The organism is Sulfolobus sp. A20 (genome assembly GCF_001719125.1).
Taxonomy (GTDB): Archaea; Thermoproteota; Thermoprotei_A; order Sulfolobales; family Sulfolobaceae; genus Saccharolobus.
Genome location: NZ_CP017006.1, coordinates 687,563 through 802,905, shown reverse-complemented (window position 1 = coordinate 802,905; position 115,343 = coordinate 687,563). Strand labels below are relative to the sequence as shown.

At 34.4% G+C, this 115,343-nt stretch carries 125 protein-coding genes, 7 tRNA genes and 3 pseudogenes (2 of these 135 running past the window's edge); 66 read left to right on the top strand and 69 right to left on the bottom strand.

The features are described from left to right. The 5 genes from hmgA to speD form a co-directional block, all read right to left on the bottom strand. On the bottom strand, window positions 1-350 hold the 5' portion of the coding sequence (gene hmgA, locus BFU36_RS04415; RefSeq protein WP_069282450.1) for a hydroxymethylglutaryl-CoA reductase (NADPH). It extends 883 nt beyond the left edge of the window; the window shows 350 of its 1,233 coding nt (coding positions 1-350); the start codon lies at window positions 348-350; its stop codon lies beyond the left edge, outside the window. After that, window positions 347-748, bottom strand: coding sequence for a Zn-ribbon domain-containing OB-fold protein (locus BFU36_RS04410; protein WP_069284586.1), 402 nt, complete (start codon window positions 746-748; stop codon window positions 347-349). The genes hmgA and BFU36_RS04410 overlap by 4 nt, the downstream gene beginning before the upstream one ends. Before the next feature lie 5 nt (window positions 749-753). Further along, on the bottom strand, window positions 754-1,842 hold the full coding sequence (locus BFU36_RS04405; RefSeq protein WP_069282449.1) for a thiolase family protein: 1,089 nt from the start codon (window positions 1,840-1,842) through the stop codon (window positions 754-756). Next, window positions 1,839-2,888 (bottom strand): hydroxymethylglutaryl-CoA synthase, encoded by a 1,050-nt coding sequence (locus BFU36_RS04400; protein WP_069282448.1) that lies wholly within the window; start codon window positions 2,886-2,888, stop codon window positions 1,839-1,841. Before BFU36_RS04400 ends, BFU36_RS04405 begins: the two co-directional genes overlap by 4 nt. Before the next feature lie 102 nt (window positions 2,889-2,990). After that, window positions 2,991-3,392, bottom strand: a complete 402-nt coding sequence (gene speD / locus BFU36_RS04395) for an adenosylmethionine decarboxylase (RefSeq protein ID WP_069282447.1) — start codon at window positions 3,390-3,392, stop codon at window positions 2,991-2,993. A gap of 112 nt (window positions 3,393-3,504) precedes the next feature. Between speD and BFU36_RS04390 the strand changes: the two genes are divergently transcribed. Both BFU36_RS04390 and BFU36_RS04385 read left to right on the top strand, forming a co-directional pair. Continuing rightward, window positions 3,505-4,311, top strand: coding sequence for a hypothetical protein (locus tag BFU36_RS04390; RefSeq protein ID WP_069282446.1), 807 nt, complete (start codon window positions 3,505-3,507; stop codon window positions 4,309-4,311). Window positions 4,312-4,362: 51 nt separating this feature from the next. Next, window positions 4,363-4,462, top strand: a tRNA-Met gene (locus BFU36_RS04385). Between the two features lie 34 nt (window positions 4,463-4,496). Here BFU36_RS04385 and BFU36_RS04380 read toward each other — a convergent pair. The 12 genes from BFU36_RS04380 to BFU36_RS04325 form a co-directional block, all read right to left on the bottom strand. After that, complete coding sequence (locus tag BFU36_RS04380; protein WP_069282445.1) at window positions 4,497-5,852, bottom strand: MFS transporter; 1,356 nt, start codon at window positions 5,850-5,852, stop codon at window positions 4,497-4,499. A gap of 69 nt (window positions 5,853-5,921) precedes the next feature. Continuing rightward, window positions 5,922-6,010 (bottom strand) — tRNA-Arg (locus BFU36_RS04375). 42 nt (window positions 6,011-6,052) lie between these two features. Continuing rightward, window positions 6,053-6,385, bottom strand: coding sequence for a transcription factor S (locus BFU36_RS04370; RefSeq protein ID WP_069282444.1), 333 nt, complete (start codon window positions 6,383-6,385; stop codon window positions 6,053-6,055). Between the two features lie 29 nt (window positions 6,386-6,414). Beyond that, window positions 6,415-6,681 (bottom strand): DNA-directed RNA polymerase subunit M, encoded by a 267-nt coding sequence (locus BFU36_RS04365; RefSeq protein ID WP_069282443.1) that lies wholly within the window; start codon window positions 6,679-6,681, stop codon window positions 6,415-6,417. Then, the gene (locus tag BFU36_RS04360; RefSeq protein WP_069282442.1) at window positions 6,682-6,957 is read right to left on the bottom strand and encodes a DNA-directed RNA polymerase subunit L; all 276 of its coding nucleotides are present in this window, start codon (window positions 6,955-6,957) and stop codon (window positions 6,682-6,684) included. It lies immediately after the preceding gene. Further along, window positions 6,947-7,516, bottom strand: a complete 570-nt coding sequence (locus BFU36_RS04355; protein ID WP_069284585.1) for an exosome complex RNA-binding protein Csl4 — start codon at window positions 7,514-7,516, stop codon at window positions 6,947-6,949. Before BFU36_RS04355 ends, BFU36_RS04360 begins: the two co-directional genes overlap by 11 nt. A 6-nt stretch (window positions 7,517-7,522) precedes the next feature. After that, window positions 7,523-8,524, bottom strand: coding sequence for a diphthamide biosynthesis enzyme Dph2 (gene dph2, locus BFU36_RS04350; RefSeq protein WP_069282441.1), 1,002 nt, complete (start codon window positions 8,522-8,524; stop codon window positions 7,523-7,525). Beyond that, window positions 8,521-9,048, bottom strand: a complete 528-nt coding sequence (locus tag BFU36_RS04345; RefSeq protein ID WP_069284584.1) for a 50S ribosomal protein L16 — start codon at window positions 9,046-9,048, stop codon at window positions 8,521-8,523. Before BFU36_RS04345 ends, dph2 begins: the two co-directional genes overlap by 4 nt. Before the next feature lie 40 nt (window positions 9,049-9,088). Then, window positions 9,089-9,322 carry a KEOPS complex subunit Pcc1 gene (locus BFU36_RS04340; protein ID WP_231961235.1) on the bottom strand — a complete coding sequence of 78 codons (234 nt, stop codon included), beginning with the start codon at window positions 9,320-9,322 and terminating at the stop codon, window positions 9,089-9,091. Further along, complete coding sequence (locus tag BFU36_RS04335) at window positions 9,306-10,358, bottom strand: single-stranded DNA exonuclease (protein WP_069282439.1); 1,053 nt, start codon at window positions 10,356-10,358, stop codon at window positions 9,306-9,308. Before BFU36_RS04335 ends, BFU36_RS04340 begins: the two co-directional genes overlap by 17 nt. Before the next feature lies 1 nt (window position 10,359). After that, on the bottom strand, window positions 10,360-11,256 hold the full coding sequence (locus BFU36_RS04330) for a hypothetical protein (RefSeq protein ID WP_069282438.1): 897 nt from the start codon (window positions 11,254-11,256) through the stop codon (window positions 10,360-10,362). Further along, window positions 11,256-12,296 carry a HesA/MoeB/ThiF family protein gene (locus tag BFU36_RS04325; protein ID WP_083216348.1) on the bottom strand — a complete coding sequence of 347 codons (1,041 nt, stop codon included), beginning with the start codon at window positions 12,294-12,296 and terminating at the stop codon, window positions 11,256-11,258. Before BFU36_RS04325 ends, BFU36_RS04330 begins: the two co-directional genes overlap by 1 nt. On the opposite strand from BFU36_RS04325, the gene BFU36_RS04320 reads away from it, so the two are divergent. From BFU36_RS04320 to aroA, 9 genes are read left to right on the top strand one after another with little or no spacing between them, the layout of a single operon-like run. Then, a complete protein-coding gene (locus BFU36_RS04320; RefSeq protein ID WP_069284583.1) occupies window positions 12,199-13,023 on the top strand; it encodes a transketolase in 825 nt (274 codons plus the stop codon). The genes BFU36_RS04325 and BFU36_RS04320 overlap by 98 nt on opposite strands. Next, complete coding sequence (locus tag BFU36_RS04315) at window positions 12,992-13,930, top strand: transketolase family protein (RefSeq protein WP_069282436.1); 939 nt, start codon at window positions 12,992-12,994, stop codon at window positions 13,928-13,930. The genes BFU36_RS04320 and BFU36_RS04315 overlap by 32 nt, the downstream gene beginning before the upstream one ends. Further along, the gene (locus BFU36_RS04310; protein WP_069282435.1) at window positions 13,931-14,971 is read left to right on the top strand and encodes a chorismate mutase; all 1,041 of its coding nucleotides are present in this window, start codon (window positions 13,931-13,933) and stop codon (window positions 14,969-14,971) included. Continuing rightward, on the top strand, window positions 14,968-15,963 hold the full coding sequence (gene aroF / locus BFU36_RS04305; protein ID WP_069282434.1) for a 3-deoxy-7-phosphoheptulonate synthase: 996 nt from the start codon (window positions 14,968-14,970) through the stop codon (window positions 15,961-15,963). The genes BFU36_RS04310 and aroF overlap by 4 nt, the downstream gene beginning before the upstream one ends. Further along, window positions 15,960-17,021, top strand: a complete 1,062-nt coding sequence (gene aroB / locus BFU36_RS04300; protein WP_069282433.1) for a 3-dehydroquinate synthase — start codon at window positions 15,960-15,962, stop codon at window positions 17,019-17,021. Before aroF ends, aroB begins: the two co-directional genes overlap by 4 nt. Then, complete coding sequence (locus BFU36_RS04295; protein WP_069282432.1) at window positions 17,006-17,818, top strand: shikimate dehydrogenase; 813 nt, start codon at window positions 17,006-17,008, stop codon at window positions 17,816-17,818. Before aroB ends, BFU36_RS04295 begins: the two co-directional genes overlap by 16 nt. Beyond that, window positions 17,787-18,959, top strand: coding sequence for a chorismate synthase (aroC, locus tag BFU36_RS04290; protein ID WP_069282431.1), 1,173 nt, complete (start codon window positions 17,787-17,789; stop codon window positions 18,957-18,959). The genes BFU36_RS04295 and aroC overlap by 32 nt, the downstream gene beginning before the upstream one ends. Continuing rightward, window positions 18,932-19,735: a shikimate kinase gene (locus tag BFU36_RS04285; protein ID WP_069282430.1), complete on the top strand. Its 804-nt coding sequence runs from the start codon at window positions 18,932-18,934 to the stop codon at window positions 19,733-19,735. The genes aroC and BFU36_RS04285 overlap by 28 nt, the downstream gene beginning before the upstream one ends. After that, window positions 19,710-20,957: a 3-phosphoshikimate 1-carboxyvinyltransferase gene (gene aroA, locus BFU36_RS04280; protein ID WP_069282429.1), complete on the top strand. Its 1,248-nt coding sequence runs from the start codon at window positions 19,710-19,712 to the stop codon at window positions 20,955-20,957. The genes BFU36_RS04285 and aroA overlap by 26 nt, the downstream gene beginning before the upstream one ends. Window positions 20,958-20,963: 6 nt before the next feature. Here aroA and BFU36_RS04275 read toward each other — a convergent pair whose 3' ends face one another. Beyond that, on the bottom strand, window positions 20,964-21,269 hold the full coding sequence (locus BFU36_RS04275) for a Rieske (2Fe-2S) protein (protein WP_069282428.1): 306 nt from the start codon (window positions 21,267-21,269) through the stop codon (window positions 20,964-20,966). Between the two features lie 543 nt (window positions 21,270-21,812). Here BFU36_RS04275 and BFU36_RS04270 point away from each other — a divergent pair. The 4 genes from BFU36_RS04270 (at window position 21,813) to BFU36_RS04255 (ending at window position 24,849) form a co-directional block, all read left to right on the top strand. Next, on the top strand, window positions 21,813-22,106 hold the full coding sequence (locus tag BFU36_RS04270; RefSeq protein WP_069282427.1) for a hypothetical protein: 294 nt from the start codon (window positions 21,813-21,815) through the stop codon (window positions 22,104-22,106). Window position 22,107: 1 nt separating this feature from the next. Then, complete coding sequence (locus tag BFU36_RS04265; protein WP_069282426.1) at window positions 22,108-23,766, top strand: helicase C-terminal domain-containing protein; 1,659 nt, start codon at window positions 22,108-22,110, stop codon at window positions 23,764-23,766. A gap of 7 nt (window positions 23,767-23,773) precedes the next feature. Then, the gene (locus BFU36_RS04260) at window positions 23,774-24,568 is read left to right on the top strand and encodes a thioredoxin family protein (RefSeq protein ID WP_069282425.1); all 795 of its coding nucleotides are present in this window, start codon (window positions 23,774-23,776) and stop codon (window positions 24,566-24,568) included. A 62-nt stretch (window positions 24,569-24,630) separates the two neighbouring features. Beyond that, entirely contained in the window at window positions 24,631-24,849 is a 219-nt protein-coding gene (locus BFU36_RS04255; RefSeq protein ID WP_069282424.1) for a hypothetical protein, read from the top strand. A gap of 181 nt (window positions 24,850-25,030) precedes the next feature. Here BFU36_RS04255 and BFU36_RS04250 read toward each other — a convergent pair whose 3' ends face one another. After that, window positions 25,031-26,905 carry a hypothetical protein gene (locus BFU36_RS04250; protein ID WP_197490543.1) on the bottom strand — a complete coding sequence of 625 codons (1,875 nt, stop codon included), beginning with the start codon at window positions 26,903-26,905 and terminating at the stop codon, window positions 25,031-25,033. Between the two features lie 83 nt (window positions 26,906-26,988). On the opposite strand from BFU36_RS04250, the gene BFU36_RS04245 reads away from it, so the two are divergent. The 3 genes from BFU36_RS04245 to BFU36_RS04235 are packed head-to-tail and all read left to right on the top strand — an operon-like array spanning window position 26,989 to window position 29,465. Then, on the top strand, window positions 26,989-27,621 hold the full coding sequence (locus BFU36_RS04245) for a superoxide dismutase (protein ID WP_069282422.1): 633 nt from the start codon (window positions 26,989-26,991) through the stop codon (window positions 27,619-27,621). A gap of 35 nt (window positions 27,622-27,656) precedes the next feature. Next, window positions 27,657-28,745, top strand: a complete 1,089-nt coding sequence (locus BFU36_RS04240) for a sugar phosphate nucleotidyltransferase (protein ID WP_069282421.1) — start codon at window positions 27,657-27,659, stop codon at window positions 28,743-28,745. Between the two features lie 15 nt (window positions 28,746-28,760). Then, complete coding sequence (locus tag BFU36_RS04235) at window positions 28,761-29,465, top strand: Rossmann-like domain-containing protein (RefSeq protein WP_069282420.1); 705 nt, start codon at window positions 28,761-28,763, stop codon at window positions 29,463-29,465. Here BFU36_RS04235 and BFU36_RS04230 read toward each other — a convergent pair. Continuing rightward, complete coding sequence (locus BFU36_RS04230; RefSeq protein ID WP_231961233.1) at window positions 29,452-30,630, bottom strand: hypothetical protein; 1,179 nt, start codon at window positions 30,628-30,630, stop codon at window positions 29,452-29,454. The two genes, BFU36_RS04235 and BFU36_RS04230, sit on opposite strands and share 14 nt — an antisense overlap. Before the next feature lie 43 nt (window positions 30,631-30,673). Here BFU36_RS04230 and BFU36_RS04225 point away from each other — a divergent pair, with 43 nt between their 5' ends. The 12 genes from BFU36_RS04225 (at window position 30,674) to BFU36_RS04170 (ending at window position 42,299) form a co-directional block, all read left to right on the top strand. Continuing rightward, the gene (locus BFU36_RS04225) at window positions 30,674-31,009 is read left to right on the top strand and encodes a DUF2175 family protein (protein ID WP_069282418.1); all 336 of its coding nucleotides are present in this window, start codon (window positions 30,674-30,676) and stop codon (window positions 31,007-31,009) included. Window positions 31,010-31,213: 204 nt separating this feature from the next. Then, a complete protein-coding gene (gene thyX, locus BFU36_RS04220; RefSeq protein ID WP_069282417.1) occupies window positions 31,214-31,990 on the top strand; it encodes an FAD-dependent thymidylate synthase in 777 nt (258 codons plus the stop codon). 80 nt (window positions 31,991-32,070) lie between these two features. Next, window positions 32,071-32,460, top strand: coding sequence for an NADH-quinone oxidoreductase subunit A (ndhC, locus tag BFU36_RS04215; RefSeq protein WP_069282416.1), 390 nt, complete (start codon window positions 32,071-32,073; stop codon window positions 32,458-32,460). After that, on the top strand, window positions 32,460-32,948 hold the full coding sequence (locus tag BFU36_RS04210) for an NADH-quinone oxidoreductase subunit C (RefSeq protein WP_069282415.1): 489 nt from the start codon (window positions 32,460-32,462) through the stop codon (window positions 32,946-32,948). Before ndhC ends, BFU36_RS04210 begins: the two co-directional genes overlap by 1 nt. Then, a complete protein-coding gene (locus BFU36_RS04205; protein WP_069282414.1) occupies window positions 32,932-34,164 on the top strand; it encodes an NADH-quinone oxidoreductase subunit D in 1,233 nt (410 codons plus the stop codon). The genes BFU36_RS04210 and BFU36_RS04205 overlap by 17 nt, the downstream gene beginning before the upstream one ends. Further along, on the top strand, window positions 34,164-35,222 hold the full coding sequence (gene nuoH / locus BFU36_RS04200; RefSeq protein WP_069282413.1) for an NADH-quinone oxidoreductase subunit NuoH: 1,059 nt from the start codon (window positions 34,164-34,166) through the stop codon (window positions 35,220-35,222). The genes BFU36_RS04205 and nuoH overlap by 1 nt, the downstream gene beginning before the upstream one ends. Continuing rightward, window positions 35,210-35,713: an NADH-quinone oxidoreductase subunit NuoI gene (nuoI, locus tag BFU36_RS04195; RefSeq protein ID WP_069282412.1), complete on the top strand. Its 504-nt coding sequence runs from the start codon at window positions 35,210-35,212 to the stop codon at window positions 35,711-35,713. The genes nuoH and nuoI overlap by 13 nt, the downstream gene beginning before the upstream one ends. Continuing rightward, the gene (locus tag BFU36_RS04190; protein ID WP_069282411.1) at window positions 35,694-36,197 is read left to right on the top strand and encodes an NADH-quinone oxidoreductase subunit J; all 504 of its coding nucleotides are present in this window, start codon (window positions 35,694-35,696) and stop codon (window positions 36,195-36,197) included. Before nuoI ends, BFU36_RS04190 begins: the two co-directional genes overlap by 20 nt. A gap of 2 nt (window positions 36,198-36,199) precedes the next feature. Beyond that, window positions 36,200-36,487, top strand: a complete 288-nt coding sequence (locus BFU36_RS04185; RefSeq protein WP_069282410.1) for an NADH-quinone oxidoreductase subunit K — start codon at window positions 36,200-36,202, stop codon at window positions 36,485-36,487. Window positions 36,488-36,490: 3 nt separating this feature from the next. Beyond that, window positions 36,491-39,871 (top strand): proton-conducting transporter membrane subunit, encoded by a 3,381-nt coding sequence (locus BFU36_RS04180; RefSeq protein WP_069282409.1) that lies wholly within the window; start codon window positions 36,491-36,493, stop codon window positions 39,869-39,871. Then, window positions 39,872-41,269 (top strand): NADH-quinone oxidoreductase subunit NuoN, encoded by a 1,398-nt coding sequence (nuoN, locus tag BFU36_RS04175; RefSeq protein ID WP_069282408.1) that lies wholly within the window; start codon window positions 39,872-39,874, stop codon window positions 41,267-41,269. After that, window positions 41,262-42,299 carry an inositol-3-phosphate synthase gene (locus tag BFU36_RS04170; protein ID WP_069282407.1) on the top strand — a complete coding sequence of 346 codons (1,038 nt, stop codon included), beginning with the start codon at window positions 41,262-41,264 and terminating at the stop codon, window positions 42,297-42,299. The genes nuoN and BFU36_RS04170 overlap by 8 nt, the downstream gene beginning before the upstream one ends. Window positions 42,300-42,354: 55 nt before the next feature. Here the strand turns inward: BFU36_RS04170 and thiI are convergent, their stop codons facing one another. The 21 genes from thiI to BFU36_RS04065 form a co-directional block, all read right to left on the bottom strand. After that, window positions 42,355-43,470: a tRNA uracil 4-sulfurtransferase ThiI gene (gene thiI, locus BFU36_RS04165; protein WP_069282406.1), complete on the bottom strand. Its 1,116-nt coding sequence runs from the start codon at window positions 43,468-43,470 to the stop codon at window positions 42,355-42,357. Next, window positions 43,467-43,658, bottom strand: a complete 192-nt coding sequence (locus BFU36_RS04160) for a hypothetical protein (protein WP_231961231.1) — start codon at window positions 43,656-43,658, stop codon at window positions 43,467-43,469. Before BFU36_RS04160 ends, thiI begins: the two co-directional genes overlap by 4 nt. Window positions 43,659-43,714: 56 nt before the next feature. Beyond that, window positions 43,715-46,075: a hypothetical protein gene (locus BFU36_RS04155; RefSeq protein ID WP_069282405.1), complete on the bottom strand. Its 2,361-nt coding sequence runs from the start codon at window positions 46,073-46,075 to the stop codon at window positions 43,715-43,717. Window positions 46,076-46,462: 387 nt separating this feature from the next. Further along, complete coding sequence (locus tag BFU36_RS04150; RefSeq protein ID WP_069282404.1) at window positions 46,463-47,506, bottom strand: transporter; 1,044 nt, start codon at window positions 47,504-47,506, stop codon at window positions 46,463-46,465. 288 nt (window positions 47,507-47,794) lie between these two features. Next, a tRNA-Arg gene (locus tag BFU36_RS04145) sits at window positions 47,795-47,884 on the bottom strand. Between the two features lie 192 nt (window positions 47,885-48,076). Next, complete coding sequence (locus BFU36_RS04140; protein WP_069282403.1) at window positions 48,077-48,688, bottom strand: DUF434 domain-containing protein; 612 nt, start codon at window positions 48,686-48,688, stop codon at window positions 48,077-48,079. A 4-nt stretch (window positions 48,689-48,692) separates the two neighbouring features. Then, window positions 48,693-51,395: an alanine--tRNA ligase gene (gene alaS, locus BFU36_RS04135; protein WP_069282402.1), complete on the bottom strand. Its 2,703-nt coding sequence runs from the start codon at window positions 51,393-51,395 to the stop codon at window positions 48,693-48,695. A 454-nt stretch (window positions 51,396-51,849) separates the two neighbouring features. Continuing rightward, entirely contained in the window at window positions 51,850-52,170 is a 321-nt protein-coding gene (rpl12p, locus tag BFU36_RS04130) for a 50S ribosomal protein P1 (RefSeq protein WP_069282401.1), read from the bottom strand. A 48-nt stretch (window positions 52,171-52,218) separates the two neighbouring features. After that, complete coding sequence (locus BFU36_RS04125) at window positions 52,219-53,226, bottom strand: 50S ribosomal protein L10 (RefSeq protein ID WP_069282400.1); 1,008 nt, start codon at window positions 53,224-53,226, stop codon at window positions 52,219-52,221. Between the two features lie 6 nt (window positions 53,227-53,232). Beyond that, the gene (locus BFU36_RS04120) at window positions 53,233-53,889 is read right to left on the bottom strand and encodes a 50S ribosomal protein L1 (RefSeq protein WP_069282399.1); all 657 of its coding nucleotides are present in this window, start codon (window positions 53,887-53,889) and stop codon (window positions 53,233-53,235) included. Continuing rightward, entirely contained in the window at window positions 53,890-54,402 is a 513-nt protein-coding gene (locus BFU36_RS04115) for a 50S ribosomal protein L11 (RefSeq protein WP_069282398.1), read from the bottom strand. It abuts the gene before it with no gap. Window positions 54,403-54,410: 8 nt separating this feature from the next. Beyond that, a complete protein-coding gene (locus tag BFU36_RS04110; protein ID WP_231961230.1) occupies window positions 54,411-54,872 on the bottom strand; it encodes a transcription elongation factor Spt5 in 462 nt (153 codons plus the stop codon). Window positions 54,873-54,876: 4 nt separating this feature from the next. Further along, entirely contained in the window at window positions 54,877-55,068 is a 192-nt protein-coding gene (locus tag BFU36_RS04105; RefSeq protein ID WP_069282396.1) for a protein translocase SEC61 complex subunit gamma, read from the bottom strand. A gap of 30 nt (window positions 55,069-55,098) precedes the next feature. Continuing rightward, on the bottom strand, window positions 55,099-56,181 hold the full coding sequence (gene ftsY, locus BFU36_RS04100) for a signal recognition particle-docking protein FtsY (RefSeq protein WP_069282395.1): 1,083 nt from the start codon (window positions 56,179-56,181) through the stop codon (window positions 55,099-55,101). Next, window positions 56,178-56,621 (bottom strand): prefoldin subunit alpha, encoded by a 444-nt coding sequence (gene pfdA / locus BFU36_RS04095; RefSeq protein ID WP_069284582.1) that lies wholly within the window; start codon window positions 56,619-56,621, stop codon window positions 56,178-56,180. The genes ftsY and pfdA overlap by 4 nt, the downstream gene beginning before the upstream one ends. Before the next feature lie 5 nt (window positions 56,622-56,626). Next, entirely contained in the window at window positions 56,627-56,887 is a 261-nt protein-coding gene (rpl18a, locus tag BFU36_RS04090; protein ID WP_069282394.1) for a 50S ribosomal protein L18Ae, read from the bottom strand. 1 nt (window position 56,888) lies between these two features. Further along, the gene (locus BFU36_RS04085) at window positions 56,889-57,560 is read right to left on the bottom strand and encodes a translation initiation factor IF-6 (RefSeq protein ID WP_069282393.1); all 672 of its coding nucleotides are present in this window, start codon (window positions 57,558-57,560) and stop codon (window positions 56,889-56,891) included. Continuing rightward, window positions 57,557-57,823, bottom strand: a complete 267-nt coding sequence (locus BFU36_RS04080) for a 50S ribosomal protein L31e (protein WP_069282392.1) — start codon at window positions 57,821-57,823, stop codon at window positions 57,557-57,559. The genes BFU36_RS04085 and BFU36_RS04080 overlap by 4 nt, the downstream gene beginning before the upstream one ends. A gap of 4 nt (window positions 57,824-57,827) precedes the next feature. Beyond that, window positions 57,828-57,983: a 50S ribosomal protein L39e gene (locus BFU36_RS04075; RefSeq protein WP_069284581.1), complete on the bottom strand. Its 156-nt coding sequence runs from the start codon at window positions 57,981-57,983 to the stop codon at window positions 57,828-57,830. Next, window positions 57,980-58,336: a DNA-binding protein gene (locus BFU36_RS04070; protein WP_069282391.1), complete on the bottom strand. Its 357-nt coding sequence runs from the start codon at window positions 58,334-58,336 to the stop codon at window positions 57,980-57,982. The genes BFU36_RS04075 and BFU36_RS04070 overlap by 4 nt, the downstream gene beginning before the upstream one ends. Before the next feature lie 13 nt (window positions 58,337-58,349). Beyond that, window positions 58,350-58,814 carry a 30S ribosomal protein S19e gene (locus tag BFU36_RS04065; RefSeq protein ID WP_069282390.1) on the bottom strand — a complete coding sequence of 155 codons (465 nt, stop codon included), beginning with the start codon at window positions 58,812-58,814 and terminating at the stop codon, window positions 58,350-58,352. A 70-nt stretch (window positions 58,815-58,884) separates the two neighbouring features. On the opposite strand from BFU36_RS04065, the gene BFU36_RS04060 reads away from it, so the two are divergent. Continuing rightward, complete coding sequence (locus tag BFU36_RS04060) at window positions 58,885-60,045, top strand: nicotinate phosphoribosyltransferase (RefSeq protein WP_069282389.1); 1,161 nt, start codon at window positions 58,885-58,887, stop codon at window positions 60,043-60,045. Here BFU36_RS04060 and BFU36_RS04055 read toward each other — a convergent pair. Both BFU36_RS04055 and BFU36_RS04050 read right to left on the bottom strand, forming a co-directional pair. Then, complete coding sequence (locus tag BFU36_RS04055) at window positions 60,038-61,093, bottom strand: AbrB/MazE/SpoVT family DNA-binding domain-containing protein (protein ID WP_069282388.1); 1,056 nt, start codon at window positions 61,091-61,093, stop codon at window positions 60,038-60,040. The two genes, BFU36_RS04060 and BFU36_RS04055, sit on opposite strands and share 8 nt — an antisense overlap. Before the next feature lie 62 nt (window positions 61,094-61,155). Beyond that, window positions 61,156-62,151 carry a DUF711 family protein gene (locus BFU36_RS04050; RefSeq protein WP_069282387.1) on the bottom strand — a complete coding sequence of 332 codons (996 nt, stop codon included), beginning with the start codon at window positions 62,149-62,151 and terminating at the stop codon, window positions 61,156-61,158. A 44-nt stretch (window positions 62,152-62,195) separates the two neighbouring features. Here BFU36_RS04050 and BFU36_RS04045 point away from each other — a divergent pair, with 44 nt between their 5' ends. The 5 genes from BFU36_RS04045 (at window position 62,196) to BFU36_RS04030 (ending at window position 64,578) form a co-directional block, all read left to right on the top strand. Then, window positions 62,196-62,597: a DsrE/DsrF/DrsH-like family protein gene (locus tag BFU36_RS04045; protein ID WP_069284580.1), complete on the top strand. Its 402-nt coding sequence runs from the start codon at window positions 62,196-62,198 to the stop codon at window positions 62,595-62,597. Beyond that, the gene (locus BFU36_RS04040) at window positions 62,594-62,821 is read left to right on the top strand and encodes a sulfurtransferase TusA family protein (protein ID WP_069282386.1); all 228 of its coding nucleotides are present in this window, start codon (window positions 62,594-62,596) and stop codon (window positions 62,819-62,821) included. Before BFU36_RS04045 ends, BFU36_RS04040 begins: the two co-directional genes overlap by 4 nt. Before the next feature lie 93 nt (window positions 62,822-62,914). Further along, window positions 62,915-63,760 (top strand): cysteine synthase family protein, encoded by an 846-nt coding sequence (locus tag BFU36_RS04035; protein ID WP_069284579.1) that lies wholly within the window; start codon window positions 62,915-62,917, stop codon window positions 63,758-63,760. Between the two features lie 10 nt (window positions 63,761-63,770). Next, complete coding sequence (locus tag BFU36_RS14060; protein ID WP_185957792.1) at window positions 63,771-63,932, top strand: hypothetical protein; 162 nt, start codon at window positions 63,771-63,773, stop codon at window positions 63,930-63,932. Between the two features lie 25 nt (window positions 63,933-63,957). Then, window positions 63,958-64,578, top strand: a complete 621-nt coding sequence (locus tag BFU36_RS04030; protein ID WP_231961229.1) for a serine/threonine protein kinase — start codon at window positions 63,958-63,960, stop codon at window positions 64,576-64,578. On the opposite strand, the gene BFU36_RS04025 is transcribed toward BFU36_RS04030, so the two are convergent. Continuing rightward, on the bottom strand, window positions 64,558-64,746 hold the full coding sequence (locus BFU36_RS04025) for a hypothetical protein (RefSeq protein WP_069282384.1): 189 nt from the start codon (window positions 64,744-64,746) through the stop codon (window positions 64,558-64,560). The two genes, BFU36_RS04030 and BFU36_RS04025, sit on opposite strands and share 21 nt — an antisense overlap. Before the next feature lie 38 nt (window positions 64,747-64,784). On the opposite strand from BFU36_RS04025, the gene moaA reads away from it, so the two are divergent. The 4 genes and pseudogenes from moaA to BFU36_RS04005 all read left to right on the top strand — a co-directional run bounded on the left by moaA (window position 64,785) and on the right by BFU36_RS04005 (window position 68,366). After that, window positions 64,785-65,711 (top strand): GTP 3',8-cyclase MoaA, encoded by a 927-nt coding sequence (gene moaA, locus BFU36_RS04020; RefSeq protein WP_069282383.1) that lies wholly within the window; start codon window positions 64,785-64,787, stop codon window positions 65,709-65,711. Then, window positions 65,708-66,763, top strand: a complete 1,056-nt coding sequence (locus BFU36_RS04015; RefSeq protein ID WP_069282382.1) for a Xaa-Pro peptidase family protein — start codon at window positions 65,708-65,710, stop codon at window positions 66,761-66,763. The genes moaA and BFU36_RS04015 overlap by 4 nt, the downstream gene beginning before the upstream one ends. Window positions 66,764-66,816: 53 nt before the next feature. Beyond that, entirely contained in the window at window positions 66,817-67,443 is a 627-nt protein-coding gene (gene folE / locus BFU36_RS04010; protein ID WP_069282381.1) for a GTP cyclohydrolase I FolE, read from the top strand. Window positions 67,444-67,467: 24 nt separating this feature from the next. Beyond that, a pseudogene (locus BFU36_RS04005) lies at window positions 67,468-68,366 on the top strand (winged helix-turn-helix transcriptional regulator). Here BFU36_RS04005 and glnA read toward each other — a convergent pair. The 4 genes from glnA to BFU36_RS03985 all read right to left on the bottom strand — a co-directional run bounded on the left by glnA (window position 68,363) and on the right by BFU36_RS03985 (window position 72,265). Then, a complete protein-coding gene (gene glnA, locus BFU36_RS04000) occupies window positions 68,363-69,778 on the bottom strand; it encodes a type I glutamate--ammonia ligase (RefSeq protein ID WP_069282380.1) in 1,416 nt (471 codons plus the stop codon). The pseudogene BFU36_RS04005 and the gene glnA overlap by 4 nt on opposite strands. Window positions 69,779-69,901: 123 nt before the next feature. Continuing rightward, complete coding sequence (locus tag BFU36_RS03995) at window positions 69,902-70,510, bottom strand: ATP-binding cassette domain-containing protein (RefSeq protein WP_069282379.1); 609 nt, start codon at window positions 70,508-70,510, stop codon at window positions 69,902-69,904. After that, window positions 70,507-70,911: a thioredoxin gene (gene trxA, locus BFU36_RS03990; RefSeq protein ID WP_083216347.1), complete on the bottom strand. Its 405-nt coding sequence runs from the start codon at window positions 70,909-70,911 to the stop codon at window positions 70,507-70,509. The genes BFU36_RS03995 and trxA overlap by 4 nt, the downstream gene beginning before the upstream one ends. Beyond that, on the bottom strand, window positions 70,904-72,265 hold the full coding sequence (locus BFU36_RS03985; protein WP_069282378.1) for a class I adenylate-forming enzyme family protein: 1,362 nt from the start codon (window positions 72,263-72,265) through the stop codon (window positions 70,904-70,906). The genes trxA and BFU36_RS03985 overlap by 8 nt, the downstream gene beginning before the upstream one ends. Before the next feature lie 37 nt (window positions 72,266-72,302). On the opposite strand from BFU36_RS03985, the gene BFU36_RS03980 reads away from it, so the two are divergent. The 5 genes from BFU36_RS03980 to BFU36_RS03960 are packed head-to-tail and all read left to right on the top strand — an operon-like array spanning window position 72,303 to window position 76,658. Next, a complete protein-coding gene (locus tag BFU36_RS03980; RefSeq protein WP_069282377.1) occupies window positions 72,303-73,181 on the top strand; it encodes a beta-ribofuranosylaminobenzene 5'-phosphate synthase family protein in 879 nt (292 codons plus the stop codon). Continuing rightward, complete coding sequence (locus BFU36_RS03975) at window positions 73,181-74,206, top strand: RsmB/NOP family class I SAM-dependent RNA methyltransferase (RefSeq protein ID WP_069282376.1); 1,026 nt, start codon at window positions 73,181-73,183, stop codon at window positions 74,204-74,206. Before BFU36_RS03980 ends, BFU36_RS03975 begins: the two co-directional genes overlap by 1 nt. A gap of 13 nt (window positions 74,207-74,219) precedes the next feature. Beyond that, window positions 74,220-74,729 carry a DapH/DapD/GlmU-related protein gene (locus tag BFU36_RS03970; protein ID WP_069282375.1) on the top strand — a complete coding sequence of 170 codons (510 nt, stop codon included), beginning with the start codon at window positions 74,220-74,222 and terminating at the stop codon, window positions 74,727-74,729. Further along, on the top strand, window positions 74,726-75,694 hold the full coding sequence (locus BFU36_RS03965) for a radical SAM protein (RefSeq protein WP_069282374.1): 969 nt from the start codon (window positions 74,726-74,728) through the stop codon (window positions 75,692-75,694). Before BFU36_RS03970 ends, BFU36_RS03965 begins: the two co-directional genes overlap by 4 nt. Window positions 75,695-75,728: 34 nt before the next feature. Continuing rightward, window positions 75,729-76,658: an ornithine cyclodeaminase family protein gene (locus BFU36_RS03960; protein WP_069282373.1), complete on the top strand. Its 930-nt coding sequence runs from the start codon at window positions 75,729-75,731 to the stop codon at window positions 76,656-76,658. Here the strand turns inward: BFU36_RS03960 and BFU36_RS03955 are convergent. Then, a complete protein-coding gene (locus tag BFU36_RS03955) occupies window positions 76,642-77,160 on the bottom strand; it encodes a cob(I)yrinic acid a,c-diamide adenosyltransferase (RefSeq protein ID WP_069282372.1) in 519 nt (172 codons plus the stop codon). The genes BFU36_RS03960 and BFU36_RS03955 overlap by 17 nt on opposite strands. Window positions 77,161-77,491: 331 nt before the next feature. Here BFU36_RS03955 and xerA point away from each other — a divergent pair, with 331 nt between their 5' ends. Continuing rightward, window positions 77,492-78,355 (top strand): site-specific tyrosine recombinase/integron integrase, encoded by an 864-nt coding sequence (gene xerA / locus BFU36_RS03950; protein WP_069282371.1) that lies wholly within the window; start codon window positions 77,492-77,494, stop codon window positions 78,353-78,355. 239 nt (window positions 78,356-78,594) lie between these two features. Then, the gene (locus tag BFU36_RS03945; RefSeq protein WP_156770056.1) at window positions 78,595-80,064 is read left to right on the top strand and encodes a hypothetical protein; all 1,470 of its coding nucleotides are present in this window, start codon (window positions 78,595-78,597) and stop codon (window positions 80,062-80,064) included. 42 nt (window positions 80,065-80,106) lie between these two features. Here BFU36_RS03945 and BFU36_RS03940 read toward each other — a convergent pair whose 3' ends face one another. The 5 genes from BFU36_RS03940 to BFU36_RS03920 all read right to left on the bottom strand — a co-directional run bounded on the left by BFU36_RS03940 (window position 80,107) and on the right by BFU36_RS03920 (window position 86,525). Beyond that, window positions 80,107-81,180: a sugar phosphate nucleotidyltransferase gene (locus BFU36_RS03940; protein ID WP_069284577.1), complete on the bottom strand. Its 1,074-nt coding sequence runs from the start codon at window positions 81,178-81,180 to the stop codon at window positions 80,107-80,109. Window positions 81,181-81,182: 2 nt separating this feature from the next. Next, window positions 81,183-82,955, bottom strand: coding sequence for a glutamine--fructose-6-phosphate transaminase (isomerizing) (glmS, locus tag BFU36_RS03935; protein WP_069282369.1), 1,773 nt, complete (start codon window positions 82,953-82,955; stop codon window positions 81,183-81,185). Between the two features lie 126 nt (window positions 82,956-83,081). Then, on the bottom strand, window positions 83,082-84,029 hold the full coding sequence (mvk, locus tag BFU36_RS03930) for a mevalonate kinase (protein WP_409349235.1): 948 nt from the start codon (window positions 84,027-84,029) through the stop codon (window positions 83,082-83,084). Next, entirely contained in the window at window positions 84,016-85,185 is a 1,170-nt protein-coding gene (locus BFU36_RS03925) for a threonyl-tRNA synthetase editing domain-containing protein (protein WP_069282367.1), read from the bottom strand. The genes mvk and BFU36_RS03925 overlap by 14 nt, the downstream gene beginning before the upstream one ends. Window positions 85,186-85,253: 68 nt before the next feature. Then, window positions 85,254-86,525: an MBL fold metallo-hydrolase gene (locus tag BFU36_RS03920; RefSeq protein ID WP_069282366.1), complete on the bottom strand. Its 1,272-nt coding sequence runs from the start codon at window positions 86,523-86,525 to the stop codon at window positions 85,254-85,256. 57 nt (window positions 86,526-86,582) lie between these two features. Here BFU36_RS03920 and BFU36_RS03915 point away from each other — a divergent pair, with 57 nt between their 5' ends. After that, a complete protein-coding gene (locus BFU36_RS03915) occupies window positions 86,583-86,939 on the top strand; it encodes a nascent polypeptide-associated complex protein (RefSeq protein ID WP_069282365.1) in 357 nt (118 codons plus the stop codon). Here BFU36_RS03915 and BFU36_RS03910 read toward each other — a convergent pair. After that, complete coding sequence (locus BFU36_RS03910) at window positions 86,905-87,633, bottom strand: helix-turn-helix domain-containing protein (RefSeq protein WP_069282364.1); 729 nt, start codon at window positions 87,631-87,633, stop codon at window positions 86,905-86,907. The genes BFU36_RS03915 and BFU36_RS03910 overlap by 35 nt on opposite strands. A gap of 36 nt (window positions 87,634-87,669) precedes the next feature. Here BFU36_RS03910 and BFU36_RS03905 point away from each other — a divergent pair. Then, window positions 87,670-87,745, top strand: a tRNA-Pro gene (locus BFU36_RS03905). Between the two features lie 35 nt (window positions 87,746-87,780). Then, window positions 87,781-87,854: transfer RNA gene (locus BFU36_RS03900), tRNA-Ala, on the top strand. Window positions 87,855-87,882: 28 nt separating this feature from the next. Here BFU36_RS03900 and BFU36_RS14180 read toward each other — a convergent pair. Continuing rightward, window positions 87,883-87,975: pseudogene (locus BFU36_RS14180) on the bottom strand (putative integrase); the annotation flags it as partial. A 1,192-nt stretch (window positions 87,976-89,167) separates the two neighbouring features. On the opposite strand from BFU36_RS14180, the gene BFU36_RS03895 reads away from it, so the two are divergent. The 7 genes from BFU36_RS03895 to BFU36_RS03875 all read left to right on the top strand — a co-directional run bounded on the left by BFU36_RS03895 (window position 89,168) and on the right by BFU36_RS03875 (window position 96,365). Beyond that, window positions 89,168-89,656, top strand: coding sequence for a DUF5678 domain-containing protein (locus tag BFU36_RS03895; RefSeq protein WP_069282363.1), 489 nt, complete (start codon window positions 89,168-89,170; stop codon window positions 89,654-89,656). Further along, on the top strand, window positions 89,653-89,826 hold the full coding sequence (locus BFU36_RS13790; protein ID WP_156770055.1) for a DUF5678 domain-containing protein: 174 nt from the start codon (window positions 89,653-89,655) through the stop codon (window positions 89,824-89,826). Before BFU36_RS03895 ends, BFU36_RS13790 begins: the two co-directional genes overlap by 4 nt. After that, window positions 89,807-90,220, top strand: a complete 414-nt coding sequence (locus tag BFU36_RS03890) for a hypothetical protein (protein WP_069282362.1) — start codon at window positions 89,807-89,809, stop codon at window positions 90,218-90,220. Before BFU36_RS13790 ends, BFU36_RS03890 begins: the two co-directional genes overlap by 20 nt. Before the next feature lie 692 nt (window positions 90,221-90,912). Further along, window positions 90,913-91,059 (top strand): hypothetical protein, encoded by a 147-nt coding sequence (locus BFU36_RS13785; RefSeq protein WP_156770054.1) that lies wholly within the window; start codon window positions 90,913-90,915, stop codon window positions 91,057-91,059. 167 nt (window positions 91,060-91,226) lie between these two features. Next, window positions 91,227-94,982 (top strand): glycosylated S-layer protein, SlaA, encoded by a 3,756-nt coding sequence (locus BFU36_RS03885; RefSeq protein ID WP_069282361.1) that lies wholly within the window; start codon window positions 91,227-91,229, stop codon window positions 94,980-94,982. 42 nt (window positions 94,983-95,024) lie between these two features. After that, complete coding sequence (locus tag BFU36_RS03880; protein ID WP_069282360.1) at window positions 95,025-96,215, top strand: glycosylated S-layer protein, SlaB; 1,191 nt, start codon at window positions 95,025-95,027, stop codon at window positions 96,213-96,215. A 74-nt stretch (window positions 96,216-96,289) separates the two neighbouring features. Continuing rightward, a tRNA-Gly gene (locus BFU36_RS03875) sits at window positions 96,290-96,365 on the top strand. A 31-nt stretch (window positions 96,366-96,396) separates the two neighbouring features. On the opposite strand, the pseudogene BFU36_RS13510 reads toward BFU36_RS03875, so the two are convergent. After that, a pseudogene (locus tag BFU36_RS13510) lies at window positions 96,397-96,549 on the bottom strand (putative integrase); the annotation flags it as partial. Between the two features lie 301 nt (window positions 96,550-96,850). Between BFU36_RS13510 and BFU36_RS03870 the strand changes: the two are divergent. Then, window positions 96,851-97,345: a DUF1286 domain-containing protein gene (locus BFU36_RS03870; RefSeq protein WP_069282359.1), complete on the top strand. Its 495-nt coding sequence runs from the start codon at window positions 96,851-96,853 to the stop codon at window positions 97,343-97,345. A gap of 391 nt (window positions 97,346-97,736) precedes the next feature. After that, complete coding sequence (locus BFU36_RS03865; RefSeq protein ID WP_069282358.1) at window positions 97,737-99,926, top strand: tRNA(Met) cytidine acetyltransferase TmcA; 2,190 nt, start codon at window positions 97,737-97,739, stop codon at window positions 99,924-99,926. A gap of 144 nt (window positions 99,927-100,070) precedes the next feature. Here the strand turns inward: BFU36_RS03865 and BFU36_RS03860 are convergent. From BFU36_RS03860 to BFU36_RS03835, 6 genes are all read right to left on the bottom strand, one after another. Beyond that, window positions 100,071-100,165: transfer RNA gene (locus BFU36_RS03860), tRNA-Ser, on the bottom strand. A 24-nt stretch (window positions 100,166-100,189) separates the two neighbouring features. Then, complete coding sequence (locus BFU36_RS03855) at window positions 100,190-100,747, bottom strand: class I SAM-dependent methyltransferase (protein WP_069282357.1); 558 nt, start codon at window positions 100,745-100,747, stop codon at window positions 100,190-100,192. Beyond that, window positions 100,740-101,525 carry an RNA-guided pseudouridylation complex pseudouridine synthase subunit Cbf5 gene (locus tag BFU36_RS03850; protein ID WP_083216346.1) on the bottom strand — a complete coding sequence of 262 codons (786 nt, stop codon included), beginning with the start codon at window positions 101,523-101,525 and terminating at the stop codon, window positions 100,740-100,742. Before BFU36_RS03850 ends, BFU36_RS03855 begins: the two co-directional genes overlap by 8 nt. After that, a complete protein-coding gene (locus BFU36_RS03845; protein WP_069282355.1) occupies window positions 101,522-101,776 on the bottom strand; it encodes a hypothetical protein in 255 nt (84 codons plus the stop codon). The genes BFU36_RS03850 and BFU36_RS03845 overlap by 4 nt, the downstream gene beginning before the upstream one ends. A 6-nt stretch (window positions 101,777-101,782) precedes the next feature. Then, a complete protein-coding gene (locus BFU36_RS03840) occupies window positions 101,783-102,073 on the bottom strand; it encodes a 50S ribosomal protein L14e (RefSeq protein ID WP_069284576.1) in 291 nt (96 codons plus the stop codon). 37 nt (window positions 102,074-102,110) lie between these two features. After that, on the bottom strand, window positions 102,111-104,810 hold the full coding sequence (locus BFU36_RS03835; RefSeq protein WP_069282354.1) for a DEAD/DEAH box helicase: 2,700 nt from the start codon (window positions 104,808-104,810) through the stop codon (window positions 102,111-102,113). A gap of 38 nt (window positions 104,811-104,848) precedes the next feature. On the opposite strand from BFU36_RS03835, the gene BFU36_RS03830 reads away from it, so the two are divergent. The 3 genes from BFU36_RS03830 to BFU36_RS03820 are packed head-to-tail and all read left to right on the top strand — an operon-like array spanning window position 104,849 to window position 107,656. Then, a complete protein-coding gene (locus tag BFU36_RS03830) occupies window positions 104,849-106,579 on the top strand; it encodes a helicase HerA domain-containing protein (protein ID WP_069282353.1) in 1,731 nt (576 codons plus the stop codon). A gap of 13 nt (window positions 106,580-106,592) precedes the next feature. Next, on the top strand, window positions 106,593-106,904 hold the full coding sequence (locus BFU36_RS03825) for an RNA polymerase subunit Rpo13 (protein ID WP_156770053.1): 312 nt from the start codon (window positions 106,593-106,595) through the stop codon (window positions 106,902-106,904). Between the two features lie 2 nt (window positions 106,905-106,906). Continuing rightward, window positions 106,907-107,656 (top strand): DNA polymerase sliding clamp, encoded by a 750-nt coding sequence (locus BFU36_RS03820; RefSeq protein WP_069282351.1) that lies wholly within the window; start codon window positions 106,907-106,909, stop codon window positions 107,654-107,656. Here the strand turns inward: BFU36_RS03820 and BFU36_RS03815 are convergent. Genes BFU36_RS03815 through BFU36_RS03795 form a run of 5 tightly spaced genes read right to left on the bottom strand, consistent with a single transcriptional unit; the run spans window position 107,623 to window position 110,983 of the window. Continuing rightward, window positions 107,623-108,747 (bottom strand): amidohydrolase family protein, encoded by a 1,125-nt coding sequence (locus tag BFU36_RS03815; protein ID WP_069282350.1) that lies wholly within the window; start codon window positions 108,745-108,747, stop codon window positions 107,623-107,625. The genes BFU36_RS03820 and BFU36_RS03815 overlap by 34 nt on opposite strands. After that, complete coding sequence (locus BFU36_RS03810; protein WP_069282349.1) at window positions 108,726-109,418, bottom strand: GTP cyclohydrolase IIa; 693 nt, start codon at window positions 109,416-109,418, stop codon at window positions 108,726-108,728. The genes BFU36_RS03815 and BFU36_RS03810 overlap by 22 nt, the downstream gene beginning before the upstream one ends. Next, the gene (gene ribH / locus BFU36_RS03805; protein WP_069282348.1) at window positions 109,415-109,879 is read right to left on the bottom strand and encodes a 6,7-dimethyl-8-ribityllumazine synthase; all 465 of its coding nucleotides are present in this window, start codon (window positions 109,877-109,879) and stop codon (window positions 109,415-109,417) included. Before ribH ends, BFU36_RS03810 begins: the two co-directional genes overlap by 4 nt. Next, entirely contained in the window at window positions 109,860-110,324 is a 465-nt protein-coding gene (gene ribC, locus BFU36_RS03800) for a riboflavin synthase (RefSeq protein WP_069282347.1), read from the bottom strand. Before ribC ends, ribH begins: the two co-directional genes overlap by 20 nt. Beyond that, window positions 110,321-110,983: a 3,4-dihydroxy-2-butanone-4-phosphate synthase gene (locus BFU36_RS03795; RefSeq protein ID WP_069282346.1), complete on the bottom strand. Its 663-nt coding sequence runs from the start codon at window positions 110,981-110,983 to the stop codon at window positions 110,321-110,323. The genes ribC and BFU36_RS03795 overlap by 4 nt, the downstream gene beginning before the upstream one ends. Window positions 110,984-111,330: 347 nt before the next feature. Here BFU36_RS03795 and BFU36_RS03790 point away from each other — a divergent pair, with 347 nt between their 5' ends. Continuing rightward, window positions 111,331-112,092: a DUF2208 family protein gene (locus tag BFU36_RS03790; protein ID WP_069282345.1), complete on the top strand. Its 762-nt coding sequence runs from the start codon at window positions 111,331-111,333 to the stop codon at window positions 112,090-112,092. Here BFU36_RS03790 and BFU36_RS03785 read toward each other — a convergent pair. Next, the gene (locus tag BFU36_RS03785) at window positions 112,064-113,374 is read right to left on the bottom strand and encodes a cobyrinate a,c-diamide synthase (protein ID WP_069284575.1); all 1,311 of its coding nucleotides are present in this window, start codon (window positions 113,372-113,374) and stop codon (window positions 112,064-112,066) included. The two genes, BFU36_RS03790 and BFU36_RS03785, sit on opposite strands and share 29 nt — an antisense overlap. 106 nt (window positions 113,375-113,480) lie before the next feature. On the opposite strand from BFU36_RS03785, the gene pcn reads away from it, so the two are divergent. The 3 genes in view from pcn to BFU36_RS03770 are tightly spaced (each overlapping or abutting the next) and all read left to right on the top strand, a layout consistent with a single transcriptional unit that may run on beyond the window. Beyond that, the gene (gene pcn / locus BFU36_RS03780) at window positions 113,481-114,218 is read left to right on the top strand and encodes a proliferating cell nuclear antigen (pcna) (RefSeq protein ID WP_069282344.1); all 738 of its coding nucleotides are present in this window, start codon (window positions 113,481-113,483) and stop codon (window positions 114,216-114,218) included. Next, entirely contained in the window at window positions 114,218-115,213 is a 996-nt protein-coding gene (locus BFU36_RS03775) for a 5-methyltetrahydropteroyltriglutamate--homocysteine methyltransferase (RefSeq protein WP_069282343.1), read from the top strand. Before pcn ends, BFU36_RS03775 begins: the two co-directional genes overlap by 1 nt. Beyond that, on the top strand, window positions 115,210-115,343 hold the 5' portion of the coding sequence (locus BFU36_RS03770) for a methionine synthase (protein WP_069282342.1). 859 nt of this gene lie beyond the right edge of the window; 134 of the gene's 993 nt are visible here — the first part of the coding sequence; the start codon lies at window positions 115,210-115,212; the stop codon falls past the right edge of the window. Before BFU36_RS03775 ends, BFU36_RS03770 begins: the two co-directional genes overlap by 4 nt.

The following is a 115,343-nucleotide window of genomic DNA, read 5'->3' as shown; positions in this document are numbered from 1 at the left end:
CCACTTAATGATACTGCCTTAGCACCTCTATTAACGCTAGCTATTAGTGCGCCTTCAGTAGTAGCTAAAGGTACGTAAAAGTCTCCCCTCGCGTAATCCCCATTAACCTTTATTGGACCTGCAATTCCTAAGGGTATTTGTATTGCTCCGATAACATTCTCTGCATTTCTATTCTTTACTTCAGTATAATCTATGATTGTAGAACCTATCGATGGTAGTTGAACTCCTAAGATTTTTTCTAATGCCATTCTTCTAGCAACCATTGATGCGTTAGCTTCCAAAAAATTATCAGCTTCATGAAAAGAAATTTCGCCCTTTACTATCTTATCTACTACCTCATCAATGTTCATTCCTCAACTACCCTAAACTTGATCCCATATTGTATTAGTCCATTATAGGAATCCGTATAGACTCTTCTTAACGTGGCTTCTACTCTAGCATTCTCCTTTAATTTATCGATTTCTGTATCAACTATGGGAGCAATAATTTCAGCCCCCTCATCCAGCCTAATTAGACCTATAATACTGGGTAAAGATTTCTCAAAACCTTCCCTACTTTGGTATGATACGGTAAAGGTTACTAGTTTACCTTTTCCACTTAGTTCAGTCTTTTCTACATCTGAATTTCCACATTTTGTACAATAAGGTGAGTATGGAAAATCTATATTTCCACATTTTCTGCACTTACTAGCTATCAATTTATACATGAATTTTTTGTTTCTCCAAACTTGTGGTGGTGCTATTTTCATTATTCTCACCTCGTTAATTCGATTCCATAACTAACTAATCCTAAATCATCTGATGATATTATAATGCTTCTTTCCGCATCAGTTATCTTCTTACCTTTAAAGGTACCAAGTAATTGCATATAAACTTCTGATAGTTGATATACGGCAGAAGCACCTCCCGGATACCCTCTAGCTTTAAGCCCACCAGATAGATTAACGTTAAGACTATCCAAGTTATATAATGACTTTCCAGGTTCAGTTATACCTAACTCTTCTAACATAATAGCGGCGATAACACTGTATGAATCATGTATTTCAAATAAAGTTCTATTAACATCTTTTATCTCAATTTTGCTCCTTAGTGTCTTAATGGATGGTAAGGAAGGAGAAAAGTCTAACCTAGATTGAGTTGATTCTATCTTGTTAATTTTGATAGATTCGGATGTCTTTTCACTTGATAATATTACTATTGAAGCGCCATCGGCTCTAGCTCCTATATCAAATAGCCTTATAGGATCTGATACAATTTGTGAGCTTAATATTGTGTTTAAGTCAACTGTAAATCTCAGATAAGCGAATGGATTTTCTACTGCGTTTTGGTGCATTTTTATAGCCCAATTTGCGAAATATTCCCTAGGTACGTTGTATTTACTCATATACTTCTTCATCATAATTGCTGCAATGGAATGTGGGGTAACACCATTATAGTACATTTGTTCATCAAGACACGTAGATAGAACCTCATTAAAGTATTTGGACGGATAATCTGTTTGTTTCTCAACACCTATTATCATTACTGATTTAGCTAATCCGCTCTTTATAGCAGAATACCCCATTAGTAATGCTGTCCCACCACTAGCATCACCATTCTCAACTCTAAAAGAAGGTATATCTGTTTTTCCTAGTTTTTTAGCAATTTTAGGACCTATTAGGGAGTTGCTATTTAATTTTTGAGAATACGCATTGGCTACTATTATTAGATCTATGCCTCTTGACGATGTATCATATTGCTGTTCTAAATTCTTAAAGGACTCAATTACAAGATCATATAGATCATATTCGTAATACCTATCTATTGGGATTATTGAAGCTGCGTTAGCATATACATCCATCATTCATACACCTTAATCTTGTTAGTGTACTTAGAATATTCTGCATAAGACAAATATTTCTTGTTGTTTATGTAATATTCTACACTCTTAGCTAACTTCTGTTTCTCTAGGATACCCTCTGTAACTAAAATACTGAAGGCGTCACTGCCAGCACCACTTCCGAATGGAGCAACTAATATTCTCTCACCTGGTTTGGCAACGTCTAAAACCTTAGCTAATCCTAATAAAGCTGATGCATTGTAAGGGTTCCCTACATACGGCGAGACTAACCCTTGTTTAACTTTTTCTAGTGGAACTCCTAATTTCTTTGCTACTTGAATTGGAAACTTGCCATTAGGTTGATGGAATATAAAATAATCAAAGTCAGAGACCTTTAGACCACTGTTTTGAAGAAGATCGTTTACTGCAGCTATTATATGATTGAAGTATGCTGGTTCTCCTGTAAATCCTTCACCATGTACTGGATAAGGCGTACCATCTCTACGCCAAAAGTCCGGGGTATCAGAAGTATAAGAAGAGGAATATTCTATTATCCCCGCAGAGTTCTCTTTGCTAGCTTTTCCTACAACGAATGCTACACCTGCAGCAGCTGAACTCAATTCTAAAACATCTCCTGGATTAGATTGAGCTGTATCAGCTCCAATTACTAAGGCATAAGAATCATTATTCAAAACAAAACTTGAGGCTAATCTTAAGCCTACTGACGCACCTCTACAAGCGAATTCCATATCAGCAGTGGCAGTGTAATTTGAAATTCCTAATGCGTCTATTAGTATTGTTGACGTAGGTTTAACAGCATAAACTTTCGATTCAGATCCGAAAAGAACCAGCTTTATTTTAGACGGATCCACTTGAGCCCTTCTAATTGCGTTAATTGAAGCTTCCCACGCAATGGTTGTCGAATCCTCATCAAAGTTAGGAACTGATTTTTCTGATAATCCCAAGGATTTAACAACAGTTTCATCGTATCCCCACATTTTAGCTATTTCTAATACCTTTATTCTATATCTAGGTATATACGCACCCCAACCTATGATGCTAGAATACATTGTACATATAGAATTATCGAATAAATATAAGGTTTTCGATTATTGTCTACTACCCCATTAGACAGTTGTCGAATGAAATAAAAAAAGGCTAGAATAAAAAACCTATGAACTTCTATCAGCATAAAACATTTGATAGCGTTTTGGGTTTAGGGCATTTACTATGTACATGAAGGCCGAATGAGGATTACTGTCTTCACCACAAGTATAGACGTCAAGTGTTGCATAATTGTATTCGTTCCAGGTATGAAGTGCTATGTGGCTTTCTTCAACTAGGGCTATAACTGATACTCCACCCTTTTTCCCACCGAATGACCAACTTTTAATCTCTACTAGCTTCATATTAGCTATTTTCACGGCTTCAAGTACTAATTTCTCTAGGAACTCTTTATCAGTTAGTTTGCTTGCATCTATATCGTACAAGTTTCCAAATACGTGTTTGCCTACTATTCTATCTTCAGCTGAGGGGGAGGAGATATTTTTTATGAGGAACTTTTGTTCTGACATCTCTCTTTCTTTAGCCCCATGCCTTAATGATAACTCGTGAATAATAAGTGTAACTGTTAGTGATTGCCTTTGGATAAACGTTATATTTGTTTAGTATGTACTACTCTACCGTATGAAGTTAGGATTAGGAAGCGTTTTACTAATCATCGTCCTTATTATAATAGCGTCGATCGGAGTAATATTTTATCTACAAAACGACGTTAATATTAAAATTATGCCAATATTCTGGAGAGTATTACCTAATTATAAAAACATAATTGCATTTGAGATAGTGGGTCAAAATAATGGCGTCTTTACACAAGACCTTAACGTTACAATTGTTTTGAGGTATGTTCCACCTGGAACAGTTTACATTACTAGATACTTGTATAATAGTACTATAATGAATATAGAGCCGCATAAATTGCAAAAAACAGTAATTTATATCACTTTGAATGGTAGCCCGTCAGAAATCGAAATTGGACAAGCTTATCTAATCGTTAAGGGCTTATATGGATATAGTAAGCAATTAAATATCTTAAGCGATTTAATAAACGGAAACTCTAAATTGGTTCAGTTTTTTGCAATCAATAACAATCAGTTTCCAGTTCTCGATATGGTTGGTAGTTTTACTCCTTCAGCTCCCTTTAACTATTCATTAACTTCGACATATCTTCAGTATAATTACTCTACTGATACATCTTATCTTTACTCACTATTTAGGATTTCCCCATATGATAGTTCAAATTATCTTCAAACAGGAAATTATAATATAACTTTCAGATTCTTGAATTATAGTGGAACTTTTCCATTTAAGATAATTGATAAGAATCCTGTCTCATTTTACCTAATATCACCAATAGGAAATTACAATATTACGATAATTATTAGCAATAAGAATGTTACGTATGATGGATTTTTCACTGTAACAGTAACATGATACTAAAAAGTCGGAAAAATTTTTTAGGTCTCATGCTAAATTTATATTCGTGCCGCCGTAGCTCAGCCTGGTTAGAGCGCCGGACTCATACGGTAAGTAGAGAAGTCCGGGGGACATCCGGTTGTCCGGGGTTCAAATCCCCGCGGCGGCATTCCACAGTTTTTTAGTGGCTAACAAAATAAAAACTACTCTAACTTAACACCTTTTGTTTCTGGTATTAAAAACCACGTTATGATGCATGATAATAATGCAATGATTGAGTACACCCCTAATAATGCTCCTAATCCATATTTAGAAAGTAAAAGTGGAAAAGCGGTTATGCTAAGCGCAGCCATTAGTCTATCTGTTGCTACACTTATTGCTTGACTAGTACCCCTAATCTTTGTTGGTGTTAATTCTGGTGTTAGCATTGCTGATCCTATTATGGATGCGGGACCAATTGCTGAGAATAAGTAGTTCAATAAGTAAAATGTGAAACCCAATACTGCAGCTTCTCCTGTTAACTGCTCAGCGGCTTGTAGAGGGTTAGATATTTTTATATTAAAACCAAAAAATCCAGGGAATATTAAGAGAGATGAATACATAAATAGCCAAAAAGCAACTCCTGCGTATCCCAATATAATAAGGGGCTTTCTTCCTATCTTATCGACCAAGTAGATACTAATTATTTGACCAGGGAGTCCTGCTAAGAATTGTGCCGCATAAGTAAAGTCTATTGGACTTAATCCTAAGTTTGCGGCTATCGTTATTGGTCCATAAATAGCAAATGTGGACGAGTACATATCATAAAGCACCCAGATTATGGTTGAAAGAAGTATTAGTACTATTGATGTCTTTAATCTTTTAATGAAAGGAACATTATCAAGTTTGATTACTACGTTTCCACCTAGTTCTTTCTGAAGCTTTTCCAATTCTCTTTTTATTGGCTTAATTCTAGTTAAATATTTATACGTTTCGGGAATTTTTCTTCTCAAGTAAAATACTGAAATGGCAGGAATAATTCCTGCTAGAAGTACTATTCTCCAAACAATATTTGCTGGTTCTCCTAACATTATCAAGATTTGATCGACGAAAGCTGCGGCTACTGCTCCTAGCCCCCACAATACTGCAAAAGTTATAATCATTCTTTTACCTCTACTCTTTGGATTTGAGTTCTCAGCAATTATTAATGGAGAAAGAACGTAATCTGCTCCAATCCCTAATCCTAAAATCACTCGCGAGATTAGTAATTGGAAGAAATTAAAAGATATTGACTGAGATAGGATTCCTATACTCATTAGGCCTACGTCTAATCCGTAAATTATTTTCCTACCCATTTTATCGGATAAAAATCCTAATAGTATAGCTGAGATTGCTGCTCCGTAATATGAACTAGCAATCAAAAATCCTTCTTGTACTATTTGTAAATGTAGTGCATCTTGTATGTAGTAAAATACTAGAGAGATTGAATAAAGTTCGTATCCATCTGTGAATACTCCCATTCCTGCAGTTAATGTGCTTTTAATCTCTAGATCGTCAAAGGGTAGACTATCTTCGTCCATCGAACCTTTCTTTATTTTGCTCACTAATAAAAGTATCTAGTATAAGTATATACTCAAAAATAATATGTGCGGACCCGCCGGGATTTGAACCCGGGACCGCCGGCTTACCTCCTGGACGCTAGAAGGCCGGCGCTCCGTCCTGGCTGAGCTACGGGTCCATCTTAAAATGAGAATTTAAATAAATAAGATTTTCTCATTTTCTACTCATATTCTCTCCACACTTTTCCACACTTTGTGCATTTATAGAATCTAGTAGGTGGCTCGTCAGCTCTTCTCGTCTGCAATATCCAAAAGAAAGCTTCATCATTGCCACATGAAGGGCAGAGTATTCCCTTTATTTTTTGCGCTCCAGCTGGCATTGGCTGTTCTTCCAGAACTAAAGTCTTATCTTTGATGGAATGTTTAACCTTAGTTGTTACAGTTATAGTTTGGTGATCTTCTTCCTCATATCCGCACTTATTACATTTATAAACGTTTTTACCATTTACTTTTTTTGGTAACATTAAGGAGTTACACTTCGGACAGAACTTCATAAGATCACCAGTTACAGAATTAAGAATTATTATTTATTGATATTTAACTTTTCTGATAACTTAAGAGCAACTGTTCTACATAAATTCTCCAACTGATTTTCAGTATACTTTTCACCTATTCCTAGATTCGAGTATCTTATTTCCTCGGAGATTGGGGATGAAGTAATTTCACTGATCAGTTCTTCTTTGTTCAGACTTAAGAATAGCTTCTCTATGAAAAATCCTCTAAATACGCATAGCACGTAAAAGGTATCATCATTTGATACTAAAATTGCAACTCTAGCTTCTGATTTCAATTATAATACTCCTTTGATTTCATTTAAATATTGAGAGGAAATATTCTTTATCATTTGAATACCTTCTAAAATTGCATCTTTTGGAGTAATAGATCCATCAGTTAATACTTTAACTACTATTTTATCCAATAATGGGTGAGGCTGATAATATGAGGAAAAAGTAACTCCTCTAATTTTTCTTAACGTACCTGCTAATAGATTACCAAGCGTATGATCCTCACCTTCTATTTCAAGTTCCAAATAATTATTATCGCTCTTAAGAATTTTAATTTCCACCTTTTTTCACCACATAGCTGCCAATTTTTCTCTGTTCTATATTACCACACATATTACATTTTAAATTATTCTCATCTTGCTTAACTAATACTGCTCCACATCGTGAACACTTAGCGTATATTACTCCAAGATCTTTGGCTTTAATTGTTAGCGATAAAGGTATAGAAAAGGATATCAATTTTGCTTTAATAACATCCCCTACCTTCACAGCTTCATTTATAGTATTTAATCTTTTATTTGATATCTGAGAAATATGCAAATACGCTGATAAAGGTGACTGTAATTTCCTTTCTTCTATTCCGATTATCGAGACCGACGCTAAGTCCTCTCTAGTAGAATTAACTATACCTATAACGTATTTAGCTTTTTTCAAATTATTTATTAGTACCTTTTTAATTGGTAATACATTGCTCTTTCTATTTAGCATATCATAGAATATCTTACCTATAACTGCTGATCTCACAACTCCATTAATCTCGTATGTACCATCACCACTCATGAATTCTTCAATTACAGCTAATTCCTCTCCAGGTAAGCTTATATCCCCTTGAGTTCTCACTTTCAATCACCACGGAAAAATATATGGTTCTAAACTATTATTTATAACCATTTTAGCCTCACCTGGAGTGAGGACAGGTTTTTCGTAATTAAACAAATCGTCAATAGGTAATCTTGGGCATGAGGTAACTAAGAATACATCAACGAAACTCCTATCTATGTTTCTCAACACATCTATAGTTAGTACCTTATTTGTTACTATGTACACGTTATATCCTCTCTTGTTTAATTCATCGTAAAAGTATTTTACCATCAAAGGTCTGTTTTGCCCGACTTTAATGCCTTGTATTATTACCCAATTTCTTTTATCAAACGCTTCCATTATTTTCGCATATCTAATCTTTAATATTTTTTGTATTTCATTGGTGAGATCTTCAACTTTTTGAGTGTATGGATCAACTTTTATGGTAGGCTTGTTAGTAGTTAACCCTAAACCTATTGCATGGAATAGTCCACCAGATACTATTATATAAACATCCGCTGGAACTTCAGCTGGCTTATAGTCACAACCGAGTACTTGTCCATCAAACATAAATTTGCTCGATGGCTTGCCTATTATTACCTCAAAGTGATCTTCAAGTCCCTTCTTAATTTCGGGTAATAGTTTAACGTGTTGGAGGGTCGATGTAAGAGATACTTTCTTAGCATCGTATTTATTTTTCAATATTTGTATTAGGTCATCCAATATTTTAGGGTTCAAATTTATTTTACTCTCAACGTTTATGAATACAGTAGGGAACTTAGGATAATACCATGTATATGGTGTATGACCAAAATGTATTATTAGATCAGCTCCTATCTCTTTAGCCTCATCCTCCGCTATATCGCAAGCTCCCCAACTAGGCTCCCCAGATATTATAAACTCCACATTGGGTAGCTTTTGCCTCAATTTATTAACTATCTCAATAGAAAAATATTTTAAGCCTTCAGGAAATTGTAATAGAACTTTTTTTGCATCTCTTTTAACTATTTCATTTATTACTTTTTCTTCCTCAAAATTGTAACTCAACTTACAGACGCCTGTTTTAAGGGTATAACTTCTATCCTAGTGTCTAAAGGCAGTTTCTTGGATGCCACTTCTAAGGCTTCTTTTGCAAATTGTAAGTGCTCTTTCTTTACCCTCACTAGTATTATAGTTTCTCCTAATTTTTGTACTCTTGCTGCAGTTCCTATTGGTGTTCCAAATGATAACCTCATACCGTCTTGCAATCTATCAGCTCCGGCAAAGGCCATCATCTTATTCTCTCTCAATACGTGATGAGGATACTTTAAAACCCACATGAAAAATGATGTTTCGCTACCAGTTTTCTTTGATAATGTCTTTAGAGTTATAACTCTAGCAGCTTCTAACGCATTATGCCTTATTTGCCCTATTTCCGTATTGATTAATCTCAGTTCATAGTCATAATCTCCATTAGGGTTACCAGAGGTGAATTTACTTATCTTTGGTTGTGGTATTCCCGGTATATACTCCTTTCTTGTGTAAGCTGGTCCAGAAAAGTGCCTGTAACATCTACCAGGTCTTAGAGGCATATTATCACACTTATTCATTCATAGAAAGAAGACTATATATTTAACTTACTGCGTTAAGCGAAGCTTGAATCGCCTTTACGTGTAATAATATTTCATCGACAGTATTTCTAAGTGTTAAAATATCATTTGCGTTTACTATTTTCATTTTTATTATAATTTCAATTTCGTCATTTCCGATGACTCTACTCTCTATTTCCATGCCTTTAGGTAAATCAATATTGTCTACATTAAGGCTATTAACAATAACTTCCGGCTTTTTATACCGTATTTTCATTTTTAACTCTATCATCAATTTTTATCAACCCCTCGGATCTTCTACTTTGTTCAAAATAACTACTTGTATAATAGTTGTTACCTATTTTTAATACTACAGTTTTGTCTCTTTTTATTTTTTGTAGTTGTAATAGTATTAACTGAGTTAGAAGTGGTGAATTAAAATTGTTCGTGTTTACTATATAATAGGATTTAGTAGCGTTTTGTAATTGTAAACTAAACCCTTTTCCGAGAGTGCTTCTAAACTTGTCCAATAATACTTCAGCATAAGAAGGAGTAGTAACAAATTGAGCTATCTCCCCACTGCCAAATGTATCAAAGGAGTAAATTAAGGAGAAAGAAAGTTCCAATGTGTCATAATCCAGATAAAATATTCTGTCCGTGATTATATCATCTCTATTGAATTTTGGATTCTCCTTAATTATTAGAGAAATTACTCTGTACAGTAATGTATTTAGCTGATTCTCATCTAGATCTTCTAGTTTAGTAGTTTCATTTGCATTAATCTCTTTCATTAAATTTATACTATTTTCTCTATTCCCGCTTATCGTAGGAATAAACGGATCTAGAGAAAGCATTAGGGAGAGAAATAACGGCAATGCTTTAAAATTAGGTACTCTTAAGTTCTTCTCTATAATCACTCCGAATTGCTCTAAACTCTTTATCACACTTAACTCCCACTCAGATAATCTTCTTCTTTCTATAATTGTGGAGGAAATAACTCCGGTTAATATAGCCAAGATATCATCATTATTAATTACTAGATAGGAAGAAAAGGCGTTATTGCCTAAATAGTAATGTTTTTTTATAGTATTGTCAATTATCCACTTTCCGTTACTATCTTGCTTAAGTTCTAGATCGCAAGAGGATTTAAAAGTAATGAAAGTTTTGTTTTTTATATATTTTGAAATAATGTAGGAAAATATTAACGGATCTGGGGAATAATAAGTACGTATGCAGAGGTTATCTCGGGTTTGTAATGTTCTAACGTATTCCTTAATCTCTTCATTATTAGGTTCTCCTAAAAATATTTCCATACTATCTCTTTAAAACTTCTTTAGACCATTTTTTAAGTTCTTCAAAATGCATATCTTTGAAGAACGCAAAGCCTATCATGTTGCACACGATATAATTTAATCTTGTGATGAAAACATAAGAAGGATTTAAGAATATCGAAAGCGCTAATTCTCCTACTATCGCAGCAGATGGGATAGGTATTAGCGTTGATGCTTGATATAAGAATGATATAAAGATTGATAATATAATGTTATGAGTTATGTAATAAAAATATATCCCATAAATTGTGAAACTAAGTATTGAAATTATTGTATAGATTATGAGTTCCTTGTTAGTTCCTTCTCTAAGGTATGATTTAAACTCGAGATAACTAGTAGCAATATGCTCCATTTTAATTACTCTGAATAAGTAAGATTCAACTCTATTTAACTTGGATGATTGAAAATAAAAATAGGATAAAGCCAATCCCCATCCCACAATATTTGAAACAGTAACTATTATAAATATTATTTCTAAAGGATTGAAATATATTGGGAGAAATAAAAGATAACCTACACAAATTCCTAATACGTCAATGGAACCTACTAAAATGGAATAACTAAAGGCTTGCCTTAGGTTTAGTCCATACTTATTATACACTAAACTTCTAGCTAGCTCTTGCCCAGCCCAGCCTGGAATAAGTAAACCAGTAGAGTTTCCTACTAGTCTACCTTTTGTAGTTGTACCAATCTTTAATCGAGTTATCATTGAATCCTTAAATGAAGTTACTATGTTTTGACCTAAGTAGGAAGCTAGAAAAAGTAGAAAGAATTTAGGATCTTCTGATATTACATGTAATACATTAATTTTAAAGATAATTGCATAAACTATAATTACTACGAATGGCAAAAAAGCTGAAACAACGTATTTTTTATCCATTATCTTCCCCTTTTCTCAAAACAACCAATCTTTGGGTAACATAATAATATAGACTCATTTATTTTTGAAATTTTGGGTTTTTCGAGACCTTCAACATTTATATAGCTTCTAAATATTCCACAGCTCGGTTTTTCTTTTTTAGAGTTCAAAAATGGAAACTCTTTTAAAGAGCAAGTTCTACACTTCTGATTCTTTTCTATATATATTTTATCTATTGATATTTCTTTGGAGTCTATGTAATATAGTCTACTATCTTCAGCTCCTCTTAAATGGTTTAGCATCAAATTAACTTGAACAGTCGCAGTTAATTCTACTATCAGGGGAGTAGTTCCTATAACTTCACATGCATTTTGTTCTTCATTACTATCATAATCTATATAACAAGAAAGACATGAAGTCTTATTTGGTAATATTAATTTAGCTGAGCCATATTCACCATTGATTCCTCCGTATATTAGCGGTATTCCGGCCTTTACTGCTGCGTCATTAAGCAGTAATTTGTAATATAAACTATCTAATCCATCAAAAATATAGTTTTTATCTTTTATTAGTTCTTCAATATTTTTTTCATCTATTATATCAATAATATAATTAGCCTTAATTGATGGATTTATCAGCTTTAATTTTTCTCCACAAACTTCAGCCTTAGGCCTTCCAATATCTCTTTCATCAAATAAGTGTGTCCGATGCAAATTAGATACTTCGACTATATCAGCATCAACAACTGTTATCTCTCCTACACCTAGCCTAGCTAACAACTCTGCTATCGTACTACCTAATGCACCGCATCCAGCTATGAGCACCTTAAGTTCACTTAGCTTTTGTTGCAAACCAAGCCCTAATACTAGCAGTTGCCTTGAATATCTTTCCACAAAATTATAATGTAGAATAATCTTTAAAAATAAGTTTTTCTTACTACAATTGGGGTCTGATGTTGTTCCAATGGAAAAAGGTGGAGGGCGTGATGGAACTCCAATATCAGTAGAGGAATTAGATAGATTAAGGCAAATAGCGGAAAAAGCCAGAAAGAATGTAATCAAAATGTTGTTCTATGATCAGACAATACATGTAGGTTCATCATTAAGCAGTATAGAAATTCTAACAACGCTAATATTTAAATATATAAGGAATGATTCAACTATAGTAAATAAGGATTGGTTAATCCTAAGTAAAGGACATGCTGCGCCTGCACTTTATGCCTTATTGGCAGAAAAGGGCTATATTAAGGAAGAAGAGTTGTGGAGAATACAAGATGTGGCTGGTTTACTTCAAGGTCATCCAGAAGTGTTTATTCCTGGCGTTGACATGTCCACGGGAAGTTTAGGACAAGGGTTAAGTTTTGGTATAGGGGTTGCTACTGGGATTAAAATGTCTGGAGGTAACGGTAGAGTTTATGTGATAATGGGCGATGGTGAACAAGATGAAGGAGAAGTTTGGGAAGCTATGACACATGCTGTAGTAAGGAATTTAGATAACTTGATAGCCTTTGTAGAAATGAACAAATTTCAGTTAGACGGTAGTACGGATGAAATAAAGCCTAAGAACTACCTACCTAAAGTATGGGAAGAAGTAGGATGGAAAGTATTAAACTGTGATGGTCATGATTTCATTAGTATATCCAACGCTCTTGAAGAGGCATTCAAAGCTAATAAGCCAGTTGTAATATTTGCAAACACCCTTAGGGGTAAGGGTTTTGCCCAAATAGAAAACACTAAGAAACAGAGGTCGAGTCCAGATGATGCAAGGAAATATTTACTCGATGCGTGAGACTTTCGGAAGATTATTACTGAAACTGGGAGAGGAAGATAAGGACTTAATAGTTATTACTGCTGATGTTGGAGACTCTACTAGGGCAGCTTACTTTAAAGAAAAATTTGTTGACAGGTACTTTAATGTAGGTATCTCCGAGCAAGATATGGTAAATTTCGCTGCAGGCCTGTCTGCAGTAGGAAAAAAACCTATGGTAGTAGAATTTGCAATGTTCTTATTGAGAGCATGGGAGCAGATAAGAAATACTATTGGTAGAATGAATTTAAATGTAAAAATTGTAGTTACACATTCTGGATATAGTGATCATGGTGATGGTTCTAGCCATCAAGCCTTAGAAGACATAGCCTTAATGAGGGTAATACCTAACATGAGAGTTATCGTGCCTGCTGATCCAAAGGATGTGGAGAGAAGTTTGCCAGTAATAATAAAGGAAAAAGGTCCTATATATTACAGATTAGGAAGGGACTATTCACCACCGGTTACTGTAAATAATGAATATGAGTTCAAAATAGGAAAGGCTTATGTGTTAAGAGACGGTACTGATTTGACAATAGTGGGGGCAGGAGTTGTTTTATGGGACGCTTTAAAGGCTGCTGAAGAATTAGAAAAATTGGGTATAAGTACTGCAGTTATTAACTTATTTTCAATTAAACCAATAGATGAGAATACAATAGAATACTATGCCAGAAAGACTGGTAGAGTGATCACTATAGAGGAACATAGTATATATGGCGGTGTGGGTTCAGCTGTTGCCGAGGTATTAGTTAGGAGATATCCAGTTCCAATGAGATTTATAGGTGCAACTACATTTGGCAGATCAGCTAGAAGTCAGAGGGATCTTTTAGACTATTACAATATAAACTATAAAAGTATTATAAGGGAGGCAATTGATTTATTGAAATAAATGAGTGGAGAATTAGCCAAGCTGAGGCAGGAAATAGATAAAATTGATGAGCAAATAATAAAACTTTTTGCTCTCCGTCTAGAATTATCTAGAAAGATAGGTAAGATAAAAGCTGAGAGAAATAATTCTATTACTGATGAGAGTAGGGAAAATAAGGTTAGGGAGAATTGGTTAGTTAATTCAAGAAAGTATGGTATACCTCAGTCTTTTGTGGAATCTGTTCTACCCGTTATTTTTTCGTATTCTAAGTTAATGCAAATTAATGTAAATGAAAAAGAAAAAATAGTCGTTTATGGTTACGGGGGTATGGCTAGATCATTAGTTTCAATACTTTCCTTAGCTGGACATGAAATAGCAATAACTGGGAGAGATATTAATAAGGCTGAAATGCTAGCAAAGCAATTTAACTGCGTAAGCATGAATCCACTCGAGGCAACGGGATGGGGAGAAATCTTTATTTTAGCTATTCCGCCAGATGTTATAGTTGCAAATTTATCTGATTTTATAGGAAAACTTAGTAATAAGATCCTAATGGATATATCATCATCTAAATCAATAATTTTTAAATATTTAGAGGAATTTTCTAAAAAGGCTAAATTTAAATTTGTTTCGACACATCCCCTATTTGGTCCGATAGATTACCCTGTGGGAGAGAGAATAGTAATAATTCCTTCAGAAAATAGTACTAAGGATGATATTGTAAGAGTAGAGAAACTATGGAGAGATGCCGGTTTAGTTCCAGTTATAACTGACGTAGAAACTCATGAGAAGGCTATGGCTATAGTACAGGTACTTTCGCATTATTATCTTTTAGGTCTTTCTGATTCTATTAGTTTAGTAACTAAAGAGTTAAATGTAGATATCTCGAATTTTCACACTACTAATTTTAGGGAGATATTTAAGGTTTTGTCTAGAGTCAATGAAATAAAAGATATCATTCTTGAAATTCAACGCCAAAACCCATATGCATATAAGGTTAGAAGTATAGGTTTAGAAGTACTTAAAAAGCTTAAACAAAATTTAGATGGGGAAACGAAATGATGCTCTATATTTTAAAAGCCAACGTAGATACTTCATTACTTAAAGAAAAGCTTAACAGATCCTCTGCATCGTATAAGTTTCTCAATTTATATGGCAAGAACTTATTATTAGTTTGGCCAGATCAGTACGCTAAAGATATTGTAGATGATAGTATAGAAATAGCTGTAAACGTGAGGAAATCTTATGTTCTTTCAAGTAATGATTGGAAAAAGGAACCTACAATAGTAAGGGTTAAAGATACTGAAATTGGTGGAAATAAGATAGTCGTTGCTGCCGGGCCATGTGCTGTGGAAAGCGAGGAGCAACTTAGTACTGCGGCTAAAGGAATTAAAAGAGCAGGAGCCTCTTTGCTTAGAGGAGGAGCTTATAAGCCTAGAACTAGTCCATATTCTTTCCAAGGTTTAGGCGAGGAAGGAGTAAAGTTATTGAGAAAAGTTGGAGATGAGGTTGGATTGCCAATAGTCACTGAGATCATGGATACTAGAGATACAGAAATATTTAAGAAATATGTAGATATGGTTCAAATAGGAGCTAGAAACGCTCAGAATTTTTCCTTGTTAAAGGAAGTGGGTAAAATAGGGAAACCAGTGCTGTTAAAGAGAGGAATGGGAAATACTGTTGAAGAATGGCTACAAGCCTCTGAGTATATTCTACTCGAAGGTAATGGAAACGTTGTATTATGTGAGAGAGGAATAAGGACTTTCGAAAAGTCTACTAGATTTACTATCGATATAGGTGGAATGATAGCAGCAAAAATGATGACTCACTTACCTATTTGTGCTGACCCTAGTCATCCTGCTGGTAGAAGAGAATTAGTTCACTCATTAGCATTAGCATCAGTAGCAGCTGGAGCTGATATGCTGCTGATTGAGGTCCATCCGGAGCCTGAAAAAGCATTAAGTGATTCTGAACAACAATTAACAATAGAGTCATTCGAGGTCTTAATGAATAGGATAAGGAGCTTAGCCCAAGCCTTAGGTAGAGGATTATGATAGAGATTTCTGAAGACATATGTTGTTCCAAGGTAAATATTGTTATAGGAAAAGGGGCTTTAAGCAAATTAAGTGAAATTAAGGATAAGAACGTAGCTCTGATTCATTCTAAGAAGATTAATGTTGATGGAATTAAAACATATTTGGAAAGATTTTATGATATTCCGATTAATGATGGAGAAGATTCAAAGGATTTATCTAATGTTATGTTAATCATTAAGGAGTTATTTAATAGAGGGTTTGATAGGGGAGATTATCTTGTTGCCTTAGGAGGAGGAACAGTAACAGATGTGGCAGGTTTCGTAGCTTCAATTTATCTGCGTGGTATTAACTTAATTAATATACCTACGACGCTTTTAGGTATGGTTGATGCTTCGATAGGAGGGAAAAATGGAGTAAATTTTGGGGATATAAAGAACGTCCTTGGCACCTTTTATCAACCTTCGTTAATAATTTCTGATCTAAAATTTTTGGAAACTTTACCAGCTGATGAGTTATTAAAGGGATTAGCAGAAGTTATAAAGTATGGACTTACTCTAGATAAAGAGTTATATGACTTCTTGTCCCTTAATAAGGATAAAATATTAGCTAAGGATGAAGAGGCATTAGAAGAAATTATCTATAGATCATCTCTTGATAAAATAAATGTGGTAAAAGAAGACGAAAGGGAGAATAAAGGTATAAGAATAGTATTAAATTTTGGTCATACGATTGGACATGCAATCGAAGCGGGTTCAGAGTTCATGATTGCTCATGGTTACGCTGTTTCTGTTGGAATGCTATGTGAAGCTAAGATAGCAGAGGAACTAGGATATGCTGAGGAGGGAGTGGTAGAAGACGTTTTATGGCTAATTCAATTATATGGGTTACCTTACGATGTTTCACAACTTAAATATGACATAAATTTGGATAAGGCAATATCTGCTATTGAAAGGGATAAAAAACATAGAGGTAATGTTATAAAGATGCCATTTCCTACAAGGATAGGAAGCTGGAAAGGGGTTGATGTACCTTTAGAGATTATTAAGGGGTTTGCGTTTCAATGTTTGAGGAAATAAATTACAACACCAAACTATATGGTCTAATCGGAAAAAATATCAAGTACACTTTATCACCTTATATACATAATTATTCGTTTAAACTTCTTGGAGTAAATGCTGTCTATTTGGTATTTGACTTAGATGAGACGAAGTTTAATAATGCAGTTATAGGTCTATTAGAAGTGGCGGAGGGGCTCAATGTTACGATACCTTATAAAGAGAAGGTTATTTCGTACTTGAAGAGAATAAACAATGCTTATGAGAGAATCGGAGCTATCAATACGATATTTAGAGGTGAGGGCTTTAATACAGATTACATGGCAATAAAGGTCTTAGTTTCGGAGAAGTTTAATAGTATTAGTGGATTAACATGTCAAATTTTTGGGGCAGGTGGGGCTTCAAAGGCTGTTGCTTTCGCCTTAGGAGAGTTGGGATGTTTCTTGAAAATACTTAACAGAACCACTGAGAAAGCCATAGAATTAGTTAATTCTTTGAACAAAAATGGAATAAATGCAGTTGTTACAAAGAACTGCGATAACAATAACGATCTAATAGTTAATGCTACACCTAATCCTTCTATAGTAACTGACGAGTGTGTAAAAAACGCTAAATTTGTGATAGAACTTGTTTACGATCCGGTAGAGACTGAATTAGTTAAAAAAGCTAAAAAATATGGTCTTAAATATATAGATGGTATTGAAATTTTAGTAAGACAAGCAATGGAATCTGAGAAGATATGGTTTAATAAGAGTGTTCCTTATGAAAAGATTATAGAGTATCTTTATGCCAGGAAACTCATTAGGCGAGAGATATAGAATAACTACTTTCGGAGAGAGTCATGGTCCATCAGTAGGAGTAGTAATAGACGGGCTACCAGCTGGTCTACCATTATCTGTCGATGATATAAGGTTTGAATTAGAGTTTAGAAGACCTGGAAGATTATATGTCTCTGGGAGAAGAGAGAAGGACGAGCCTGAAATATTAAGTGGTATATTTAACGGAAGGACTACTGGTGCGCCAATAGCTGTAATAGTTAAGAATTCTGACGTAATTTCGTCATTATATGAAGAAATAAGATATAAACCAAGACCTGGACATGCTGATTTGCCTTACATTATGAAATATGGATACGAAAACTGGGATTATAGAGGGGGTGGGAGAGCAAGTGCTAGAGAAACTGTAAGTAGAGTGATTGCAGGGGCTATAGCTAAGAAACTGTTAATGTTAACCGACACATGGGTAGCAGGTCATTTAAAAAGTTTGGGACCAGAAGAGTTAAATAATGAAGTATCATTCGATGAGGTATTATGTTCTAAATACAGTCCGGTAAGAGCTAGTAAAAAAGACCTTGAGGCTAAATACGAGGATCTGATAAGGAAAGCTACGCAAGACGGTGATAGTTACGGTGGGATTGCTGAGATAATTGTTAGAAATCCGCCGATAGGTTTAGGCGAACCAGTTTTCGATAAATTGAAAGCTGATTTAGCTAAGGCTATAATGTCCATTCCTGCTGTAGTTGGATTCGAATATGGCTTAGGCTTTAAAATGGCTAAAATGAAAGGTAGTGAGGCTAATGATGAAATTATTAGAAAAGATAACAGATTAGGTTGGAGATATAATAATGCTGGAGGAATATTAGGCGGATTAACTAATGGTGAAGACATAGTTCTTAGATGTGCGTTTAAGCCTACAAGTTCGATCAGGAAGCCACAAAAAACGGTAGATTTGAGAAGCTTAGAAGAGGCTACGATATCAGTTATAGGCAGACATGATCCAGCTGTAGCAATCAGAGGAGTTACTGTAGTTGAGGCAATGGTAGCAATCGTATTAGTTGATCATGCTTTACGTGCTGGTGTAATTCCTACAGTTAGGTTATCTGAAGAGCAAGCTAAGACTGTGGAAGAACGTTGGAGGAGGTATGTTAATTTATGCAAGCCTACGGTGGAGTCTCAATAGTAAACGCTTTACCTTCATGGTATGGTTCTACAATGGCTTTAAATATGAAGGTCAGCGTTAATGTTAAGGAAGGAATAAGAGATAGATCAAAAGAGACAGATTTAATAAAAATAATTATAGATTATTTTAAGGAAAAATATTCAATACCGGATATTTTAGTGGAAGTTAATTCGGAATTACCTCAACAAGGAGGCCTAAAAAGTAGTAGTGCAGTTTCAGTAGCATTAATTAGCGAGATATATAGGAAATTTGATATAAAGGATCCCATTTTCCCTCCCATTTTATCAGCTATTCTCTCTATTAAGGCAGGCGTATCTTACACTGGTGCACTTGACGACGCTACAGCTGCCTTTTGTGGCGGTATATCTTATACTTACAATAAATATTTTAAAATAATAAAAGTTCAAAAACCCATCGAAGATATATCAGTACTTGTATTATTAAGAGGAGGAAGACAAATTAATATAGATATAAAGAAGCTAAGAGACTTTCAAATGATATTTGAAGAAATCTTTCAAATTGGGTTGAGAGATCCTCTGGAGGCTATGAAACTTAATGGTATTTTGATAGCCAATTTACTGGGATATTCCCTTGATCCCGTAAGAGACGCATTAAAGAAAGGTGCTGTTGCTAGTGGGATAAGCGGTAACGGTCCTTCATATTTCGCCATAGTAAAGGAAGGCGATGAAGGTCCAGTATACGAAATTCTTAAGAGATATGGAAACGTTATTATAACTAGGCCAATGAATCTTGATTGCAAAGATTTATCCATCTAAAATTACTGGTACGATAAAAGCTCCACAGTCTAAAAGTATAGCTATTAGATTAATTTTTCTCTCTCTCTTTACCAAAGTTAAATTAAAAGATCTCGTATTGTCTGAGGATGTAAGTGATGCGATAAATGCTGTAAAGGCACTAGGTGTTAATGTAAACAACGATTTTGAGTTCATTCCACCTAAGAGTCTTGAGATAAAGGAGAAATATATTAAGCTGAAAGGTTCTGCTACTACTCTCAGAATGTTAATTCCGATAATATCTGCTGTAGGAGGGGAGGTAATAATAGATGCCGACGAGCCTCTAAGAAGAAGACCCATAAAAAGAGTGGTCGAGACATTAGGCAATTATGGTGTAAAATTCTCTTCTGAGTCTTTGCCCGTTAAGATGAGTGGAAAGTTAAACTCAGATTACATTAAAATACATGGAGACGAGAGTAGCCAATATATATCGGGACTAATTTATGCTCTACATATTTTGAATGGCGGGAAAATAGAGGTAATTCCCCCATTTTCATCAAGAAGTTACGTCTATCTTACTGCTGATATATTCAATAAACAAGGTTCTAGAGTAAATATTAAAGATAATATAATAACTATAGAAACCTTGAGGTTAGAGGAGTATGATGGAGAAGTAGGAGGAGATTATGGATTATCCGCATTTTATGCATTAGCCTCTTTAGTGACGGGAGGAGAATTAACTATTTACAATTTATGGAAGCCTGGGAATTACTTTGGCGATCATAATATAGTTCAAATATTTAGTAAGATGGGAGCTTATAGTATATATGACGAAGGAAAATGGTACTTGAGGGCTGAACATAAATACTCGCCTATAAGGTTAGATATTGATGATATCCCTGATCTAGCAATGCCCATCTCTGGATTAGCTGGGATTGCCTACGGTATTAGTGAGCTGTACAATATAAAGAGGTTAAGAATTAAGGAAAGCGATCGTGTTAATAGTATAAAAGACATCCTTAATTCTTATAGCATAGAGGTTAATGTTGAGGATAATACACTCTCTATAGTTGGTAAAGGCATAGATGCCGTGAGAAGTATTAACATAACTAAATGTTATAATGATCACAGAGTTGCGATGCTTTCTTCTGTGCTAGGATTAATTAGTGGTGGGACAGTAGAAGAGGCTGAGTGCGTAAATAAGAGCAATCCTAATTATTGGAAGGATCTAATTTCATTAGGCGCAAAAATCTCTATAAGTTAAGATATGCTAGTCATATATTACTATATTATCATCTTCAATTTTTACCTTATAAGTCTTTATTGGCTTTTTGGAGGCTCCTTTCCTAGGACTTCCATCGTATATAGAGAAATGAGAAAAATGACACTGACAGATTAGCTCTTCTTTTATGATTACTCCGTATTTAAAAATATCACATCCCAAATGAGGACACTTATCGTCAAATGCGAAGAACTTATTAGGACCTAAACAAAATATAATTATCCCTCTTCCATTGGCATCAATTCTTTTCCTTTCACCTGTCTTAAAATCACTTCTCTTAAGCCTTATTTCCATTCTAGCAAAAACATATGTTAGGAAGTATAAATAAACTGCCTTTTCTTGAACGTAATCTTATAGACTTTTGTAAATTAGATGTGCTACTTAACCAAAAATTTGTATAAAGACTATATCACAACTTTTCATTAAAAGAGTTTTTGCATTTCATGTAGATCGATTACAGGGCAGTCATTTACCTAAGAAAATTATTTATTACTGTTATCTCGGTTTCTTCACGTCTTAGATAAGTCTAACTTAATTTTTGGCTTAAAAAATACTACATAAATTGTTTAAGAATTTCTATTTAGGGATAAACATTTATAAAAAGGAGAATCTCGCTATCGAGAGATTCAACAATTACTTTTTTTTATGTTCATCATATAGTACTCTCTTTGTCATAAACAAGTTAGTATCAATATTTTTTATTCATTATATTTATTTAAATTATAAAAAAAGGAAAGTTTAAGCAAATAATATACTGTATTAAAGGTTATATAAAAATCATTTAACAATTACTTTATAAGATTAGTCTTATCATTTAATAGATAGAGGAGTATAAAGATGTTAGAAATTAAGGAAGATCTTAGAAGTAAGCTGGACTATAGAATTATTGAGATAGCTCAGAGCTCTCCTAATACAGAAATAAAAGCGATAATAGTTACTTCGGTTCCACCATCGAGTGAAATAGTTAGTAACATTCAGCAGAGTTCATTAAAGATAGAGAGAGTGTTTAATATAATGAACGTCGTTAAGGTTAGAGGCAAAGTTAAGACAATTTTGCCTATAGTCGAAAAACCATTTGTTAAATACATAATGTTAGAAGAAGTTATAGTAAGCACTCCAGAATTATTATAATGTGAAGCTTAGAGAGTGGCAAGAAAAACTTTCAGAAAAAGTAATTCAAGCGTTAAGACAGAATTTTTTAGTAGCATTACAAGCTCCTACAGGTAGTGGTAAGACCATTTTTGCACTACATGTAGGTTTTAAAGTTAAAGAGAGATTAATATTTGTAGTTAGAACTCATAATCAGTTTTTCCCAGTGTATAGAGAATTAAAAACATATTATAGTGATAAGGACCTAGCTTTTATCATTGGTAAATCATCAGCTTGTTTGTATACTTCAGAAGACGTTGACCCTCAAGATATTTATTGCAATATATGCTCAGCATATAAAGGCTTAACTTATAAGTTAACTATCAAAGATCCGCCTAGCATCTTTTTAAATAAGTTGAAAGAAGAGGGAAAAAGTGCTAATTTTTGTCCTTATTACTCATTGTTAGACAGCGTTAATTATGCTCATGTCATTATTATGACGTACCCTTACTTGTTCTTTCCTTGGCTTAGAGATCTACTTAATATAGATTTCAGCAAGTACATAATAGTAATCGACGAAGCTCATAATATTGATAACATTTCTAGCATAGACGAGAAAAGACTTAGTAAAAGAAGCCTAGACCAGGCTATAAGTCAAGCTAGGTCTAATGAAGCGAGACGAATTTTAGAAAAATTAAAGAATACGACTAGCAAGCTTATACATCCTGATGAGAAGAACATATTAGTTAGTGACATAAGTGAATTGAGATTAAGTGATGATGAGATAAGAATTCTAGAAGATGAGTATAGTGATATTAGACAAGAGATGATAAAAAGCGGCAAAATCAGTAAAAATTATATAGGCAATATACTACGCTTTCTATACAGCATACAAGATGAAAGAATTAAGGTATTCTCCTATTCTGACTCACTGGTTGCTAAGTATATAATTTCATCGGATTTTATAAATATATTAAATGATGAAAATTTAACTTTCATGCTAATGTCTGGTACGATGCCACCACTAGATTATTTAAAAAATATCATCGGAATTAATAGAAGAGAGATTATATATATTGACGTCGAGAAAGCAGTTAAAAGTAAGGTCTCTGGGTCATATGAGTGCTTTATCTCATTAGATGTTACATCCGCTTATGCGTTAAGATCAGAGGAAATGGCTAAAAAGTATGCATCATATTTATTAAAGATATTCTATAACTCTTCATTACATGTAATGGCAGTATTTCCTAGTTACGAGTTCATGAATAAAGTCTCTAGGCATTTAAGTAATATAAATTACATAAAGGAAACGCCAGACACCTCCATAGAAGAAGTAATGATTTCGATAAAAGATACCAAAAGTTTAATAATGGGAATAGCGAGGGGAAAATTATCAGAGGGCGTAGAGTTAGTTAGCAATGGTAGAAGCTTAATTTCTGATGTGATAGTTGCTGGTATTCCTTTTCCACCAGTGGACGATTACTTGAAAATAAGAGCAGATGCCATATCGAAGATGCTGAAAAAAGATATTAGTGACGAATTAATTAGAATACAAGCATTAATATCAGTTAAACAGTCAATTGGCAGGGCTATAAGAAGTCCTAACGATAAGGCTACGGTGTGGCTACTTGATAAGAGATTTAATAGCTTATGGTGGAAGAGAGAACTTAATTGTTTGAATGCTAGAAAAATAAAACTGTGAAAAAGGAATGAAAGTCGAGGTTTTCACACACAAGAATTGTATAGAATGTAATATATTGCTAGAATATCTGGAAAATAAGGGTTTATTAGGGAAGGTTCAAATAATAGACACTGAACTTTACCCTTTTATAGCCTTTGAGAGGGGAGTTATTTCTACTCCATCTATTTTCGTTGACGGAAAATTAATTTATGCAGGAAACGTAGATTTAGAGGAATTTGAGAGGATATTGAAGGGAGATAGCGTAGTTAGACAAATTGATAAAAATACATTAGTTGAGAAGCTAATGCTAGGAATTGTAGACTCCTTTGCAGCCACTGCGTGGCTTTATGTCAATAGGGATTTCGATTCCTTTTTAGCTCAAAAGGATTTTATATACGCCGTTACTGGTTTAGTATTTTTAGAAAAGGATACTGCTGAGGAGTATTATAATTATCTAAGGAACGTAATGCTGAAGGAAGGAGATAAGTATATGGAAGAGTGGAAGCCAAAGTTTCTCAAGAATATTTCGTCTAATTTTATAAGAGAGCTGTACTGGCTATACGAGAAAAAAATTAGCAAAGACATAGTCTCGCAGAGATATCCTATTGAAGTTTTTGCTCACTGGTTAATGATAAGAGGAGGATCAGTAGGTAGGGTTGGACTCAGAATTCATCCTCTTTCAGATAATCAAACAATGAGCAGGGTATTAGAAGTATATAAATTCATGTTAGAAAACTATGACGAATTATGGGAAAAGGTTGAAAGGGAACAAAAAGAAATAAAGGCTAGAAATAGGGAGCAGATCAGATATAATGTACTTTAATTTTGCATTTTTAAAAAAACAGTGTTTGTAACTTTTTTAATCTGAGAGAAGTAGTATCATTTATGACTATCCTTGATCTTCGCGGGAAAAGTTGCGAGGAATTCATGTTAGAGCTTTCGAAATATCTAGTTGGCATGAAGATAGGTGATAGCGTTCAAGTAATAATAGATAAGGATAGAGTATTATGCACTCATCAACTTCTTAGAAATGCACCAAGATATCTGTATAAAGCTAATCTAGTTGACGATCACGCTGAAGTAATTATAAGGAGATTAAGGTAAAGGTTCAGAAGTTATTTAATCTCTAAGCACGTTTAAGGATTAATTGGCTTGCTACTTTATTAAAAATCAAATACAAAATCAAATATATAGGTTCAAGCTAATTAATGATAACTGAGGTAGAATTATTATAAAACTTTTTAATATAATGCCTATTTGTATCTATAAGATTGGGAAAAAGGCTTTATTTCATATAGCATATAGAGTCATTAATTATTCTCAGCTTTGAATCCTTCTCCTCTAGTGCTAACTCTATATATTTTGCATAATTTATTGATATCCCTAAATCCATAATTTTTATACAACCTTCTTCTAATACTTTCTGGAATATAATATCATAGTTCTCATTAACCAAATTTATCACATCTATTATTTTACTTTTATCCTTAATTATGTTCATTACATCTGCTAAAATTTCCACTGATGACGCTATGATCTCAAGCCTCTTACATATGGGTTTTGAATTATCTCTCAATTCGTTTTGGATCTGATTTAATAATTCAGTGCTCTTATATTTGGAAAGTAAGGGAACTTCATTAACAATTTTATTATATTCTTCAATTATTTTATTTAGTCTATCTATGTTAATTTCTAGCCCTTGCTCTAACACATCCTTAGCTTTCAATATAAATGTGGCGGGTTTTTCGTCGCTTATCTTAATAATAACCTTTAATATTTCTTGGCTTGATGGAGATTGATACTCTATAGAATTCATATATTGCAGAGATTTTAATAACATATCTATACAATTCTTGCAACTTTTGATGTTATCTTCCGATAAGGCAATATTTAAATAGTCCAGAGCTATATGAATATCTATAAGTTTGATTTCCTTACTTAAATCTATACCAAGCATTGATTTTAGGGAATTACTTATGTTATTTAGAGTTCTATATATGTGATTTATTGTAGCGGAAATTTTGCTTGAAATTAGTTGAATTTTTTGAATATCACTCTCATTTAGTCTTATTAATTCATTTGGAGTTTCAATTCTTTCCAATATAATTCCATATTTCTTAATTTTCTCTATAATATCATTATATTCAGATATTAACTCAAATAAATAATCATTAATTCTTCTTTCGAGCTCAAGTTTTCTTGCATTGAACTCTTTTTCGAAATTACTTAATTCATTAATACTATTTGAACTATTTATAGAACTTTTTATATTATCTAACATTTTTGAATATTTCTGAATGATTGCTATAAATTCAGTATTATCATTAAATATTGTCTTGATCATATTTAGTGTCTTATCTATTTCATTTATTTCGTTTAATATGGAGCTCTTCTTATTAATTATTTCGTTTCTAATATGATACTTAGAATTAACAAATTCCACAATACTTGGCACAAGATTTATAACAGTACTTGCTAAAAATACTATGACCGATGCTAAAATGTTTAATTTAATTAGATAAAGTGCCAGAAATAACGTAAGACTTCCAACTAGGCTATATATCTTATTTATTCCGAGTAATACCCCAGAGATTATTGTAAGGGCAACGAATATCCATAAAAAATAATTGTTTATGTCAAAAATTAACTTATTAATTAAGGCTAAAATGGGAAATGTTGATAATATATTAACTACCTTTCTAGGGTTTTTCTCGGCAATACCAAAAGGTAAAAACAATATAAAGAAGGGATTTATTAAGGAGATTAGTATAGAATCTGAAGTGATTACACTATTAACAGATTCATACTTTATAAATGTAATAAGAGGTAATATGATCAGAAGAATCACCGATATAATCAGTAATATTAGATATTCCGTGGAATAGCTAGTAATTAATGGAGTAAGCGAAATGTTATAAAGTTGTTTATTAATTACAGCATTTTCGATTAAATATGATAATAATAAGACTATTGACATTGGGGTGTATAAAAAGAAAGAAATAGCCGCTATTACCGCTGATATGAAATATGCATAGTTAATGTTTATGAAAATATATGCTATCCTAAAAGCTAATATGGAATTGATTATAGAAACTACTACTCTATTTGCATAATTATATATAGTGCTAGTATTCAACTCTAGATTTTTAAAAACCATCATCTAATTATATTATTTGGCTGATATATATTTTTTACTAGGTTTAGTAAGATAAAGATATAAATAGTAAGAGCTAACATAACATCATGGCAGTCCAAATACAATTCAAAAGATACGAGCTACCTCCTTTACCTTATAAGGTAGATGCATTAGAACCATACATTAGCAAAGATATAATTGACGTACATTATAATGGTCATCATAAGGGATATGTAACTGGGGCTAATTCATTTTTAGAGAGATTAGAAAAAGTAATCAAAGGTGATTTGCCATCTGGGCATTATGATGTACAAGGTCTAATGCGTGGCTTAGTTTTTAATATAAATGGGCACAAGTTACACGCACTATATTGGGATAATATGGCTCCCTCTGGAAAAGGCGGAGGCAATCCTGGCGGAGCTCTTGCTGATTTAATAGTTAAACAATTTGGTAGCTATGATAGGTTTAAGCAAGTATTTACTGAGACAGCAAATTCCTTACCCGGTACTGGTTGGACAGTATTATATTATGATGTGGAGTCTGGAAATCTACAGATCATGACTTTCGAGAATCATTTCCAGAATCATATAGCTGAGTTGCCAATATTACTAATCCTTGATGAATTTGAGCATGCTTATTATCTTCAATACAAGAATAAGAGGGCCGATTATGTAAATGCATGGTGGAACGTGGTAAATTGGGACTATGCTGAAAAGAAACTACAAAAATACTTGAAGTAGAATAGGTTTTTTAATAATTAACTTATACCTTTAATATGGTATCTGCGATTATATTAGCTGGAGGCTATGCCACGAGGTTAAGGCCATTAAGCTTGACTAAGCCTAAGGCTCTTTTTCCCTTACTTAATAGACCTATAATAAGATATACTTTAGATAGTCTAATAGATTCGGATGTTAATGATATCTATTTATCGTTAAGAGTGATGGCTGACAAAATCATTAATTATCTAAAAAATTCTAATCTTTTAGATAAAGTCAAGATTGAAGTAGAGAATGAGCCTCTAGGCGACGCTGGTCCATTGAGAGTACTCAGCGAAAAATATAATTTAGATGAAGACGTTATTGTGATTTATGGCGATGTATTCAGTGAGGTGAATATTAAGTCTCTTTTAGATTTTTACTATAAGAAGAGTTGTGATGCCGTAATAGTGGGAGTTGAAGTTGATGACCCTCGTAGATATGGAGTATTATACACTGAAAATGATATTCTAGTTGAGTTAATAGAGAAGCCCAGGAGACCAATATCCAATTTAATAAATGGTGGTATATATATATTTAAAAAGGAATTATTTGAATCAATTAGAGTCCCTTCATCGATAAGCAGAAATTTCTTGCCAAATATTTTAAAATCGAATAAATGTATAGCAGTATACAAATATAGTGGTATATGGGCAGATATAGGAGTTCCAGATGATTATCTTAAGCTTAATTTCAAGTTACTTATAGAGAAATATCCCAAGGGATATATAGGTCCCTCGGCTAAGGTAAGTGAAAGTTCAACCTTAATTCCTCCCTATTATATTGGACAAGACAATGTGATAAAAGAAGATGCGTATTTATCGTCTCATACAATTTTAGGAGATAATGTTAAAATTGGAAGAGGATGCTATATTTCTGAAAGTATATTAATGAATAATGTTGAGGTAAAAGATTATACTTTTGTAACTGGCTCTATTATTGCGGATAAAAGTAGAATAGGCAAATGGAATCACGTACTAGAGGGCTCTATTTTAGGAGAGGAAGTTATTACTGGTGATGGGATCTTAATTAACAAAGGTACTATTATTTTGCCTAATAAGGAAGTTAATGAGCCTATATACGACAGAGATAAAATAATATTATAGCTTAGGTGGAGGAAGGTGATATTACGGGAAATAATTGAGGAATTAGCTTATCCCTTGAAGCAAAGAAAGATAGTAAATGTCTGTGTAAGCCCTATCTATACTGCAGTTATGTTAGATAATCAATCAATAGGAATTTCACATACTATAGTTGATGGGGAAATTTCTCATGCAGGTGAAATAGTAGGTGCTAATGCATACGATATTGTAATCGAAAACCTTGATAGTAATCTGCAGAGATCCGTCTCATTAGCTATTTTGAATTCTTTAGGTGAGCAAAGTTCATATACTCAAGGAGATCCGCTTAGCCTTTACTCTGGGGTAAAACTGTGCGTATTCGGATATACACCACAAGTATCTGCATCAAACTTTGATACTATAATAACTTATGATTTCGCTTCTAACGAAACGAGGAAGATAGGTAATACTGAAATAAGACCATTTTCTACTTTAACCAAGGAGTATTGTTCTACTGCAGTGATTTTCGGTTCTACGTTAGTTAACAATACTATAGATAAGATAATTAGTCAAGTTTCAGCTGATCACCTAATTTTAACTGGGATATCTTCCGTGGATGCACCAATAACACTGAAAAACTATGGTTTTGAAGTTATATCTAAATTATTTTCCAGTGATAAGTACAGAGTCTTTAGGATAGTATGTGAGGGTGGAAATAATAGAGCTTTAGGTAAATATATGATAAGGTATTTTAGAAAGATTTAGGTACAATTTCATGTATGCTTGTATAGCATTTCCCATCGTAATATAGTTTTCCTTTTTCGCAATTATTATCTTTTACTATTTCTACCCTAGAATCTATAATATTTAAGACTTGATTTGCCTTTATACTTTCATACAATTTCATATACGCAATAGAAATTCTAGCCAAGACTTTAGGATTTGAGGTACTAGCTCCTAGCGCACTCATAGCACCTTTAAGCGATAGTGATTTATAGCTTTCATCATTAGTTATATTCCATAATCTAGAGAAAAATATTGCTGTCTCAGCATTAGATATTGGCTCTAAATAGGGAATATTTGTTATATCGTCATTACCTTTGATATCTTTAAACCCTTTTTCATGTTGCAAATTTTCCTTAATATAATTAGCAATCCTAATAGCTAAAGTTAGATAGTTTTCATCAAAACTTGACTCATAAGCTGTTAATAGCGCGTTTCCAGCTAATGCTTCATCTAGTAATATACCCTTATTCTCTCTTAACGAACTTCTATAAACCTCTCCAGTGTCCTTATTTAATAACTCTAATACTTCCTTTATGTCAGCTATTCCGTAATTCACTAACATTGCTATATTAGCTAAATATTTTTTATCTACGTTAATCTTGGCTTGTTTATTCAGAAGAAACTCAGCTAAACTGTCTTGAAATTTTATTTTGTCTTTAGCCTTTAAATAATCCTTATATATATTAGTGTAGGTAAGATAAACCTCAATCATTCTACTGTCAGCAGGTTCTCCCTCTATTACTTTGTTAACAGTATCGTAGATTACAAATGGTGATAACTCTAATGGCTCTGGAATGAAACCATTTATTGTGAGACCTATGATTTTTTTATTTTTATAATCGTCTAAAATGTCCCTTAGTCTAGATTCTATAAACTTAACATCAACCGACTCAATTATGCCTAAGATCTTTAAATCTGGAGTAAGTATTGTGATAGTGGGAATCACACCTCTAGTTAGCCTTACAGTATACTCTACATTTTCAATTGCATTTACTTGAATAGCGTAATATTTAGATAATATATATAGATTCTTCATTTGTTCATACAATTCTTCACATTTTTTACACTGATCAGTAGTAAAGTATAATAGTATCGGCTTTTCATAGAACTTTGAATCGTTTAAAAGTTGGGCTGTTATTATCATCATAAACCGTAAGGCTTTTTTAGATATAAATCTTCTACTACTTATGAGTCGTCCAGCTACTAAGTGGAAATGCGCCTTGTGTAATAATACTATATATTGGGACGAATTGTTCACATATATGAAAAAAGGAGTAGTTCATTATACATGTTTAAGGGATTTAGCTTTAAAGAATAGTAAAATAGATAATAAAGAACTCCAAAACATTCTTGACGCATTAGAGGAGGAATTAAAACTAATAGTTTATTATAAGCAAAAGATCTCGTCATTACAAAACGAGGAAATAAAGAAAACTTTTGACCAAATAGAGAAAGATGCTGAGAAAAACGCTGGTATTTTAACTAGGTTGGTAGAAAAGTTTAGCATGCTAGAAAGCTCTTAGGTTTTAGATTATGGTAAGATTATTGTATCTCGTTTTTTATATTTATAAGTTATATGATACTTAATCCTACTTTTATTAATTATAATATCTTCGATGCCAGCTAATCTATAATCGCAATACCTAAGGTAAAGCCTTCAATTCTGATAAGCACAATCCCTTTTATTTTCAGTATAAATAGAGTTACTTATATAAGGTAAGTGTATTATGATGAACGTTAAGCTTGTTTCCTATACTAAAGATGGCGAGAAAGTAATTGCAATAGCAGCTAAGATGAGCAGATCTCGTAAAGGATGGGAGCACCATGAGAAAGACATGTCAGATGAGGAAATAGAAACATGGATTAGGGATGCAATTATTCATGGTTACTGGTCTGTACTCGAGCATTCCGTCTATACTTTTTCCGTTGAGGGGTTATCAAGAGTTGCTTCTCATCAGCTTGTTAGGCATAGGATAGCATCTTACACGCAGATGTCACACCGTTTTGCCAAACCTATAGATGAGTTCTACAAGCCCATAATTCCACAGAGTGCAGCAAACAGAGCAAAAGAAATAGTTGAAAAAGCATATAAAGAGGCTTACGATCTATATTTTCAATTACTTTCTTCCGGAGTGCCAGAGGAAGACGCCAGATATGTTTTGCCTAATGGTGTTAACACGAACATTGTCGTTACCATGAATGCTAGGGAACTGTACAACTTCTTCGCGTTGAGACTGTGTAGCAGAGCACAATGGGAAATACGTGCCGTTGCATGGAAGATGTTAGAGGAGGTCAAAAAAGTCCATCCTAGACTATTTAGATATGCTGGACCTAATTGTATTATACACGAGAATTTCATAAGGGATGAATATATAACATTAGAAGAGATATTTAAAAATTACAATGTAGAGTTTATATCCCAAAGATGTATTGAGGGAGTGCCGAGAGAGGGCATAAAAAAATGCGTAATCAATTCGCGTACAATCTTGGAAAGTATTAAATAAATGCAATTGTTGTATATATTTTTTTATCTAACCTTTTAACAAAGGTTATTTAAACCTTTTACTTTATATTTTATCACGCAATGTCACTTACTCAAGGTCTTTTAGCGTTTGGTATACCTATTGTCGTGTTCTTAGCTGCCGGATATGGTGGATATAAGTTTCTGACTCTAGTACTCCCGTCAAAACCTAATCCCTTAAAGGTTAGTAGATTTGAGGCTGGAAATATACCATTTGGGCTAGGTAGATTGTGGTTCCCGTTACAATACTATGGCTACCTAATAGTTTATACAACACTAGAGCCGATTATAGTAATGCTATTACCAATTACCTTCTCTGATTACTATACCTCTTTGATATACTTTAGGGATTTAATTATAATAATTGCTGTGTTTATAATTTTATTATATCCTGTTCTATATTATTCAATAAGACAAATTAATATATTAAGTTATTGGGAGTTGAGGAGATAATGAGTGAGACACTTAAGGATACTTTAAATAAGATTCAGACCGAGTTAAAGTGTCAAGTGAAAACTGAGAGTGATAGAAGAATAACGATTACCATCCCTGATAAACTTATCCTAACGAAAGTAGCGGAGTATCTTAAGTCTATAGGTTTTGATCACGTTAAGTCAGTTACTGGTATCGATTATCCAGAACAAGAAAAATTCGAGGTAGTTTACCACATTTCATCTTATTCTGATCTTAACTTAGCTAAAATAATAGTGGCTGTGAGAGTTTCGACTAGTTATAAAGATCCCTCTATTCCCTCTTTATATAATATATTTGAGAGTGTTTGGACTGGGGAGAGAGAGACATATGAGATGCTAGGGATAAGGTTTGAAGGTCATCCAGATTTAAGGAGGCTATTCCTAGATGAGGATTTTGAAGGAGTTTATCCTCTGAGAAAGTCATTTAAGATTAAAACGGAGGGGGTCTTCGTTGACAAGCCAGCCTGAAAATGAATTGCAACAAAAACTTTTAGCATCAACCGGCATGTCAGTGGAAATAGTTCCGATCCAAGGAGAATTAAATGTAGGTCCTCAACATCCTGGATCCGGACATATGAGAATATTTGTGAAATTAAACGGAGATATCATCGAGGATGTAGACTTAGATGTAGGTTATGTCCACAGAGCCGTTGAGAAGCTCTCAGAAAATAGAAATTACATTCATCTAATACCATTAGTAGAAAGGCCTGCAATACTGGATTCTATTCACATGAATTTAGGATACATAATGGCTGTAGAAAAAATTTTAGGAGTCGACGTACCAGAAAGGGCTCAATACTTGAGAAGTTTTGCAGCTGAAGTAAATCGAATTGCAAGCCACTTATATGGTTTGGGTATTCTCGCAATATTCTTAGGGCATTCTACTGGATTTATGTGGGGATTTGGAGACAGAGAAGTATGGGTTACTATCTTAGAGGCATTAACGGGAGCTAGAGTAACTAATTCATATGTTATTCCAGGCGGAGTAAGAAGGGATATTACACAAGAGATTAAGGAAATGACTTTAAAAGCTATATCGTATCAGCGCAAGAGACTTGAAGACTGGAAGAAGATCTTTTTCTACAATCCGTCAGTTAGGGCTAGGCTAGAAAATGTAGGCGTTATGAGCAAAGAAAATGCTATAAAATGGGGTGCTGTAGGTCCTAATCTAAGAGCTTCGGGAGTATATTATGATGTTAGGAAAATAGAGCCTTATGCGGCATATGACAAATTGGACTTTGAGATACCAGTTTATAAGGAGGGAGATGGACTTGCCAGAGGTTTAGTTAGGTTAGAAGAGATTGAACAAAGCATGAGAATATTAGAACAGATTATTAAAAATATACCAGAAGGTAATATTTTGAGTGACAGATTCTTTAAGCAAATACCTCCAACTAGGCTTAAGAAATATTGGGAAACATATAGAAGGGTAGTCATGCCTGGATATTATGCTTCTTTTAGACCCCCTAAAGGTGAGGCAATATCTAGAGTGGAAGCTGGTAGAGGAGAGTTAGTTTATTATGTCATAAGTGACGGTTCCTCTAAACCTTATAGGCTAAGGATGATAACTCCTTCCTATAGATTGATTTATGTTTTTAAGGAACTGTGTAAAGGTGCAAGATATGCTGATTTAGTTTCAATTTATGGTAGTTTAGATTATTTTCCTCCGGAGGCTGATAGATAATGAGTATTCTGTTCGCATTAAGATATTATTTCTTCTATCCATCATTTTTCCTAACAGTAATATTTCCAGGCTTAATATTTACTTTAATATTCCTCCTAATTACTATATGGTTTGAGAGGAAAGCGGCAGCATTTGTTCAACTTAGATATGGTCCTTATTATGCTTCGAAGAGGATAGGAGGATTACTCCAATTATTCGCAGATGCAATAAAATTTGTATTCTCCGAAATAATAATACCTAATGGAGTTAATCCAGTGCTTTATGCATTATCACCTATACTCGTGGTAATTTTTGCATTTTTGCCTATGATGGTTATACCAGTATCAGTGATACCCTATCATGGTTCAATATTTTCGATATATTATAAGTTGTTTTACGATCCGTTAGTAGGCAAGGGCGTATTAGTTCCATTCTTTACCCAATATAATTTAATTACAGTAATAGCTTTAGAATCCTTATACCCGATATTTGTGATATTCCTAGCTTGGAATACAAATAATAGATTCGCCGTAGTGGGATCAATAAGGGAGGCATATCTATCAGTCTCGTATGATGTCCTAATAATTATTTCAACTTTATCGTTAGCTATTGAGTATCATACGTTAGATATTGCTAAAATTGTCGAATCCAATATTCCAGGATTTATTGCAAATCCAATAGCAGCTTTAGTATTTCTAATAGCAATGCTTATCGGATCCTCAAGATTTCCATTTGAGATTGTTGAAGCTGAAACCGAGTTAGTTATAGGTCCCTACACTGAATACAGCGGCTTCTTATTCGTTTTAACAATGGCAGGATCTTATGTAGTCAATCTAGTTTATGCTCTTTTATTTGTTGATCTATTCATTGGAGGCTGGCTTCCATTTACGGGTCTTCCCGGAGCTGTGTATACAGTTTTTAAGGCTGCAATAGTCGTATTTTTTGGAGTATTTTTGAGATCTGTTTATGGCAGATACAGGATAGATCAAGCTCTAAGGGGTAGTTGGAAATACTTGTTCCCCTTGGCTTTGGTCTCCTTATTACTTGGTGTGGTGGTGGGTTTCATATGGATAAGGTAAAAGAATATAAAAAGGAGAATATATTTAGTTTATTTTCAGAACATTTGCAATCTATAGCTACTGGTGTAAAATATTTCGTTAAACCTAAAAGAATCACTTTGCAATACCCTGAAACTAGTTTGACTTTACCTACAGGTTATAGAGGAATGATACGACTATATAAGGATGTATGTATAGGCTGTACCTTATGTGCTTTAATTTGTCCTGCTGATGCAATGAAGATGGTTACTGAAGGAGGAAAGAAGTTTCCGCAAATTAACTATGGTAGGTGTGTGTTCTGTGGATTCTGTGTTGATGTTTGTCCAGTCGATGCTTTAAAGGAAACTGGTGTTCATGACTTAGTATTTACATCGAGAAAAGACCTAATATTTGACCCAACAAAATTCAATGAAGATGTTGATCAAGTTCCACTAGAAAATAAACCAGTAAGGAAAGTTAAGGCTGTGATAGATGAGGAAAGGGGAATTAAGTATGTTCCTACAGACGAGTGAAATAGTACAAATAATACTTTTTGCCTTTTTTGGAGTGATGTCTATAGCGTTTGCGATATACATTGTTAGAGCAAAAAATGTGTTTTATGGTGCAGTAAGTTTAGCGTTCTTAGGAGTTAGCGTAGCTGCGCTAATAGCTCTTGAAGCTCCTACTACGTATGGAATTTATTCAGTTTTCCATATTTTGCTCTATGTAGGTGCTACTGTAACTTTTCTAGCGATTTCGCTGGTAATGTTCAAAGATTTGGAGATAAAAATTGTAGGTAGAGGTATAGGTGTGCTTGCTGGGGTAGCAATAGCTCTATTGTTTCTGATTACAATTTATTTATCTTTACCTCAAATTTCAATAGTATCACTTAAGCCAGTTAATTTTACTACTTTAGCAGACGATCTCTTGGCGACATATTGGTTCCCTATAGTCATTCTTATAATTGCATTGCTTACTACATTAATCGAAGCCATAGCTTTAGCTAGGAGGGATTAAAGATGATAGTCTTAGGCTTACTTGGATTAGTGCTATCTGGTATATTAATTGGCATAGGATTTTATGGACTGTCATCTACTACAAACATTATCAGAGTTTTACTTTCATCGGAAATAATCTTAAATTCTGCTATTTTATTTATTTTTTCATTTTCAAGTATTTCTGGAATTATTTATAATTCAATTATATTTTCTTTATTTGCAATAGGTATGGCTCTAACAGAAGTAATAGTTGCAATTGCGGCTATAATTCTCTATTATAGGCAAAAGGGTAAGTTGGAGGTAGAATGAGAGATGATTCCCATATTGTTTACACTATTGATTATTTCATTTATAATATCTATAATTATATTTTTTGTTAGATCAAAATATTTGGCTTTTGGTCTAAGTTTAGTCTCAATTTTATTAAATGTACCATATCTATTTATGTTAGGAGACTTCGAGAAGATATTCATCTCTAAGTATGTTGGTTATTTTGGAGTTACGGTAAATAATTTGAATTTCCCGTTTATTATTACAATCTTGGTAGTAACTTCAGTGACTACGCTCTATTCATTGAGGTATATGGAGCATAAGTTCAGTGAGGAGAAGAAGTATAATTGGGGTTTATACTATGCTTTATACTCATTGTTTGCTCTTTCAATGCTCTACGTAGTTTCATCAATTAATCTTTTAGAGTTATATATATTTCTAGAAATTTCCTTAATATCCTCTTTCTTATTGATAGCGTTATATGGTTATGGGGATAGGCGTAGAATTAGTCTAATGTACTTCATTTGGACTCACATTGGGACTATTTTACTCTTAGCATCAATAATAATAATAGGACTAACAACCGGCACTATGGATATTTATGTTTCTGCATATCATTTCATGGATTATTCTGTAATACCTTATAGTTTGTTAGTGTTTATTATTGCCGTAATAGGGATGTTCATTAAAGGTGCACAAGCTGGTTTTAATATTTGGTTACCATATGCTCACGGTGAAGCACCAACTCCCATTTCGATTCTTTTGAGTCCCAACATGGTAGGGTTAGGGATATTTGTAGTAATAATTTATTACTATTTATTCCATTTAATGAGCTTCGTAGCTCCAATATTCATAGCATGGGCGCTAATTACAATGATATACGGCGGGGTAAATGCTTTAGCTCAGAAAGATTTCAAGAGGTTCCTCGCTTATTCTAGTGTGTCGCAGATGGGATACATGTTATTGGGGGCGTCTATTGCTTTTATATCTGGATTACAGTCTTCTATTGCCTCCTTACCATTAGGAATACTGGCAAGCATTCTAATTTACGTTTCTCATGGATTCGGAAAGGCTTTACTATTCATGAGTGCTGGTGCGTCAATAACTGAGTTAAACGAGAGAAATATAGATAATCTAGGGGGCTTATACTTATCCTCTCCTCTCCATTCCACACTGTCCTTTATCGGAGTTATGAACCTTCTAGGTTTACCACCTACTATTGGTTTAGTTAGTGAAGCTTTGCTAATATTTTCTGAAGGTACTATTTTAGGGAAAATAGGTTTAGCTCCATTTGTCCTACTAGTAGCGTTTACTATGATAGCAATCGGGACATCCTCAGCTTACGCAGGTTACTTATTTAAGAAAGTTTACGCAGGGAAGAAAGAAGTATTAAGTGTAGATAATGTAAAAGAATACTCAATTTCTATGATTCTTGTAGCGATATCCAGTATAGTATTATTCTTCTTACCTCAATTAGCAGCGCCTTCACTAACTTTTCTGTCATTATTCACAAATTCGATAATTCTACCGTTAATAGTGTTTTTACCACTCTTAGGTTCGCTAATAGCACTAATAACTCCTAAATCTCTAAATCAAGATATTAGAGGTGCAGTAGTTGTATTTACTATAGGTGTATCAACGTTATTATCCATAATATTGCTAGTTAACAATATAGGCGAACCTTTATTTGGGCATCCAATTTATTCATTCTCTTATGGATACATACAATTGAGTTCCAATTTGCTTCAATCAATTCTAGCTTTATTTGTTTCTTCCTTATCTTTCTTTATAGCCTTATATAGTATTGGGTATATGAAGGAGGATAGTGTATTAAGGAGATATTGGGGATTCTTTGGTCTATTTGTAAGCTCCATGTTATCTGTGGTGTTGGCTAACAATATACTATTCTTCATTGCAGGATGGGAAGGAACAAGTTTAGCATCTTACGGTTTAATTAGCTATTGGCTAGATGATAATCCCATGAATGTTGTAGGTGATTTCGGAAGGAAGATATTCGGATATGAGTACGTCTCTAAACCAACAACCAGTGGTATTAGAGCATTAATATTCACTAGGGTGGGAGATGTGGGTTTCTTGGCAGTATTAGGCTACCTTATTGCATTATCGGGATATAATTTCATTATTTATCCTATATCAAATATTACGATCACAGTTTTCTCCAGTCTGACGACTTTGTCTTCACATTCACTAGCTTGGATATTATTGTTAATATTATTCTTAGGAGGCCTCTCAAAGAGTGCTCAATTTCCGTTCACACAGTGGTTGTTAACAGCTATGACAGGACCTACGCCGGTTAGTGCTCTAATACATGCGGCAACTATGGTCAATCTAGGGGCAATATTAACGTTTCTAGCCTATCCTTTCATTCAAGTAAATGGAAATACTTTATTATTTTTCGAGATAATGGTGGGAATAACACTATTTACTGCAATTTATACTAGCGTAAATGCCTTGGCTACTAATGAACAAAAAGTAATTTTAGCATTTTCCACAGCAGATCAAATTTCCTTAATGATCTTCTCTTCCTCTTTAGGAGCACTATTAAGCGACATTCAACTAGGAATAATAATAGGACTTATACAAATGATAGCACACGGAATATATAAGGCATCGTTATTCATGAACGCAGGATCAGTAATACACTTCACTGAAAGTAGGTATGTAGGCTCAAGACCTTTATTATATAGAGAATTACCATCAGTTTTCATACTACAGCTTATAGCCGCTTTAAATCTTGCTAATTTGCCTCCACTAATTGGTTTCTGGGCCCACGACTTCATAGGAAATTTAACGTCTTCTATACCTGCTATATTCTACGTTTATGTAATTTTGGAATTCTTAGGCTCTCTATATATTCTAAGGTACATATCCAGAACCTTCTTATGGAGAGGTAATTCAGAGGAGAAATCTCATGGACATTTGAGTATGATAATGGTAATTAGTCCAGCGTTCTTAATCTTAGCTTCCATAATATTGGGAGGAGTTTACTTCTATATAGCTTCATTCTTTGGAATAATAACTTACACGCAGATTGACTACATAAGTCTAGTCTTGTCCGCGATAGGCTGGATTATTGCATTTTTAGTGTATACCAGGACGCTAAATCTTAATTCAATCAAAAGTCTATTGGATTTTGGATATTATGGCTGGTATGTTAATCCAGCTTTCGATAAGTTTGGATATGCTTTCCAAGGATTTTCTAACACTTTATTCAGATCATTTGAGAGAGGTGCTGTTGATATAGGTCTTAATGAGAAACTACCAAGGTCCATAACTAATTTTGGATCTAGGATATATAACGTAATAGAAGATCATGTGCTCGGTGACTACATTTTACTTTATGCATGGGGTGTAGTCGTATTATTAATTATAGTTCTAATATTATTTGGGGTGATTGGATAAATGACTAACTTCCTACTCTATCTACCAATTTTAATTCCATCGTTTCTCTTTTTATTAATTTCCATATTAATATTATATATTGATAATGGCAGGGACGATAGAAGATTCAAACTAGGTATATGGCTATCGATTGTCTTTATGTTAATTAGTATAGCTACTTTCATATATTCTTGGAGTAGTGGGTTAGTAAATTACAAGCTTTTCTCAGGAAATTTGATAGTTGATGTGCCTGGCTATTTCTTTGCTATTACTGCAATATCAATTGGACTTCTGAGTATTCTTAACTCGAAAGACCATTTAATTAGTTGGAGCACTAGGTCATCAATGATCTCTTTAATGATGTTATCAGTTTTAGGATTATTATATATGTCATTTGCTAATAACATAGTGGTTATCCTAGTATCATGGGCTATTTCATCAGCTGCAAGTTACGCAATTACTATGTTACATAAGGATTACTTGTCAGTTGACGCTGGTATAAAATACTTAATCATGGGACTAGTTTCTAGCTCTTTGATGATTATAGGGTTCGCCTCATATTTAGTGTCTACAAATTCTCTTTTCTTCACTACTTCAATTGTTTATCCTGACGTCTTTTATCTTGCAATTACTTTCATATCAATTGCTTTCTTATTTAAGATGGGTGCTTTTCCCTTTCAAGCTTGGCTACCTGATGTTTATACTAACTCTGATAGAATTTCAGTAGCCTTCATCTCAAGTGTAGGTAAATTAGTAGGCATAATTCCCTTATTTAGAGTAATTTATCTATCAGATCCAAACTTCTTAGAAATTGTAATATTCATTGTTATATCAATTGGTAGTATGATAGTGGGTAATATAACAGCATTTTCCAGAAAAGATATAGCATCAATATTATCGTTCAGCTCAATAACTCAAGTCGGTTATATTCTCATAGGGTTTGCTATGTTTCCATTATCACCTACAATAGCGATTATTGGTATACTAGTTCAATCTTTAGCTTATGGCATAGCCCAAGTGGGTCTATTTGGAACGGTAAGTCATGTAGAGAAGGTGTCTGGTACGTCAGATATTTCAGGATTAAGGGGATTATCCTCACAAGATAGACCATTAACTTTTGCAATTACTATATTGATTTTAAGTCTTCTCGGAATACCTCCTATCTTTGGGTTCTGGGGAAAACTATTCTTATTTGAGAGCTCATTTATATACCCATGGCTTACAATAATAGCTGTACTTAATAGTGCTATTTCAGCTGGATACTACATTCCGATAATAAGAGAGATGTTTAGAGATGGTGAATTTAAGATGATTAAAAGTTCAGAAAGAGATTCAGCTATTATTTCGGCAATTTTAAGTATTATATTAGGAATAGTAATTCCGTTAATCTTTCAAATCTTGGTGGCGCAAATTGGTTAGAGTAGGATTAATAGGAGTAGGAAATGTCGCGTCAGCGCTAGTACAAGCTATTGAGTTAGCCAAAAATGGGAGAGAGATTTATGGAATACTAGATTTGCCAATAAAACCTTCAGAGCTAGATATCGTAGTGGCTTTTGATATTGATAAAAGAAAGGTTAATAAAAAGCTAAGGGAAGCAATATTTTCTAAACCAAATGTTGTTGATAAATACGTAGACGTTAAAAATGATATAATGGTCTTAAGAGGACCCACATTTGACGGCAACTCCGGAATACTCTCAAATATTATAGAGGAGTCAGAGGACAAACCTGTTGATATTGAAGATGTTTTAAAAGAAGAAAAGGTTGAAGTTATGGTAAACTTATTACCTACAGGTGCCATTAATGCGAGCAATTTTTATGCTCTAGCTTCTCTTAATGTTGGTACATCTTTCGTAAATGCTACTCCAACTCCTATAGCTAAAGAAATGGGGTATAAGTTCGCTGAAAAGAGAATTCCAGTACTAGGAGATGATTTATTAAGCCAAATAGGCGGTACGATAACGCATACTGGAATTATTGAGTTTTTGAAAAGTAGAGGTGTAAAGATTTTAAGATCATATCAAGTAGACATTGCTGGATCTACTGAGGCATTAGTAACATTAGAGGAATGGAGAAAAGATGTTAAAAAAGGCATTAAGTCTTCATATATTTCTCAATATTCAAATGGGGCAGAAGTAGTCGCTGGTACATCAGATTACGTGGAATTCCTCAAAGACAGACGAGTTAGTTATATGGTAATTGAGGGAATTTATGGCATAGGAATTCCAGTAAGGATAGACATTTCGCTAAAGACTTATGACTCAATTAATGCTGTAAGTCCATTGATTGATTTAATTCGAATAGCCAAGATCCTCTTAAGTAAGGGAATAGGTGGTGCTGTCAAAGAGGTTTGTGGTTACTATTTCAAAAGTCCTCCACGACACTATAATAGTTTAGTTGAAACAAAGAGTGAACTAGAAAAATTTTTAAGAGAGTTATTAAAAAACTAGAGTAATGATGTGTGAACCCCGGACTGAGCAGTGATGTGCGCGTGTGAGTACTGATCTATATTTCAATTACTTCTGCACTATCTATTAGAATGTCATAATCTATATTAATTTTTTCCTCCAGCTCAAGAATATTTTTCAAATCAACTGATGTAGATGACTTACTAGATATTGCACAATATTCTGGAAGTTTAATCGAGAACTCATAAGTTCCTATCTTTCTGGCTAGATCTATTATATCCTCCTTATCAAAACCAATTAATGGTCTAAATATTGGCATGTTAATTCCGTATTCTGTAACGTATAGATTTTTCATTGTTTGTGATGAAACTTGAGATAGTGATTCTCCAGTCGTGATGGAATGTGCATTAAATTTCTCAGCTAGCCTTTCTGCAGTCCTATACATGATTCTCTTAAGTAATACTACGTTGTATTTTCTATTCTCTAATTTAGCTATTTTAATCATGACTTCCATACCTTTAACCATATATACTTTTAATTTGTGCCCACCACTCCAACTCTTTAATACACTTAGTTCTTCATTCACTACTCTTTTGTGAATCTCTCCACCTAAATTAAAGTTAAGGATAACTGGTAATGCTCCCCTCTTCATTATCATCCATGTCGCTACTGGTGAATCTATTCCACCAGAAAACAATACTATAGTCTTACCTGCTATTCCTACAGGGAGACCTCTAGGACCCTTATATTTTTTATAATAGAGGTAAGCCTTGTTATTCCTTATGTCTAAAAACACTTCTACCTCTGGATTTTCTAAATTCACGCCCCTACTGTATCTGTATAATCTTGATCCAATCTCTCTTTGAGCATCTAAGCTTGAAAAATTATGTTTACCTATTCTTTTAACGCGTACTGCAAAAGTCTTATCTTTTACTACCTCAGAGAAAACTTCTTCAGCTTTATTAACTATATCATGCAAATCACTAAAGTCATAAATTATAATTGGCGAGAAATATGCTACACCGAACATTTTACTAAGAGTATCTATATAATCAGAGTTAGTCTCTAAATATATTAGGCCTTGGCTTATCCAAATCTTCTCTACTTTTAAACTATTTTTTATGTTATTAACTAAAGTATATTCAAAGTTTTTTCTAGTTCTTGGAGACTTTAAAGCTATTTCACCGGAAGGTCTGATCATTATTATTGTCATTTTCTCGTCCTCTGATAATGTAAAAAGAGTTGAATTGCATGTTTACATATTTTTTCTCCGCATTCACATTCTGAACTCTCTATCTTATAACCACTTATCCTAACTTTTACGTGATAGTATCCTAATGCGCATCTTGCTGGTACTAATCCCTCTATAATATTCCCATTAACAGAGGTAATCTTAATCATACAATAACTATAGCATACAATAGAAAGAAAAAAAGATTAACTCCTTAAACTATAATTTATCCTCCCCATGTGTACGTAGATGTAGTTGATGTAGTCGAAGATGAACTCATACTTGTTGAGGTACTGGTCGAAGATGTTACTGGTGCAGTCAGTATCCATGGTACTGGCTTGAAGAATGTTAGGTTAATTACTACTCCATTACCTACTATTATAGGATCTTCAAATAAGTACCCCTTAGGTCCCCATGTCCACATAGTCACATCTTGGCTTGGAGTAAGTATTATCGTTATAAATGGATTAGCTTGTCCGGTTACAGAATTAACTGATGAATAACTAAATGTCACATTTCCATTAATTGCATAGGCAAATGCTAATATGGGTGCTTGTCCGTTTGGTGCATTTCCAGCATTAGCAGGATTATAGAAGACTACGGAGAAGTTGAATACAGTTAAGTTACCAGACGGAGTTACTATCTTTGTATTTGGTTGTACTACAACTATCATGTTTCCAGCAAAGGCTACACCACCTTGTGTACCATTGATTTCGTAGCTGTAAACATTTACTGGGGTTAACCCATATGCTGGACTGACACTAACTTGTACTGGTTTAGGTGGCGTAGCGACTGGAGTCTCTGAAGATTCGAAAATCCATATAACTGGCTTAAAGAATTGAACATTAATCATTACTCCATTTCCGTATAGCCAGTGATCAGCAAACTTATAACTCCCTCCAATATAAGCAGTACCATTAAAAGTCCCACCAAACCATGTCCAAGAAGTCCATGTATCAGGCGCCCATACCATAGTTATTGGGGCTTGTGCTACTATTTTTCCATTAACGTTAGTTACTAACGATATAGCCGGTGTTATTTGTCCATTAACTGCGAAGGCAAATGCAAACAGAGGAGTTAAGTTGTATTGAGCTGCTGGCGGATATATCGCTTCGAGACTAAATGTAACTAAAGAGAAGTTATATACTGGTAATAATGTTCCGTTAGCTAGTTCAGCATATGTGTGAGGTTTAACAATTACCATCATATTACCTACTTGTAATGCATATCCTTGGCCACTAGTAGCGTTTACCATTACTGTCTGCTCTCCACTTACTTTCATTATGGGTTGGTTTAGGTTATAGTAAATAGTATCAGACAATGCATTTACTTGAGTTACATTCCATACTTCCTTAGTTATCTGCCAAGACGCGGTGGTAGTATTGTAACTAAAATATGCATTAATGTCAACGTGCAAATCATATATCATTGGGAAGTTTGGTTCACCTTGATTGACAAATCCGAAGAATACAGTATCATTTGCTATAACTTCAGCATTAGCACCTGAAGGCGTTAGCATGACCTCAACGGTAGGAGGTACTGCTGTGCCATTCGGTAATAGATTTTGAACGTAAGTTAGGGCAAATATGAAGTAGTTATCCCATGTTCTAAATACCTTTTGTATGTTTGAAGTACCATTATATGTTCCTACTTTAAAGACTGGTGGCAATTGTCCAGTTAATATTAACTGTGCATTAGGAGCAAAACTCTGGCTTATAGTGTTAGCTGGGAACTCAGCACCTAATGCGTTAATTTGTGATAAGAACTCTTCTAAAACTTGATTAGCTTGTAGTGAATGTTGAGAAGGATAACCTGCTATCACAGCTGAAGGAGAAACCTCATTTCCTTTCCACATCAACTCTGTTATTTCTGGCATTCCATTTATGAATTGAACAATTATAGTATTACTTGCGTTAAAAACTTGTAGATATACTGGATCACTGGTGGGAGCTACAAAGTACTGTACTACGTCAGTTATATTGTAGACATTTCCATTAATTGGAGTCACTGTAGGTAATGCTGTAGTGTAGAAGTACACTGTTTCGTAAGTTCCAAAGAAATCAGAGAGCCAAGTACTGTTAAACGTATTTAGATTATACGTTCCCGCAAAAGGTTGCCCTATTATCATTGCTGTGAAGTTTGGAGCCAAATATGGCAAAACATCGGAAGGTGATTCTATTGCTATTCCATCGTAAAACTGTAGTACTGTAGCTAGGGCAGCCCCAGGTCTATAGCCAGTGACGTTTAACTTACTAACTTCTTGTAACATTTGTTGATATAACATTTTATAATAAGTATAGTTTGACTCCGCTTGCTTGTATAAGGTATAATTATTCTTAGCATACATTAACATAGTTTGATACAATCCTTCAAGTTCACTGTATTTAGAGGCTAATTGTCCATAAGTCTGATTTAGCTTAGTGTAATTGCCTTGTAATGTCATGTATTGGCTTTGTACAGACTGATAATTACTTTCAAGGCTTAAATACTTCGAGTTAGCTACTGAATATTCATAAAAACCTACAGCGGCTATTACGACTAATATTATAGCTACTATGGCAAAACCTATAGTTTTAATATCAGCCATTTTAGATCAAGACATACCAAGTAACAGCTATAAAAAGCTTTTACCCAAATTTAGGTTATAACCTTTTATGGAGCAAAAAGAAGTGCTAAATCATGCGTTTTGAGCAAATATAGTTTTCAACATCTGACTTCCTCCCCGCCATAAATGGCGAGGGTTCCCCTCATCGATTTGTGTTTACATCTCTCACTTGAGGGGCAGTCGAGAGGCTTAGAGAACCCCTCCCAACAATATTGACTTTTAAGAAACTTTTTCCATCCCGCCATGAATGGTGGGGCTTTCGTCATTTTGTAATAGTAATTATAAAATTATATTCCTATTGCAAATAATTAAAAACTATAATCAATAGGAAGTTTAGCCTAAAATATTCAAGTTTATTAATAGCAAAAACTAGTAACGGGAGGCTCTAGTTCTAAGATATACAAAAGTAACAAGCATTATGCTGGTAATCAGAGTTAATACAGCTGAGTTATAAAGAACATTACCCAATTCTACTCCTACTGGTATTATAAATCCACTAAGCGAAGCTAAGTTCATACTAGGCCCTATTCTCCTAGGTTCTATACCCGTCATTTTAGCTATTATAGGTAATATCGCATTAGTTCCTAGACCTAAGGCTGTAAAAGGTATAAAAATCCATGGTATTAAGAGGAAGAATGATAGAAATCCCAATATTCCCACGATCAATGACGATATTATTAGAGTCTTTATTTTATCTTTTAAGATAGAAAATAAGATATAAAATGCAAATGAGATTAGATAAGCGATTAGTGATATTTGTATTGATAGCCCATCACCTAGTAATGAAGGAACTACTTGTAATATATATGCTGGTTCGAAACCTAGTAAAAATATTAACAAAGCCTCAGCCGAGAATGCCAAATTCATTTTGTTGCCTCCTATAAATGTTTGAAGATTGCTGGATTTTAGTAATAATGGTAATGCTATTACTATCAATACTACACTTGCTAACAACATTCTCTGTTCCAATATGAACGCTGTTGTAGCTGCCAGAACCCAGCCCAATGCCCATCCTCCCATTGTCATTCCTACTATGATATTGCTCTTACTCTCTGTAGCTAACTCAACTGATGCTGAAGTTGATAATCCAAATAATATACCGATTATTATTCTAAGAACTAAAAGTGTATCAAAGTCATAAGTATAATATTCGAATAAGTCAATCAGTCCCATACTGCCCAATGAGCTATAAAGGATTCTGCTTATTCCTACTCTCGATACAAGTATTCCATACGTAATTGGTGTTAGAGCTCTTCCTATAAAAGGTGCCCCTATTAGGATGAAGTCTACTACTTTACTATAGTCGATGTACTGTGAATAAAATACAAAATTAACCATAGAGTAAGAGGATAGAGTAAACCCTAGAATAGGTATTAGCACGCTGTACTTCAACGATATTTTTGTACCTAACATTTCTAATCAAGTTTATTCTTTTCTATTAGGATTTAAACTTAAGCTCAATGCCTACTTATACTGCTTAAAAATTACCTAATCTATAATTCAAAGAACTTTTCGATAAGATAGTAATTAACGATTGCTATATGTGGATCTTATTGAATATGTTACAAATAAATTTTCAGAAATAAGGAAAATCTTAGTTACAGCGTAATATCAAAATGCGTGTAATTAACAGAAAAGATCGTAGTTCAATAAATAGTAAACTTTTGATAAAAATTAGATTGATACATAACAATTTATGCGCGGACCCGACGGGATTCGAACCCGCGACCACCGGCTTTCCTCCTAATTTGTTAGGAGGCCGGCGCTCTATCCTGGCTGAGCTACGGGTCCAATATAACTATATGGAAAACTCCATTAAAATTTTTCTTTCATCCTCCTCAAGTGAAGTAAGATACTAGCTAATAATTTATGTCTTATAAGGTTAAGGAAAGCCTCGCCATTTATAGCAGGGAGGAAGTCAGGTACTGATAATAATACTAGCTCTTAGAGACATCTAATTATTTTTTAGTAGATAACTGCTCTTCACCAATTTAACTTTACGATTTTGTAATCTTGAAAAAGATCATTTAAAACTGTAGATATCATATGAGAATTGTAAAGGATTACGAAGTCATTGCTATATACTGGTTTCTTTGATATAATTACTTCTTTATCAGCTTTATCTACAGTTTTAGCGATTATCCCCCTTTTCCTCAACTCTGAAGATATCTCTCCACTTTTACTTATTTGTTTATCCAAAATAACTTCACATCTGATTTTTAATTTCTCACAATATTCAACCACCAATACCAGAACATCAGATAACATTTCACTATTTTTATGTTTACCAAGTCCTAAGTCTCTAAAGAAACCATCGTCACACTCATAAATTTCCTCTCCTTTCATTCCAGCTATTAACGTTAATGCTACGTTATAACCATCTATTACTAGTTCCTTATTAGTTTCAATTATCTTAGACTTAACATTAGTTATCTCTGAATCAGAATGTACACATCTATAAAGCAAAAGTCTTTCTAATCTACTTAAATTATATCTGGCACTGATGGCATCTAGTGCTATCTTTCTAGAATAGCCCCTATTTAAAAAATATTTATAATCGATGTAAGCATCCTTTATATTTCTGGTAATATTCATTAATTTACACTAATATCCCTCTTTTAATAATTTCAATTATTTGTTCCTTACTTCTACGCTGATCCAATAATATGTTGGCAAAAGTACCTTTACCCCCACCTCTTCCGCCAATTTTTCTAAATTCTTCTACTATTTTACTCACGTCAATATTTTTCGAAGTACCTATTTGTAATTTATTATCAGTAATGCTTACAACAATATTATTTTGAGAATATGTTATCTTTCGCGTTATCTCCTTTATCTCCTCCTCATCTTCTAGCCCTTCTAAAACGTATATTTTTATTCCGTTAATCTCGTACGGCTTTATTGTACTTATTATAAGATTTTCGTATATTTTTCTATAATGAGATAATAATTCCTCAACGTTGTTCTTTTCGTCTAATATTCTTTTTAATCTAGAGGCTACTTGCGAAGAGTCAACGTTAATTATTTTCGAGATTTCGTCAATCTTTTTCTCTAACTCTCTAGTATAATCTACTAATGCACTTCCCGCCACATATTCCAATCTTATGACACCATCTTGAATTTTTTCAACGTTAATTATTTTCACAGAACCTATTTCGCTGGTATTACTAACATGTGTACCTCCGCAACTTTCAATGTCCCAATCCTTTATCTCTAATAATCTTATTATCGCCGAATTTGGAACCCCTCCTTCATAAATCGAAACGCCATACTTCATTTCAGCTTCTATTCTATTTATCTCTATTGGTCTTACTGGTCTCCTATCAGCAATAACTTTATTTGCATAATCTTCTATGAGCTTGATTTCCTCTTCTGTTAATGGCTTATGGTGAGTTATGTCAAGTCTTCCTTTTTCTGGTGTTTTCTCAGCACCAGCTTGCCAAACATGATCCCCTAGAACTCTTTTGGCAGAAGCTAGAATTATGTGAGTAGCTGTGTGATGTCTCATTAATCTGTATCTCCTCTCCCAATCAATTTCACCTTTTACAATATCACCAGCCTTAATTTTAGGTTCTTTATCTAATACGTGAACTACCACTTCACCAACTTTTTGCGTGTCAATAACCTTGTAATTTTCGTTATTGTTTATATCATATATTACTCCAGTATCTCCTAATTGTCCACCACCTTCTGGGTAGAACGCTGTTCTGTCCAAGACAATATAATTTTTAAACACCTGTATTACTTTAGCCTCAAAAGACCTCATATATTGATCCTTGTAATACAACTTTTCAGTTGATGGAACCTTGGAGAATATTTCCATCACTTCCTTAGGCAATTTTTGCCTTTCTTTTTCTTTAATGGATGAGGTCTGGTGTCTTTTTGCTACTAACCCATAAAAGTTATGAGGTATATCTACTTTAATTCCTCTTTTTTTCAACTCTTCACTTACTAAATCAGGAGGAATTCCATTGGAGTCGTATATTTCTATCAGATCTTCAGTGTTTACTTCCTTCTTTTTAGATATACTCGAAACTATTGAAGGTATTTTACTTACTACGTTCTCAAACTTTTGTTGCTCTAATTCAATGACGTCTAAAATATAATCTTTATTTTTCCACACTTGCGGAAAGTCCTCTTTCCAGAAATCTAATTGCTCCTTTACTAGTTCATAAAGTCTAACATCAGATCCAAGTAATTTTAATACTCTTAGAGCCCTCCGTATCACCAGCCTTCCCAGATAACCTTCACCGGAATTAGAGGGAACTAGACCATCAGCTAGCATCATCATTATGGTTTTAGTGTGATCGAGCACCTGGAAAACCCTTGCTGCCCTTGTTAGCTCCTCGTCAATTCTTTTAATATCTACATTTAATTCTTTACTTACAAGTTCTCTGTGAGTCTTTATAGTATCTGGATTGTCAGGATCTATACGCCCAGCGAACCTTGAGGATATAGTAAGCAATTGATCATCTACGTAAGGGACTCCAATTTTGTTAAAAAACTTATAAACTAGGTCACCATAGATTGCGTGGAATGCCGTAGGAGTCTTTTGTGTTATCCAAGCTATCCTTTCCACTCCATAACCGGTATCAACAATCTTTAATTTCAGAGGTGTATAGTTTCCATTTTCTTCAATCTTGTATTGCATAAACACTAAGGTTGCTAGTTCTAACCCTCCAACTGTTACTTCTAAACACGGTCCTGCGTTTCCTCCTCCCTCCCACCAAGATTCCTTAAAATTAAGCTGGCTCTCTGGGATTCCTATTTCCTCAGTGAAAAACTCCTTAGCATACTCAGTAGTTTCGTCTTTCCAATAAATGTATTTATCTGGGTAATTAAATGCATGATGAGCTGCCATTTCAAATGTTGTTAAATGTCTTCCAAAAGTTACTCCTACGTTGTCAATATCTTCAAGCCTTATGGCTGGTTGAGATATCACTAGAGGATTAGCTGGTGGTGGAACTAATCCGCTAGTTACATGTGGCTGGAAATCGACTATACTGGCTATAGTTAAGTACAAATCTTCTCTCCATCTAGCTAAGACTGGCTTAGGAGGAATTCTAGTGTGCCCTCTCTTTTCAAAGAAAGATAAGAATTTCTCTCTTGCTTCTCTTACGGTTAACGGATTACTTTTGATTTGTATATCGAAGAAGTAATAGTCAGTACAAGGTATATCTGCACAGACTTCTCTCTTCTCATCTTTAGTCCAAAAAGGAGTCTGACAATTTTTACAAATTTTTCTTTGATATCCATTATTTAAAAAGAAACTTAATCTATATTCATCAGCACTTGCTTTCATATACTAAAAGAAAGTAATTAAAGCTTAAAAAGTAAAGCCAGTTTTCAAGTTTCACAAAGTTCTTGTTATTTTTCCTAATTATATTGTGATTTTCCTATCTAACTAACTACTCATCCAGCAAATTTGTAACTTTTTACAAGTTAAGATGTAAGTTGTAATTGAATATGCCTATTTTACTTATTTTTTATTAATATTCGAATTTAGATAATAGCTTCGATGATGAAAAGTCATTAGCTTAGTTTGATTTATGATGTCTGTTATCAATTCTTGCCCTAGATAAACTGTGCTGAATATTTTCCGGCATGTGATGGTAGTTAGCCAATAAAGAATTTGTTCAAATAAAATAGCGTTATCTATGATATTTTCCTAGTCAAAGATAACTTTTTGTAGCCTCAATTAATTGAAAATTAAAAAAGTTTAGAAGTAATTATTAGTGATACTAGATCAGAAACGCTCATCCGAATAAGGATGCTAGCCCACTTGCAATTTCTTCTTCGCTTGGTCCTTTCTTTTCTTCCTCTTTCTTCTCTTCTTTCTTCTCCTCTGCAGGTGCTTGTTGCGTAGCTTGTTGCGGAGCTGCAGCTACAGCTACTGGCATTGCTGAAGCGTTCTTCAACACTTCATCAATGTTAACTTCTTTTAATGCAGCTACAACAGCCTTTAATCTGACCTCATCTACACTTATACCAGCTGCTGTAAGGACATTCTTTAAACTATCTTCACTTATTTCTTTTTTAGCTGAATGTAATAGTAGACTTGCATAGACATACTCCATTTTTATCTCACACTCACTCTTTTTGGGTTAAGATATATAAATTTTTTATCACCCAAAAAGTGATGCTAGTCCGCCTCCAATTTCTTCTTCGCTTGGTCCTTTCTTTTCTTCCTCTTTCTTCTCTTCTTTCTTCTCCTCTATCTTTTCTTGACTTTGTGGTTTGGTTTCTGCTTTGGGTATCTGAATTCCTAAATCAACCTTTCCACTAATAGCCGAGGCTAAGGCATATGCTTTCGATACTGCCCTAGCAAATACTACTTGAGCCGTTTCTGGTGTTATGTATCCTAATTCTGACGCAAGCATTATGGCTTTTCTTACAGCATTAGTTATGGTAAATCTTAATATTTCTGCTTCCGGATATGCAATTTCCACAGCTAACGTAAATGCGTTTCTATAAGCCTCTTCGATATTTCTTCTATAAGCGTCTAAATCTAGTTTTAAATTTTCTTCTGGAATTACTAAACCTTCATGATAAGCTATTTTAATCTTTAATTTTACAAATGTTGGCATTATTCCAAGTTTCTGTAATATAGGTAACGCTTCAACTGGTATAGGATCTCCTTTTTTAGCTACTAAAGTATCCTTAACTACATGAACTTTTCCATCTTGAACTCTAGTTTGTACCTTTAATTTACCAAATACACTTAATATTGGTCCTGCGGTCATTCCAGTATCTCCAGCTGGTATTATAACATCTTCCTCAGCCTTGTCTCCTGGCATCGCATATCTTCTTAACTTATAGTTCTCAAAGAACATGTTCATAGCAAACGGATTATCATTAGTGAAAATGAACGCATTTGGACCAGTAAGATATCCTTTTATTTTTTCTATGTCGATGCCCGCATTCTTAGCAGCGATTTCAAATAAACTGTTTTTAGTAACCTTTATGACCGCCTTTCCTCTTAATTTCTTTCTAATTTCATGTAATTTATCTGCGGGAAAACCCTCAAGATTAGCTATTAAAACTGTCTTACTATTTTTAATTAGCTCTTCGAGCTCCTTTACTTCTTCGATCTTCCATGAGGGAATTTTTTTCTGTTTTAATGCTAGAGCCATGAACCTTCACCTTATGGGGACTTTAATTATTTTTCCCATTGTCGTTTTTACATAGATGCTTCTGATTTTAGAAGGAGAAACCTTGCTCTCTATTGCATTAAGCACAGCTATAGCATTTTCAGCCAAATCCGAAGGTTGTTGATTTTCTAATCCTATGAAAGTTTGTGTTTGAGGTTGATCTTTAGTCTTAACAATAGTAGATCTCTTAAATCTTAAGATATATTCGGTAATATCTGCAGTGTTTGGCAGAGGTGTTGGGAATTTTCCTCTGGGTCCTAATGCTGGTCCGAGTATTCTTCCAACTAAAGACATGGACTCAGCTGAGATTAGGAACCAATCGTTTTGTCTAGCTAGTTTTTTAACAGCCCTCTTGTTGCCTTGTAGCTTTTGTAACTCTTCTCTGGTAAGTATGACGTTAGGTTCAGCTTTTTTGGCGTATTCTATTTGCTGGAAAGTGGGAACTACTAAAACCTTTTTTGGTTTCTCGGGTGGCTTAGGCAATACGATTATCTCCCTTAACTTCAGATCTCCCTTCTTCATATCGACATCTTTAAAAGTTACTATTAGCTCTACACTCTGCACGAAATTCCTTTTAGGATTATTCTCTGGAGACAAAGAATTTTTCAGTGAACTCTCGATTATATCCTTGCCGACTATCGGCATTTATTCCTTCACCTCATTCCATTGATTTTCATATTTGGATAATAAATCATTATACTTGCCTTCTTCTATTTCCTTTATAACTTCCTTGGGATCCTTGTTTTCAACAGTTATACCTATTGATCTAGCACTACCTACTATCGATTTAACAGCTGCCTTAAGAGATTTAGCAGTAAGCGATGGTTTTTTCATTATTGCCACTTTAACTATTTGTTCCAGTGATAGGTTACCAATTTTCTTATTTTTAGGATCACCAGAGGGCTCACTGGCTCCAACTTCTTTCAATAAAAGTGCAGTCGTAGTAGGGATTCCAACTTTTATGTCATATTTTTTCGTAGAAGTATCAACTTCAAGGGTTACTGGGACTGTCATGCCTTTGAAGCTGCTTGTGGCCTCATTTAACTTTTTCACCACTTCTCCAACGTTTAGTCCTAGCTGAGATAATGTAGGTGCCAATGGCGGACCTGGTTTTACATTTCCACCTTCAACGACTATTTTAATGGATTTTGTAGGCATAACTTACTTCACCTTTTGGTTAATCTAACTTGGTCTAATGGAACTGTTACCTGTAATGGAAATGTAGATTCTAAGATATTTAACACTACCTCTCCTTTAGATTCCTCGACTCTTACGACCTGGGCCTGAGTACCCCTAAATGGCCCAGAGATTACTTCTACTACGTCTCCAGGCTTTAATGTAAGCACTATCTGCCTCTTCGATACTAATTTCAGAATTTCCTCTCTAGGTAATAATCCTTGAGCTAGTCCTTTAGCATTTCTTATTCCCGATATTAATAATCTTACTATGTGTAACCCTTCAGCCTCAATTATGACATATCCTTTTAAATTTGGTGGAACAATTATAGAGTAAACTCCTCTAATATTATTCGATTTTATTCTTTCCTCTAACATTAATGCGACCGTTATTTCATGACCCCCTGTAACCTTTACTGCGTAATAGTTTCTTGTCGATGGTTTTTCTTCCAATAATTTACACCCCAATTAGCGTTAAAACTAATTGTATGATATAAGCTAAGACTCCTATAACAGCTAATACTAACAAAGTTACTTTAAGGTTTAACGAGAAATAATTTCTATCAGGCTTTCTAGAGACAGTAATTATTCTATTCCAATCCTCTCTAAGCCTTCTAAACCAATTTATTATTTTATTATTTGAGCTCACATTAACCTATTTGAGCAATGGGTATTAAAATTACTCAAATATCTTATTAATGAACCAGTTAGCATCAAAAGGTATTAAATCATCATAAGTTTGTCCAATTCCAAGATATCCTACTGGCTTACTTAACTCATATGCCAATGATAAAGCTATACCGCCTTTAACATCAGCATCCACTTTAGTTAAGATAACCAGGTCAAATCCCACATTATTTTCAAAATATTTTGCTTGCTCTAGAGCATCATTTCCGCTTAATGAGTCTAAAATTAAGATTCTTAAATTTGGCTTAGTTATCCTTAGAATCCTTTTTAGTTCATTAACTAGATCTGAATCCGTATGCATTCTCCCGGCAGTATCTATTAAGACTACATCAATACCTCTACTTTTAGCTGCTTGAATTGCATCAAAGGCTACTGACGCGGGATCAGCCCCATATTTTCCCTTAATAATTGGTATTCCCAAATTATTAGCATGAATAGTTAGTTGCTCTTGTGCAGCCGCTCTAAAGGTATCTGATGCTGCTATTATGGTATTAATTCCGCTTTTCTTTAATAAGTATGCAAATTTTGCAATAGTCGTAGTTTTACCTACTCCATTTATTCCAAAGAACACTATGACGTAAGGTTTTTGTGACTTTTTTATTTCACTAACTATGTCTATTGGTTTATTTTTTGTTAGGATTTCTTCTATAGATTTTTTTAGCGACTCTTTTGTAATTTTCTCTATATCATCACTCCTTCTTATCTTTTTTCCTACTAAGTTATTTTTTAAATCATTTAAAATTTTTTCTGTAACCTCAAATGAAACATCACTCTCTAATAGCTGATATCTGAGTTCTTCTATGAGCTCCTCTATGTCACTTTCTTTGATCTCCCTATATCTTAAAAAATCGAAAATACCTAATCCTCTTTTTTCTTCTGGTTGACTAACATTTACTTCATCATTTCTTTTCGAACCCTCTGCTTGCTCCTCTTTCTTTTCCTCGATTTGCGGAACTATCTGTTGTAATTCAGCCTTTTCTGGCTTTTCCTCACTAGTAGCTCTTTCTTTATTTTCCCCCTTAATTTTGTCAGCAAAACTGGAAAAAGCTTTTTTTAATTTGTCAAAACAATTTATTCACCTTGTTGTTTGGCGGCAGCTTGCTGAATCTGATTTAAAATATCTACTATCTGATTATAAGTATCTGCTGCCTTCTGAAGTTCATTATTTAGACTCTGTGCTGCTTTTTCTAATTCATCCTTCTTTTTATCTAAAATCTTTACTGCGTCATCTGGGCTCACTTCCGCATAATAACTTAAACCTAAGTGGATTATTATTTTATCAACAGTTGCTCCATTGACTTTAACTAAGGCATATCCCTTTTTATCGAGAAACATCATCATTTGAGGGTTTCCTCCCTTTTTCATCTCTTCAATAGCCTGCTTAGCTGAATCTACGGAACTTAATGAATCTAATATCTCCAATTGAGTCTTCTGAAGAGAGTCTATATATTTTCTTAAATAATCCGCCTGCGCTATTAAGTCCTCTAACGAAATAGCTCCTTGATTTTGACTCATATTTCTCACACTATAATCTTTTCCAATTTTCCAATCTCTTTTACTCTTTTATCTATAACTTCTTCTTCCTTTAGCTCTCTTATTTCCTCTATTTTTATGTTATATCTTTTAATTTTGTTCTTACTACCAAAATAGGAATAAATATATTCAGTAGCTTGTTTTTCATTTAAAGCTCTAATTACTTTAACAAATTTTCTCCTTTCTGGGTAGTGTGATTCTCCAAATAGCGCGGTTCCCTTAATTAGGTAATATTTTATTTCACTCATCTCATTCACCTAATGCTTTTTGGATTCTTAAAATCTCTGGACCCGTAGTAGAAGATCCTACCAAGGCCCCTTTATCATTTGCTATTAATCCGCTCCTTATAAAAACGCTACCAAAGTTCACGGTACCAATATCTATTTTTACTTTAAATAATTTTTCTAATTCCTTTAATTCTTCTTCGCTCGCGTTAATATGAACTAGTCCCCCCTTGTTAGTTACCACACCGACTGATCCTACGGTAATCATTTGAGCAATTCTCGTCTTCTTTATCTCATCTACTCCTAAAGTCTCCTTTATTACTTTTTCTTCCGCATTTGTAAATTCTGGATAAATAACTGCTCCATTATTATTAGTTAGTATTGTATTTCCTAGCGCTGTGACTCTAGAATTTAGGACCTCTACTCTACAATCCTTTAAATTTTCTTTAAGAATTTTTAATTCGTCAGATGTAGTAGTTTTAGGTAAAAGTATTCCATTATCATTGCCTGTAATATAGATACCTATGATAAAGCTTCGTGAAATTTCTGCCTCAATTATCTCAGTATTTAAAATCTCAGATATGGCATCCTTTACCTCTTTTTCAACACCTTTAGGAACTATTGTATATTTATTATTAGTAAAAATATAAACGCCTATATTGTCTGTCCCAAAAATTGACACTCTTTTTATATTCATTTACTCTTAATAGCGGGTCTAACAAGATATATTTTTTCTCCTATCTTGGTTACAACAATTCTAACTTTGCCTTGAACCTTATCACTTCCATTCCTTGTTACAATCCTAGGTAATAATGGGTCTACTACAACTCTTTCAGCATTAAAGTGTCTTCTGACTATTTCTCTTATCGTGTTAACAGCTCTCCTACTTCTAATGTTTCTTCTTCCCATCTTTACTCTTCTTAGATTTACTACCATTTCAAAATTATCCTTCTCCTTCATTTATTTACACCTTTAACTTATTTCTTCTCCAATTTCTTCTCAGTGGGTTAAATCTAACTTTTCCTCCCGTTTTTAAAACTACCCATATTGGAATGGGTACGTTTGATTTCATTGCCTTACCTAGTCTTATCTTTTTGCCTAATGGTTTGTTTCTACTCATTTCCATCCCCTCTCCTTTATCTGTATCTTGAAGTCACGTTTATTCTGCTCAGAAATTTGTGCTAATATTTGTTTTAGCTCCTCATCCGTTATTGGAACTTTTATTCTCCCAGACTGTGCTAAAGCTATTAGTTGATTCTCTAATGATTCAGCTAATTCTGGCTTTACCAGCTTTACGTTATTAAGTCTTAATCTGGCTTCAGATGTTAAAATAGCTCTAAGTAAAGCCTCTTTCTGAGCTTCCACCTCAGCTTTCCTTTTTCTCTCTTCCTCCATTCTTCTCTGCTCTTGCATTGCTCTTCTTCTCAATATCTCTTGGAGTTCCTCATCGTCATAATTATCTGGAGAAGACATTTTATCTCACCTTCTATTCTAGATATACTTTCAAAGAAGGATTATTGTCTGCCAACTCTTTAAATATTTCGTATGCTATTTTATCTAGTAGTGCTCTTCCTCTCGGAGTTAATACTCTTCCTTTATTCTTAACTTTCTGCACTAATCCTGCTTTTTCTAATTGTTGTAATATTAACCTATTAGCGTGTCCAGGAGCTCTTACAGATCTTTCTGGTTTAGTTCCTCTTCTCTTACTCCCCCCATAGATTATTTTAGACTTTTCAATTCCAACACTACCATTAACATATACTTTTCTGAGTAGTGATGCAGCCCTAACATACCACCATTCTTCTGGATTATCGGGTACTCTCTCCTTAAAACTTGCAGTTTTGGCGAAAATAGCCCATTCTGGAGGAGATACAGTCTTTACGTTTTCCTTGATATATGATGCAAGCCTTTTTATCAAAATATCATATGGTACCATTTCTGCTGTTATCATTCTAAGACTCAGAAAAGTTTGAGAATATAAGGTTTAAAATTTATTCTTTTTAATTACATATGAGCCACGTATGGGATTTTATGTTTCAAGTTTTCAGCAAATTAAGGAAGGTAAAATCACTGATATTTACTTTGAGAGAACGGTAAAAACATTGGAAAAGCTAGGAATAAAAGAAGCTAAGGTTAGAATGGAGTTTCACTCTTATGGACTTCCAAAAGACTATCAGTGGGCAGTCTTCAGTGGATTGGAAGAGATTATTGAGCTTCTTGAAGGGATTCCAGTTACTGTCTACGCTATGCCTGAGGGAACTTTATTTAAAGAAATAGAGCCAGTAATGATAATTGAAGGTAATTATTTAGATTTCGGAATCTATGAAACAGCCATCCTAGGCATTTTAAGACATTACTCTAGCATTACTACAAAGGCAGCTAGGATCAAATCTCTCGCAATGGATAAAACCATATTTTACTTTGGTCTTAGATCATTACATCCCGCAATAGCTCCTATGGCAGATAGGGCAGCGTATATCGGCGGAATTGATGGTGTTTCTGGAGCTATGAGTAAAGAATACTTAGGCGTTAATCCTTCCGGCACTATGCCTCACGCATTAATGTTAGTAGTGGGAGATAATGTTACGGCTTGGAAGGCATTTGATGAAGCTATGGGACCAGAAGTACCCAGAATAGTTTTAGTCGATACATTTGAAGATGAGAGAACTGAGGCGTTAAAAGCTGCTAACTTGCTGGGTGATAAATTATATGGTATTAGACTAGACACCCCTTCCAGCAGAAGGGGTAATTTTAAGAAAATAATTCAAGAAATTAGATGGACCCTAGACATAAATGGCTACAAGCATGTTAAGATATTTGTAAGCGGAGGTATTGATGAGGACGACGTGATTAATTTGAGGGATCACGTTGATGGTTTCGGAGTAGGTACTAGCATATCTTTTCCACCCAGTGTAGATTTCAGTGCGGATATTGTAGAAAAGTACATTAATGGAAAATGGGTTCCCTTCACAAAGAGGGGGAAGTGGCCAGGTGCTAAACAAGTTTATAGATGCGGAAAACTAGAGGACGTTATTACTCTCCTAGATCAGAAGTCGCCTAATGATCAATGCAGACCATTGCTTGAGAAATATATTGATAATGGTAAAGTCGTAAAACATCTACCTTCAGCTAAAGAAATAAGAGAATATGTAATTTCGCAATTGAAAGATATTATTAGCTAACAATTTGTACTTCTTTTAAGTTTTCTAAGCTTCTGTTAAATGCTATTTCAGTAATAGGCTCCATTCTTCTGATAGCGTTATATAACCTTAAGTTGAATGTTCTTACTATTGCTAATAATGATGGTGATTTTATTTCTTTAGTTATCTCTTCCGATATTAACGTCTCCGTTATTAGGACTCTTCTTAAGGTTCTTAATTCCTCCATAACCTCATTTATTAATATAATATCCTCTTTGGATAGTACCTTAACTGAGTGGTCAATGACCGATGAAGTCTGTTCTATGTAAATGTTCATCTTATCCCATAGTTTTCTGAGCTCTTCTAAATCTGGAGGATGTAGTGACAACAAGTCTAATGCTATTTCACTAATTTCGTCTGCAGCTTCCTCTATTGCCTTTATCAATATTCTATTACCTACTATTTGTATTCTCTTCACGCCTATCATATAGGCTAAACTTCTATTCATCTGAGCTAACAATAGTTGTCTTAATGCAAGGTAGTACAATCTATCTATTTCCTTCTCCAGCTCGACAACCTCCTGGAGAAAAGTTCTACTCCCTTCCTTTATCCCTAAGTCCAGATAATGGAGCATTTGTTTTATAGAATTTGATAACCTATTTATTAAATTATTCATCGTATATTTCGTGGGATCTAAGAAGGATTGTATCTGAATATAATCAGTCGATTGAGACACTATTTCCAATCCTATCAAATTCCTTATCGAGTCTTTAATTTTTCTCAAAATATCTTCAGTAAAAGCCCCAGTTTTGCTTTCAATATCTATTCTGTCATATCCTAAAATATATAAGGAGTAAATCACTCTCCCCATCAATTCTGATGGGGTTGAGTTGCTCTGAATTATCACCTTCATTTCTTTTACGTTACTCTCAGCCTTCAAGTTTGGAGGATATACCTTAAGGCTTCCGTCTTCATCTACTTCTAGATAAACGCTTTCACCGGGACTAAGTCCTACTTCCTTTACCCATTCTGCAGGTAACGAAACCATGAGCGTAGATTTTCCGAATTTTTGAACCCTCCTAACTTCCATTATATACTACCTCCATGATGTATTGTATAATTCTAAGCTTATAAAAGTAGTTTTAAACAATACTATACTGTTTTAACTTCGGGTATTTCTCCAAACATGTTGGATAATACTGGGTTACCATGAGTAGGAATTAATCTTACACCGTATGGTCTACGTTTTACGTGTTGAATATAATATATATCTTTTAATAAATTTTCATATATAGATAAATTGGAATATACGCCAACCATATCAATTCCGGCAACACAGAAGTAACTCATTAGTAGTATATCTTTTAGAGTTAGAGAACCTTCTTTAACCCTTTCTCTCAATATGTTATCCTCAGCTATGGGTAACATTAGTTCCGAGAAACCTATAGGACTTACTCTATTCCTCCATGTGCTTTCCAAGATTTTTTGATTTATTTCTCCTATATACCATAAGTTAGCTATATTGAAAATTTTCCCACTATTAGCCTCAATAATTTCGGCTACGCTTTCATTCATCCATGGGGATAATGAAGCGTCAATACCTAAAAATTTTATACCTAATCTTTTCTGAAATTCCTTTCCAATCTCATTAGCTTTCTGTAATGCAAAATCTATTTTTCCGTTTTTAAAGTCATTAACATAAAGTAAGGATAAGCCAAAAGAGTCGTATACAGTATTTGCTGTTGACGTGGGAAAATAAGGAGTAGTAAGAAATTCAAAATTATATAATAACGCGAACCTCGTAGCTTCATCAGGCTCTAAGCTAATGAGAAACCTAGCTACACTTTCTATATTTTTAATATCTCTTACCAACACATGTGCGAATATTCTATTATCTGTTTTTAATATATCTTTAATTTCTCCGATTCTATTATCGCTATTATCAAGCGCAATTAGACTAAACATAATGTTTTTATCTTTACTAGGTAGAAAATCTACTAACTTACTAAGGCTAATATTTTTGGGAGTAGGAGGTAATGACAACCTTTTACTCCAAATGTAGTCTTCATTTATCCTGCTTAGCTTATCTGAGTATTCAGAAATCTTAGAATAGTCGTTTATAAAAATTGTTAATGCTCTTATTAACATTTAAGTTGCACGTTTATAATCCTCATAGTGAGTTTAAATTATTGATGAATAAGATTACTATTCTGCTAGCTGACAATAGTATGGATAAGTTATACCACGGATTAGTTATAGCCTTAGGTGCTAAAGCACTAGGCTGGTCTGTTAAGTTTTTTGTAACTTCTCAAGCTGTAATATTATTTACTAAAAATCGGAAGGGTGCTAGTAAACTGAGTCTACCTTTTTTTGCCAGAATTTTTGTTAAATTACAAATGAAGAGGTTAAATATACCGGATGTATCTAAGCTGATTGATGAGGCGTTAAACCAAGGTATAGAATTTTACGTTGATGAAGCCGGTCTTAAGCTAGTAAACGCTAATAAAGACGATTTATTTGAAAATGTTAAATTGTCTGGAAGTATATCTTTTTTACTTGAAGCTAAAGAGTCAGACTTGGTGATAACTCTTTGAAAAAGATTGAGTCAGACGAAATTTGCCCAGTTATCCTAACTACAGTGTTAAAGGAGTGGCTTTCGTTAAAAGAAGGCCAAGAAGAGGAATTATCAATTATAACTAAATGGGAAGCAGTAGGTCAAGAACTAGAAAAGTGGTGTAAGGAAACTGGGAATGAATTTATTGGTGTTTCAAAAGTAAATAAAAAGTTTGAGGTACGCCTTAAGTTAGTTAAAAAATAAATACTACCTATCACTACGAATAATCGGTAGATCTATATTGTGTCATCTACCAATCTTCACGTATTCGGAAGTGAACAAGAGCTACTAGAAGGAATGTGGCCTACTCCGCTGTTAAAGCTAAAGATAGGAGATGATGTCTGGGGAAAGCTAGAATATTACAATCCTTTCAGCAGGAGCATAAAGGATAGGACTGCATACTACTTATTCAAGCAAGCGTTAGTTAACAACTCTAGACAAATCGTTGAAGCTACATCAGGTAATTTAGGCGTGGCATTAGCATCATTATCAGCAATTTATGGAGTAAAATTCACGATGTTTATTCCTATAACAGCACCAAGAGTGTATAAGGTTCTCGTAAAGTTATTAGGCGGAGATGTGATAGAAGGTGGAAATTCTACAAACGATTTAATTCCTTTGGTGAAAAAATTTGCAGAGATAAGTAATTCTTTGCACTTGAATCAGTTTAGCAACCCATTAAACGTGATAGCTCATTATCAAACTACGGCAAGGGAAATAGATGAGCAACTTAATTCTGTAGGTAAGACCCCTGCGCGCATCATAGCAACTATGGGAACAGGTGGTCATCTAGCTGGAATAAGTAAGTATTTTAAAGGAAAATATGGGGATGAGATCGAGATAATAGGTGTTCAACCTTCTAAAGATTCACGAATACCCGGAATTAAGAGGCAAGATAATGGGAATGACCTGCTTAAAGAAGTCAAGGTAGATAGAGTAATTGATGTATCATTTGAAGAGTCTATTCAAGGAGTAATTAACGTAGCTAGGAATTCTGGAATTCTAATAGGTTTGAGTTCCGGAGCTACTGTTGCTGCTTATGATAAGGTAAAGGATTCTAAGACTACGGTGTTAATTTTCCCAGACGATCTCTTTAAGTATGTTGATATTATAGAGGAAACTTTAAAAGACAATTCAGAATAAGTATGCTATCGTGACAGAACTCATAGTGATAATGAATAAGAAAGGAGATATTTTGGATTTTTCCCCAAGAAATTTAGATATCTCAAGATTTTTAACTAGGAAACCTTCCGAAATTTACGACGATGGAGAATTAATAAGATTAAGGATTAATATAACAAATAATGATGTTTGAAAGTCGTTATGGGCAATCACGGATAGTGAAAGTCGATGATGAGCAATATGTCGAAAAATGTTATACTTCAGTTTTTGGAATAAAGTGGTATTTTATTTCTAGTTTCTTTTGGAACTATCCTTATGTCGCAGATCCAAAAGAGCGATTTTATAGAGAAATGGATTTTTTCCTTGAAAAATGGGAAAAGAACGTCTATGTACCTAAAATAGTCGATATAGACACAAAAACGCTATGTATTATTAGAGAATTTGTAAGTGGTGAAGAGGTAAACGAGAGGAATATAGAAATAGTTGCTAAAGGGATTAGGGAAATACATGAGGAGGGATTTGTTTTAGGAGACACAAAGATAAGTAATTTTCTACTTACGAATGACAAAAAATTAGCTATTATAGATGCTGAGCAATCGATGAAATCAAACAATATATCTTATAAAGCCTGGGACTTACTTGTCTTCTTTCTCTTCCTAAGTTATAAGTTAGTCAACTTAGACTCATTTGCAGAGGCATCAAAGATTTTTTTAGATGAGTATAATCCAGATAGTAGCTTAGTAAAGGAATTTTTCAATATCAAGAATATAAATTTAATGAGCGTATATCCTCCTCTACATCTATTTACTTTAAAAAACTTAATGACTAATTTTTATTAAAATACTGCTGGTATCTTTTATTGTCTCAATACTAGTATCTAATATTCTGACTCCACAAGCAGGGCATCTATAATAATACTTTATTATCCTCTTTATTCCATCACTACTTTCTGATTCAGCAATGAAGTCCATCTTTATTCTGCATTTAGGGCATGTGACAGTATTCATACATATGTTTATAATTAGCAAAGGTAAAAAAGTTAATAATGATTGATAGATTTGGTAGACCTTTAGACGATTTAAGGATAACATTAACGCATGCTTGCAATTTTCAATGCTTCTTCTGCCATATGGAAGGAGAGGACGAGATAAGTAATGGATTAAGGCTAGAGGACATTTTGTTAGTAGCTAAAGTTGCTAGAGATTTTGGTATAAGATCAGTTAAACTAACTGGTGGCGAGCCTACATTAAGGCGTGATTTAATTGAAATAATCAAAGGACTTAAAGAACTAGGCTATCAAGATGTTTCAATGACCACTAATGGTTTCTTGTTGAGAGATTTAGCACCTAAATTAAAAGAAGCTGGTTTAGATAGAATAAACATAAGTTTACATGCAGTATCTAGGGAAACTTTTAAGAAGATAACAGGGGTTGACGCATTTGATAAAATCTTAGAAGGAGTTAGAAGAGCTATAGAGACAGGCTTTAGACCAGTTAAGTTAAATTATGTGGTGAATAAGCGTAATATTAATGAAGCTTTAATGTTCTTAGAATTAGCCGAAAAATTAGGAGTTAATGAGGTACATTTAATTGAACTTCATCCAGTAGGGTTAGGTAAGGTTTTCTTCAACGAGCATGAAAAGCTAAATGAACTAGAGGAATACATATCTAAGATAGCTATAAAGAGAGAAGTTAGAAAAAAACATCTTAGGCCTCGTTACGTTTTACCCTCTGGCTTAATAGTAGAAGTAGTAAAGCCATATGCTAATCCAATTTTCTGTGCTGGATGTAATAGAATAAGACTGACAGTAGACGGTAAATTAAAGACATGTCTATATAAAGAAGATAACATAATAGATATCTCAAACGTCTTCAAGGAAGACTTCGCAGAAGAGATAAAGGAACAGCTAGTAAGTAGAGCATTTAGTATAGCAATATCTATTAGGGAGCCTAATTTTAAGTATAAATTATGAATAGACTTAACAAGCTCAAGGCTATTTTGGAAGATAAAGGAAAATATTGTGCAGTTGTATTAGGGTATCCTAATCTATACTATTTCCTAGAGTATGAAGGCGTTGGGGCATTGGTATATTGCGATTCTAGATTTACGCTATTAGTGCCGGCATTAGAAATGTATAGAGCAGATAAGGTAAAGGATATAGATATATTAATATACTACCCCTCTAAAATATTTGAAAATGTAATAGAGGGTAATTTATTTGTTGCTCTACAAAAAATTGTTAATTCCGACATTTTACTCTTAGACGTTAACTGGATAGATGCAAACACGTATAAGGGTCTTTCTGAGAAGTATAAAATAATAGATATTTCTCATGAAATTATTAGTATGAGAGCTATTAAGGATGAGGACGAATTAGAAAGGATAAAGAGAGCAGGGGAAATTACTTCTGGCGCCATGAAGATGGGAATGGAAAGATTAACAAATCAGGCTTCAGAGAAGCAAATAGCCGGAGTCATTGATATGACGATGAAGTCTATGGGAGCTGAGGACTACGCTTTTCCTTCCATAGTAGCCTTTGGGGAGAATACTGCTTACCCTCACCATGTACCTACGGATAGATATTTAGGTAAAAATGATATAGCTCTCTTCGATATAGGTGCTAAATATCAAGGGTATTGTTTCGATAGTACTAGAACATTCATTTTTAACAATACTGAAGCCAGAAAAATTTATGAAATAGTTCTTCAAGCACAATTAGAAGCTATTGATCAAGTGAGAGATGGAGTAAATGCCTCAGAAATAGATAGAATCGCGAGAAGGGTAATTGAAAAAGCAGGTTATCAGAAGTACTTTATACACTCCACTGGGCATGGAGTAGGTGTTGAAATCCATGAGAGCCCTTCAATCTCGATTAACTCGAGAGATGTGTTACGAGAAAATATGGTAATAACTGTAGAACCTGGTATATATTTAAAAGGAAAGTTTGGAGTGAGAATAGAGGATACACTTATAGTAACTAAAGGTAAACCTATAGTTTTAGAAACTACTTATAAACTATTGTAGAAGTTTTTTAACAAAATAGTTATAATGGGTTTCATCATAGAATAATAAACGGTATGGAGGAAACAGAAATAGAAAATCAAAAACTAGTAGAGGAAATCGCTAAAAGAATAAGGGAAATACTAGAACTATTAGGAGAAAATCCGGAAAGGGAAGGCTTAAGGGAAACGCCAGAAAGAGTAGCTAAAGCGCTATTGGAAATGACGAATGGACTCAGACAATCTCCACCTAAAATTAAAGTATTTAATTTAAGTGAAGAAGATTCTAGAAATCACGAAGATCAGATAATAATAGTTAGAGATATAAACTTTTCATCACTATGCGAGCATCATATGTTGCCTATTATTGGTAAAATTAATGTAGCTTATATTGTAGGGGATGAAGGGAAAGTAGCGGGCTTCAGTAAGATAATTAGAATTGTTAATTACTATGCTAGTAGATTGCAAATTCAAGAGAGGCTAGTGGAGCAGGTAGCTGATGCAATAATGAATAGTGATATTAAGCCTAAAGGAGTTATGGTAATTGGAGACGCTTTACATATGTGCTCATACGTTAGAGGAGTTAAGGATAGAGAAGCTAATCTAGTTTCCGTAGCTTATAGAGGGCTTTTTAAGACCAATAGATCATTGCGTAACCACGTTCTTAGAATATTAGATAATACCAATAAGGTAAACTTATTATAGAGTTTTTGGAAAATTATATATTAGATGAATAGTAAAGATAAGATTATCTCTATTTTAAGAGAAAGAGGATCTTTACCGCAGTCTGAACTATCAAAGCTATCTGGTATCTCTAAAAGTAGGCTATCAGAGATTCTTTCGGAGCTAGAAAAAACGGAATAATTACTAGAAGAAAGTTAATAGGCAAAAATTTAGAAGTATCTTTATCTTCAAATAAATTCTTAAAATTAGGAATAATTAAGGCAGCTGAGTATCCCTTCATAATACCCTTCATAAAAAAGTTAAACGAACTTGGATTTACGGTTAAGGTAAAGGTTTACTCTAATGGTATTGATCTCACAAGGGATCTAGTAGAAGCTAAACTAGACCTTGGATTATCACCAATAGTTACACAGTTATTTTTCTCAACAGTATTTAGAAATATTAAAATAATAGGTGGGGGAGCAAAAGGTGGTGGAGGAGTTATTGGTAAAGTCTGTGATACGATAGCAACTACTGTAATGTCGAGCATGGAAATATGGACATTCAACGAGTTTAATAATGTTAAAATAATCCCTTCAAACGATCCTAATGAAATGATAAATTATTTAGAGAGAGGAGTAGTTAACGGTATAGCTATCTGGGAGCCGTATCTTTCAATTCTCGAAAGAAAAGGTTACAAGTCTCATAGATTTATTCCTCTTCACTGTTGTACGTTGGCAGCTAGAGAGAGTTTAGATTATGAGAAAATTAAGAGAATATATGAGGATTCGTTTTCTTGGTTTAAGTCGTCACCAGATAGATGGGCTCAAGATTATGCTGCGTTAATAAATATTGATTACCCCATATTGCTTAGTTCATTAAAAAATTATGAGTTTGACTATTATCTGGATATAAAAGAATTCAAAAATAATCTAAGAAATTCTGGAATATTTATACCTTTTTAAGAATCTAGGTAGAAGTATAATTCCATTGGATGTGGGTATCCTTGTAGAGTTCTAGCCTCATCTCTCTTTAAATCAATATATGTATCCAATAAGGATGAGTTAAACACTGGTTTCAAGAATTCTTTATCGCTCTCTAACTCATCTAAAGCCTCATCTAATGATCTAGGTAATTCTTTAATCCCTAATTGTTTTCTCCTTTCTGGAGTTAAGTGATATATATTTTCATCTACTGGATCACCTGGGTCCATCTTTTTCTTAACTCCATCTATTGCAGCCATGAGTAAGGCAGCAAACGCTAGGTATGGGTTAGTTGAGGGATCTGGTGGTCTGTATTCAATTCTCTTTGCTTTCTCCATTCCCCTATAATAGGCAGGTACTCTTATAACCGCACTTCTATTAGATTTACTCCAAGCTATATATACTGGCGCTTCAAAGCCTGGTATTAATCTTCTATAGCTATTTACACTAGGTGAGACAATAGCTGATAATGCCCTAGCGTGATGCAATAATCCTCCAATTACGTATCTTCCAAATTGGCTTATCTCTGCATATTCGTCATTTGGATCGTACATTAAGTTCTTTTTCCCATCCTTTGTCCACAAACTTAAGTGAGTGTGCATTCCAGTACCGTTATCTCCGTAGATTGGTTTTGGCATAAACGTAGCTACCATGCCATGCTTTGCTGCAATGTTTTTAGCTACGTATTTTAAAGTCTGTACTTTATCAGCCGTATCTACTAAAGTAGAAAACCTAAAGTCTATTTCACCTTGTCCCGCTGTAGCTACTTCATGGTGAGTTGCTTCGATAGTATAGTTGAAATATTTAACTAGTGTATCCACAATTTCCATCCTTACATCCATTAATTGATCAACTGGTGGAGCTGGATAGTAACCCTCTTTATATCTTATCATAAATGATCCACTATCACTCCATGGGGCTTCTCTTGCAACAATCTTATATCCAGTCCCGGATTGAGGCGTACTAACATCAAGTTTTACTTTATCGAATATAAAGAACTCTAGCTCTGGTCCGTAAAATGAGGTATACCCTTCACCTTCTTGATACTTCTCAGCTTCTTCAGCTACGAATCTTGGATCTCTCTCAAATCTTCCTTTTCCTCCTCCCCAGAAGACCTTACATATCACTCTGGCTAAACTTGGAGACCAAGGCACTAATGTCATAGTAGTTGGTACTGGTAAAAGAACCATATCGCTTTCATAAATTGTAGTGAATCCCTTTATGCTGCTTCCATCTAGTTTTCCAAAGCCAGTTTTTAGAGCCTCTTCATCAACTTCACTACTAGGTATAGTTATATGATGTAACCTACCCGGTACATCAGTGAATTGAAGGTCTACCCATCTTATATTATTTTCCTTTAGGAATTTGAGTATATCATCCGTACTACTTGGCATGATTTGTGCCTATGTATATTTGGTATAAAAAGATTGCTAGATATTATCATAAAAACTTTTCAGTTTCTTATGTTCATTTTATCATAAGAGAGTTAGAAATCTTTCATTTTAATGATAAATGTTTTAGAACACTTTATGGAGAGAACCATTCACCATGACGTAATGATGATCTGAAAATTTTGTATCTTCAACATTTTGACTGACATAAATTAACTGTATCCCATTTCTCTTACATAGTTCCTTGAATATTGATATAAAATCTTCTCTGTTAGTAATATTGCTAAAAGCCTCATCAACTAAAATCAATTTAGGTTTGGCTATAAGTGCGGTTGCTAGGGACACTTTTTCCTTGTTCCCTAAACTTAATTGACCAACTTTCTTTTCTAAATCTGCTATACCTAATAGTTTACTTACTTCTTTTACTTCATCTCCCTTTATCTTCATCCCCCTTAACTTTGCCCCCCAGATCAGATGTTTTTTCACCGGTAAATTGGGAATAAAACTCTGAGGTGTAACTAAAACTATATTTCTCTTGTTTATCGGTAATCTCGTAATATCTTGACCATCGACTCTTACATATCCATCATCTGGAGGCAAAACACCTGATATAATGTTCAGTAATGTGCTCTTCCCACTTCCATTCTTACCAGTTATTGCAATTATTCCTTTCTCTGAAAAATTTACATCAAGAAAAAAATTTTGAATCTTCTTTCTCACGTTTACTTCGATCATTCTAAATATTTCTTTATAACACTCTCTAAAGTATCTTCATCAACAGCTCCGACTACATTATCAACGAGTTTACCATTCAAGAATATTAGTGTAGTAGGAATATTTAGGACGCTATATTGGTCAGCAATCTTTTGATTTTCATCTACATTAAGCCTTCCAAATACTGCCTTCCCCTTATATTTTTCAGCTACTTTTTTGTATATTGGCTCGTAAAGGTGACATGGGGCACACCACTCAGCCCAACAGTCCACTAATACTAATCTATTATTTTTAATGATCTCGTCGAAATTCTCTTCATTTAAAACTACTGTTACGTCTTCGCCCTTCTTTCCAAATTCCTCAGCTCTTTTTTGTAACTTCTCAGAAATTTCCTTAATTAAAGAATCTATTTCTTCACTCAATCTTATCTACCACATATACTTTTTTCAACCTTTTATATAACGCTACTCTCGAATTTACATAGTTTAATAGCTCCTCTTCAACATTAGGCTTTTTTTCCTTAAGCTTAACCAATGCAACTGGTTGCTGTCCTAGGGTTCCGGCATCTTCTCCTACAACCTTTACTTCTTCAACTAGTGGGTGGTTCTTCAAGATTTCCTCCAAGTCCCTAGGAAATATTGGATATCCCTTAAACTTTAACATCCTCTTCTTAACACCTTTGAAATAAAGCAGACCAGTGTTATTATCTATTTTCACTAAATCCCCAGTCATCAGCCAACCATCTCTGAAAACCTTAGCTGTTTCTTTTGGATCTTTATATCCTAACATTAACCAGGGTGCTTTCACTAACAATTCTCCTTCGTCACTTTCACTCCCGTCCTCTTTTACAATCTTGATCTCCACATTAGGTAAGGGTCTTCCTATAGATATATTCCCAGCCAGCTCTTTAGGCTGAAAAGTCAGAATTAATCCTTCTGTAAACCCATATTGCTGGATTATGTCTTTTTTATACTTTCTCTTAAAGTTCTCTACAGTAGTTGGAAAAAGCGGAGCTGCAGAACTCACGCACAATTCCAGACTATTTAGATTGCCTTGCCCTTCGTTGTTAAGGTAGTCATAAACCGTGGGAACAGTTGAAAGATAGTTAATGTTATACTTATTAATAGCTTCTATAGCTTCGCTCGTATTAAATTTGGTCATAACATACATGGATCCTCCAGCTTCTAACGTAATCCCTAAAATACTATTTCCTAACACGTGTGCTATAGGAACTGTGAGTATTGACCTTATCTCCTTAATTCCTAAAGAGGAATACAGCACGGCAGAATTAAGTTCCACTCTATTTGCACTATGCCAGACTTGCATAGTCCTTCCAGCTATTCCAGCGTAGTAATAAATTAACCCGACCTCATCGTCTCTATACTCATAAGGTTTGTAAAACACTTCCTTTTCTACTTTATTTACAATAACTTTCTGATCCTTTAAAACCTCTTTTTCTCTCTTAGCTATTTCCTCATCCGTTAGCACTAAGTCTGGTTGAGCATCATCCAAAATGAACTTTAAATCTTCTGCACTAGTTAACGGATCTACAGCTACTACCTTACCTCCAGCCCAATATATCGCAAGATAGTTAATTACTGATTGTATAGAATTAAACATCAAGTGTACTACAGTATCTCCAGCCGAAATGTTGGAAGCTACCTTAGCTACTTTCTCGACGACCTGTTCGAAAGTTAAGGAGGAACTTCTGTCTACGAGAAACGTCTTGCTTGGCGTTTTTACATACCAATTATACAATAGTGAGGCTAGACTCATCATTCCCTTTATAATCTTTCTAAACTTATTAATTCATGTGATAAAACTCTTAGGACTCTCAAGAATACATATTACGTTGGTAGATCTAGAGGGAAAATATGGCAGGTTAGATGGAGGAGTAGGTGTAGCGTTGAAGTATCCTAGAATAGTAATTAGGACCGGTGATTGTTTTATTCCTAGTATTTCTCTTCCCTTCAAGGTACCTAAAATCTGTATAGACGAGGATTACGAAGAGCACGTTGGGTTAGGGCATACTACACAATATTTACTTTCCATAGCGAAAATATCTGCAGAATACAATTTTATGAAAATAAAATCATATGAATTAGCTAAATTAGTTAAGAGAGGCGGGACCTCTGGTGTAGGTGTTTACGCCTTTGAGTATGGAGGCTTCGTCGTTGATGGTGGGCATTCTCTTAAGGTTAAGAAGGAAGTTTTGCCCTCTGACTTCTCTTCATCACCACCACCCCCTCTAATAGCCAGATACAACTTTCCGTGGAATGTATATGTGAATATTCCTTCTAGAGGTAAGAAAATATTCGGTGTTCAAGAATTGCAAGCCTTTAAAAATGCCAAACTAGAAGGAATTGATACCTTAGCTAGGGTGATACTAATGGAGTTAATCCCCTCAGTAATAGAAAAAGATCTTGAAGGAGCTTTAGATGCGATATCGTTAATCCAAAACCTAGGTTTTAAGAAAATAGAGGTTTCGATGCAATCAGACGAGGTAAAGGATCTCATGGCTAAAATGAATAAAATAGGATTTCCTGCAGGTCTTTCATCATTTGGTCCTGCAATCTACACTTTTATTAACTCTAAAAGGGAAGGAGAAGAGTTAATTTCAAGATTTGGAGGATTTGTAACAGAGCCAAATAATGAGGGTGCTAAGGTATTCTGGAGTATGACGAATTCGTGATGGAAGATTTAGAAGAGGTTTATGGCGAGTACGTCAGAGATTTCCTAGAGTCTATAAAGAAGCCTAATCCAAGGTTATACTTAAGAGTTAATTCACTAAAAACCAGTGTAGAAGCCATACTAAACGAGTATAGTGAATTTAAGAGAGACGAAGACTTTGAAGAGGCAATTTACGCTGAAGTGAAGGGTCCTAGTAAAGTTAATATATATGATAATAAGGTAATAGTGGACAAGAAGACTGCAGAAAGCGTGATTCTGGGAGCTAATGTTTACAGACCTGGTGTGAAGAAAGTTGAAATAGTAAACCCGAAAAAAGAGGTTACCGTATTTAGTGATAATGGAATTCCGATAGCTGAAGGAATTTATAATGGATTACGTAATAATCTAGTAGTTAAAGTTACCAACTCTGTCTACTCAGCCCCAAAGATATCTGAGCTGGACATAATAAAGGAAGGGATAGCTTATTCACAAGGTAAGGCGTCAATGTATGTTGCTCACTTACTTGATCCTCAGCCTAACGAAATTATAATTGATATGACCGCCTATCCTGGTGGTAAACTAACTCATATCTATCAACTTCAGCCTAAGGCTAGGGTAATAGGATTTGATCACACTGAAAAGAAGGTAATTAGGTTAAGAGAGTTGATTAGTAAAATGAACATGAAAATAGAAGTTTATAAAGCAGACTCAAGATACCTTTATGAAGACTTTAACATTAAAGATGTTGATAAAGTGATCATTGATCCCCCATGTTCAGCATTAGGTGTAAGACCTAAGATATATGATAAAAAATCTAAAGAAGACATCTTGAACTTTCATAATTATCAAAAGCAATTCATTAATTCTGCTTACAAAATTTTAAGGAAAGGTGGAGTTTTAATATACTCTACTTGCACGGTAACTAGTTGGGAGAACGAGAAAGTAGTAGAAGATCCTAGATTTTCAGTCGAATATGAGATTAGATTTCACCCTAATATTCATCAAATGACTGGATTTTTTATAGCTAAACTAATAAAGAAAGATTGAAAGTTTTTTATATATGCCTATTGAAGAATACCTCGGAAAAAAGCCTAAGGTTTCGGAAAAAGCATACGTCCATCCCACTGCTTATGTTATAGGGGATGTTGAAATTGAAGAATTAACTAGTATATGGCATTATGTTGTAATAAGGGGAGATAATGACTCTATAAAGATTGGTAAGGAATCTAACGTACAAGAAAATACTACTATACATACAGACTACGGTTTTCCAGTTATTATTGGAGATAAAGTTACTATAGGACATAATGCAGTAATTCATGGGGCTAAAATATCATCTCATGTTATAGTGGGAATGGGAGCTATATTACTTAATGGTGCACAAATCGGAGAATACTCAATTATTGGAGCAGGGGCTGTTGTAACACAAGGTACTATAATTCCCCCATATAGTGTAGCTGTTGGAGTTCCAGCTAAGGTAGTTAAAAAGTTAAAAGAAGATGAGATTAAAGTAATTGATGAGAATGCTGAAGAATATTTAAAGCATACTAGGAGGTTCTTAAAATTATGAATAGGGATATAAAGGCTATAAAATGGTTCATTTCAACACAAATACTTAAAGACCCATTTAAGCCAGCGTACGCTACTTTTAAGGTTACATCTAGATGCAACTTAAGATGTACCTTTTGCTCTCCCTCATATTATTCAGGAGAGCTAGGAGAAGGTAGTAAGGAAAGGATTAAGAGGATAATAGACAACTTAAAGGACTCATCGATTGTGGTTTTATCATTTGAAGGCGGAGAACCTACATTAAGACCAGATATACTAGAGTTACTCAGTTACGCCCATGACGGTTCATTTTATGTAATGCTAACTACTAATGGATATAGGCTAAAAGATGAGAATTTCTTAGTTAAACTAGCTGATAACATAGATTTCTTACATTACTCAATAGATGAGTATCATTGGAATGTAAAGGAATTAGATAACCTTTGCAGGTTCAGAAAATACGGTCTGAAGGTAAATGTTCAAACAGTAGTAACAAGATATAATTTAAATAAATTAGAAGAAAAAGTAAAGAAAGTTAAGGAATGTGGATATAAGATACTAGCAATGCCAGCTGTTGATTATCCTAGCTCCAAAGTCAAGTTAGCACCAGATCCTTACGAGTTTTATAAAGTTTTATCTGAATTAAAGAGAAAATATGGTGCCACATTAAATAATTCATGGGGTTTCATTAATGCTATAATTGGCAAAGTTCCTAATAGGCTGGTTAGTTATGCGATTACTGTATATCCTAATGGGGACCTTCCTTACCCAGATGACATAAATGGTGAAATCGTAGGTAACTTGGCTGAGGAAAAACTTGAGAGTATTCTTGAGTCAGGTAAAGTGAAAGAGCTTCAAGCTAAAATGTTAGAGAATCAAGCTAAGTTTGAATACCTTCATTTACAAACTGCTTCATTCAATAGTGTTAAAGATTTAGCATCTTATGTTAGTGAAATGCTCAGATGGAGATTTTTTGGAAAAGCTTAACTTATTAACGGTTTTATTTAATGTTTAATCAATAATGATAATCCTATCATCTAAAGATTTAAATGAAATCCTTAAAGCTGAAATAGCTGTAAATGCGGTAAAAGAAGCCTTTAAACTCTATTCAGAAGGGAAAGTTACTCAACCTCAAAGGGTAGTCTTAACAATAAAAGATAACTGGTGGGGGATAATGCCCTCATCTACTGAGAAATCCTTTGTAACTAAGATAGTAAATGTTATAGAGAAAAACAAGAGTTTAGGATTACCAACAGTCCAAGGAATAGTTATATTAATGTCTCCAGACACTGGAGAAACTCTAGCTATAATGGATGGAAATACGTTAACCGCGATACGTACTGCTTCAGCAAGTATTTTATCAACTGAGATCTCATTAAAATCTAAAGATATAGGTATTTTAGGCATTATAGGAGCTGGAACTGAAGCATACTATCACGCCATGCTTTCCTTATCATATCTTAAGGTGCAGAAATTGCTTGTTACTTCTCGGAAGTCGCATATAGAGTTCTCTAAAAAGATAGGTGCAGAACCAGTTGATCTAGAGACTCTTCTCAGAAAGTCTGACGTCATATTCTCCACGACGTCTTCCCAAACACCAGTAGTGCTAGGAAGATACTTAAAAAACGTTTTCCACGTATCAAGTATAGGGGCTCATACTCCGAATTCTAGGGAAATTGATGATGATACGATAATTAAGGCTAAAAGTTACATTGTAGATTCACTAGAAGCTGTATCCAAGGAAACTGGTGATTACATAATCCCTAAACAGAGCGGATTACTTAATGGTAAGCTTGTTACTGAAATAGGGGAGGTTATAAGTAAGGGAATTAGTATAGAACTTCCTTCAATCTTTAAAACCGTAGGAATTTCAGCTGAAGATAACTTGACTGCATATGTAGCTTACCAAGAAGCTGTAAGGAGAGGCATAGGGGTCAAGGTTTCCATATAGTATTAGGGTTATTGGTCTTTTGATTTACCCATAAAGCAATTACGAACAATAAGGATGATAGTCTGTTCAGGTATCTAACGTGTACTTCTTTAGCCTTTCCAGATTTCATGATCTTTACTACACTTCTCTCACTTCTCCTACAAATAGCTCTTGATAACTGTAAGAATGAGGAGGCTAAATGCCCACCTGGTAAAACAAAATTCTTTAAGGGAGGGATCACAGAGGAGAATTCGTTTATTTTGTTTTCTAGCCATAATATTTCATTTTCGTTAAAATTTAGATCAAATCCAGCTATTTCAGAAGCTATTGAAAAAAGGTCTGACTGTACTTTCTTTATGATCTCTCCCAATTCTGGATATAATGATGAAACGACTCCTAATGCGGAGTTTAATTCATCTATATCTCCTAAAGCATTAACTATATCCTCATCTTTCCAAACTTCTCCTGCTGAAGGAATCTTTGTTTTTCCTTTATCTCCCGTTCCGGTATACCAAATGGTCATATGGAAAAATTGGCAATAGAATATAAAAATTTTAAATTTTTTATTTAGATATTCGTTTTATTATATTTTGATAAACAAATTAATTCTCACACCTCAAATAGTGAAAAATAGGGAAATAAGTTGCTAATCTCGACTTTCTCCCCTTAGAGGTCTCCCCTCATCGATTCGTGATTACATCTCTTATGTGTCGAGAGGCTCAGAGAACCCCTCCATCTACAAACAGAATTGGATTTAAAAACTTTATCATCTCCGCCTAAAGGGCGAGGCTTTCCTCACTTTGTAATATCGAGTATAGCATTTTATATTTCTCTATACTTGATATATATTTAACGTGAAGTTGGATTTAGGATCTCCTCCGGAGGATGGAGATCCATATGAAGCTTTTGTCAACGCTTTGATGGTAGCTGGAGCAGGGGATGGTACAATAAAGCTTTACTCTACTGCCGTTAAAGACTTCCTTGATTTCGTAAAAAAAGATCCAAGGAAGGTAACAGTAGATGATGTCAACAAATGGATCGCAAATCTTCTAAATAGAGAAAGTAAGATAAAAGGTGATGACTTAGAGAGGAGAAGGGCAAAAAGCGTGACGGCTAGATACTATGTAATAGCTGTAAGAAAATTCCTTAAATGGCTTAACGTAAGTATCAAACCGCCTATACCTAAGGTTAAAAGAAAAGAGGTAAGAGCGCTAACTGAAGAAGAAATTACTAAATTATTAGAGGCATGTAAGAGGGCAAGAGATAAGTTACTCATAAGACTGCTTCTTGATACAGGATTACGTGCCAATGAATTACTTTCAATTAGAGTAGGAGATATAGACGTTAAGACTAATATGATTAGAGTTAGAAACACTAAGAACGGTGAGGAAAGAGTAGTTTTCTTCACTGAAGAAACTTCTAAATTACTAAAGAAGTATATAAAAGGTAAGAAATCAGAGGATAAACTATTCGATTTAACTTACGATGCAGTCTATCGTAAATTGAAGAGACTAGGGAAAAAAATTGGAATTGACTTAAGACCTCATATTCTAAGGCATACCTTTGCCACACTTTCCTTAAAAAGGGGTATGAATGTTCTTACATTACAGAAAATATTAGGTCATAAAGATATAAAAACTACTCAAATATACACTCATCTACTGTTAGAGGATCTAAGAAATGAATATCTTAAAGTGATGAGCAAAGGCAGAGAGTAGAATTACAATTTATATAAACAAATTTATCTATTACTTGGAAAACTTCATTAAAAGTAGATTTTTACGTTAAGCGATGAGCCATATAATTTATAAGCTATACTATTATTTCATTAGGAGATTTAATAGAAATTTGTTTGGTAATCTTCTATCAAACAGAATGTAAACTATAGAATATAGTTAAAATGGACGTAATACCACTAAGCAAAGAATTTATTTGTGATAAGAGTTTGCATAAAGTGATGGAAGTAAGACTAAGAGAATTAATTATCTTTAGTTTAATATCTGTAATTATTATAATATCTGCAATCTCGATACCAATAGTGTTTTCGCAAGATCAGAGTGCTAGCAATATATTTTTGGCACCATCTGGTTACCTTCCAATATCGATACCTACAACTGGATCTTCAGCATCATTTACGTTCTACGTTATAAATGATAATCCAACCTCAGAAACAGTAACCATATATCTCAACGGTAATCAGCAGGGTACGTTAAGCCTCGGACCATATTCATACAAGTCTGAAACGCTCTCATTACCAGTTGGGAAGAACGTAATATACGTTAGTGGTCAATCGTTAATCGTCAATGTCATAAAAGTATCAAGTTTGGTGAATGGTGAGGTTCTTCTAAATAATTCGGTAGGTCAACTATTAATTAAAGGTGAACAAGGAGCAAGTTATACCGTAAATCTTACTATGGCTAAGATAATAAATTGGAATGCGAGTAAAGAAGCTCTCACAGATTCACCAGTTTTCTCTACAAATATGTACTATGTCTACAGTTTTCCCATTAACTTACAAGCACCTTTTTCTAACTCATCGTTTGTCCTAATTAAGGTACCACCATACATACCTCAAGGTTTGTATTACTTCTTTAGTTATATAGAGTTTTACAATATATCTAATTACAATCAAGTATTAGGTTATTTACCATTCTTTATCTTCGTAAATATAAGTTATGGACTTAACGGAACTATAGTGACTAGTAATACTTACACATCCAACGGGATTACAGTATCATTTACCACATTCAATAATTATACCTACATTTTGTCTAAGTATCCATTTAGTAAGGAAGATAAAGTAATCGTGGAAGTTATACCTCAATCTTCGTCATTATCTAAGTTTATCACTAAGTTAATGAATTATTCTGTTAGTATACCATTACCAGGCGGTACAAGTGGATCTGCACAGTATTATGGAAGTAATAATGCTGAATTTGCTTATACAAACTCATCTATTGAATTAAAGATTCCAGAACAATACACTGGTTCAAGTTTTCAGCTTAATATAACTTATGTTACTCCTACAGGGACAATAAGTACTGGAATAATCCCGCAGATAACAACGACCTCAACTTCAACTACTTCTACTACTACCACATCAACTACCTCTACCACAACTTCAACAACCACAACATCAACCACTTCCACTTCTACAACTTCTTCTACTTCTTCAACTACCTCTACTTCTACAACTTCTATCACAACTTCTACAACTTCTTCTACTTCTTCAACTACAACCTCTACTTCTACAACTTCTTCTATAACTACTACCACACCAACGACTTCAACAACCTCAGCAACTATAACGACCTCATCTACTACTTCGACAACAACAGCTCACATATCTACTCCATTACTAATTGGGATAGTCATAGTCATAATAGTCATAGTCATAATAGCAGTAGTATTGCTAAGAAGAAGGTAATAGATGGATAAATAAGTGATTTTATTTTTTAAGAAAAATATCTCATATTTTGGCTCCGATTTCTAATACACTTCCATGTTTTACTAATGCTTCTGGAGATATCAGAGCACCTAACTTATTGTATCTAGGTCTTTTTAAGGAGGTTGAAGGATAACTGGATGTTATGACAGAAGCCCCTAGTCTAGCTCTTTTTCCAACTATAGAATAAGTGAGATAAGATTTTGAACCAACTTCAGCGAGGGGTTCTACTAAAGAATGTGCTATTTCAGAATAGGCCCCTATTTTAGCTCCTTCTTCAATTGCAGAATAATCACGAACCAAGGAATAAGAGCCTACATATGCTCCCTTACCTATATATGCTGGACCTTTAACTATTGCATAATCCTCTATTGTAGCGTCATCTTCTACTATAACTCCTTTTCCTATTATTGCAGTTTTAGATATTTCAGCCTTATCCGATACTATCGTACTTCTATTCTTTAACAAGATCTCTAAAGCGTAAAGAATATCCTCCGGATAGCCAATATCAACCCAGTCCTCTGACCATATAAAATAACCTAATTCTCCATTTGTTGATAGAGTATCAATGTAATCTAATAGTGATGTAAATTCGCCTCTAGGCAGAATATAACTTCCAGCTAAGGCTAAAGTAGAGTTTTCTCTAACCACTCTTAACTTTTCACCTATCTTTATCAATCCATAAGTCTGCATTCCTTCGCTAACCGGAACAATTGAGATAACTGCTTTTTTTCCGCTCATTACGTAAGTGTCCATAAGACTCTTATAAAATGGCTTAGGAGCTATTATATCGCCGAAAGACAAAATGAAAGTATCATCTTCAATTTTTTCCATACCATCAAGTATCGCTCCATCGATACCAGCCCTCTTCTGTGTAATAGTTTCAAAACCTATATCCAATTTCTCGATCTCACTTTCTATCTGGTTTCCCCTATCATTAACTACAATAACAAACTCCTTAACGCCTATACTTTTTAATCCCTCAATTACATAACTTATAACAGATTTCCCAACTATTGTAATAGACTCTTTCTGGTATTTTTGAGTATAAGGCAATAAACCTTCTCCTTTTCCCGCTGCTAAAACTATTGCCTTCATATTCACTCAACCGTAACAGTCTTGGCTAGATTTCTAGGCTTATCTGGATTATAACCTCTTCTCACAGAGGCATAGTACGCTATCATTTGTATAATTGGAGAGATAGCTATTCCAGCTAATCTCTCATCGGCATTAATTAAAATCTCTTGCTCGGAAAATTGTAAACTTTTGTTCACGCTGATGGCGTACGTAACTGCAGATCTGGCTTTCATCTCTTGAAAGTTCTTCTCCAACTCCTCAGTCAATTCCCCATTGTTAATGAAGAGTATAGGAAAGCCTTTTTCAACTAAGGCTATTGGTCCATGTTTACTTTCCCCAGCAGGATATGCCTCAGCGTGTATGTAAGCTATTTCCTTAATTTTTAAAGCTCCCTCCATAGCTAATGGTAAATCAAGACCTCTGCCTAGATAATAAATGTTAGACTTATTAGCTAATTCCTCACCAATTTTCTTTGCTAAACCTTCTGTTTGAGTTATCACATTTCTTATTAGTTCATGAGCGTTGAATAGATAATCTACACTTTCTCCCTTAATCGTAGAGTACAAGAAGAGAAGTGATGCCAATTCTGAAGTAAAAGTTTTAGTTGCTGCTACGCCAATCTCTGGACCAGCCCTCATGTAAAGCTTATAATCACTTTCTCTAGATATTGCACTATCCATAACATTAGTTAATGATACTATTTTAGCACCCTCTTCCCTAAATTTCTTTATACCCATTTTCACATCTAGTGTTTCACCACTTTGACTTATTGCTAATACAACGTCACCCTTTCTAGCTTTATAAACATAGTACTCAGAAGCTATTATTGGAATCACAGTAAATCCTTCTCTTGCCAATTTCAATGAAAAATATAATCCAGCGTGATAGCTCGTGCCAGCTGCTATGACGAAAAGTCTATTCGAGTCCTTAATTTCATCAGCTACTTCCTTAACTACTTCCATATCATTTAAAAAGCCTGATACAGTGTCTTTTACGGCAGTAGGTTCTTCATGAATTTCCTTAATCATGAAGTGCGGATATCCTTCTTTTGAAGCTGAAGAAGCGTCCCACTCAATGTTTCTAATTCTTGATAAGACGTTAACCGGATTCCCTTTATTATCTTCAATATATATACTATTAGGTGTAATATATCCTAATTCACCATCTTCTATAATTATTACCTTTTTAGTATAAGGCAGAAATGATGGAATATCGCTCGCAATGAAATTCTTGTTATCACCTATCCCAATTATCAAAGGATTATCCTTTCTAGCGAAAAAAATCCTCTTTTCTCCTCTTATTATCGCTAAAATAGCATAACTTCCTTGAATAGTCTTTATTGCGCTCTTAAATGCTTGATACGAGTCCATTCCTCTCTTCATGTATTCTTCAATTAGATGTGGTATTACCTCAGTATCAGTATCACTCTTGAACACATGTCCTAAAGAGATTAATTCATCCTTTAACTCTTTAAAGTTCCTAATCGTACCATTATGGACTACAGCTATCTCGTTCTTGCAATCTGAATGAGGGTGAGCATTATAGTCTGTTGGCGGTCCATGAGTTGCCCACCTAGTGTGGCCTAAAAAAGCGTAACCTCTCATCTCAGAAATTCTCTTTTTCTTAACCACCTCATCTACAGTTCCCTTAGCCTTTCTTATCTCTATACTAGTAGAGAGCGAAGCAACACCAACACTATCATAACCCCTATACTCAAGTCTACTAAGGCAAGATATCACAATATCCGCCATCTGATCACTTTCCTCATTAGATACTATCCCTATTATTCCACACACATTTTATGATTAAAGTAGAAGAAGTAAATTAGATTTTTCCCAAACAAATAAGACCCATCAGCTATTAGAGTAACTTCGAATATAGGGAGGAAAAAGTTGAAAATAAAGATTCAAAGAGAAAATAGTCTAATTGATTACTGTAATCGTTACTCCTCTATTCACTGGGGAAGTGTTGATAATTTTTGCATTATAACTCTTTAGCAAGACCTCAGCTTCATTAGACTTTATACAGATTATACTCCCCCCAGCACCTCCTCCGCTAACCTTACATCCCTTTATACCTAACTGTCTAGCCCTAGAGACTATTTCATCTACTTCTGGAGAAGTAATTCCTAAAGAGAATAACAATCCATGATTTACATACATTAATAGACCTAATTCGTCTTCATTGCCTCCCTCCATAATTAACAGCTTAGCCCTATCTACTAGTTCGCCTATGGCACTAATTATTGAATCAAATAATTGTCTATCATATTCTCTAATCCTTCTGACTCTCCACAATACGTCAGCAGTAGTCATACTTCTCCTAATATATCCAGCTGTAATGCTAACATTTCCTCTTATTATCTCATATCCATTGCTCCCCTCAGGGAAATAAATCAGCCCTCCATAAGTTTCAGTATAAGTATCCATCCTACTTGCAATACCTTGAACTCTTAGCTCTATTTCATGAGAAATATGTGCTATTTCGTCTTTACTCAAGTCTATATTTAGGAACTTAGAGTACGCGGAAACAGTACCGACTATTACCCCAGCACTAGTTCCTAAACCCACTGATGGTTCTACTGTGGAATCTATCTCTATCCTAGCTGGTTTCTTCATCTCAAAATAATTTAAGACCTCGATCACATACCTTAACACTTTCTTAGCTTCATCGCTCTCCACTTTCATTTCATTTAAGTCGACCTTAACTCCCCTCACGTGCAAAGACGGTGAGACTAAGACGAACTTGTCATTATCGCTAACCCTTACAGTCAAGCTCTCAGAGATAGTCATAGCTATTGCTGGTTTATTATATACTACAGCGTGTTCACCAAAAAGTGTCAGCTTTAGCGGAACTTTAGCCTCTACCACTACCAATAATTTTCCCCCTCTTTGAGTACAAGAGAGGAACGTTTTGCCTTTGCATAACTTCATCCTTTATTTCCCTAACTAACTCTTCTTCAGTCATGCTCCTTTGCTCATTCCTAACCCTAATCTTAACCGTGAGAGAATTAGTCTTTACTTCCCTCTCCCCTATGATCACTGTATAAGGTATCCACTCAGTACCAGCCCTTCTAATCTTATTACCCAAACCATCTTCTAGGTCATCTACGTCAACTCTTACCCCCTTAGCTGATAATCTTTCAGCCAAATTTGTTGCGTAGTTCAAGAAATCCTTCTTAACCGGCAATATCCTCACATGTATTGGACTTAACCAATCTGGTAATGTGGGGGGTTGGGTTTTATTAACGCTATCTAGAATTATGTAGTATATAAGCCTATTTACGTCGATATAAGTCCTATTGTTATCAATCCACCATATTCTTATGGAATTTTTACTATCCTTGAATTCCTTCGGAAGATCTAATTCTTTAACACCACCATAAATCACCAATAAACGCGGATTCTCATTTATGCAAGGTAAGACTCTTCCTCCCTCAACATATTTATATATTACGCTCATAACTCCTTCTTCTACGTCTTCTTCATTTTCCACCTCATAAATCGGTTTAAACGTATTTCTAAGATAACCGATCATAGCCCTTTTCATGAAAGTAGCCTCTGCCGAATTGGGAAATCCGAATTTTTCACAATACTTTAATTCCTCACTCTTTTCCACTTCCTCTACCTTTCTTATCCTTCTTGATAATTCACTCAATGGATGACCATAACAGCTTATTGAAAAAGCCTTATACCATCCAAAAGGTGCTCTGAAGGTCTTAACGTTTAAAGAAGACTCTAGTTCCTCTAGAATTTTTATAGCAACTTTAGGTTCAGCTAAGTTTGAAGATAAGTGCGCGTAAGGGTAAATTACTACGGACTCAGCTTTAACTTTCTCTAGAACGTCTAAAATATTTTTCACGGCTAATTTCACAATTTCAGAATCATCTCCTTTTTCCACAGTAGTGAAACAAACTAACGTATTTTCAACTTTCAAAGATGATATTTTTGGTTCCTCAGCACTTTCTATAGCTCTTTCCTTTACATTAAACTCGAAGTTAGACGCATGGATAAATAGTATGATCATATCATCTTAATTACGAAGCTACAAACTTAAATACATCCATTAAGACAGATAATTAACGAGTAATAACGTTAAAACAACTTAATTTCTTGTCCATTTTCAGGAATAATAACTTCAACTCCGGTTTTCTCTTTTATTAAGTCTGCTAAGTGTTGTTGATTATCATAAGAACCATGAACTAGTACAACCTTTTCTAAGTTGTTAGAAGCTTTAACGATTTCCAGCAATTGATCTTTGCCCGCATGACTTGAGAAATCAAATATTTCAAATCTAGCTTTAAGTAATGGAGAATATTCATCAAACTTACCAGTTTCTAGCAACTTCCTACCTGGTGTATTTATTGCTTGATAACTTACTAGGAAAATACCGTTTTTAGGATTTTCAGCTAATTTTTTAAAATAATATACTGCTGGACCGCCCTTTAACATGCCTGCACTAGCTACTATCACTCCACTTTCCTTCCACGCTCTATGCCTATCATCCCACCCTTTAACGTAATTAAATTTATCGTAAACCTTCTTTAACAGATCTGGTTTATTCAAGTACTCTCTAAAGCCTAGCATTAACTCAGTTATCTCCCTAGACATTCCATCATAATAGACTGGATATGGAAAATCCCTTTCAGCTAATACGCATAAAACTTCTTGACTTCTAGCCAAACTAAAAGCTGGAACTAGAACAGTACCTCCATTCTCAACTACTTCTAATACCTTCTCATAGAACTCGTCCTCTACGCTCTTCCTCGTAGGGTGATTGAACCTTCCATAAGTTGACTCAGTAATTAAGACATTAGCATCCCTTAATGCATTAAGGTCAGCTGGTCTCATCAGTTTAGTTTCCGTTAAGTTTATATCACCAGTAAAAGCAACATTTCCTTTCTCAGAAACTACTTTTACGATTGCAGATCCGGGTATATGCCCAGCATCAGATAAAATAACTTTTAATCCCTCCAACTCAAACTCTTCATTATACCCAACTGCCATGAAGTTGTCCATAGCTTTTCTAACCTCAACCCACTCAAATGGAACTTTAGGTCCCGATAATTTTAGAAAGTCCTTTAACATGATTTCTGTTATAACTCTGGTTATAACAGTACCATATATCTTAGTGTTTAGAGAGCCTAATTGATATATTGGAAGAGCACCCACGTGATCTAAGTGAGCGTGAGAGACAATGAAACCTTTTACCTTACTAGGAGTCTCTTGTAAAGGAAAATTTGGATTATCCTTTTCATCAAAGTTAACACCATAATCCATTACTACACTGTAGTCACTATTACTTACTTCAATCGCCGATCTTCCTACTTCTCTTCCTCCACCTAATATTTTCAGAAAGTAATCCATTTATGAAAATTGTATGACCGCAAACTATTAAGTTTACTTCTAGCAATTAACTTATGTATGGCTAAGATTAAGCCATCTGACTTGAAAAAAATGGAAAGAATGGGAATAAAGACTGAACAAATAGACGCTATTAGAGTAATAATAGAAACCCCCGACAAGAACATTATAATAGAGAATCCTACAGTAGCTAAAACTAGTTTCATGGGAACTTCAGCAATTTTAGTAATGGGAGAGAATATAAGAGAAGAAGTCAAAAAAGTGGAACAACAAACGTCTATAAGAGAAGAAGATGTGAGATTCATAATGGAGCAAACTGGAAAAAGCGAAAATGAGGCAAGAGAAGCCCTAGTCAAGGCTAATGGAGATATAGCTAAAGCAATCATGTTTCTACAAGGAGAGACTTCAAACCCTTAACTAAATCCTCCTCATGGGCCTTAGTAGAGACTATGACAGTCATATTTTCGCTCTCGCTCAGTTCTAAGGCTAAGGGATCTAGATTAACCGGTCTATGAAAGACCACGATAGGTGGTTTAATAGGAGCAACTTTTAGAGCTATCATAGGTGACCTACCACTACTCACTTTCGTGAAGACAACGACCTTGTTAACCATTAATGATAAAGCTTGATAAAACTCCATTCCGCTTAGACTTATAATAGCCTTAATACTGTCAGTTACTAAATAACCATAAACCTTCTTATCGGTAACGTAAGAGTTAATGAGAACCCCGTCCACAGCCCTAATTATTTCATCTATGCTTTTAGGATAGGAGAAGTCCCCCATATCGACTATGAACGGATAATTTATACCAAACATTTTGGATAAATCCTTTATCACTTTATACCCCCTCTTCGAGTCTATTGAGATTAAGGCTGAAACGTAACGTCTGATAAACTCACTTCCCGCCTGCCTCCTACTTCTTTCATAATCCGCTATTACAGAAGGCTTAATACCCATCTCTCTAGCAATTTCTCCCTGAGAAATCCCAAACAATTCTCTCCATTTTCTCAACGACGTTGCACTATCCTTACTCCAAACTATATCCCCAGCTATTCTTTTCCCAATAGTATCGATAACATAATAGCTAAAAACATCTTCTTGCTTAGACATCAATGTTATAAACGCTTACGAAAATATAAAATATGGGGGCCCGTAGTCTAGCTTGGACTAGGATGCGACGTTCGGGTCGTCGTGGTCCCGGGTTCAAATCCCGGCGGGCCCATAAATTTTTAAAATTCAGAAAGCCTACATAAAAATGGGCCGGTAGCTCAGCCTGGAAGAGTGCTCGGTTGGCATCCGAGAGGTCCCGGGTTCAAATCCCGGCCGGTCCACTGTGGGGGATACCCCCACGCCCCCGATTCCATTTTTCAATTTGAGATAAGTTTCGACGATCTTATCTAAAGGTCCAACGTAAGTTTCCTTTACGTTACCTCTCTCGTCCTTCTCTACGATATAGACGTAATACTTATTCCCTCTTTGACGAATCTTGTATTGTCCAACAGAGAAAAACCCTATAAGCCATATTTAGTCTTGTCCCTTTCTGCAATTAAAGCTTAAAAAAGAAAATGTGTCTATCAAAAAAGTTTAGGGAGGAACAAAATCTCGTTCCAAGAATATAATATTACAACGATATACTTTTGAAATAAATTGAGGGAGTTTATGAAGTTTAGCAACCCTTTTTACCCTTAAAGAAGAATACTTTATAGCTAAATCCCCTTTTCTACAATAAAATAATATTCTAATAGTCGTTTATTAGATTAATAAGCTACTTAGACCTATACGTATGAATGTAGTGCTATTTTTTATATACACTTTCTCGAGAGTTGGAAGGTTTATGCATAGCTGCATTTGATGGGAATATTGCTACGAGTGTAGGAAGGAAACACTTATGAGTAGTCTAAGTACCGTAAGACAAGACTCTAATGAGTCCCACTACACATTCATATTAAGGTAGAAAGGGCTAAGTCTCTCCGTGGGGCTTTAAACTTCCATAAACGAGCCTAAGGCTATGTAGGGACCAATTAAGAGCAGGTAATAAGCTGACTACAGTTATGCTAAATAATTTATTGAAAATTCCTATTTTACAAAGTGATAAAAGCTTTGCCCTTTAGGGCGGGGAGGAAGTCAGATTCATTCTTCCAAATTAAGAAACTAATAAGATTGATCTTAAATGAGATTTAACGGGGAGATAGAAAATTATGATGATATGGCATGGCTAAAGCAAATTTAGAAAAGCTCGACCTTTCAAAGTGATGACAAAGAAGCTTTAAAGTAAAAACACATCTATTATGTAAATGGAAAGGTTTATCTGACCCTCTCGGCTGCTCCTCACATTAGAGATGCAACTTCGAATCGATGGGGTTAGCCTCTAAAGGGAGGAAGTCAGATAATAGTCAAGTCCCTAAGTCGTAAAATTAGGTTAGATTCTTCTGGGATGATGAGAAATTCGGATCAACTGTATGAATTTTATATGAGTAGTTGTACCATTAACTGTTTTGAGAATTTAACGGTAAGGAATTAGTATCCATTCTTTCTAAGCTATGTTTCGTAGATAATCACAGAGGGAATATTTATATTAATGAATTTTCTTAGCTTATTTCAGATAGCAATAAGATTATTTTTTCTCTATGCGATTAAAGTAAATATGGAAGAGTTATCAATTAATGATGTTAAGCTTGTTGGTAAGTATGTTGCTATTAGGGGTGATGAGATCTTAGGCTTTTCAGAGGATAAGGGGAAATTAATAGAGGAAATGAAAAGAAAAGGGGTAGATATTTTAAGTTATTCAATAGTTTATATTCCAGCAAGGATTAGATTTGAGTACATAAACTTTTACGGTAACAAAGTGCCGATTATTGATGTAAAAATTTTATGTAATCGTGACAATGAAATGTATAATGTTAAAGCATTACTCTCTCCTTTTTTCAAAAACTTTGTAGATAGATCTTTAGCTGAGGAATGTTATTTGAAAAATAAAATACATCTATCTATAGGTGTAGTAGAGAGAGAAGTAGAAGCTGATATAGTAGATCTAAGTGGATACGAGTTCCCAATATTGCCCGAGTTAATAATTAGTTATACGCTTTTCAAAAACGTATGTTTTTATAGTGAATTCGTTGAAATTACAATATGATAGATATGCTGGTAATTAATGATGTTAAGCTTGTTGGTAAGTATGTTGCTATTAGGGGTGATGAGATCTTAGGCTTTTCAGAGGATAAGGGGAAATTAATAGAGGAAATGAAAAGAAAAGGTTATAAAAGAAAGGATTTCTCAATATTGTATGTCAAATATAAAGCCTAATTTAAAGGTTTTCAGTTTTTCCGACATTATGGGAAATAAAATACCCCTTATAGACGTTGAAGTAGAGTGTCCTAAATACAACTCTTGGATGAGAATAAAGGGACTAATAGATTCTGGTAGTAGATATTCTTTACTCAGCGAAGAAAGGATTAAGAATTGTTTCCATTCTAGTTCCTTTCTCGATGTGGTCTCTATTAACGGCCTATGGAGGGAAAGATATAAGGCTAAAATCAAGATCTTAGAAAACGTTATTAATATTTCTGTAGTTTCGTTTGATATGAATAGCATTAACTTGCCTATAATCCCCGAAATGATACTAGGCAGAGAATCAGTTCTGGATAAGGTGGTAATGACGTTTTATAAAAATAACTACTTTTCAATTTACATAGATTGAAAGTATTAATTTTATTCAGTAATTATGATAATAAAAATTTGTAATATGGGACAATATAATAGTCAATATACAACAACTCCCTCTTTTCTTACAAACGAAAAAGAAAACCTCACCTTTTAAGACGAGGTAATGTTTTTTAAATAAAAAAAAACACCTTGTCTTTTATCCCTTCTAGTCAACTTAATGAAGATGGGTAGCTGAAAACACTCCTGCAATACCAAAGGGGAGTGTAAGAACTATAGTACTAAGACTATTCCCAGTTGGCTAATGTTAATTACGAGATCAAGGTTAATGTTAAGCATGGGGATCATTTGCCCGTTGATGAGGGTTAATGGTGAGTTAGGCATTACGAATCTAGGCTAATTCTTCATGTAGTTTCTTTAAGCTTGAGAATTGGAGGGATAAGGTTACACGATAAGGCATTCTCTTTGTTTAAAACTTTTGGCAAGCTTAGTAAGTGTTCAGAAGCTTAAGCAAGCATGGACTTCATATGGAAATTAACAAAAACACAATAACGAGATGGTTAAAAATATTCTTCAACACAATTTACTCGAAATCTATTGGCATAAGTTGGAATATGGGGGTGGATGAAATTGTTGTCTAAACGTTATAATGAGTAGGAAGCCTAGGGGGTTTTTAATTGCCCTTTAGGTCATAAGCTTCGTAGTGACGTTAATGGTGCTTCAAACATTATGAGGATAAGGAAAGTTGTTAATACGTTGAAAAAGACCCTATCGTTCCTAGTAACATCAAACGGAGTAACTCCTATAAAGGGTAGAGACGCTTTATGCCTCAGCATAACCCTCGCCTTTAGGGCGAGGAGGAGGCCAGAGAGCTAGTCGTTATTACTTTAATCTAGTAGTCAAAATACCATAGCTTTGATTGAATGCTAAGCTAAATGTTCTTTTTAAGCTCCTTTAGTGATTTTAATTTTTTTATAAGTAACAATTCTGGCTGTGTACAAAGCTTTTTAAAGTATTTCTTAAATGGCATAAGTAGATGTAGTATGAATAAGACCCTAGGTCTAATCCTAGCTTCCGTATTCCTTATATCTACTTTAGGTATAATACCAAGTTTAATGCTAACAACAGAAGCAGCAATTCCTTCAAGTAACCCAGCATCACCTACATACACAGTTCCTAAAGTCATTCAGTTACCTAATACTAGCACATCTTACATTAATCTATTCTTTAATATATACTCTAACAGCACAGTAGCCAAAGTAGCTCAAGCTTTTGATTATGGTCTTGCAGATAATTACACAGCTGAAGCCATAACGTTTACAGTAAGTGTTAAAGGTGGACCTACAGGCACGTTTAAATTAAATCAAAATGACTTCCAATTTACTTACTTTTATTATAACAATGCATCAGTTGCTATAGTACTAAGTCCTACCGGTTCATCCACTACTCCATCTACTGGTACAGAAGCAGTTAGCACATTTGAGATAAATAGTTTAGGTGTAATTAGTAATTTATATAATTATCTGAACAAAACTGTATATCTTAATGGAACTATAAACGTACTCAGTCTAAATTACATAATATATCAAGCTGTGGGTAATATGGGTTATACGAGTCTAGCTTCGTTACCAGCAGGTTCTACTATACAAATATCATATGCTGGATATACTTACACTATTACTGTAGTCCATATAGTTACATATCCTGGACAATTAGTAAACCCAATTGAGGTTGCTGGAGTTATTCCAAACCCAGGTTATGTACAAGCAGTGGGTAGAAGTAACATTACTATAGGTGTCTATGATCCTGCAATAACTACTGGTACTACACCATTTAACTTTACATTAACTTATACGTCACAAGCCCCAGCAGTGATAGAATGGTTTGTAGTAGCTAATGCAACCAATGCGTCCTCTAACGCTTATAATAAAGATGTCACAGCTAACTTCTACGCACCAAAATTTGTAGGATCATTCTTGCCAATGAACAACTCAATTGTATACGAACCATCTAGCCAGACACCCTTCTTACAATTCAACGGCAATTTGAATGTTACAGCACATGAAAACGTTACTGGTACTTTACAGTCTGGAACTAACATCTATGTAGGAGAGTTAAACGTTACCCCACCCGGTCACTATTATTTCAGTGGAGAATTAAACACAATATTTAATGGGTTCTTGTACACTAATGGTAGTGCTACTTTGAGAGCAAACATCTTCAACGGTACTATATTCTTCTTCTTGCCACATACAGGTGTTAAAGAAAACTTTACGTTCTTCATAACTCCAGTGGTACCGATTAACCTAACTTCTAATATAAGTGCTCCGATATCTTCGTTAATAGTGGATAATGGAATGAACTTCTACGTAGGATTCCCGTCATTAATTGTAGCGTTTACAATAACTGCTAACTTCACCACGTCAGGCGGGAACTATCTACTATATGGATCAGTCAATGAATACGAACTAAATTCATCTAGTATTAGTAATATTATTAAATATAATGTTTACAACTTCTCATTCTTCAACACCTACTTACAATCAGCTTTATCCTCACCTCTTGTTCACTTCTTCAACTTTGGTGAGGCTACTACTACTATCCTAGGGACTTCCTTATCATTTAACGTATTGATGCCACTAAAGTTCATAGTGATGCAATTAGGATACATCTTCTTGGTAATATTCCATATATGGGGACCATCCGCAACTGTAACAGTAACTGGTGTTGACTATAAAGGCGATAAGATTGTAGCAGGTAACTTCAGAGCTTATATAGCATTACCGACGTATTACACAACACCGCCATCCTCAATTGATTACCTAACTTGTGATAATCAGTATACACTAGTCCAGATTAAAGATGCCGGTTCAGTGCTTGATACTATACAGAATAACGTTATGTTTAATAACCCTAGCACGATAGGACCATGGGATAAGGTGAGCTCTCCGCCTTTAGCGTCTTATTATGCCGCAGGTCTGCACGTGGCAATATACAACGGTACGAAGCTAAAGTTTAATACTACTGTCGGACCATTACCTAATGCTACAACAACTCCAGTATCGTTTACGATAAGCCTACAAGGACAAGTCGTGCCATTCACATATTCAACTATACCATCTGGCGTTTATCCAATAGCGTTTAAGTTTGAGCCAGGGACCAGCTATATGGTAACTACTAATTTAATAACCAATTCATCTGTACCAGAGTACGTCGTGACCGTATACGTACCATTACAATACTTGCTAAATACTAAGATAGTAATATTCTATGTAAGCCCAGACTTCGCAACACTATTCTACTATAACACAACTGGTCAATTCCACACGTCTAATGTGACGATTAGTTTCGCTAATGTCACACCACAGCTCGTAATGCCATCTGTATTCCCAGTAGGAAAGTTATATATGCCATTTGGAGTTAATGATTCCTATTATGAGTTTTACTCAAGTATATCCTTAGGACCAATAAACGGAATAATAGAACTTAATGAGAATGGATTCAATGTTGGAAATATAACAGCTATACAAGTCATGCTTCCGAGCGGTGTAACTGAGTCTATAATACTGAGCCCAACAAACGTCAGTAAGTTATTAGTAACTACAACTTTAGGAGAGTTATCGCAATGTAGCCCAGTATTTGAAGGAACAGTATTCAATATTACAGCTTTAGCTGCATTATTAGGATTACCTACTGTAAGCGCTTTGAACGGGAGTTACTTAATGGTTACTTATCACGATACTATAAGTGGGGCTTATGTCACTGGCAAGACTCTATTAACTGTTGGAGCTTTCTATGTAACTGCACCTGTTGTACCTGGATCTGTTGAGTGGATATTAACTGCTCACTACATTAACGCGACTACGGGTGTACCAGTGGAGATAAGTTATGCTATAGTGCAACAGCCAGAAGCTACTGTAGTTGATTTGAACGCTGCTAACATATCTACAACTAGCTTAGTAAGTATACCTATAGTCAACGTGATGATAACTAGTAAATACGCTACTGCTCAAGTAATGTACAATCCATCTAACGCAAGTACTATAGTTTACATGGATGGCATGTTTGTAGCAAGCTATAAGGGTAACCTATTACCTACATTAACTGAAACTGGAGTTCAGACCGGGAAGTTCTTCGGACCAGTAGTTAACCTATACGTAGCCCAAGGATCATTAAGTAGTCCTAATGGGACAATGTATGTAGTATTAGGATCCAATAAGGTAGCAATAGGTACTGCTAACTTGTACACTTACGCTGGATATCACTTTGGACCATACACTGCTTTACCATTATCATCTAATGTGACTTTCACGGTTCAAGATCCAGTCACTCATGGAACTGTAAGTGGAACGACTACTTTAGGTGCATTTAACAATACTCCAATAAGGATATCACCATTAGGTGTAACTATTACTCCGTCTGCAACTAACAAGGTGTTCTATTACTATACTTCACCATTAGTGTTAAGTCCAACTAGCCAGTATATAGTGATACAAGTAACGAGTACAATAACATACTCCTATCCATTCTATATAGAGACTGTAGTATTCTTAGGATCTAATGTGACTACTGGGACACCAGTACCAGGTACTCCAGCGTTCCAGACAGTATACTCACCAACTTTAGGACCTGGTGTAGTATTGCAAGTGCCAATACAGACATATCAGGTAGTAAGTCTATCAACTCCAAGTGAGCCTCATACTGTAGTAATGTTTGCAGTACCATTTGCTGGTGGACCTGCAATATCATTATACCCATCATTCCTGGTGTATACTAACGTGACGGCAATATCAAGTTAAAAGTTTTTTATTTTTTATCCCCTATATTTAAGGTGATCGGTTATGAAAAGTGTATATCTTTTAAGTTCCCTAATCTTAATTTCAATTGTAGCATTGGTTTCAGTAGGCGCATATACATCTGGAAACGTTACGTTCTACAGCCCTAGCGTTAATGATCAGCAGTACTTGGTAGGGAAGACTATTACGATAGATGCAGTAGTTCCTACTCAATTTGCCGGAGATGCGGCAACTATTAATTTCTTCTTCCCTAACTCTACTCTAGCAGCTACTATACCTACTAGTGTTAATGGTACTGGTGGAATATACGTGCCTAATGCTTATACATTCCCTAATGTACTAGGAATATGGACTATAACTGTGGAAGTGGCTGGTGGAGTGGCTGTAGGAAGTATTAATGTAAATGTCACTACTCCAGCTGTAGCTCCAATAATACTGACCGTACAAAACTTAGCGATGTACGAGAATAGCCTTCCTCAGTATATTGCTCTAGTTAATGGTATTGTAACAGCAACAGTAATGCAAAACGGTACAGTTAATTTGATAGGTTATGTGTATAATACTTCAGTAGCAATGCCTTTATCTGGTGCAAGTATATCATTAACACTTACAATTCCAAGTGTGGGGACTAAGACATTTACTGCAACTACTGCGTCGAATGGGTCTTTCTTAATAAGTTTCACAGTACCTGCTCTATCAAGTAGTATATCGTTAGTGTCGTCCTACTTAATAAGCGGAAGTATGACGGTTAGTTATGGAGTACACACTGTTACTTATCAAGTATTAATAACCGCTATACCTAACTATATATCAATTATCAACTTGCTGAGTGGTCAAGTAAATACTCTAAAAGGTGAGATTGCTTCTCTTAACTCTACAATATCCACACTAAAAGATGAGATTGGCACATTGAATGGTAGCTTGTCCGGCTTAAGTTCACAAATTTCAACACTTAACAGTAAGATTGCTTCTCTTAACTCTACAATATCTTCATTAGAGTCGGAAGTTAGTACGCTAAACTCTGAGTATAGTACTTTATCCTCTACAGTTTCAACGTTAAAGTCAGAGATAGCTACACTAAATGGTAATATAAGCACGCTAAATAGTGAGGTTAGTTCACTAGAAGGAAAGGTAAGCGGTTTAACGACTATTGCCTATGGTGGAATAATAGCTGGTATAATTGGGCTAATAGTAGCAATAGTGGCTATAGTCTTAGTGATGAGAAGAATAAGTTAACCTTTATTTTTTTCTTAAACCTTTTTTCTTTATCCACAACTTTTATAAGTCACTTTTTCACTAACTCTTATTGTGCGGCCGTAGTCTAGCCTGGATTAGGACGCCGGCCTTCCAAGCCGGTGATCCCGGGTTCAAATCCCGGCGGCCGCACTGTGGGGATACCCCCACTTCTATTTTTCATTTTCAGATATGTTTCAATGATGTTAACTAAAGGTCCAACATAAGTTTCCTTATTCTCACTATTCACCGTTTCCAATTTATAGCCATAATAATGCCCTTTAATAGGACGTATAATATAGTCACCATATTTATAACGTGTCTTCTCTTTCTCCATATTAACGTCTAATTCACGTTTACAAGCATTGGTAACACATAAAGAGTTACGAGATTTTGAGTTACCTTTTTTATCTCACTCGTGGTTAGAATCATTCGACAGAAAGAATTTCATGCCATCTTCGCCTCTTTTTCACACCTTGCCTAACAATACGTCGACCTTCTCCACGCCCTTCACTCTATTGTTTAACTTCACTGGTAACAAAGGAAAGATAACCCTCGCCTTTCAAGGCAAGGGTGGAAGTTTAGGCTGAATGGGATGGGGTGGTGTTTTTTTATCTTTTGTTGTTTAATAATAATGTATGAGGTTAAGGACTCATTACGTCTTTAGTTCTGGTCTTTTGTGTTTGGTAGACACGTTTTTGTCTGGGGATTTCTTCATTTATTTCCTCTTCTCTGCCCTAATTTCTGTTATTGGTAATTTAATTATTGATAGGTTGGGGCATAAGGAGGTATTAACTAAGCAAGGGCAAATACCAGTTAGGACTCCTTTGACTCATACTCTGCCTAGGAGTGTCCTTTGGGGTGTTTTATCCATTATTCCGATAGTCACTCTTCTATTCCTCTACGATAATAGTTTCTCTAATACTTTCTTTCCTATAGTAATAGATGGTGTAATAGTAGGTCCTTCTCACATGCTTTTAGATGTTTTTACTGAAAAGGGGATATATGTGAAGAAGGGTGGGAAGTGGAGGAGGTTTGCTTTAGCCCATTATAAGTATGATAATCCTTTCGTTAATGGGCTGGCAATAGTGATTGGTGTTCTAATGCTTATAGCCTCATTATATTTGAAATGATTATACTAATAATATTATTACAGTCGCGTTATTAAAGATAATAAAGCGAAAAACGAAAAGTTTTTAAATGAGTTCCTGAAGAAGAATTGGGAGTGGCGAGGGATGATGAATACCGTGTGAGCAGACCTATGAAGAGCCAACCTAGAGCTGACCCACCAACCCCTAATTTCCTTATATTGTTTTTTGGTAAAAAAGCTTTCCTTTTGAATTAACTCCCTAGTTAAATGAAAAAATTCAACTAGTATTAGTACTACTACGTGGATCCAGAATTGGCTATTTAGTCTCGGGTCTCTATATGCCCTTCACTGACCTCCTCCACACCTTAAAAGGGAAGGTTTGTTGTTCTGTTTATCAGAGACTAATTTTTAGTTTAGCGATCTAATTTATTTAGATGTTTACAAATTACTTCCTTGACGCAAAAAAGGGATATTACAGACATTTAGCTTTTGTTCAATCTCCTTCCTATCTTGATCTAAGCTTATCTTTGGTAAAGGATTATTTGAGAGTTAACAAAAATCCTACTGTGATTTACGCTTTTCATCCATGGGCTGATAAGGAACGTCTCGAGAGCTTTAGGCAAATCTTACCTAATATTGTAGACATAGATTATTCTAACTCAGATAAGTATTTAGGACTTACCGGAGATCTAGTAATTTTAGACGCTGTAAGTGATTTTAGACCAAATTATATTTCACGTTTTATAGATATGGCTAGGGGGGGAGGATTAGTAATTATATATTCTGATAATATTTTGAAGAATAAATTGTATAGGAATTCTCTGTCCAGAGACGGTATAGTAAACGACTTATTTGAGAGAAGATTTCTCCAAAAGGCTTTATCACATAGGGGCATTATCGTATTTGATGATAAAATTAATTTCATACCTTATTCATCTGCTGAAACTCATAAGCCATTCAAGAAAATTCCTCAAAGGCCAAATATACCAATTCAATTACACGAGGTTTGTATGTCTGCAGATCAAAACAAAGTCTTAGAAGAATCTTTATTTATTCTAGAGAGTGGTAAGAGGACTTTAGTTGTAACAGCTCCGAGGGGTAGAGGTAAAAGTGCTAGTGTAGGCTTATTCTTATCATATTTAGTGAATAAGGAGATATTCAGTAATATCGTAGTGACCTCACCTACATATTTCTCCTCTCAAGAAATCTTCAATTTCTTAATGAAAGGTTTATCAGTTCTTAGGGCTAAATTCAGCTTAGGTGAGTCGAGAGATGGAAAAATAATGAGAGTGAGACGTGGAGAAACTAGGGTTAAGTGGTTGCCTCCAGACTTAGCTGAGGATGAAGAAGGTGATTTAATAGTAGTTGATGAAGCTGCAGCGATAGGAATGGAAAACTTAGATTACATTATAAGGAAATATGATAAGGTAATATTAGTAACCACAATTCACGGTTATGAGGGTTCTGGGAAGGCATTCCTAAAATTCGTGGATAAACTCAAAAAGGGACTCTTAGTTAAACACGTTAAATTGGAGTATCCAATAAGGTATGCTAAAGGAGACCCAGTAGAGAGATTCTTATATGATGTTTTTCTATTAGATGCTGAGGCTCCGGAAGTTAGTTCTATAACAAATTATAAGATTACTAGAGTTTCTCAAGAAGAATTGTTTTCTAATGATGATCTGCTGAAAAAGGTTTATGGCATTTTGGTAGAGGCTCATTATAGGAATTCTCCAGACGATCTGATGTTATTAGGAGATATGGCTTTTCAAAGGATTTATGTTTACTGGGCAGACGATAATCCAATCAGCGTTGCTCAAGTAGTTTACGAGGGCAATCTAAGAGAGGAAGAGATAGTTAATATATCAGATGGCGTAAAAAACGAGGGCCACTTAATTCCTCATAGGATTATAAAATATGTTAGATTTCTCGATTTTGGTAAGCTTAAGGGCTGGAGAGTTATGAGGATTGCTGTAACTCCAGAATTTCAAGGAAAGGGAATTGGAAGCAAAGTGTTAGACAAAGTGATAGAAGAGGCAGAAGGAGAGGGAATTGATTGGGTTGGTTCATCTTTTATAGCTGATCAGCGAGTTTTACGTTTTTGGCTAAAGAATGGTTTTACTCCTGTTTATTTATCGTCAATAAAGAATCAAGAATTAAATGGTTATTCTTGTATTGTAATTAAGCCTTTAAGTAATAGGGCTAAAGAGATGGTAAACAATTTGTCAAAGCTATTGAAGGATAAGTTGTTAAGAACTTCACATCAAGTTTACTTTAACGTTAATCCTTGTGTATTAGCATTACTACTTGATAATACTCCTCCCGTTAATAATGGGTTAAGTGAGATTCCAAGCTTGTATATAGATAAGATTAAAGCATATATTAATGGTATTTTGCCCTATAATTCTATCGCTGAAGCTTCACATTCTTTAGTCACGAATTATTTCCTATTATTACCTAAGACGAAGTTAGCTGAAGAATTAGAATGTAGTTTGATAGCTAGAGTTTTACAAGGAAAGAGTTGGTATCATGCTGGATTAATGTTAGGGATAAGTAGTAGGGAGGTTGAGAAGAGGGTAAAGAAAGGATTAAGTGAATTGTTAAAAATATTCGTAGATGCGTGAATTCTGCTGGCCTCCTCCCAACCCTAAAGGGTGAGGTTTTTATCACCCAACCTAGTTTAATTTTCAAATATGGGGATTAATGAAGAATTTTTATGAAAACTAAGTGTAAAAATTCTATATAATGCTAACGTAAAATTTTATTAGCGCCGGGGGCGGGATTCGAACCCGCGCAGGGATTACCCTACTGGCTAACCTGGCGCTCTCAAGGCCAGCCCCTTAGACCGCTCGGGCACCCCGGCATTAATTATATCTAAATAATAGCTTTAATCTTTAACTATCGTTATTATGCTATAACCTTTCTTCCTTTTCAAATTATCTATCCTAAATCTTTTCTCGAATATTTTTATAACGTTAGCCTCCCCTTTATACACTACCAATTGTATAAAGCCTTTGCTATATAACCTATCATAAGCTTCTTCTTCTAGTTTCTTTATGAACTCAACTCCTTTAGAGAGTGGGGGATTGGAATATATTGCATTAAATTTTACTTCAGTTGGAATTGCTTTGAAGATATCGGATTTAATGATTACTACCCTCTCCTTTACTCCATTTATCTCGGCGTTTTTGTTAACTAATTTTATTGCTATGTGATTTACGTCAATCATATAGACTTTTACCTTTGCATTTCTCTTGGCAATGTATATTCCTATTGGACCATAGCCACATCCTACATCAGCTACTATTCCTTCATCTGGTATAATTAAATTTTCTAAAAGTAATCTCGTCCCTAAATCTAGTTCTTTTTTTGAAAATACGTTATTAGATGAGATAAGGGTTATGGGTATTCCGTTTATCACTTCGTTTATTACGTATTCACTCATGTTTTTTCCATGCTCTAGGATATAAATCTCTCTGCATAAAAACTCTATTCAGATTGACTACTATTCCTTTCTTGGCGTTTTGAATTTCGGAGGAGTTTGTTACGGTATTACCTATAGCCACTAACTCGCCTTTTAACGTTAATATTGCAACTGTATCGTTTTTTGCGAAGTTTTGATATGCTACTATTCCCGGTATCGCTAGTGGTGCTCCATATGCTATAGCATTTACTGCTGAATCTTCTATTATTATTTTAGGCATTCCGCACGTACCATATTCCATTGGCATTAATATTTTTCTTAACTCAGTTTCATCTTTACAGTTTCTGAATAAGTATAATGCCTCTGATAAGTCTTGCAATGTGATCAAGTTAGTGGACTCTGTGAATACTCCAGACTTAGTTCTTCTGAGCTCTCTCATGTGTGCTCCACAGCCGTAAATTATGCCTATATCGTGACATATTTTTCTCATGTAAGTTCCTGAATCTGATTCTATTTTTAACAAAACAAATTTTTTATCATAATCAAGTATTTTTATATCATAAACTGTCCTAATTCTCAGCCTTCTCCTGACTGACGATCTAACAGGTGGTCTCTGGTATATCCTTCCCTTGAACATTTCTACTATTTTAGTAATTTCATCTATGTTAACATCACAATGGACTTGCATTACGCATACATATTCTTTACCCGCTTTAGTGATGTAGCTCATAATCTTCGTAGCGTTTTCTATACCGATGGGAAGTACTCCCGTTACCTTGGGATTGCCCCGCCCCTCTATAAGGGCTCTAGGGTCCCTCCGTGCCCTGCCTTATTTACGTTAAGCATTTTCTTAACCCAATACGCTACTTCGTGGCTAGTGGGACCAGGTGGTTTATCAAGGTTAATTATTGAGTTTTTAATGTGAACTTCTATGGGTCTTTTTTCTGGAAAGTACCCGTAATTTTCAGAGGTTTGACTATCTTTTCTTATTATCCATTCATTTTTATAATCACAAAAATTATCTATTTTATAAATAAAACTGTCTAACATAGCATATCACAAAGTTGGTATAGATAGTTTGACTTTTTCTTTTACGTAATCTAATAAGTTGGACTCTTGTAGTTTCTTCTTAACCTCATCATCAGAAGCTCCTTTCTGTATTTCTATCTTTTTGTCTGTAGGTTCTAAGTGCAGTATGTTAACTCTTCTTCTCTTTATGCCACTTACATCTTTTGGACCGGTTACAAGAACGAAATTATCATCTATTATATCGACGATTACACACTTTTTTCCAGCTTCTCTCCCTCTTACTTTTACACATATTCTCCCAATTTCTATTGCAGGCATTGCTATCACAAAAACTTTTAAGAGGTTAAATATAAGATTAGTGCCAGTACTGCTTTGTTCTTAAGAACCTTTTTTCCTCCTCCATAATTGCTAAATAAAACTTGTCCTCTCCCTCAGATAATTTACTTAGCACCCTTCCTAAGTTGCTTGGACCTATGCCATTGGCAGATAAAGCTATGAAAGCGTGTTTACCATATGAAGAGAAAAGTGATGCTATAGTCTTTAAGTCCTCCAACTTCCTTTTCTCGTTTCCTTTTAACCTCTTTCCTAGCATTGCATCTCTTATTATTCTCTCTGCGTCTTTATCATCTGGACTTGTTGCCGTAAGAAATATTGAATTGCATTTAGGACATTTGTCTGGAGTATTAACTACAGTGTGTTTTGAACTCCAGCCACATACTAGGCAAATCACCTTGATTTCCTTGTTGATTAATTTTCTTTTATAGACTTCAATTACTAATGGAGCGTCATCATTTGTATTATAACTCATTAGTTTGTCAAGAAATTCTCTCGCTAGAGGAGATGGTTCAATTACCTCTACTATTTTCCAAGAATATTTCTTGATTTCGTTTATTACTTCCACGTCATGGTTTTTAACTAAAAGTTCATTAACTGCCTCTTCCCCGACCAATGTATTTGTGTAAGCTTTTAGTATGGGAGAAGTTATTTGAATGTTCTTTTTATCAAAGTCTACCATTCCGAATCTCTCAATTTCTACCAATAATTTCCACTTGAACTGTGGGCTTTCCTTAATTCCTTGCTTTAGAATTTCCAAAAGCTCATTTATGTTGAAGGAATTGATTTTTTCTATTACCCTTTGGATATCGTATCTGTTTATTGGGAGAATTGACGCTACTGCTATATGATAAGGATCTGCTCTAAAGGAAGTTTTAACGCTCTTTTCACTGGATAACAAGACTGAGAAAATAGTTCCTAGAGTGTTGTTACCCCTAGAGCCGAAGGGTGAGTGTAAGACTATTAAGTCATTACCTATTATTTCTACTACTATCTCATCTGACCTAGGAAGAGGATATCCTCTGCTCTTATGCTTATCGATAACGTTTATCACGTTTTCATCATCATCTTCAGCTCGAATGTACTCAAATACTTTCTTAGCCACTTCTTTCTCCACTGGAATGGATTCTCCGAACCAACTAGGCAAAATTCCAGATTTTAGTTCAGCCCTTTCAACGAATATCCTATCGTCTTCTATACTTACCACTTTCCACAATCTACCGCTTAATATGAATATGCTTTCACTATCCAGTGTTGCCACAAATTCCTCATCTAAAACTCCTAATTTTGTGTTAGTTGAGTAGTCTATTACGATGTAGCTTCTCAACGAGTCTGGTATCATATTAACGTTATAGTAATATTTCCATATTCTAGGACCCGGAATCACCTTATTTTCTTTTCTCCTTATTATCCTAGCTGATTCCATTAAATCCAATACCTCATTGAACTTTTCCTCCGTTAGCTTTTCGAAATAGAATGAACTTCTTAATACATTTAATATTTCCTTTGGATCACTATACCCTTCCAACACCATTCCTGCTATTTCATGAGATGCAACGTCAAGCGGGTTATCTTCTATTAGTGGTTTCTCTAAGTATCCTTCATGAAATGAGTCTATTATTGCCTTACATTCTAAGATATCGAATATATCATCAGAGGGGATGATTATTCCTTTAGAGGTTTTTTCTATGGAGTGTCCAGCTCTTCCTACTCTTTGGACTAGTCTAATCACTTGTCTGGGAGACATATACTGTATTACCAGGTTTATCCTTCCAATATCTATTCCTAGTTCTAGGCTAGAGGTAGCTATTATTGCGTCGATATTTCCTTTTTTAAACTCGTTTTCTGCTTGTATTCTCACTTCCTTTGAGAGGGATCCGTGATGTGTTCCAACTTTTAAGCCTAACTTGGATAACTGATTTGATAAGAATTCACTGGTTTCTCTAGTATTTGTAAAAACTAGGACTGGTTTGTTACCCTCTATTATTTTCTTAAGCTCTACAATTCTAGATACTGTTTCTGGTTTCAATCCCAGTTTTAGCGTTAACTCTTGATCTCTTTCTCTTGGGATGACTATACCTATTTCCATATTTTTCATTGCATCTACTTTTGCAACCTCTACTTCATAACTGAGATACTTTTTTGCAACCTCTACGTCACCAATTGTTGCGGATATTCCAATAAATTGTATCCTATTTTTGGATAATCTTTTAATTCTCTGTAGGAGAACTGAAAGCTCAATACCTCTTTTTTCATCTAGCATTTCTTGTAATTCGTCTATTATTATCCATTTTAAGTTACTAAAATATTCTCTAAATTTGTTATTTAAAATTAAGTAAAGTAGAGTTTCTGGTGTGGTAATTAGTAGGTCAGGTGGGTTTTCAATTATTTGTTTTCTTTCTGATGTTGAAGAATCCCCATGTCTTATTTTGACGGTTATTTCAAACGCTTCACCTAATTTCTCTAATCTGGCTTGTAAGTCTCTATTAAGTGCCCTTAGAGGGGTTATGTATAAGGCTGATATCTTCTCTGGTCTATCCTTAAATATTTTATAATAGATTGGTATTATTGAAGCTTCAGTTTTACCAAAGCCAGTCGGGGCTATAATTAATACGTTTTTCCCTGACAATATTTTTGGTATTGCGATTTTCTGTATCGGGGTTAATTCGTTATATCCAAGTTTCTTCAGTCTTACCAGGAATTCATTAGTTATGTTTATCATTCTCGCAAGTATTAAGTATTACAAGAGGATATTTATAGATGTATGAGTATAGGCATGTAATTGCAAACGTGATCTTAATCTCACTAATTATGATGTTATATGTATCCTTAAGTAGTATGGTTATACCTATTGCAACTCCGGGTAGTTTTACTTCATTCCTCGATTCTTCACTACTTAATTCGTTTTCATTATTTATACTTTCATTGGTTTTAATTTCTGTGTCTTCAGTTATATTTGCTCTAATGTTTTCTTCGATAATCATTGCAATATTATATTACATAACTCTTTTTGCTTTTGCCTCAATAGTTTACAACAATTTCGTAACTTTTTCTACATTATTGGATTTGTCTCCGTATTATTTTGGGATATTGGCAATAGTCGGTATAATACTTGGATTAACTAGAAGATCATTTCCGGATGAGGTAGTATTGAATTTGAGCAGGATAAAGATCAGTATAAATAGAAAAAAAGTAGTCATTGGGGTGATTGTTCTATTAATATCTCTTTTTATCTTCTACTTTATAAGTAATAATTTGTTATTACTTATTGGTAGTATAGTAGGCTATTCTCTCTATTTAACTATCTGTGAGGAGAATGAATTTCCTCTGATCCTGCTTTCGTGGTTTTCAATACCATATATGATCACACACTCTATTAGATTCGAGACAGATTCCGAAGGAATAGAATTGGGTAAGGTTGAGGGAGTGTTATCTCCTACCTTAACTAATAGGTTCTCTCAGACGAAATATGGTTGGAAGAAGGTTTCTGGTGTCAAGTTTAATCTAAACCTTGCAAAATCCAAAAATTATAATATAGTTATAATTGGTACTAGCGGATCTGGTAAATCTTCCTTAGCAAAACTGTTACTTGAGAAGACAAACTTAAGTTATTTAGTCTTTGATCTCCATGGAGAGTATAACATTAATAATGCGAACAAGATTGATATGTCAAGGTATTCTTTAAATCCCCTTTCATTAAACGGTTCATCACCTAGGCAAAGGTCTTTAGAAATATCTTATATGTTGAAATCTTTGTTTAAATTAGGTAGTTTACAAACTATTGACATTTTCAATATCATAATGGAGACTTATGCTGAGAAAGGAGTTGATGAGAATAATCCTAATACGTGGAATTCTAAGCCGCCTACTTTTCATGATGTTTTGATAACTATGGAGAGGAAGAAGAAGCTAGTTGAGACATCTCAAGATGTTTCTCGAATTCAATCTATTGAGCCTTATATTCAATTCTTATCTAATCAAATGCTGAATGGTAACAGTATTGACATGGATTACGTATTTGATAATAATATAATTCTAGATCTTTCTAAAGTTCCAACAGATGAGCTCAAGTACATTTTGATTGAGACTATCTTGAGGGATTTTAGGAGTTATTTGTATAAGAGAGGTCAGTCAGCTTTGTGGAAATTCGTGGTAATTGACGAAGCTCCTTTTATATTAAGTAAGGAGACTGGCTTAGAGGTAGTGGAAAGACTTTTTGCTGAAGTAAGGAAGTTCGGTGTAGGCATAATTTTAATCTCACAATTGATCGATCATATAGAAAATATATTACAAAATTCAGATCATATATTTATATTTAATGTTATAGAACCAAAAGAATTAGAGTATTTGAGCAGGACTTTGGGTGGGGGTGACCAAGATAAGTATAGGGCTATTTATCAAGCAATTCAATACTTAGATAGAGCTCATGTCGTTACAGTAACAAGTGAATACAGAGATATACTTTTAGTTAAGCTTAATTCTTTAAAATAATTTGGTTATTAGTATGCCAGAGGACGAGAACGAAGATGAGTATCGAGAGGAGAGTAGTGCGGGAGAGGGAGAGGAGAAAGTCGAAGAAGAAAGTGAAGAGTTACCTAAGCTCTCGATTAAAGATATAGAATTACTTATGAAAAATACCCAAATTTGGGATGATTTATTAAATGGTAAAATCAGTGTGGATGAGGCTAAGCTAAATTTTGATCAAATCTTTAAAGAATATGAGGGTGGGGATTCTAAGAAGAAAACAAAGAGAGTACCAGCTAAAAAGGTTAAGAAACCAAAAAAGAAAGTTAAAAAAGAGGATGAGGAGAGTTAATTATGTTTAAAGTTGTTTACCCTAATGCAAAAGATTTCTTTTCTTTCATTAGTGCAGTAGCTAAGGTAAGTGATATAGTGACTTTAAATCTCTCAGAAGATGGCGTATTTTCGAGACATTTGACTGAAGATAAGACATTAATGGCTTTAGCTAAAATACCAAAGGATGTTCTTTCGGATTATAGTATAGAAAAACCGCTTTCAGTTAAATTAGACATAACTTCTGTTAAGAAGATATTATCTAAGGCTAAATCTAAAAAAGCTACTATAGAAATTGATGAAACTGAAAGTGGTATAAAGATTGTCATAAAAGATGAGAAAAGTGGGACTAAGAGTAATATATACCTTAAAGTTGAAAAAGGTGATGTTGAGCAAATTAATGAACCTAAGGTTAACTTGTCAGCCAGTTTTACAACCGATGATAAGGTCCTTGATATAATCGCTGGAGATCTTTCATTAATAGGAGAGGAGATGAAGATTTCAGCATATGAAGATAGAATTGAAATAGAGATCGATGAACAAGGTAAAAAGTATTTTGCTATTTTGACCAAAGATAAGTCCCTTAAGGATATCTCGGTGGAGAGTTCTGCTTCAGCTTCCTATAGTGTTGAGATGTTTAAGAATGCAGTGGCAGCTTTAAGAGGATTTTCCGCACCCATAACAGTTAGTTTTGGGAACAATTTACCTATAAGGCTAAGCGTTGATGTCCCTTCAGGAGGTCAAATGACGTTCTGGATAGCTCCTAGAGCATAAATTATTTTATTCCCTCTTTTTATAATTCCCATATATTTGTTATTTGAAGTTAAAATTCCAGATTTTTCTCCTTCAACAACCATTAATGATGCTATGTTCCCTTCTTCTATCCAACCATTTATGCCTAAAAACCTGTATGCGTTAGTAGTTACTGCCTTTAGGACATGTAATGAGTAATCACTGAGAGGATCTTGAAGCCTTGTTAATAGTAAGAAAGTTTCCATTTCTTTCCATAAGTTAGGATCTAATACTCCACCATTATCAGTTCCTAAAAGGACATTGATTTCTGCTCTTAGTGAATTGACAACTTTAGGTACTCCTACTGAAAACCAGAGATTACTTCTAGGACATATCACTAAGGAAATTTTTCGTTCTTTTAATATCTCCATCTCCTCTTCGCTTAAATGTGTTCCATGGATTATGAGGTTGGGGTTATACTCTTTTATTGCTGATTCAAGATCATTTCTTAGCCATTGTCTTAAGGTTTCTGAAATATGTATGGCTCTAATTTTATCTTTAAAAACGTCTTTTATCAGAGGATTTATATCTGATGTGCTAGATAGTCCGTAACCATCTACGATTTCGTGGAGAACTTTCAGATTCCCATTATTTATTTCATTGTTTTCTAATCTTCCTAAAATATAGTACAATACTCCTTGTCTCTTTAACTCAGACTTAGCTTGATTAGCGATTTTACTTCCTATTAGACCTTGTTCTCTAAAGTCTAAAATTACATGTGAACCAAAGTCCTTCGCTCTTTGAGCGAATTTTATTATTGAATTTTTTATTTCTTTTTCGGAATGATTACTTAAGCATTTATATTTTATACTATTAGGATCTCCCACGACTTCTTTTATTGGCTTATTGTATCCCATTTCTTGGCATATGAAATCAGCAGAATGCACGTGAGAATTAACTAATGTAGGTAGAACAATACCATTCTTAAAAGTTATTCCCTCAGAAGAAAACCCGTTCCCTATGTGTTGAATTATACCGTTTTCTACTTCTATATTTATATTCTCCCTTAGTTCCAATTCCTCTCCAATTAGCCCTAATCTTACGTTTATTATTATTCCTTCTTTATTTTCCATTTCTCTGACCTATCTTTCCTTATATCATCTAAGGCTGAGGTAGCTAATTTTATAGCATTTCTAGCATTTTTACTGATACCTATCCCGACCTTTAGTCCTTCTAAACTGTCTATTTTTTCAGTAACCTTATATATTACGTTGTCAGAAACGAAGCCTAGGAAATTATCTCCACCTAAATATTGGGTAATTCCTCCTATACTGTACAAAAACTTAATTAGTAAACTATATACGTCCATAATTTCAATGAAGGATTCATATATTGAAATTTTCCTTAAGCGCTCAGTGTTGTGATTTATATCGAAGTGTAATGCGGTAACATGATCATCATGGTAATTATAATTGTCCCCATGATCATTAGGAATACATCTTGATGCATTCTGTTGTGCTTCTAAAGGCGTATTGCCAGATCCTAGGCAAGTGCTAACTCTTAAAGGAATTTGGTCATTGATATCCTTAACCATTTGAGATATTTGCTCTGGAGTAAGACTGTTAACTATTATTAGGAAGTTATCATATCTAAGTTGCAATGGAAATGCGTAATACTCAGAGGAAATTTCATGTATAGTTCTCATTATTTCATTTTGTGTTTTTTGTATTATCCATTCTCTATCTTCACCTAAGCCTTCAGTCCATTCTCTGTAATCCACTAGTTTGACGGCTAAAATTTTCAATCCAATATCACCATTTCAGATACCTTTTCTAATTCATCTAGCCGTTTTAATCTCAAAGCTAGCTTGACCGCAGCTTCTACAGCTCTATTTGTATATTCCTCTATTCTCTCTACTGCTTGTTCGTGTGTTGCACCAGGTCCTATTATACCTAAAGTTACAGGTTTTCCATATTCTACTGATAAGTCAGTTAACTTTCTCGCAGTCTGACTAGCTACTATTTCATCGTGTTTAGTTTCTCCCTTTATAACTGCACCTAAAGCTACTACTGCGTCTATGTAATCTTTTTCAAGTAATTTCTTTACGGCTAATGGCATATCGTAAGTTCCAGGTACTTTTACTACTACCCTAGCTTCTGCGTTAAGGAATTTAGCGTGAGATATCGCTCTCTGTAGCATTAAGTAGGTTATGTCATAATTAAATTCTGCTACTACTATACCTAATCTAATCAATCTCTCCTGCATCTCTATACCCCTGCCTTAAACCTTTTCCTGCGAAAGGAGTTAATGCGTTTTTTCCATCTCTTACTAATTTAACTAGGTTTCTAGCGTGTTTAGTTGCCCTATCGATAGCGATTTCCTTTAACTTTTCTTCATCCTCAGCTTCGTCCTCATGAACAGTTACATCAATCACGTGCTTAGAAGTTAATATTTGTACGAATATTAACCCTATACTAGCAGCCAAATAACTATACTTGTCTAGCATTGTCTTACCAACCCATCCTAACGTTATTACTCCATCACATCCTTCATCAATTAGGCGTTTTGCAGCAACTGGTAGGTCTTTTATCCCGGGCACAGTATATCTGACTATCTGACTATCATCGTCTTCACTTTGAATTACCTTGTACGCTATACTTCCCATATCTACTCTCGAAAAGGTAGTATCTGCAACTCCATATTTTCTCATATTAACACCTCTTTAAGGATTTCCTTTCCCTCTATAAAGAGGAAACCTAAACTATCTGCAATCTTTTTAGCTTTCTCCTTGTTCATACTATATTTCTCATCTAACATCTCCGCTAATACTGCACTTCTCTCTAACCCTAATTTATCCAGTAATGTAATAGTTAACTCTGTATGCCCTCTTCTTTGGGACAAGTTTCTAGCTATTAGTATTGGCACGTGTCCTGGGGATATAAAGTTTGAATAAAACTCTTGTTTTGCTTCATTAGGATTATTTTTAATTAATGATATTACCTTATGTAACTCACTTATTGTGACATATCTATCGTAATCTGAAATACCTGTTTTAGTAGTTATATGATTCACCCATAAGGAGAATGCTGGGAAATCCCCGTAAGATTGCTTTTTGACTAAGCTATAATAAAGAGGGTGTTTTGCTAGGTAATCTGCCATAAATTCCAGATTTAAAGTTCTAGCTTCTTGGTAAGATGTTGCATAACAAATTAGACCTCCAGCTTCTTTTCTAAGTACATATATACTTTTCCACGATATTGCTCCTGCGTAGAATATCATATCAGTTTCTTCCTCTCTTCCATCAAAGTCGTAGATCAAGATTGGCATCCCGCTCTCGAGATCTTTTCGTATTTCTGATAGATTGAACATATCGTTAGTAAACTATTATTGAAAGTATATAAGAGTATTTACTTAAAAAAGAGTACATATTTTAACACAATATTTAGAAATATACGCTATGGCGTTTTAATGGAAATATGATTGAAATTTCTTTCATTATAAATCAAATAAATGTTGGAAAAATTGTGATAGGTGGAGGAGATCTCTTTCATATAGATTCCATCTGGTTAATTCCATATCAGTATCGTTAATAAATTCTGTTTAAAGGATGTTAGAATAAAGGGTAAGATTCTAAAATGTGTCATTTTAGTCTAATGAGATAAGTTAAAACGTTGATACAACAGAAATATAAGTCTAAATGTTTATTTTATTAACAAATGTCAAGCTCTGCTTATAATCCGTTTAACTGGAAGTTCATTTTGCTATCTCAAGTAATGATGATATTGTTTTCGCTTGTGCTAAGCTTTTTCCCAAAATACTTCATAGAATTCTATATACTTTACATTATTGTATATTTGGGAATAACATCAGTAATTGTTATGAGATCCAATCCTCTACTGCGAGAAAGAAGATCTTTAGGCGAAATAACTGCAGCTAGGACTCTGTACGAAGAGAAGAAAGCAACTGATTTAATCAACAAGGATGAGGATTACCTAAAGGAGACCACTGAGGTGATGAAGAAGAACATGTCTTCATTAGGAATAATGTTCTTATATCTAATAATTCTGATAATACTATATAATTACGTGATAATCAAGTTCGTAACTTCTATCTCGGATACGTTGTATAGGTTTGGTTTTTACGTATTATATTTTGAATTACTTTATGGTGTAAGTTTCTTAATGAACAGAAGAGTTTTGAGGTTCCAAACTAATATTCCTATGGCTCCCACTTCGTATAAGATAACTGAAAAAGGGGTAATAGCTACTGATAGGTCTGGATTATTTTTGCCAGCCAAATACTTGTTAAACGCTCAAATATCCCCAAATAGAGATAAAAAATATGTTGAAATTAAATCCTCAGACTCTAAGTTCCCATTCCATGTTAGGTTATATTCACCGGATATTGATAAGATAACGGAATTAATAGAAAGAGTGAAGAAAATTGAACTTAAAAAACAATCTCCCTCTGAAAGTTAGAGAAGTGAAGATGGGAATAACTAGCAATCGTATTATGAATCCTTACTCCATCAAACCCGTTAAATAAGCCCCTTCCAATCTTAACTTTGAATGTGAAAGTTCTTTCATTAACAGATAATGGCTTAGACACGTGAAATTCATGACCTCTAACTATAGTATCCTTTGGGACCAAGAAGTTGTCAGAAATGGATTCCAATTCAGTATAGCCTATTGTAAGCTTATCTTTTGTTTTTATGTCTATATCAAAAACTCCAACCATTTTGTATTTATTGTCATTTTCATCTATTAAATTATTTGACAGATACATTAGTCCACCACACTCAGCGTATATCTTAATTCCGTCATAAGATAGTCTCTTAAGCCAAGCCTTTGTATTACTAGAGTTCTCTAGTTCTCTTAGATGCAACTCAGGATAACCTCCACCAATGTAAACTGCATCTACATCGCTTACAGTTTCATTGTTTAATGGACTGAAAAATTCCAATTCATATTTCTTCTTTAAAATATCAAGATTCTCAGCATAGTAAAAACTGAAGGCAGAATCATACGCTATTGCTAATTTCTGTTTGGGTTCAGTGTTTCTGGAATCTCTGTCTGCTACTCCAAAGTTTAATTCTTCGTCATCTATGATTTCTAACATTTTATCCAAATCTATGTATTGTTGAACCATTTCCCCTATTCTTCCTATAATTTCGCTAACTTCTTTATTATCCTCTATTGTTAAGAGTCCCAAATGTCTTGATTTTACCTCAAGGGATTTGTCATAAGGTATATATCCTAAAACTTCCACATCATCTTCAATAGCCCTCTTGCAATAATTATAGTGAGTTTGTGATCCAATTTTGTTAAAGATTACCCCTTTTACGTCCACATCTTTTCTATAAAGTTTAAGCCCTTTCACGATTGCTCCAACAGTACTACTTATATTAGAACAATTTATCACTAAGATTATTGGCGTTTTAGTAACCTTGGCTAACTCATAGGTACTGAAAGATGTCTCAATTCCATCATACAATCCCATCACTCCTTCTATTACTCCAACATCAAAGCCCTTCATGTATTTAGACAAACTCTTTTTAACGTTCTCTTCTCCCATCATCCATAAGTCTAAATTAATTGAGGGATACCCAGTGGCTATTTTATGGTAACCTGGATCTATGAAGTCCGGTCCAGCTTTGAAACCTCTAACTTTCATTTTTTTAGAGAGTGCTCTCATTATTCCCGAGGCTATTAACGTTTTTCCGGAGTTACTTCTGTCCGAGGCTATTAAAATCCTTTTCACAGAAGTCATTTCTGATCAGAATAAATTAAGCTTTATGTATCATTAATTAAATTGAAAGTTAATAACGCTTTAAATGTTTCTATAATGAAGTTAAAGATAGGTTGTTATGAGAGTTGTTTACGGTGATGTAAGGGATTTCAAAACCATAGTTACTGCTTTAGCCAAGTTAGTAGATGAAGCAGCATTAAAATTTAAGCAAGATGGTGTTGAGCTAGTAGCATTAGATAGAGCTCACATATCGCTAATCACAATAACTTTACCGAAAGATATGTTTAAAGAATATGATGTTAGTGAGGACTTTAGATTTGGTTTTAATACTCAGTATTTACTAAAGGTATTAAAGGTAGCTAAGAGGAAGGAAGCTGTAGAGATATTTAGTGACTCTCCCGACCTAGTTAAGATATCTATTATTGGAAGTACGAACAGGGAGTTTTATATAAGAAATCTAGAAATAGCTGAACAACAAATACCGGATATAAACTTACAATTTGATATAAGTTCTACTATCAGTTCAAAAGGTTTTAAGTCTGCAATAGAAGAAGTCTCAGCTATTACCGATACTGTGATAATAGAAGGTCATGAAGATAGTATTGTCGTTAAGGCTGAGGGTGAAAATAAAGTTGAGGTTGAATTTACTAGAGATACTGGTGGTTTGCAAGATATAGAGTTCAGCAATGAAGCAACGGGCTCATATTCGGCAGAGTATCTAAATGATATACTAGAGTTAACTAAACTATCAGATTTTATGAGACTATCCTTTTCTAGCCAGAAACCTTTACAGTTATCATTTAATATGGAAGGGGGCGGGAAAGTTAATTATCTCCTTGCACCTAAAGTTAGCTAATGCAGTTCAAAAAAGCCTTAGTGGGAAGTTTTCCTAAAAATCCAAAGTTAGGAAAGGCTATATCATGGTATAATATGAATAAAATAGACGAGGAAAAGCTAAACAAGTATTTAAAAGAGGCTATGATGAATTTATTTAAATTAGCTAATGAAATTGAACTAAACTACGTAACTAATGGGCTCTTCAGATGGGACGATCTAGTTGATACGTCGTTTGGGTTCGTTAAAGGAGCTGAGAAAGGAGCTTTACAAAGATTTCTTGATAATAACTTCTATTACAGACAGCCCGTAATTAAGGGAAAAATTGAGTTTGCAGGAGATGACAACAAATTCATTAAAGACCTAAGGTTTTCTAAGGAAGTTAAAGAAGAAGTGGGATTAAAGTCAAAGCTTAAAGCTGTAATACTAGGTCCAGTCTCATATTATCTTTTATCAGTTGACGAATATTACAAAAATCCCGTTGATGCAATTACGGATTATTCTTTAGTTGTCAATTCTTTATTAAAGAACATATCAGATGTAGTTGAGGTCGTGGAGATTCATGAGCCAATGCTATTAAAGAAGGGAGTAGGTAATGAAATTTTAGAAAAAGTCCCAGAAGTTTATAGGTCAATGCTTAGTGGAGTAGGTTTAGAAAAGCATTTGATAACTTATTTTGAAATAGAGAATCCTAAGAGATTAGATACTATCTTTTCTCTACCGGTAGACTATTACGGCATAGATGTAGTTGATAATTTGAAGAAGTTAGGCAAAGTTTATCCGTACTTCTCAGGCAAGAAAGTGTATTTAGGAGTGTTAGATTCCAGAAATACTAAGATGGAGAGACTAATTACGATAAGAAGATTTTTACATTCGGCTGAGGAAAATAAAGCGTCAGATGTGATAATTGGAAACACTTCGTTACTAGATTTTATTCCAGAAGTAGTTGCGATAAGAAAACTAAAACTTTTAAAGAATCTAGATAAGGTTTTGACAAAGATGGTGAGAGCTAAATGAGTGAACTACCCATATTGCCTACAACCGTGATAGGCAGTTATCCGAGACCTAAATGGTTAAAAGAAGCGATAAGGCTGAATAAGGCTGGTAAAATAAGCACTGAGGATCTTAATGAAGCGTTTAATGATGC

Bases quoted from the DNA above. Each gene is read 5' to 3' on its own strand.
- BFU36_RS03925 (WP_069282367.1), bottom strand. From the start codon at position 85,185: ATGATCATACTATTTATCCATGCGTCTAACTTCGAGTTTAATGTAAAG.
- BFU36_RS04125 (WP_069282400.1), bottom strand. From the start codon at position 53,226: ATGGCTCTAGCATTAAAACAGAAAAAAATTCCCTCATGGAAGATCGAA.
- BFU36_RS03775 (WP_069282343.1), top strand. From the start codon at position 114,218: ATGCAGTTCAAAAAAGCCTTAGTGGGAAGTTTTCCTAAAAATCCAAAG.
- BFU36_RS04255 (WP_069282424.1), top strand. From the start codon at position 24,631: ATGACTATCCTTGATCTTCGCGGGAAAAGTTGCGAGGAATTCATGTTA.
- BFU36_RS04185 (WP_069282410.1), top strand. From the start codon at position 36,200: ATGATAGTCTTAGGCTTACTTGGATTAGTGCTATCTGGTATATTAATT.
- BFU36_RS04275 (WP_069282428.1), bottom strand. From the start codon at position 21,269: ATGGAAATAAGGCTTAAGAGAAGTGATTTTAAGACAGGTGAAAGGAAA.
- BFU36_RS03830 (WP_069282353.1), top strand. From the start codon at position 104,849: ATGTATGAGTATAGGCATGTAATTGCAAACGTGATCTTAATCTCACTA.
- BFU36_RS04115 (WP_069282398.1), bottom strand. From the start codon at position 54,402: ATGCCTACAAAATCCATTAAAATAGTCGTTGAAGGTGGAAATGTAAAA.
- BFU36_RS04015 (WP_069282382.1), top strand. From the start codon at position 65,708: ATGAATAGACTTAACAAGCTCAAGGCTATTTTGGAAGATAAAGGAAAA.
- BFU36_RS03845 (WP_069282355.1), bottom strand. From the start codon at position 101,776: ATGTTAGACAGTTTTATTTATAAAATAGATAATTTTTGTGATTATAAA.
- BFU36_RS03890 (WP_069282362.1), top strand. From the start codon at position 89,807: ATGTCAAATATAAAGCCTAATTTAAAGGTTTTCAGTTTTTCCGACATT.
- BFU36_RS04210 (WP_069282415.1), top strand. From the start codon at position 32,460: ATGAGTGAGACACTTAAGGATACTTTAAATAAGATTCAGACCGAGTTA.
- nuoN (WP_069282408.1), top strand. From the start codon at position 39,872: ATGACTAACTTCCTACTCTATCTACCAATTTTAATTCCATCGTTTCTC.
- BFU36_RS04035 (WP_069284579.1), top strand. From the start codon at position 62,915: ATGTGGCCTACTCCGCTGTTAAAGCTAAAGATAGGAGATGATGTCTGG.
- BFU36_RS03975 (WP_069282376.1), top strand. From the start codon at position 73,181: ATGGAAGATTTAGAAGAGGTTTATGGCGAGTACGTCAGAGATTTCCTA.
- thiI (WP_069282406.1), bottom strand. From the start codon at position 43,470: ATGACAATAATAATGATCAGACCTTCCGGTGAAATAGCTTTAAAGTCT.
- BFU36_RS04085 (WP_069282393.1), bottom strand. From the start codon at position 57,560: ATGAATATAAAAAGAGTGTCAATTTTTGGGACAGACAATATAGGCGTT.
- BFU36_RS04295 (WP_069282432.1), top strand. From the start codon at position 17,006: ATGTTTGAGGAAATAAATTACAACACCAAACTATATGGTCTAATCGGA.
- BFU36_RS03915 (WP_069282365.1), top strand. From the start codon at position 86,583: ATGGCTAAGATTAAGCCATCTGACTTGAAAAAAATGGAAAGAATGGGA.
- nuoI (WP_069282412.1), top strand. From the start codon at position 35,210: ATGGATAAGGTAAAAGAATATAAAAAGGAGAATATATTTAGTTTATTT.
- aroC (WP_069282431.1), top strand. From the start codon at position 17,787: ATGCCAGGAAACTCATTAGGCGAGAGATATAGAATAACTACTTTCGGA.
- thyX (WP_069282417.1), top strand. From the start codon at position 31,214: ATGATGAACGTTAAGCTTGTTTCCTATACTAAAGATGGCGAGAAAGTA.
- BFU36_RS03895 (WP_069282363.1), top strand. From the start codon at position 89,168: ATGGAAGAGTTATCAATTAATGATGTTAAGCTTGTTGGTAAGTATGTT.
- BFU36_RS04310 (WP_069282435.1), top strand. From the start codon at position 13,931: ATGAGTGGAGAATTAGCCAAGCTGAGGCAGGAAATAGATAAAATTGAT.
- BFU36_RS04380 (WP_069282445.1), bottom strand. From the start codon at position 5,852: ATGGACGAAGATAGTCTACCCTTTGACGATCTAGAGATTAAAAGCACA.
- BFU36_RS13790 (WP_156770055.1), top strand. From the start codon at position 89,653: ATGATAGATATGCTGGTAATTAATGATGTTAAGCTTGTTGGTAAGTAT.
- BFU36_RS04270 (WP_069282427.1), top strand. From the start codon at position 21,813: ATGTTAGAAATTAAGGAAGATCTTAGAAGTAAGCTGGACTATAGAATT.
- BFU36_RS04320 (WP_069284583.1), top strand. From the start codon at position 12,199: ATGGAAAAAGGTGGAGGGCGTGATGGAACTCCAATATCAGTAGAGGAA.
- BFU36_RS03855 (WP_069282357.1), bottom strand. From the start codon at position 100,747: ATGAGTGAATACGTAATAAACGAAGTGATAAACGGAATACCCATAACC.
- pcn (WP_069282344.1), top strand. From the start codon at position 113,481: ATGAGAGTTGTTTACGGTGATGTAAGGGATTTCAAAACCATAGTTACT.
- BFU36_RS04345 (WP_069284584.1), bottom strand. From the start codon at position 9,048: ATGCCTCTAAGACCTGGTAGATGTTACAGGCACTTTTCTGGACCAGCT.
- BFU36_RS03970 (WP_069282375.1), top strand. From the start codon at position 74,220: ATGCCTATTGAAGAATACCTCGGAAAAAAGCCTAAGGTTTCGGAAAAA.
- BFU36_RS03820 (WP_069282351.1), top strand. From the start codon at position 106,907: ATGTTTAAAGTTGTTTACCCTAATGCAAAAGATTTCTTTTCTTTCATT.
- BFU36_RS03815 (WP_069282350.1), bottom strand. From the start codon at position 108,747: ATGGAAAATAAAGAAGGAATAATAATAAACGTAAGATTAGGGCTAATT.
- BFU36_RS04190 (WP_069282411.1), top strand. From the start codon at position 35,694: ATGTTCCTACAGACGAGTGAAATAGTACAAATAATACTTTTTGCCTTT.
- BFU36_RS04405 (WP_069282449.1), bottom strand. From the start codon at position 1,842: ATGATGGATGTATATGCTAACGCAGCTTCAATAATCCCAATAGATAGG.
- BFU36_RS03825 (WP_156770053.1), top strand. From the start codon at position 106,593: ATGCCAGAGGACGAGAACGAAGATGAGTATCGAGAGGAGAGTAGTGCG.
- BFU36_RS04155 (WP_069282405.1), bottom strand. From the start codon at position 46,075: ATGGCTGATATTAAAACTATAGGTTTTGCCATAGTAGCTATAATATTA.
- BFU36_RS03910 (WP_069282364.1), bottom strand. From the start codon at position 87,633: ATGTCTAAGCAAGAAGATGTTTTTAGCTATTATGTTATCGATACTATT.
- alaS (WP_069282402.1), bottom strand. From the start codon at position 51,395: ATGAAAGCAAGTGCTGATGAATATAGATTAAGTTTCTTTTTAAATAAT.
- aroB (WP_069282433.1), top strand. From the start codon at position 15,960: ATGATAGAGATTTCTGAAGACATATGTTGTTCCAAGGTAAATATTGTT.
- ndhC (WP_069282416.1), top strand. From the start codon at position 32,071: ATGTCACTTACTCAAGGTCTTTTAGCGTTTGGTATACCTATTGTCGTG.
- BFU36_RS03835 (WP_069282354.1), bottom strand. From the start codon at position 104,810: ATGATAAACATAACTAATGAATTCCTGGTAAGACTGAAGAAACTTGGA.
- BFU36_RS03940 (WP_069284577.1), bottom strand. From the start codon at position 81,180: ATGAAGGCAATAGTTTTAGCAGCGGGAAAAGGAGAAGGTTTATTGCCT.
- BFU36_RS04075 (WP_069284581.1), bottom strand. From the start codon at position 57,983: ATGAGTAGAAACAAACCATTAGGCAAAAAGATAAGACTAGGTAAGGCA.
- BFU36_RS04060 (WP_069282389.1), top strand. From the start codon at position 58,885: ATGGGATTTTATGTTTCAAGTTTTCAGCAAATTAAGGAAGGTAAAATC.
- BFU36_RS04250 (WP_197490543.1), bottom strand. From the start codon at position 26,905: ATGATGGTTTTTAAAAATCTAGAGTTGAATACTAGCACTATATATAAT.
- BFU36_RS04260 (WP_069282425.1), top strand. From the start codon at position 23,774: ATGAAAGTCGAGGTTTTCACACACAAGAATTGTATAGAATGTAATATA.
- ribC (WP_069282347.1), bottom strand. From the start codon at position 110,324: ATGAGAAAATATGGAGTTGCAGATACTACCTTTTCGAGAGTAGATATG.
- BFU36_RS03795 (WP_069282346.1), bottom strand. From the start codon at position 110,983: ATGTTCAATCTATCAGAAATACGAAAAGATCTCGAGAGCGGGATGCCA.
- BFU36_RS04070 (WP_069282391.1), bottom strand. From the start codon at position 58,336: ATGTCTTCTCCAGATAATTATGACGATGAGGAACTCCAAGAGATATTG.
- BFU36_RS04400 (WP_069282448.1), bottom strand. From the start codon at position 2,888: ATGTATTCTAGCATCATAGGTTGGGGTGCGTATATACCTAGATATAGA.
- BFU36_RS04370 (WP_069282444.1), bottom strand. From the start codon at position 6,385: ATGAAGTTCTGTCCGAAGTGTAACTCCTTAATGTTACCAAAAAAAGTA.
- pfdA (WP_069284582.1), bottom strand. From the start codon at position 56,621: ATGAGTCAAAATCAAGGAGCTATTTCGTTAGAGGACTTAATAGCGCAG.
- BFU36_RS03870 (WP_069282359.1), top strand. From the start codon at position 96,851: ATGAGGTTAAGGACTCATTACGTCTTTAGTTCTGGTCTTTTGTGTTTG.
- BFU36_RS04390 (WP_069282446.1), top strand. From the start codon at position 3,505: ATGAAGTTAGGATTAGGAAGCGTTTTACTAATCATCGTCCTTATTATA.
- BFU36_RS04240 (WP_069282421.1), top strand. From the start codon at position 27,657: ATGGTATCTGCGATTATATTAGCTGGAGGCTATGCCACGAGGTTAAGG.
- BFU36_RS04340 (WP_231961235.1), bottom strand. From the start codon at position 9,322: ATGAAAATACGGTATAAAAAGCCGGAAGTTATTGTTAATAGCCTTAAT.
- rpl18a (WP_069282394.1), bottom strand. From the start codon at position 56,887: ATGAGTGAAATAAAATATTACCTAATTAAGGGAACCGCGCTATTTGGA.
- BFU36_RS04225 (WP_069282418.1), top strand. From the start codon at position 30,674: ATGAGTCGTCCAGCTACTAAGTGGAAATGCGCCTTGTGTAATAATACT.
- BFU36_RS04120 (WP_069282399.1), bottom strand. From the start codon at position 53,889: ATGCCGATAGTCGGCAAGGATATAATCGAGAGTTCACTGAAAAATTCT.
- BFU36_RS03865 (WP_069282358.1), top strand. From the start codon at position 97,737: ATGTTTACAAATTACTTCCTTGACGCAAAAAAGGGATATTACAGACAT.
- BFU36_RS04335 (WP_069282439.1), bottom strand. From the start codon at position 10,358: ATGGAAATATTTTTAGGAGAACCTAATAATGAAGAGATTAAGGAATAC.
- BFU36_RS03885 (WP_069282361.1), top strand. From the start codon at position 91,227: ATGAATAAGACCCTAGGTCTAATCCTAGCTTCCGTATTCCTTATATCT.
- BFU36_RS03840 (WP_069284576.1), bottom strand. From the start codon at position 102,073: ATGCCTGCAATAGAAATTGGGAGAATATGTGTAAAAGTAAGAGGGAGA.
- BFU36_RS04285 (WP_069282430.1), top strand. From the start codon at position 18,932: ATGCAAGCCTACGGTGGAGTCTCAATAGTAAACGCTTTACCTTCATGG.
- aroF (WP_069282434.1), top strand. From the start codon at position 14,968: ATGATGCTCTATATTTTAAAAGCCAACGTAGATACTTCATTACTTAAA.
- BFU36_RS04080 (WP_069282392.1), bottom strand. From the start codon at position 57,823: ATGAAGGAGAAGGATAATTTTGAAATGGTAGTAAATCTAAGAAGAGTA.
- BFU36_RS04230 (WP_231961233.1), bottom strand. From the start codon at position 30,630: ATGATAATAACAGCCCAACTTTTAAACGATTCAAAGTTCTATGAAAAG.
- BFU36_RS03960 (WP_069282373.1), top strand. From the start codon at position 75,729: ATGATAATCCTATCATCTAAAGATTTAAATGAAATCCTTAAAGCTGAA.
- BFU36_RS04050 (WP_069282387.1), bottom strand. From the start codon at position 62,151: ATGTTAATAAGAGCATTAACAATTTTTATAAACGACTATTCTAAGATT.
- BFU36_RS04150 (WP_069282404.1), bottom strand. From the start codon at position 47,506: ATGTTAGGTACAAAAATATCGTTGAAGTACAGCGTGCTAATACCTATT.
- glnA (WP_069282380.1), bottom strand. From the start codon at position 69,778: ATGCCAAGTAGTACGGATGATATACTCAAATTCCTAAAGGAAAATAAT.
- BFU36_RS03955 (WP_069282372.1), bottom strand. From the start codon at position 77,160: ATGACCATTTGGTATACCGGAACGGGAGATAAAGGAAAAACAAAGATT.
- BFU36_RS04160 (WP_231961231.1), bottom strand. From the start codon at position 43,658: ATGATTAAGATTACCTCTGTTAATGGGAATATTATAGAGGGATTAGTA.
- BFU36_RS04330 (WP_069282438.1), bottom strand. From the start codon at position 11,256: ATGGATAAAAAATACGTTGTTTCAGCTTTTTTGCCATTCGTAGTAATT.
- folE (WP_069282381.1), top strand. From the start codon at position 66,817: ATGGAGGAAACAGAAATAGAAAATCAAAAACTAGTAGAGGAAATCGCT.
- BFU36_RS04045 (WP_069284580.1), top strand. From the start codon at position 62,196: ATGAATAAGATTACTATTCTGCTAGCTGACAATAGTATGGATAAGTTA.
- BFU36_RS03945 (WP_156770056.1), top strand. From the start codon at position 78,595: ATGGAAGTAAGACTAAGAGAATTAATTATCTTTAGTTTAATATCTGTA.
- rpl12p (WP_069282401.1), bottom strand. From the start codon at position 52,170: ATGGAGTATGTCTATGCAAGTCTACTATTACATTCAGCTAAAAAAGAA.
- BFU36_RS03880 (WP_069282360.1), top strand. From the start codon at position 95,025: ATGAAAAGTGTATATCTTTTAAGTTCCCTAATCTTAATTTCAATTGTA.
- BFU36_RS03790 (WP_069282345.1), top strand. From the start codon at position 111,331: ATGTCAAGCTCTGCTTATAATCCGTTTAACTGGAAGTTCATTTTGCTA.
- BFU36_RS03985 (WP_069282378.1), bottom strand. From the start codon at position 72,265: ATGAGTCTAGCCTCACTATTGTATAATTGGTATGTAAAAACGCCAAGC.
- moaA (WP_069282383.1), top strand. From the start codon at position 64,785: ATGATTGATAGATTTGGTAGACCTTTAGACGATTTAAGGATAACATTA.
- ribH (WP_069282348.1), bottom strand. From the start codon at position 109,879: ATGCAGGAGAGATTGATTAGATTAGGTATAGTAGTAGCAGAATTTAAT.
- BFU36_RS04055 (WP_069282388.1), bottom strand. From the start codon at position 61,093: ATGGAAGTTAGGAGGGTTCAAAAATTCGGAAAATCTACGCTCATGGTT.
- BFU36_RS04025 (WP_069282384.1), bottom strand. From the start codon at position 64,746: ATGAATACTGTCACATGCCCTAAATGCAGAATAAAGATGGACTTCATT.
- BFU36_RS03920 (WP_069282366.1), bottom strand. From the start codon at position 86,525: ATGGATTACTTTCTGAAAATATTAGGTGGAGGAAGAGAAGTAGGAAGA.
- BFU36_RS03995 (WP_069282379.1), bottom strand. From the start codon at position 70,510: ATGATCGAAGTAAACGTGAGAAAGAAGATTCAAAATTTTTTTCTTGAT.
- BFU36_RS04140 (WP_069282403.1), bottom strand. From the start codon at position 48,688: ATGAATATTACCAGAAATATAAAGGATGCTTACATCGATTATAAATAT.
- BFU36_RS04245 (WP_069282422.1), top strand. From the start codon at position 26,989: ATGGCAGTCCAAATACAATTCAAAAGATACGAGCTACCTCCTTTACCT.
- speD (WP_069282447.1), bottom strand. From the start codon at position 3,392: ATGTCAGAACAAAAGTTCCTCATAAAAAATATCTCCTCCCCCTCAGCT.
- nuoH (WP_069282413.1), top strand. From the start codon at position 34,164: ATGAGTATTCTGTTCGCATTAAGATATTATTTCTTCTATCCATCATTT.
- BFU36_RS04065 (WP_069282390.1), bottom strand. From the start codon at position 58,814: ATGATAACAGCAGAAATGGTACCATATGATATTTTGATAAAAAGGCTT.
- BFU36_RS04410 (WP_069284586.1), bottom strand. From the start codon at position 748: ATGAAAATAGCACCACCACAAGTTTGGAGAAACAAAAAATTCATGTAT.
- BFU36_RS13785 (WP_156770054.1), top strand. From the start codon at position 90,913: ATGAGGATAAGGAAAGTTGTTAATACGTTGAAAAAGACCCTATCGTTC.
- BFU36_RS03965 (WP_069282374.1), top strand. From the start codon at position 74,726: ATGAATAGGGATATAAAGGCTATAAAATGGTTCATTTCAACACAAATA.
- BFU36_RS04315 (WP_069282436.1), top strand. From the start codon at position 12,992: ATGATGCAAGGAAATATTTACTCGATGCGTGAGACTTTCGGAAGATTA.
- BFU36_RS04180 (WP_069282409.1), top strand. From the start codon at position 36,491: ATGATTCCCATATTGTTTACACTATTGATTATTTCATTTATAATATCT.